Annotated in this window: 112 protein-coding genes and 9 pseudogenes (1 of these 121 running past the window's edge); 73 read left to right on the top strand and 48 right to left on the bottom strand. The window is 53.7% G+C overall.

Going from position 1 to position 113423, the window contains the following annotated elements; all coding sequences use genetic code 11:
- Positions 1-167: 167 nt before the first annotated feature.
- The 7 genes and pseudogenes from KRAC_RS76975 (at position 168) to KRAC_RS40930 (ending at position 4341) form a co-directional block, all read left to right on the top strand.
- Positions 168-1106: pseudogene (locus KRAC_RS76975) on the top strand (2-deoxy-5-keto-D-gluconate 6-phosphate aldolase domain-containing protein).
- A 283-nt stretch (positions 1107-1389) separates the two neighbouring features.
- Positions 1390-1788, top strand: coding sequence for a RidA family protein (locus KRAC_RS40950; protein ID WP_007917538.1), 399 nt, complete (start codon positions 1390-1392; stop codon positions 1786-1788).
- Positions 1785-1922, top strand: a complete 138-nt coding sequence (locus KRAC_RS72410) for a RidA family protein (RefSeq protein WP_007917537.1) — start codon at positions 1785-1787, stop codon at positions 1920-1922. Before KRAC_RS40950 ends, KRAC_RS72410 begins: the two co-directional genes overlap by 4 nt.
- 21 nt (positions 1923-1943) lie before the next feature.
- A complete protein-coding gene (locus tag KRAC_RS40945) occupies positions 1944-2270 on the top strand; it encodes a rhodanese-like domain-containing protein (protein WP_007917535.1) in 327 nt (108 codons plus the stop codon).
- Positions 2271-2401: 131 nt separating this feature from the next.
- Positions 2402-2521, top strand: coding sequence for an ATP-binding protein (locus tag KRAC_RS40940; RefSeq protein ID WP_007917533.1), 120 nt, complete (start codon positions 2402-2404; stop codon positions 2519-2521).
- 397 nt (positions 2522-2918) lie between these two features.
- Positions 2919-3419, top strand: coding sequence for a hypothetical protein (locus KRAC_RS40935; protein ID WP_007917531.1), 501 nt, complete (start codon positions 2919-2921; stop codon positions 3417-3419).
- Positions 3394-4341: an NADP-dependent oxidoreductase gene (locus KRAC_RS40930; RefSeq protein WP_007917530.1), complete on the top strand. Its 948-nt coding sequence runs from the start codon at positions 3394-3396 to the stop codon at positions 4339-4341. Before KRAC_RS40935 ends, KRAC_RS40930 begins: the two co-directional genes overlap by 26 nt.
- 52 nt (positions 4342-4393) lie before the next feature.
- Here KRAC_RS40930 and KRAC_RS40925 read toward each other — a convergent pair whose 3' ends face one another.
- The 5 genes and pseudogenes from KRAC_RS40925 to KRAC_RS40905 form a co-directional block, all read right to left on the bottom strand.
- Entirely contained in the window at positions 4394-5122 is a 729-nt protein-coding gene (locus tag KRAC_RS40925) for an SDR family NAD(P)-dependent oxidoreductase (protein ID WP_007917522.1), read from the bottom strand.
- 152 nt (positions 5123-5274) lie between these two features.
- The gene (locus tag KRAC_RS40920) at positions 5275-6135 is read right to left on the bottom strand and encodes an NmrA family NAD(P)-binding protein (protein ID WP_007917520.1); all 861 of its coding nucleotides are present in this window, start codon (positions 6133-6135) and stop codon (positions 5275-5277) included.
- A 14-nt stretch (positions 6136-6149) separates the two neighbouring features.
- Positions 6150-6332: a hypothetical protein gene (locus KRAC_RS40915; protein WP_007917518.1), complete on the bottom strand. Its 183-nt coding sequence runs from the start codon at positions 6330-6332 to the stop codon at positions 6150-6152.
- Between the two features lie 220 nt (positions 6333-6552).
- Positions 6553-7425, bottom strand: a complete 873-nt coding sequence (locus KRAC_RS40910; RefSeq protein WP_007917516.1) for an NAD-dependent epimerase/dehydratase family protein — start codon at positions 7423-7425, stop codon at positions 6553-6555.
- A 249-nt stretch (positions 7426-7674) separates the two neighbouring features.
- A pseudogene (locus KRAC_RS40905) lies at positions 7675-8460 on the bottom strand (IS6 family transposase).
- 95 nt (positions 8461-8555) lie between these two features.
- On the opposite strand from KRAC_RS40905, the pseudogene KRAC_RS40900 reads away from it, so the two are divergent.
- Positions 8556-9611, top strand: a pseudogene (locus tag KRAC_RS40900) (IS701 family transposase); the annotation flags it as partial.
- A 545-nt stretch (positions 9612-10156) separates the two neighbouring features.
- The gene (locus KRAC_RS40895; protein ID WP_007917511.1) at positions 10157-11047 is read left to right on the top strand and encodes a haloalkane dehalogenase; all 891 of its coding nucleotides are present in this window, start codon (positions 10157-10159) and stop codon (positions 11045-11047) included.
- A gap of 93 nt (positions 11048-11140) precedes the next feature.
- On the opposite strand, the gene KRAC_RS63500 is transcribed toward KRAC_RS40895, so the two are convergent.
- The gene (locus tag KRAC_RS63500; protein WP_007917510.1) at positions 11141-11764 is read right to left on the bottom strand and encodes a hypothetical protein; all 624 of its coding nucleotides are present in this window, start codon (positions 11762-11764) and stop codon (positions 11141-11143) included.
- A 414-nt stretch (positions 11765-12178) separates the two neighbouring features.
- Between KRAC_RS63500 and KRAC_RS40880 the strand changes: the two genes are divergently transcribed.
- Together KRAC_RS40880 and KRAC_RS78670 are read left to right on the top strand one after the other, a co-directional pair.
- Positions 12179-12976, top strand: a complete 798-nt coding sequence (locus tag KRAC_RS40880; protein ID WP_075164483.1) for an integrase core domain-containing protein — start codon at positions 12179-12181, stop codon at positions 12974-12976.
- Between the two features lie 416 nt (positions 12977-13392).
- The gene (locus KRAC_RS78670; RefSeq protein ID WP_274532155.1) at positions 13393-13524 is read left to right on the top strand and encodes a hypothetical protein; all 132 of its coding nucleotides are present in this window, start codon (positions 13393-13395) and stop codon (positions 13522-13524) included.
- A 511-nt stretch (positions 13525-14035) separates the two neighbouring features.
- On the opposite strand, the gene KRAC_RS40870 is transcribed toward KRAC_RS78670, so the two are convergent.
- Positions 14036-14974, bottom strand: a complete 939-nt coding sequence (locus tag KRAC_RS40870) for an aminoglycoside phosphotransferase family protein (RefSeq protein WP_007917506.1) — start codon at positions 14972-14974, stop codon at positions 14036-14038.
- A gap of 450 nt (positions 14975-15424) precedes the next feature.
- Here KRAC_RS40870 and KRAC_RS72405 point away from each other — a divergent pair, with 450 nt between their 5' ends.
- Positions 15425-15604, top strand: a complete 180-nt coding sequence (locus KRAC_RS72405) for a hypothetical protein (RefSeq protein ID WP_157507638.1) — start codon at positions 15425-15427, stop codon at positions 15602-15604.
- Between the two features lie 907 nt (positions 15605-16511).
- Here KRAC_RS72405 and KRAC_RS40865 read toward each other — a convergent pair.
- Positions 16512-18263, bottom strand: coding sequence for an ATP-dependent DNA ligase (locus KRAC_RS40865; RefSeq protein ID WP_007917505.1), 1752 nt, complete (start codon positions 18261-18263; stop codon positions 16512-16514).
- 179 nt (positions 18264-18442) lie between these two features.
- Here KRAC_RS40865 and KRAC_RS67375 point away from each other — a divergent pair, with 179 nt between their 5' ends.
- Positions 18443-18901: an HIT family protein gene (locus tag KRAC_RS67375; RefSeq protein WP_007917504.1), complete on the top strand. Its 459-nt coding sequence runs from the start codon at positions 18443-18445 to the stop codon at positions 18899-18901.
- A gap of 33 nt (positions 18902-18934) precedes the next feature.
- Here KRAC_RS67375 and KRAC_RS40855 read toward each other — a convergent pair whose 3' ends face one another.
- Positions 18935-21403 (bottom strand): 3'-5' exonuclease, encoded by a 2469-nt coding sequence (locus KRAC_RS40855; RefSeq protein ID WP_007917503.1) that lies wholly within the window; start codon positions 21401-21403, stop codon positions 18935-18937.
- Between the two features lie 644 nt (positions 21404-22047).
- On the opposite strand from KRAC_RS40855, the gene KRAC_RS40850 reads away from it, so the two are divergent.
- Entirely contained in the window at positions 22048-22764 is a 717-nt protein-coding gene (locus KRAC_RS40850; protein WP_007917502.1) for an IS6 family transposase, read from the top strand.
- Between the two features lie 331 nt (positions 22765-23095).
- Positions 23096-24070: a hypothetical protein gene (locus KRAC_RS40845; RefSeq protein ID WP_007917500.1), complete on the top strand. Its 975-nt coding sequence runs from the start codon at positions 23096-23098 to the stop codon at positions 24068-24070.
- An 89-nt stretch (positions 24071-24159) separates the two neighbouring features.
- On the opposite strand, the gene KRAC_RS40840 is transcribed toward KRAC_RS40845, so the two are convergent.
- The 7 genes from KRAC_RS40840 to KRAC_RS40810 all read right to left on the bottom strand — a co-directional run bounded on the left by KRAC_RS40840 (position 24160) and on the right by KRAC_RS40810 (position 33296).
- Positions 24160-24654, bottom strand: coding sequence for a hypothetical protein (locus KRAC_RS40840; protein ID WP_007917499.1), 495 nt, complete (start codon positions 24652-24654; stop codon positions 24160-24162).
- Between the two features lie 454 nt (positions 24655-25108).
- Positions 25109-26251: a DnaB-like helicase C-terminal domain-containing protein gene (locus KRAC_RS40835; protein WP_007917498.1), complete on the bottom strand. Its 1143-nt coding sequence runs from the start codon at positions 26249-26251 to the stop codon at positions 25109-25111.
- A gap of 345 nt (positions 26252-26596) precedes the next feature.
- Complete coding sequence (locus KRAC_RS40830) at positions 26597-27577, bottom strand: competence protein CoiA family protein (RefSeq protein WP_040445816.1); 981 nt, start codon at positions 27575-27577, stop codon at positions 26597-26599.
- A gap of 726 nt (positions 27578-28303) precedes the next feature.
- Entirely contained in the window at positions 28304-31249 is a 2946-nt protein-coding gene (locus tag KRAC_RS40825; RefSeq protein ID WP_007917496.1) for a PAS domain S-box protein, read from the bottom strand.
- Between the two features lie 196 nt (positions 31250-31445).
- Positions 31446-31742 (bottom strand): hypothetical protein, encoded by a 297-nt coding sequence (locus KRAC_RS40820; protein WP_040445814.1) that lies wholly within the window; start codon positions 31740-31742, stop codon positions 31446-31448.
- A gap of 239 nt (positions 31743-31981) precedes the next feature.
- On the bottom strand, positions 31982-32737 hold the full coding sequence (locus KRAC_RS40815) for an SDR family NAD(P)-dependent oxidoreductase (RefSeq protein WP_040446828.1): 756 nt from the start codon (positions 32735-32737) through the stop codon (positions 31982-31984).
- A gap of 145 nt (positions 32738-32882) precedes the next feature.
- A complete protein-coding gene (locus KRAC_RS40810) occupies positions 32883-33296 on the bottom strand; it encodes a nuclear transport factor 2 family protein (RefSeq protein ID WP_007917489.1) in 414 nt (137 codons plus the stop codon).
- Positions 33297-33523: 227 nt separating this feature from the next.
- Between KRAC_RS40810 and KRAC_RS40805 the strand changes: the two genes are divergently transcribed.
- The 11 genes and pseudogenes from KRAC_RS40805 to KRAC_RS40765 all read left to right on the top strand — a co-directional run bounded on the left by KRAC_RS40805 (position 33524) and on the right by KRAC_RS40765 (position 41364).
- Positions 33524-34186: a CGNR zinc finger domain-containing protein gene (locus KRAC_RS40805; RefSeq protein ID WP_007917487.1), complete on the top strand. Its 663-nt coding sequence runs from the start codon at positions 33524-33526 to the stop codon at positions 34184-34186.
- Positions 34187-34330: 144 nt separating this feature from the next.
- Complete coding sequence (locus KRAC_RS72400) at positions 34331-34504, top strand: hypothetical protein (RefSeq protein WP_007917485.1); 174 nt, start codon at positions 34331-34333, stop codon at positions 34502-34504.
- Between the two features lie 195 nt (positions 34505-34699).
- Positions 34700-36046 (top strand): IS66 family transposase, encoded by a 1347-nt coding sequence (tnpC, locus tag KRAC_RS40800; protein WP_007917483.1) that lies wholly within the window; start codon positions 34700-34702, stop codon positions 36044-36046.
- A gap of 83 nt (positions 36047-36129) precedes the next feature.
- A complete protein-coding gene (locus KRAC_RS40795; RefSeq protein ID WP_007917481.1) occupies positions 36130-36624 on the top strand; it encodes an Rrf2 family transcriptional regulator in 495 nt (164 codons plus the stop codon).
- 181 nt (positions 36625-36805) lie between these two features.
- Positions 36806-37555 (top strand): SDR family NAD(P)-dependent oxidoreductase, encoded by a 750-nt coding sequence (locus tag KRAC_RS40790; protein ID WP_007917479.1) that lies wholly within the window; start codon positions 36806-36808, stop codon positions 37553-37555.
- Between the two features lie 314 nt (positions 37556-37869).
- The gene (locus KRAC_RS40785) at positions 37870-38277 is read left to right on the top strand and encodes a PPOX class F420-dependent oxidoreductase (protein WP_007917477.1); all 408 of its coding nucleotides are present in this window, start codon (positions 37870-37872) and stop codon (positions 38275-38277) included.
- A gap of 287 nt (positions 38278-38564) precedes the next feature.
- Positions 38565-38819, top strand: a pseudogene (locus tag KRAC_RS80075) (NAD(P)-binding domain-containing protein); the annotation flags it as partial.
- Positions 38820-38927: 108 nt separating this feature from the next.
- Positions 38928-39158, top strand: a complete 231-nt coding sequence (locus KRAC_RS76970; RefSeq protein WP_244422456.1) for an NAD(P)-binding domain-containing protein — start codon at positions 38928-38930, stop codon at positions 39156-39158.
- Between the two features lie 176 nt (positions 39159-39334).
- Positions 39335-40207 carry an NADP-dependent oxidoreductase gene (locus tag KRAC_RS40775; protein WP_169461002.1) on the top strand — a complete coding sequence of 291 codons (873 nt, stop codon included), beginning with the start codon at positions 39335-39337 and terminating at the stop codon, positions 40205-40207.
- 157 nt (positions 40208-40364) lie between these two features.
- Positions 40365-40607, top strand: a complete 243-nt coding sequence (locus tag KRAC_RS40770; RefSeq protein WP_007917462.1) for a hypothetical protein — start codon at positions 40365-40367, stop codon at positions 40605-40607.
- 253 nt (positions 40608-40860) lie between these two features.
- Complete coding sequence (locus KRAC_RS40765) at positions 40861-41364, top strand: ClbS/DfsB family four-helix bundle protein (protein ID WP_007917460.1); 504 nt, start codon at positions 40861-40863, stop codon at positions 41362-41364.
- Here KRAC_RS40765 and KRAC_RS72395 read toward each other — a convergent pair.
- The 6 genes from KRAC_RS72395 to KRAC_RS40740 all read right to left on the bottom strand — a co-directional run bounded on the left by KRAC_RS72395 (position 41298) and on the right by KRAC_RS40740 (position 45255).
- Positions 41298-41678 carry a hypothetical protein gene (locus tag KRAC_RS72395; RefSeq protein ID WP_007917458.1) on the bottom strand — a complete coding sequence of 127 codons (381 nt, stop codon included), beginning with the start codon at positions 41676-41678 and terminating at the stop codon, positions 41298-41300. The two genes, KRAC_RS40765 and KRAC_RS72395, sit on opposite strands and share 67 nt — an antisense overlap.
- An 8-nt stretch (positions 41679-41686) precedes the next feature.
- Positions 41687-42214, bottom strand: a complete 528-nt coding sequence (locus tag KRAC_RS40755) for a hypothetical protein (protein ID WP_007917456.1) — start codon at positions 42212-42214, stop codon at positions 41687-41689.
- Positions 42201-42752: a hypothetical protein gene (locus tag KRAC_RS40750; RefSeq protein ID WP_169461001.1), complete on the bottom strand. Its 552-nt coding sequence runs from the start codon at positions 42750-42752 to the stop codon at positions 42201-42203. Before KRAC_RS40750 ends, KRAC_RS40755 begins: the two co-directional genes overlap by 14 nt.
- A gap of 260 nt (positions 42753-43012) precedes the next feature.
- Positions 43013-43156: a transposase family protein gene (locus KRAC_RS72390; protein ID WP_157507635.1), complete on the bottom strand. Its 144-nt coding sequence runs from the start codon at positions 43154-43156 to the stop codon at positions 43013-43015.
- Between the two features lie 824 nt (positions 43157-43980).
- Positions 43981-44265, bottom strand: coding sequence for a DNA-damage-inducible protein D (locus tag KRAC_RS40745; RefSeq protein ID WP_157507634.1), 285 nt, complete (start codon positions 44263-44265; stop codon positions 43981-43983).
- 87 nt (positions 44266-44352) lie between these two features.
- Positions 44353-45255, bottom strand: coding sequence for a BRO family protein (locus KRAC_RS40740; protein ID WP_007917451.1), 903 nt, complete (start codon positions 45253-45255; stop codon positions 44353-44355).
- A gap of 135 nt (positions 45256-45390) precedes the next feature.
- Here KRAC_RS40740 and KRAC_RS40735 point away from each other — a divergent pair, with 135 nt between their 5' ends.
- The 6 genes and pseudogenes from KRAC_RS40735 to KRAC_RS80750 all read left to right on the top strand — a co-directional run.
- Positions 45391-46437, top strand: coding sequence for a tyrosine-type recombinase/integrase (locus KRAC_RS40735; RefSeq protein WP_007917449.1), 1047 nt, complete (start codon positions 45391-45393; stop codon positions 46435-46437).
- A gap of 116 nt (positions 46438-46553) precedes the next feature.
- Positions 46554-48743, top strand: a complete 2190-nt coding sequence (locus KRAC_RS40730; protein WP_157507632.1) for a tyrosine-type recombinase/integrase — start codon at positions 46554-46556, stop codon at positions 48741-48743.
- Positions 48744-49185: 442 nt separating this feature from the next.
- Positions 49186-51030, top strand: coding sequence for a S9 family peptidase (locus tag KRAC_RS63495; RefSeq protein WP_007917447.1), 1845 nt, complete (start codon positions 49186-49188; stop codon positions 51028-51030).
- 270 nt (positions 51031-51300) lie between these two features.
- Positions 51301-52995: an ISL3 family transposase gene (locus KRAC_RS40720; RefSeq protein ID WP_007917446.1), complete on the top strand. Its 1695-nt coding sequence runs from the start codon at positions 51301-51303 to the stop codon at positions 52993-52995.
- Entirely contained in the window at positions 52955-53530 is a 576-nt protein-coding gene (locus KRAC_RS40715) for a GNAT family N-acetyltransferase (RefSeq protein ID WP_007917445.1), read from the top strand. Before KRAC_RS40720 ends, KRAC_RS40715 begins: the two co-directional genes overlap by 41 nt.
- A gap of 950 nt (positions 53531-54480) precedes the next feature.
- Positions 54481-54594, top strand: a pseudogene (locus KRAC_RS80750) (IS701 family transposase); the annotation flags it as partial.
- 282 nt (positions 54595-54876) lie between these two features.
- Here KRAC_RS80750 and KRAC_RS40705 read toward each other — a convergent pair.
- Entirely contained in the window at positions 54877-55242 is a 366-nt protein-coding gene (locus KRAC_RS40705) for an FAD-dependent oxidoreductase (protein WP_244422455.1), read from the bottom strand.
- 315 nt (positions 55243-55557) lie between these two features.
- Between KRAC_RS40705 and KRAC_RS63490 the strand changes: the two genes are divergently transcribed.
- The 5 genes and pseudogenes from KRAC_RS63490 to KRAC_RS80070 all read left to right on the top strand — a co-directional run.
- Positions 55558-56193, top strand: a complete 636-nt coding sequence (locus tag KRAC_RS63490) for a TetR/AcrR family transcriptional regulator (RefSeq protein WP_007917438.1) — start codon at positions 55558-55560, stop codon at positions 56191-56193.
- A 96-nt stretch (positions 56194-56289) separates the two neighbouring features.
- Positions 56290-57161: pseudogene (locus tag KRAC_RS40695) on the top strand (IS5 family transposase).
- Positions 57162-57186: 25 nt separating this feature from the next.
- Positions 57187-58449 carry a glycosyltransferase gene (locus KRAC_RS40690; protein WP_007917437.1) on the top strand — a complete coding sequence of 421 codons (1263 nt, stop codon included), beginning with the start codon at positions 57187-57189 and terminating at the stop codon, positions 58447-58449.
- A gap of 974 nt (positions 58450-59423) precedes the next feature.
- Complete coding sequence (locus KRAC_RS40685) at positions 59424-60449, top strand: chorismate-binding protein (RefSeq protein ID WP_007917436.1); 1026 nt, start codon at positions 59424-59426, stop codon at positions 60447-60449.
- Positions 60450-60518: 69 nt separating this feature from the next.
- A pseudogene (locus tag KRAC_RS80070) lies at positions 60519-61270 on the top strand (IS3 family transposase); the annotation flags it as partial.
- On the opposite strand, the gene KRAC_RS40670 reads toward KRAC_RS80070, so the two are convergent.
- On the bottom strand, positions 61267-62460 hold the full coding sequence (locus KRAC_RS40670; protein ID WP_007912830.1) for an ISAs1 family transposase: 1194 nt from the start codon (positions 62458-62460) through the stop codon (positions 61267-61269). The pseudogene KRAC_RS80070 and the gene KRAC_RS40670 sit on opposite strands and share 4 nt — an antisense overlap.
- 89 nt (positions 62461-62549) lie before the next feature.
- On the opposite strand from KRAC_RS40670, the pseudogene KRAC_RS76965 reads away from it, so the two are divergent.
- Positions 62550-62979: pseudogene (locus KRAC_RS76965) on the top strand (IS3 family transposase); the annotation flags it as partial.
- A 165-nt stretch (positions 62980-63144) separates the two neighbouring features.
- Here KRAC_RS76965 and KRAC_RS40665 read toward each other — a convergent pair.
- On the bottom strand, positions 63145-63648 hold the full coding sequence (locus KRAC_RS40665) for a hypothetical protein (RefSeq protein ID WP_007917435.1): 504 nt from the start codon (positions 63646-63648) through the stop codon (positions 63145-63147).
- Positions 63649-63874: 226 nt separating this feature from the next.
- Here KRAC_RS40665 and KRAC_RS40660 point away from each other — a divergent pair, with 226 nt between their 5' ends.
- The 7 genes from KRAC_RS40660 to KRAC_RS63485 all read left to right on the top strand — a co-directional run bounded on the left by KRAC_RS40660 (position 63875) and on the right by KRAC_RS63485 (position 68044).
- Positions 63875-64219, top strand: coding sequence for an integrase core domain-containing protein (locus KRAC_RS40660; protein ID WP_157507630.1), 345 nt, complete (start codon positions 63875-63877; stop codon positions 64217-64219).
- A gap of 235 nt (positions 64220-64454) precedes the next feature.
- The gene (locus KRAC_RS40655) at positions 64455-65006 is read left to right on the top strand and encodes a TetR/AcrR family transcriptional regulator (RefSeq protein WP_007913613.1); all 552 of its coding nucleotides are present in this window, start codon (positions 64455-64457) and stop codon (positions 65004-65006) included.
- Positions 64994-65332 (top strand): YciI family protein, encoded by a 339-nt coding sequence (locus KRAC_RS40650; protein WP_007917434.1) that lies wholly within the window; start codon positions 64994-64996, stop codon positions 65330-65332. Before KRAC_RS40655 ends, KRAC_RS40650 begins: the two co-directional genes overlap by 13 nt.
- Positions 65329-65715: a PPOX class F420-dependent oxidoreductase gene (locus KRAC_RS40645; RefSeq protein WP_007917433.1), complete on the top strand. Its 387-nt coding sequence runs from the start codon at positions 65329-65331 to the stop codon at positions 65713-65715. Before KRAC_RS40650 ends, KRAC_RS40645 begins: the two co-directional genes overlap by 4 nt.
- A 326-nt stretch (positions 65716-66041) precedes the next feature.
- Positions 66042-66812: a class I SAM-dependent methyltransferase gene (locus tag KRAC_RS40640; RefSeq protein ID WP_007917432.1), complete on the top strand. Its 771-nt coding sequence runs from the start codon at positions 66042-66044 to the stop codon at positions 66810-66812.
- A 41-nt stretch (positions 66813-66853) separates the two neighbouring features.
- Positions 66854-67222, top strand: a complete 369-nt coding sequence (locus KRAC_RS40635; RefSeq protein ID WP_007917431.1) for a hypothetical protein — start codon at positions 66854-66856, stop codon at positions 67220-67222.
- A 330-nt stretch (positions 67223-67552) separates the two neighbouring features.
- Positions 67553-68044, top strand: coding sequence for a DoxX family protein (locus KRAC_RS63485; RefSeq protein ID WP_007917430.1), 492 nt, complete (start codon positions 67553-67555; stop codon positions 68042-68044).
- Positions 68045-68923: 879 nt separating this feature from the next.
- On the opposite strand, the gene KRAC_RS40625 is transcribed toward KRAC_RS63485, so the two are convergent.
- The 4 genes from KRAC_RS40625 to KRAC_RS40615 form a co-directional block, all read right to left on the bottom strand.
- On the bottom strand, positions 68924-69787 hold the full coding sequence (locus tag KRAC_RS40625; RefSeq protein WP_007917428.1) for a phosphotransferase family protein: 864 nt from the start codon (positions 69785-69787) through the stop codon (positions 68924-68926).
- Between the two features lie 417 nt (positions 69788-70204).
- Positions 70205-70348 (bottom strand): hypothetical protein, encoded by a 144-nt coding sequence (locus tag KRAC_RS72380; RefSeq protein WP_007917423.1) that lies wholly within the window; start codon positions 70346-70348, stop codon positions 70205-70207.
- Positions 70349-70443: 95 nt separating this feature from the next.
- Positions 70444-70974: a hypothetical protein gene (locus KRAC_RS40620; RefSeq protein ID WP_007917421.1), complete on the bottom strand. Its 531-nt coding sequence runs from the start codon at positions 70972-70974 to the stop codon at positions 70444-70446.
- Between the two features lie 516 nt (positions 70975-71490).
- Positions 71491-72414, bottom strand: coding sequence for a zinc-binding dehydrogenase (locus tag KRAC_RS40615; RefSeq protein ID WP_007917420.1), 924 nt, complete (start codon positions 72412-72414; stop codon positions 71491-71493).
- A 149-nt stretch (positions 72415-72563) separates the two neighbouring features.
- Here KRAC_RS40615 and KRAC_RS40610 point away from each other — a divergent pair, with 149 nt between their 5' ends.
- A complete protein-coding gene (locus KRAC_RS40610) occupies positions 72564-72998 on the top strand; it encodes a winged helix-turn-helix transcriptional regulator (protein WP_007917419.1) in 435 nt (144 codons plus the stop codon).
- A gap of 561 nt (positions 72999-73559) precedes the next feature.
- On the opposite strand, the gene KRAC_RS40605 is transcribed toward KRAC_RS40610, so the two are convergent.
- A complete protein-coding gene (locus KRAC_RS40605; protein ID WP_040445807.1) occupies positions 73560-73838 on the bottom strand; it encodes a hypothetical protein in 279 nt (92 codons plus the stop codon).
- Between the two features lie 154 nt (positions 73839-73992).
- On the opposite strand from KRAC_RS40605, the gene KRAC_RS40600 reads away from it, so the two are divergent.
- A complete protein-coding gene (locus KRAC_RS40600) occupies positions 73993-76458 on the top strand; it encodes a PAS domain-containing sensor histidine kinase (protein ID WP_007917417.1) in 2466 nt (821 codons plus the stop codon).
- A gap of 511 nt (positions 76459-76969) precedes the next feature.
- Here KRAC_RS40600 and KRAC_RS40590 read toward each other — a convergent pair.
- From KRAC_RS40590 to KRAC_RS40580, 3 genes are read right to left on the bottom strand one after another with little or no spacing between them, the layout of a single operon-like run.
- The gene (locus tag KRAC_RS40590; RefSeq protein ID WP_007917416.1) at positions 76970-77845 is read right to left on the bottom strand and encodes an ABC transporter ATP-binding protein; all 876 of its coding nucleotides are present in this window, start codon (positions 77843-77845) and stop codon (positions 76970-76972) included.
- 49 nt (positions 77846-77894) lie between these two features.
- Positions 77895-78839: an ABC transporter permease gene (locus tag KRAC_RS40585; RefSeq protein ID WP_007917415.1), complete on the bottom strand. Its 945-nt coding sequence runs from the start codon at positions 78837-78839 to the stop codon at positions 77895-77897.
- Positions 78840-78886: 47 nt separating this feature from the next.
- The gene (locus KRAC_RS40580; protein ID WP_007917414.1) at positions 78887-79894 is read right to left on the bottom strand and encodes a hypothetical protein; all 1008 of its coding nucleotides are present in this window, start codon (positions 79892-79894) and stop codon (positions 78887-78889) included.
- A 299-nt stretch (positions 79895-80193) separates the two neighbouring features.
- Between KRAC_RS40580 and KRAC_RS72375 the strand changes: the two genes are divergently transcribed.
- From KRAC_RS72375 to KRAC_RS40570, 3 genes are read left to right on the top strand one after another with little or no spacing between them, the layout of a single operon-like run.
- Positions 80194-80364: a hypothetical protein gene (locus KRAC_RS72375; protein WP_007917412.1), complete on the top strand. Its 171-nt coding sequence runs from the start codon at positions 80194-80196 to the stop codon at positions 80362-80364.
- A 7-nt stretch (positions 80365-80371) separates the two neighbouring features.
- The gene (locus KRAC_RS40575) at positions 80372-81670 is read left to right on the top strand and encodes a sensor histidine kinase (protein ID WP_007917409.1); all 1299 of its coding nucleotides are present in this window, start codon (positions 80372-80374) and stop codon (positions 81668-81670) included.
- Positions 81667-82353, top strand: coding sequence for a response regulator transcription factor (locus tag KRAC_RS40570; RefSeq protein ID WP_007917407.1), 687 nt, complete (start codon positions 81667-81669; stop codon positions 82351-82353). The genes KRAC_RS40575 and KRAC_RS40570 overlap by 4 nt, the downstream gene beginning before the upstream one ends.
- Before the next feature lie 583 nt (positions 82354-82936).
- Here KRAC_RS40570 and KRAC_RS40565 read toward each other — a convergent pair.
- Complete coding sequence (locus tag KRAC_RS40565) at positions 82937-83653, bottom strand: IS6 family transposase (protein WP_007917405.1); 717 nt, start codon at positions 83651-83653, stop codon at positions 82937-82939.
- A 48-nt stretch (positions 83654-83701) separates the two neighbouring features.
- Here KRAC_RS40565 and KRAC_RS40560 point away from each other — a divergent pair, with 48 nt between their 5' ends.
- Together KRAC_RS40560 and KRAC_RS40555 are read left to right on the top strand one after the other, a co-directional pair.
- Positions 83702-84010: an ABC transporter permease gene (locus tag KRAC_RS40560; protein ID WP_338010146.1), complete on the top strand. Its 309-nt coding sequence runs from the start codon at positions 83702-83704 to the stop codon at positions 84008-84010.
- A gap of 27 nt (positions 84011-84037) precedes the next feature.
- Positions 84038-84418 (top strand): hypothetical protein, encoded by a 381-nt coding sequence (locus KRAC_RS40555; protein WP_007917401.1) that lies wholly within the window; start codon positions 84038-84040, stop codon positions 84416-84418.
- A 218-nt stretch (positions 84419-84636) separates the two neighbouring features.
- Here the strand turns inward: KRAC_RS40555 and KRAC_RS40550 are convergent, their stop codons facing one another.
- Entirely contained in the window at positions 84637-85818 is a 1182-nt protein-coding gene (locus KRAC_RS40550) for an IS256 family transposase (RefSeq protein WP_007917399.1), read from the bottom strand.
- 303 nt (positions 85819-86121) lie between these two features.
- Here KRAC_RS40550 and KRAC_RS40545 point away from each other — a divergent pair, with 303 nt between their 5' ends.
- From KRAC_RS40545 to KRAC_RS40530, 4 genes are all read left to right on the top strand, one after another.
- Positions 86122-87477 (top strand): RNA-guided endonuclease InsQ/TnpB family protein, encoded by a 1356-nt coding sequence (locus KRAC_RS40545; RefSeq protein ID WP_007910913.1) that lies wholly within the window; start codon positions 86122-86124, stop codon positions 87475-87477.
- 289 nt (positions 87478-87766) lie between these two features.
- The gene (locus KRAC_RS40540; RefSeq protein WP_007917397.1) at positions 87767-88555 is read left to right on the top strand and encodes a DUF899 family protein; all 789 of its coding nucleotides are present in this window, start codon (positions 87767-87769) and stop codon (positions 88553-88555) included.
- Positions 88556-88751: 196 nt separating this feature from the next.
- Positions 88752-89306, top strand: coding sequence for a pyridoxamine 5'-phosphate oxidase family protein (locus KRAC_RS40535; protein ID WP_007917395.1), 555 nt, complete (start codon positions 88752-88754; stop codon positions 89304-89306).
- 730 nt (positions 89307-90036) lie between these two features.
- Complete coding sequence (locus KRAC_RS40530; protein WP_007917391.1) at positions 90037-90366, top strand: DUF5134 domain-containing protein; 330 nt, start codon at positions 90037-90039, stop codon at positions 90364-90366.
- A 162-nt stretch (positions 90367-90528) separates the two neighbouring features.
- Here the strand turns inward: KRAC_RS40530 and KRAC_RS72370 are convergent.
- Positions 90529-90645 (bottom strand): annotated as a pseudogene (locus tag KRAC_RS72370) (IS6 family transposase); the annotation flags it as partial.
- 83 nt (positions 90646-90728) lie between these two features.
- On the opposite strand from KRAC_RS72370, the gene KRAC_RS40525 reads away from it, so the two are divergent.
- Together KRAC_RS40525 and KRAC_RS40520 are read left to right on the top strand one after the other, a co-directional pair.
- On the top strand, positions 90729-90920 hold the full coding sequence (locus tag KRAC_RS40525) for a hypothetical protein (protein ID WP_040445805.1): 192 nt from the start codon (positions 90729-90731) through the stop codon (positions 90918-90920).
- 30 nt (positions 90921-90950) lie between these two features.
- Positions 90951-91520, top strand: a complete 570-nt coding sequence (locus KRAC_RS40520) for a GNAT family N-acetyltransferase (protein WP_007917389.1) — start codon at positions 90951-90953, stop codon at positions 91518-91520.
- Positions 91521-91530: 10 nt separating this feature from the next.
- On the opposite strand, the gene KRAC_RS40515 is transcribed toward KRAC_RS40520, so the two are convergent.
- Complete coding sequence (locus KRAC_RS40515; RefSeq protein ID WP_007917387.1) at positions 91531-92034, bottom strand: site-specific integrase; 504 nt, start codon at positions 92032-92034, stop codon at positions 91531-91533.
- Positions 92035-92233: 199 nt separating this feature from the next.
- Here KRAC_RS40515 and KRAC_RS40510 point away from each other — a divergent pair, with 199 nt between their 5' ends.
- Complete coding sequence (locus KRAC_RS40510) at positions 92234-92752, top strand: helix-turn-helix domain-containing protein (protein WP_007907850.1); 519 nt, start codon at positions 92234-92236, stop codon at positions 92750-92752.
- Complete coding sequence (locus KRAC_RS40505) at positions 92752-93366, top strand: transposase (protein ID WP_007906021.1); 615 nt, start codon at positions 92752-92754, stop codon at positions 93364-93366. The genes KRAC_RS40510 and KRAC_RS40505 overlap by 1 nt, the downstream gene beginning before the upstream one ends.
- On the opposite strand, the gene KRAC_RS40500 is transcribed toward KRAC_RS40505, so the two are convergent.
- Together KRAC_RS40500 and KRAC_RS40495 are read right to left on the bottom strand one after the other, a co-directional pair.
- Positions 93367-93843: a hypothetical protein gene (locus KRAC_RS40500; RefSeq protein ID WP_007917386.1), complete on the bottom strand. Its 477-nt coding sequence runs from the start codon at positions 93841-93843 to the stop codon at positions 93367-93369.
- Positions 93844-94014: 171 nt separating this feature from the next.
- The gene (locus KRAC_RS40495) at positions 94015-94911 is read right to left on the bottom strand and encodes a DUF2268 domain-containing putative Zn-dependent protease (protein ID WP_007917385.1); all 897 of its coding nucleotides are present in this window, start codon (positions 94909-94911) and stop codon (positions 94015-94017) included.
- Positions 94912-95077: 166 nt separating this feature from the next.
- On the opposite strand from KRAC_RS40495, the gene KRAC_RS40490 reads away from it, so the two are divergent.
- The 5 genes from KRAC_RS40490 to KRAC_RS40470 all read left to right on the top strand — a co-directional run bounded on the left by KRAC_RS40490 (position 95078) and on the right by KRAC_RS40470 (position 99914).
- Complete coding sequence (locus KRAC_RS40490) at positions 95078-95833, top strand: MerR family transcriptional regulator (protein ID WP_007917384.1); 756 nt, start codon at positions 95078-95080, stop codon at positions 95831-95833.
- Positions 95834-96755: 922 nt separating this feature from the next.
- On the top strand, positions 96756-97379 hold the full coding sequence (locus KRAC_RS63480) for a TetR/AcrR family transcriptional regulator (protein WP_007917381.1): 624 nt from the start codon (positions 96756-96758) through the stop codon (positions 97377-97379).
- A gap of 154 nt (positions 97380-97533) precedes the next feature.
- Positions 97534-98328, top strand: a complete 795-nt coding sequence (locus KRAC_RS40480; RefSeq protein WP_007917380.1) for an ABC transporter ATP-binding protein — start codon at positions 97534-97536, stop codon at positions 98326-98328.
- Complete coding sequence (locus KRAC_RS40475) at positions 98325-99146, top strand: ABC transporter permease (RefSeq protein WP_007917379.1); 822 nt, start codon at positions 98325-98327, stop codon at positions 99144-99146. Before KRAC_RS40480 ends, KRAC_RS40475 begins: the two co-directional genes overlap by 4 nt.
- 18 nt (positions 99147-99164) lie before the next feature.
- The gene (locus KRAC_RS40470) at positions 99165-99914 is read left to right on the top strand and encodes a hypothetical protein (protein WP_007917378.1); all 750 of its coding nucleotides are present in this window, start codon (positions 99165-99167) and stop codon (positions 99912-99914) included.
- A gap of 124 nt (positions 99915-100038) precedes the next feature.
- On the opposite strand, the gene KRAC_RS40465 is transcribed toward KRAC_RS40470, so the two are convergent.
- From KRAC_RS40465 to KRAC_RS67355, 4 genes are all read right to left on the bottom strand, one after another.
- Positions 100039-100266: an ISAs1 family transposase gene (locus KRAC_RS40465; RefSeq protein ID WP_040445804.1), complete on the bottom strand. Its 228-nt coding sequence runs from the start codon at positions 100264-100266 to the stop codon at positions 100039-100041.
- Complete coding sequence (gene ltrA, locus KRAC_RS40460; protein ID WP_007905481.1) at positions 100259-102055, bottom strand: group II intron reverse transcriptase/maturase; 1797 nt, start codon at positions 102053-102055, stop codon at positions 100259-100261. Before ltrA ends, KRAC_RS40465 begins: the two co-directional genes overlap by 8 nt.
- Positions 102056-102554: 499 nt before the next feature.
- Entirely contained in the window at positions 102555-102716 is a 162-nt protein-coding gene (locus tag KRAC_RS74870; protein ID WP_157507629.1) for a hypothetical protein, read from the bottom strand.
- A 247-nt stretch (positions 102717-102963) separates the two neighbouring features.
- Positions 102964-103542, bottom strand: coding sequence for an ISAs1 family transposase (locus KRAC_RS67355; RefSeq protein WP_083815035.1), 579 nt, complete (start codon positions 103540-103542; stop codon positions 102964-102966).
- Positions 103543-103580: 38 nt separating this feature from the next.
- On the opposite strand from KRAC_RS67355, the gene KRAC_RS40450 reads away from it, so the two are divergent.
- From KRAC_RS40450 to KRAC_RS40440, 3 genes are all read left to right on the top strand, one after another.
- On the top strand, positions 103581-104408 hold the full coding sequence (locus KRAC_RS40450) for an SMP-30/gluconolactonase/LRE family protein (RefSeq protein ID WP_040446792.1): 828 nt from the start codon (positions 103581-103583) through the stop codon (positions 104406-104408).
- 430 nt (positions 104409-104838) lie between these two features.
- A complete protein-coding gene (locus KRAC_RS72360; RefSeq protein WP_075164479.1) occupies positions 104839-105450 on the top strand; it encodes a transposase in 612 nt (203 codons plus the stop codon).
- A 65-nt stretch (positions 105451-105515) separates the two neighbouring features.
- Positions 105516-106028: a DUF6398 domain-containing protein gene (locus tag KRAC_RS40440; protein WP_007917376.1), complete on the top strand. Its 513-nt coding sequence runs from the start codon at positions 105516-105518 to the stop codon at positions 106026-106028.
- A 351-nt stretch (positions 106029-106379) separates the two neighbouring features.
- Here the strand turns inward: KRAC_RS40440 and KRAC_RS40435 are convergent, their stop codons facing one another.
- The 4 genes from KRAC_RS40435 to KRAC_RS40425 all read right to left on the bottom strand — a co-directional run bounded on the left by KRAC_RS40435 (position 106380) and on the right by KRAC_RS40425 (position 108506).
- Positions 106380-106592 (bottom strand): hypothetical protein, encoded by a 213-nt coding sequence (locus KRAC_RS40435; RefSeq protein ID WP_007917374.1) that lies wholly within the window; start codon positions 106590-106592, stop codon positions 106380-106382.
- A gap of 612 nt (positions 106593-107204) precedes the next feature.
- Entirely contained in the window at positions 107205-107387 is a 183-nt protein-coding gene (locus tag KRAC_RS72355; RefSeq protein WP_007917372.1) for a hypothetical protein, read from the bottom strand.
- Positions 107388-107457: 70 nt separating this feature from the next.
- Positions 107458-107910 carry a hypothetical protein gene (locus KRAC_RS40430; RefSeq protein ID WP_157507626.1) on the bottom strand — a complete coding sequence of 151 codons (453 nt, stop codon included), beginning with the start codon at positions 107908-107910 and terminating at the stop codon, positions 107458-107460.
- A 347-nt stretch (positions 107911-108257) separates the two neighbouring features.
- A complete protein-coding gene (locus tag KRAC_RS40425) occupies positions 108258-108506 on the bottom strand; it encodes a hypothetical protein (protein ID WP_040445802.1) in 249 nt (82 codons plus the stop codon).
- Positions 108507-108748: 242 nt separating this feature from the next.
- On the opposite strand from KRAC_RS40425, the gene KRAC_RS40420 reads away from it, so the two are divergent.
- Both KRAC_RS40420 and KRAC_RS40415 read left to right on the top strand, forming a co-directional pair.
- On the top strand, positions 108749-109240 hold the full coding sequence (locus KRAC_RS40420; protein WP_007917366.1) for a hypothetical protein: 492 nt from the start codon (positions 108749-108751) through the stop codon (positions 109238-109240).
- 71 nt (positions 109241-109311) lie between these two features.
- Positions 109312-109911: a hypothetical protein gene (locus KRAC_RS40415; RefSeq protein ID WP_007917364.1), complete on the top strand. Its 600-nt coding sequence runs from the start codon at positions 109312-109314 to the stop codon at positions 109909-109911.
- A gap of 155 nt (positions 109912-110066) precedes the next feature.
- Here KRAC_RS40415 and KRAC_RS40410 read toward each other — a convergent pair whose 3' ends face one another.
- Positions 110067-110777 carry an IS6 family transposase gene (locus KRAC_RS40410; protein WP_007917362.1) on the bottom strand — a complete coding sequence of 237 codons (711 nt, stop codon included), beginning with the start codon at positions 110775-110777 and terminating at the stop codon, positions 110067-110069.
- Positions 110778-111148: 371 nt separating this feature from the next.
- Between KRAC_RS40410 and KRAC_RS40405 the strand changes: the two genes are divergently transcribed.
- The 3 genes in view from KRAC_RS40405 to KRAC_RS40395 are tightly spaced (at most 49 nt apart) and all read left to right on the top strand, a layout consistent with a single transcriptional unit that may run on beyond the window.
- Positions 111149-111844, top strand: a complete 696-nt coding sequence (locus KRAC_RS40405) for a TetR/AcrR family transcriptional regulator (protein ID WP_007917360.1) — start codon at positions 111149-111151, stop codon at positions 111842-111844.
- A 36-nt stretch (positions 111845-111880) separates the two neighbouring features.
- Positions 111881-113101 (top strand): macrolide family glycosyltransferase, encoded by a 1221-nt coding sequence (locus KRAC_RS40400; RefSeq protein WP_007917354.1) that lies wholly within the window; start codon positions 111881-111883, stop codon positions 113099-113101.
- Between the two features lie 49 nt (positions 113102-113150).
- Positions 113151-113423 carry the 5' portion of a helix-turn-helix domain-containing protein gene (locus KRAC_RS40395; RefSeq protein ID WP_157507624.1) on the top strand. The gene runs 36 nt beyond the window's last position, so only the first 273 of its 309 coding nucleotides appear in the window; the start codon lies at positions 113151-113153; its stop codon lies off the right edge, out of view.

Below are 113423 nucleotides of genomic sequence, written 5' to 3'. Positions count from 1 at the left end.
CGATTGGCCCAGGAAAAACTGCTGGGAAAGAGCGATCTTTCGTTGCCGGTCAAGCCGTGTGGAGTCCTTAGCCTTTCCCCAGCAGGACGAATCGAGCAGGGAGCGACCCTGCTAGCCCTTGGTCGAGAGGGCTTGAAAACATATTAACATATAAGGAGCCCACACATATGCTCACAGGATATACAAAGCAGCTCTCCATTTTGCCGTTTGATCATCGCAATTCATATATCAGCGGTTTGTTTGGCTGGAAAGAGCCGCTCAGCGTCGAGCAAGCGTTGAGAGTAGCTGAGAGTAAACAAATTATCTACGAGGGCTTTAAAAAGGCACGTATCCCCAAAGAGGAGGCAGGTATCCTCGTTGATGAAGAATATGGCGTTGATATCCTGCGCGACGCCACACAACACGGCACCATCACAGCAGTCTCGGTGGAGAAAAGCGGGCAGGACGAGTTTGATTTTATCTATGGCGACGACTTCGCGCAACATATTGAAGCCATGCAGCCAACGTTCGCCAAGGTACTGGTCCGCTATAACCCCGAGGGAGATCGCGCGTTGAACCAACGCCAAACCCAACGCTTGAAACGTCTCTCCGACTACCTGCACTAGGTGCAACGCCTGTTCCTGTTTGAGTTGCTTGTTCCGGCTACGCCCCAGCAGCTTGAACTTGTCGATCACCATAAAGGTACTTATGACACGCAGCTTCGGCCCCGTTTCATGGTCCAGGTCATAGAGGAATTGCGGCAGGCGGGCGTGGAACCGGATGTCTGGAAAATTGAAGGGTTGGATCAACGCACCGACTGTGAGCGGATAGTCGAAGTGGCGCACCGCAATAGCGGGCAGAACGTTGGCCTCATCGTGTTGGGGCGCGGAGCAAGCCAGGAGCGTGTGACGCATTGGCTCCAGGCGGCCACCAGCGTGCCGGGATTTATCGGCTTTGCCGTTGGCCGCACCAGTTGGTGGAACGCCGTCGTTGCCTTTGAGGCAAAGCGTCTCTCCCTGGACGAAGCTACAACGCAAATCGCGCAGAACTTTGAAACCTGGAGCCGGGTCTTTCAAGAAGATCGTCAGATCAGCCAGGCGGCTGATAGTAGCCAGGGAGATCGCTAGTTTTTCACTCGGTCAAGCCCGATTAAGGTCATGTTTGAACTTCTCCTGACGAAGCCACAACGCAAATCGCGCAGAACTTTGAGACCTGGAACCGGATCTTTCAAGAAGGTCGTCAGATCAGCGTGGCAGCTGATAGTAGCCAGGGAGATCATTAGTTTTTCACTCGGGATGACTCGTATGCTGATATTGTTTGAGGAAAGGTATTCTTCAAAAAACCCATCTTTTCTCACCTTTTCTCGCATGCATTCTCACATTGAGATGGAGATAACAAAGGAGACGAATAATGAAGACAACCCATAATAGAGGAGTGGCGGCGCAGATTGGTCGCTACAGTGATGGGGTAGAGGTTTCAGGCAAGGTTCGCTGGCTGCATACATCTGGAACGCCTGGCATCAGGCCTGATGGAACCGCGCCAGAGACGATTGAGGCACAGGCCGACCAAGCCTGGAAGAATATCCTGGCGATCCTGGAAGCTGCTGGCATGGAAGTGGCGGATATCGTCAAGGTTACGCAATACCTGATTCACCCGGAAGATAAACCAGCTTATATTCAAGTACGAAGCCGTTATCTGGGTGAAGCTCGACCAGCTTTCATGCTGTCTGTGGTCACCGAATTGATTCGCCCGGACATTCTTGTTGAAATCGAAGTTATTGCAGCAAAAACTGAAGGAGATTCATTATGAATAAAATACATAATACAGGAGTAGCAACCAAGGTTGCTCAGGTCGGTGATGGTCCAGCGGCCATGTCGTTGATTGTGTCAGGATTTATTCGTCCAGATTTTCTCGTCGAGGCTGAGGTACAGGCAGCGAAGTAAAACGGAATGGAGGAGAAATCATTGAGAAGCATTGACCATCAAGAGTTGAAACAGAAAGTGGACCACCATGAATCCTTTCGCTTGGTGATGGCTCTGAGTGAGTGGCAGTACCAGACAAAGCACATTCCTGGCTCCCTCTACTTCGCCACCATCCAGGATGCGCTGACCGAGCTTCACAAAGAAGACGAGATTGTTGTCTACTGTTCCGACCGAACCTGCGTTGCCAGTGCTGCCTTCGGCAAGTTGCTTGAATACCAGGGCTATGCTCATGTGTTGCATTTTGCAGGTGGGCTGGCCGAGTGGGAGCAAGCAGGCTACCCCTTAGAAGGCCAGGATGTCAGGGCGTGATGGTGGAACGACCAGCGGTTTGTGAATACGTACCGGGCACCTTGTCAGGAAAAAGCACATATAAAGCCTGAAGAGAATGAGTCGCAACGTGGCATCTGGGGCAGCGATCTGCCTGGATCGCCGGTTTAGGCATGGGACTCTACATTGTAGGCGAGATCGTCAAATATCATGAGGGAACCATTACGGTGGATAGCACCGTCGGGAAAGACTCCACCTTTACGGTGACCCTTCCCATCAGGAAGAAGGCCTGACGTGGAAGGCATGTCATCTGCGTAGTCAGCAGCGCCGCTATGATAGTGAACGCTATGCATCCCAGAACTGTCACAGGGCTATCCATACCGGGAAGCCCACAGGACAGAAGATCAGGACATAAATCACTGGCGAGCCGGATGATGCTAACGTATCAAGTCCGGTTCTGAGGGAGGCCGAGGGAAAAGGATTGGACCACAATACCTTGCCAGCGGCCTACCCTACCTCGTTGCGCATCCCGTGGGATGAGCCATTTCATCGCCAATCATTCTCCTGTTCAGTTTGCGTCGATGATTCATAATGCGAGGGAAAGTATGACGTTTTTTCATGGATCGATTGCGGTCTGTACGGAGGTATCTGCCAGAAAGGGAGGAAGAGATGCATCGGATATAGCTCTGTATGTGTGGCGGTGCTTTGCTCGTTTTGCTGGCCTGGAACATAACAGCGCAGGCGGTTTCTGCCGCAAGCATGCATCTGAACAGACCGCAGGTAGCTTGTAAAGTTGTTCTCGTCAACGAAGTATTCTCGCTCGGACCGGGCGAAACCAAAACCATCGTTGAGGATTTGGATGTCAACCACTACGATAGAATCGTGTATAGAATGGATGCCACCAAGCTGCTGAACAACTTCGTTCGCTCGGAACTGTTATTCTTTCAACATAGTACGTCTTCGTGCAAAGCATACGTCGATGTCAGACCGGACAAACCAAACGCCGTGGAGGTTCTTTCCATGAATGGCCTCCCCAAGCTCGCGATCACGATCGGAACCTCTTCTGAGGGTGGGAAGAGTACACATGATACGGTCGAGGTGTTTGCGAGCGGATGTGAGGGTTCTTCAAGTTCACAAAAATCCAAGAGGGAAAAAGGAGAGAGAAATGAAAGCCATTGGCATCGTTTCTGAAAAGATTGGTGGTCCCGAGCTTTTGGAAGTGGTAGAGGTTGCGAAACCGGTACCTGCTGCTGGGGAAGTGCTCTTGCGGGTGAAAGCTGCGGCTTTAACACCGGATGAACTCACATGGCCGGAAACATGGTATATCCATGGGGATAGCGCCCAGCCACGACCACGCCCTATTATCCCCGGCCACGAGGTCTCGGGGATTGTTGAAGCAGTTGGTGGGGGAGTGACAGCGTTTCAAGGAGGCGATGAAGTCTATGGGCTTCCCCGCCCTGATCGTGATGGCGCCTGGGCTGAATATGCCATTGTCACTCCCAATCAGATTGCCCTACGACCCCGATCAGTCAGTCATGAAGAGTGTGCGGCTCTCTCCCTCTCGGCGCTCACCGCCTGGCAGGCACTCTTCAAGAAGGGGAGCCTGCAAGCCGGACAGCGTATCCTCATCCAAGGTGCCGCTGGTGGTGTGGGGAACTATGCCGTCCAGCTTGCTCATCTCAAAGGCGCATACGTGATCGCCGTGGCTTCTGGACAGCACCGCGAGACCCTGTTCTCTCTTGGTGCCGATGAAGTGATCGATTACACCACCACCAACTTTGCTGAAGTGGTGAGTGATATCGACTTTATCTTCGATGTAGTCGGAGCCTCGGTGATTGAAGCAAGCATCAAACTGCTCAGACCAGAGGGTACATATGTAGGAATTGCTGGTACCTCCAATCTGGTGAGTAAATATGCCGAGCAGTACCAGAAGAAGGGGGTCTGGTTCATCGTTGAAGCCAACGCCGATGATCTTACACAGCTTGCTCGCTTCACCGATGAAGGGCACCTGAAACCACTGATCGAGAAAGTGTATCCTCTAGAACAGGCTCGTCAAGCCTACGAGCGCCTCTCAGAAGGTCATCTGCGCGGAAAACTAGTTCTGAGTGTCTAGAACAGACGCAAGCTCTGTTTGGGAATTTGTGCAAAAGTTGGCTCTTGCCCAGTTAGGGAGCCTCGATCAGAATGACTATTCTTCCTGGGCAACGTCGCCCGGGTGTGCCAGGCGCCCCAGGGGTAGCGGCCACCTGCCGCTGCTTGTACTCCTCATCGAGGGCACCCACCATGCGCGTGTCCTCCACCGGGCCGGGCTCGACGACGTTGGCCGTGATGCCTCGCGGGCCTAGTTCCTGGGCGAGATACCGGGCGAACTGTGTCAGTGCGGCCTTGGCCGTGCCCAGTGCGATCATGCCCTCCCGGGGATGGCGGCTGAGGCCGGTACCGAGATAGATGATGCGTCCCCAGCCCTGTTCAGTCATGGCGAGCAGAACGGCTTTGGTGACCGCGAACGCCGCACGCATCTCGTCGTCGAGCTTGCCACCCAGTTCTTCCCGCGTCATGTCCTGAAACGGCTTGATCACATACGGGGTGAGCGCGTTGTGCACAAGTACGTCGATGCCACCCCATGCCACCTGAACCTGCTCGATCATGCTCTCGACCGCAGCTACCTCGCGCACGTCGGCCTGCAAGGCCATGGCCTGTCCGCCTGCGGCCTTGATGCCGGCTACGACCTCCTCGGCTGCCGTGCTGCTGTGGAGGTCGTTGACCACTACGCGCATCCCGCGCGCGGTCAGAAGGCGCGCGGTGGTCGCACCGATTCCGCTGCTGGCCCCCGTCACGAATGCCACCCTGCCAGTTGCCCCAGTCACAGGCCCACTACTGCCAATAACCACCATACTGAACCTCCTCCTTCGTAGCCCGTACGTCGGGCTTGTGATGTCTAAACAGAGAGTCTGATGAGTGCTGGAAAGCCCTGGATAAGCATGCTCTGGAAATTCCATAGCAGATCATCAGCACCTCTGGTACCAATCAAAGGCTCCAAAAATCTTCAGGCGGCCTGGAAGCTCTGTAAGTGCTCAGAAATGAACGCGGCTGCCGTACAAGGCTTGCGGCCTATGACCTCATCCACAACCGGGGTAACAAGGTTCCCACCGCCCTGACGATAAAACTGGAGCAGCGTCACGACCGCGTGCGCCGTCCAGGGGGAGTAAAGCCCCTGGAGTACTGTTTCTGCCTCCTCGTCAGAGATGGTTGCGTAGTGAACCGGGGTATGCAATAACGAAGAGAATATCTCCGCCAGTTGTGTGCACGTGATCGCCTCTGGACCGGTCGCATCATATTCCTTGTACTGATATTTCTCCTCGCCGAGCAGATGTGCCGCAACAGCGCCGATATCACGTGCATCAACGTAGCTCATACGCGCATCCGCCAGCGGAGCATACATCATCCCCTGAGTGATAATTGGCCGGGCATACATGAGCTCAAAGTTTTGCATCAGAAAAAGTGTACGTAGAATAGTGTACGGTACCCCTAAGGCACGAATTGTGTCCTCAGCTTTCCCATGATAGTGCAGTAATGGACTCGACGATCGAGGGTCCGCCCCTATTTCAGATTGTTTGACGAGGTGACGTATCCCGGCTTTTTTCCCTTCCTGCGCCCATAGCCCCTCGGTTTCTACGAGATGCTCTGCGGCCGGAGTAATGAGATAAACGCTCTCGATTCCTTGCAGCGCCTGCACAACGCTCGCTTGCTGCGTCATATCACCTAAAAAAGCTTCCACCCCCTGAGCCTGTAGTTTCGCGGCATCAACTGGTTTACGCACGAAGGCGCGGACTGGAACCTTCCTTGCCAGAAGCTCTTTGATAACGGCCTTTCCAACGGCACTTGTCGCACCTGTAACAAGAATCATCGCTCATATTCCTCCTATCCTTTATTCAGTGTTTTCCAGGTTTCCGACCAGGTAGGTTCCTGCCACATCACACTTGTCGCATGGACACGAACCAGGACTTCTCCCATTCCTGGCTGAGGTTGTGGTGCATCTTCGAACACCATTTCGAACACCATGTGATCAGGACCATGCCGACCATACAGACGGATGGCTTTCATCGCTCACATGTCTCCTTGTTATTCCTCATTCTTCCAGAGCATTTCCAGACGGATCTCGCCAGCAGGACCCACACATGACCCCACACATAACTCCACGAAATGCCGCAGCGCGGAGAAGCCTTGAGCGAAAGAGTGCGTTTGACGGCTCAAATGACGGCTCAAAACGCGTGGTATATGTTGGTGGGCTAGCCGTTGGGCAACGACCGCGTGACCCAAGTCGTCATGCCTGACTGCTCCACTCACGCGCAGCACGGGCAAAGCCTTCACGCCAGCTTGGATAGAGAGGTTGCCAGTTCAGGAGGCGACGGGCTCTGGTATTCGTTGCTCCACGTGCCGCGCGCGGGCATTGCGTACTCACCGTTGGAGCCGAAGCGCCGAGGGTCGCAGCATACACAGGAAGCCATATGGTCGCCGGGGCTGGCTCATCATCGACTATATTGAAGATACCTTGAGGCCAGTTCAGTGCAAGCAGGGCTGCATGCGCGGCATCGTCGACATGGAGGAAGGAGACCACACCCGAATCCGCGACCAGCTGACCCCGTCGTACCTGCTCGGCAATCGTGCCGTCAGGAGCATACCACGTTCCCGGTCCATAGAGCAGGCCATAGCGCAACACGACACCTCGCTCCAATTCACCAACTGCTGACTCAAGGGCCTGGACGCCCTTGATGGTAGTGAGGCGCGGCTCAGGGGCCTCTATGTCCAGGGGAACGCTCTCATCGGCAGGTCCCTCACCGGGAGCGTAGGCCCAGGCAATGCTTTGCGCGATGAGGTGGCGCACTCCGGCCTCCTTCGCGGCATCAACGAGATTGCGCGTCCCCTCCTGGCGTATGCGTGAGTTCGCTACGAGATTCCTTTCGCTCAGATCGGTAAGCTGATGTATGATGACATCCGGTTGCGCCTCGCGTACACTCGTGAAGACGTTCTCGCGATCAAACACATCGACGACTGCAGAGGACGCACCTGACTGCTCAAGGAGCTGACGCTTCTCAGCCACCCGCATCGTGCCAATTACTTCATGACCGGACTCGACCAGCAATGGAATGAGCCGTCTCCCAATAACTCCCGTTGCACCCACAAGGAATATCTTCATCCTGAACCTTCTTTCGTTGGCTATGAGATCAAATCTTTTAACCATACTCTATCATGGGATTGGCATGGTAAAAAGAGCCATTATGCCATATAATGGGAGAGCCATTATTTATGCTGAGACCAGAGGAGACTGCTTATGCCCAAGCCAACGCCCTATATCCCGCTACCCAACATTCAACTGGATGCAAGCGGGTTGTGTTGCAAGAAATTGCAAAGAGAAACTGGGCGTGATTGTTCCTCACCATCTTTCTTAAACAGCCACTCTAAACAATTTAGCGACCAGAGCGGCCTGGCCTCTCACATCTCCTTTTCGCACTCCTTGTACTTGCCCTTTCCTCAGCATGTTCATCATTTCGTACCCTTGTACGGTTCGCCACGCGGTCTCGAACGAGAAAAAGCCCATTCCCGGTTTGGTCAACCGTTTGATAAACCGATGGTCCTGTTCGATAAGATTGTTGAGGTATTTCACCTATCGCAATTCCACGTGTTTAGGCAAGACGCCAGCGGCTTTCAAGTCGGCAATGGCTTTGGGATAGGCCGCGTTTTTATCGACGTTGATCACTCGTGGAGATGGCTTGAAGGTATTGGCATGAACCGAACTTGTAGGCTGGGCTACCTGTTCCTGAACCAGACCGCCTTGAGGAGTTGGAGGGGCAGTGACATGCAGCGCTTTGCAGAAGAAGCGTTGGGCTGCCTCAGCGTCTCGTGTTGAGCTCAAGAGAAATTCGATCGTGTCTCCTTGCGAATCTACCGCTCGGTACAGATACATCCAGACTTTTTTGATTTTGGTGTATGTCTCATCAACTTTCCAAGAGTCCCTGCAAGCTTTGAGGTGTGGTCGACAGCGTTTTTCCAGTTCGGGTGCGTAGTGCTGGACCCAGCGAAAAATGGTCGTATGGTCGACGGACAGGCCCCGTTCCCGCATCATTTCCTCCAGATCCCGATAGCTCAGTGCGTACCGCAAATACCAGCGTACGCAGAGTAAAATGATCTCGGCTTGGAAGTGACGCCATTTGAATGGGTGCTGCTCTGCCATGACTGACCCTCTTGCTCTTCTTTTCTCACCATTCTGACAGATCAGCTTTTTTTTGCAACACAGCCGTTTGGCGGTGGGGACAGGAACTCGAACGACTGCATGCCCGCATCGCCTCTCGTTTTGTGCGACCGGAACCCCGGCGCCGAGCACTGGCGTTCCTCAAAGGCATCGTGAGTTCCGTTGAGCGCAAAAACGGTTGGCATCTCGCCGAACATGCTGGCGAAGCCCGCCCCGATGGTATGCAGCGGTTGCTCAACCGCGCCGTCTGGGACGCGGACCTGGTGCGCAATGATCTGCGTGCCTACATCCTAGAGCGGCTCGGCGATCCAGGTGCGGTCGTCATCATCGACGAAACCAGTTTTCGCAAACGCGGCCAGAAATCCGCTGGAGTGGGCTTGCAGCACTGTGGCACCACCGGAAGCCTCGAAAATTGCCAGGTCGGCGTCTTTCTGGCCTATACAAGCAAGTTTGGCTGGACCTTACTGGACAGCGAACTGTATCTCCCGCTGCGCTGGACTGAGGATCGGCAACGTTGCCGCGAGGCAGGTATTCCGGACACGGTGAGCTTTCAAACCAAGCCAGAACTGGCCCGACGCATGCTGGAACGGCTCTTCACGGCGCAGATTCCCATTGCCTGGGTCGTCGCCGATAGCGTGTACGGTAGCAATCTGGATCTGCGAGCCTTTCTGGAAGAGCATCAATCTTGCTACGTGCTAGCGGTGGCGAACACCGAAGCCGTCGGCATCCAGACCACTTCTGGTCGTCAACGGATGACGGTGGCTGAGGCAGAAGCACAGGTGCTCTCAGCCTCCGACTGGCAGCGGCTCTCCATGAGCGAGGGCACGAAAGGACCGCGACTCTTTGATTGGGCCGCCATGCCCATCTTGCATCGCTGGGAGGACGATGGCCGCCACTGGCTTCTGATTCGCCGTTGCCTCGATGACCCGAACGACAAAACCTACTACTTGGTGTTTGCGAAGCCTGCCACGACGCTTGCCGAGATGGTCAAAGCGATTGGTACGAGGTGGAGTGTTGAGGTCTGTTTCGAGACGGGCAAAGAGATGGGGCTGGAGGATTACGAGGTTCGAGGGTTTGCAGCCTGGTATCGATTCATCACCTTGGTCATGGTAGCCATGGCATGCCTGGCAGGCATTTGCGCAGCGGCTCGTGTCTTTCCCATCGAGCGGGCACACCCACCGACGAGATCTCCGCTTCTCCCATTGACCATTCTGAAGTCCGTCATCTGCTCGCGCAGTTGCTCTGGCCGCCCCCTCGCAATGCTATTCATCTGCTTTCCTGGTCGTGGTGGCGGCGCTGCCACCAGAGCCGGACCAGCTTTTTTCATACCCGACGTCGTATGGCGGGGCAATGACCTCGTCGAACATTCACGCAATTTACCAACAGCAAAAAGCAGTGCTCGTTTTGTACGGGGCTGAGCACTACTGAGAAGCCCTGGAAAAGTTAGCTCGGCGTCAGCGATCCCTGTTTCCATGGATACGATCAGGCTCACCCACTGCCCCGCTTGCGAAGAGCCTCTCAGTACGTTACGCTTGAGGGTACCAAAGCGTGAAGAACCTGAAAAACAGTTCAAGCTCATGGCACGGAGAGGTGGACAGCGATACCCAAAAGCTCCACTGTCCGCCTCTTTCCGCGTCCCTAACCTGCATTTACTCCAAAGAAAGAAGGAGAAGCCAACATGATCTCTGCGGCATTTCCGTACCAAAAGCAGCGGCGGCGGGTCCAGGGCTTCGAGATGGCGTACGTGGAGGTGGGAGAGGGCGACCCCATCGTGCTGCTGCACGGCAATCCCACCTCGTCGTACCTCTGGCGCAACGTGCTGCCGCACCTGCAGCCACGAGGCCGCTGCATCGCCCCCGACCTGATCGGCATGGGCGACTCCGACAAGCTGCCTGACAGCGGCCCCGGCTCGTATCGCTTCGTCGAGCACCGGCGCTACCTCGACGCCCTGCTTGAGGCTCTGGATGTGCGCGAGCGGGTCACCTTCGTCGTCCATGACTGGGGCTCGGCCCTCGGCTTCGACTGGGCCAACCGCCACCGCGAGGCTGTAAAGGGAATCGCGTTCATGGAGGCGATCGTGGCGCCGCAGGGCCGGGACCACTGGGACAAGATGGGAATGCGTCAAGCCTTGGAGGCGCTGCGTTCGGAGGCCGGCGAGGCGATGGTCCTGCGAGACAACTTCTTCGTCGAGCAGATCCTGCCGAAGGCCGTCCTGCGCACCCTCTCCGACGAGGAGATGGCGGAATACCGACGGCCGTTTGCCGAGCCCGGCGAGGGGCGACGGCCAACGCTGACGTGGCCCCGGGAGATCCCCATCGAGGGCGAGCCCGCCGATGTGACTGCGATCGCGACTGATTACGCAGACTGGCTGGGGACGAGCAATGTGCCCAAGCTGTTCCTGAAGGCAGAGCCAGGTGCGATCCTCGCCAACGACACACTGGTCAACCTCGTCCGCGGGTGGCCCGCGCTGACCGAGAACAAGGTGTCGGGGATCCATTTCGTCCAGGAAGATTCGCCGGACGAAATCGGGCGGGCTATCGCCGGCTGGATGGGGGCGTTGTCCAGCTAATAAAATGAATCAAGCCACTTTTTATTGCGAACATGCCCCGAACAAAACCCCAGATATGAGTTTGTGCCTGAATCTAGGGGGTTTCCTTCTCATCTACCGCAGCGGCACATAACTCGTTCCAGTGTTGTGAAACATCACCTGGACGTTGTCAACGGTCACGACAAGGTCTGGATGATGCGCATCGCCTGAGAACGTAAGAGTCACTGGCGCCAGGTCTGCGCCAGATTCAACTAGGTGAGGCCCTTGCAAGAGCCAAGTGTGTGCGGGATCACCGCCGCGGATCTCGAAGATTAAGATCTGCCCCTTGAGGTTAAGAGCGGTGAAATGCGTTGGAGCGCGTGGATCCAGTTCATGGCCCACGATATGGTCTACCTGGGTCGTTCTTGGATAGCCATAGTGAACATCATCGATAAGCTGCTCGCTCCAGGAAAGTACCATGGACAACGCGATCGTGAGGAGCAAGGCGCACAACATCCCCAGCCCAAGAAGCAAGAGCCAGTTCCCCCGCTGCGCTGTTTTCTTTTGTGCTGTTGCTGGCCGCGAGAGCTCCAGCACCTCTTCGGTGGTGATTGAGCGCTGCGCCCGTGGTTTGGCAAATTGCGAGGCGCGTGCCGTCTGGACGGCGGGCGCTTTGCCTGGCGAGGTCCTCGGGCGGCGACGGACAACGAGGCTGCGTGGAGCAAGACGAGGCTCCTCTCCCTCGATGGTTGCAGGCATACTGGTTCCCTCCTTTAATTGAGAAGCACAACAAGATTAGAGAAGAAATAGAGGGGCTACCGCCGAGCACAAAAGAGGAAGGAACACCTGTTCCTAACAAAGCATATCTGAACCATAGGTTGCGGCGCAACCCACTTTTCCACGAACTTTTCCAGGGGTGTGTGTAGGAATTGTGGAGAAAACAACCTTAGCCAACAACTGGTGAGAGGGCGATTGTATCGGTAGTGTTGCAAAAATTAAAGCTCAGCAAATTGAGGGTCTATATGAGCATAGGCCACGAGGAAAAGATGCAGAACATTCACCTTTTCTCTGCGACAATGTTTCTTATGCTGTAATTACTCACTCTATTTTCTCAGCTCAAAATTTTTTGCAACACTACCCCCGCTCTCGTGTTGGCAGATCGATTTCAAAGACGTGAGCACCGTCGAGGACGACCCAGTGGAGCTAACCGGCAAGCGGCAACATGTGGCCGAAGCCTTCAATATTGTGGATGAGGGCACTTCCATCCTCTTGTGGAGCGAGGTGCGCACTGATTTCACGGCAGAGACCTTGCTCGCATCCCTCGCACAAGCGATCGAACGCTACGGGGTGCCCCACCGCATCATGCTGGATCGCGATCCACGCTCGGTTGGTGCTCCGCAAGGCAGTGATTTCCCTTCGGCCCTCTTGCGCTTTGGAGCGTGCCTGGGCATTGAGATGCATGTGTGCCCTCCTCGTCACCCCCAAGACAATGGGTTTGTCGAGCGGTATCATCGAACGTATCAGCAGGAATGTGTGAGCGTGGAACGGCCTTCGACCCTGGAGCAGGCCCGGACTGCCACGCAAGCCTTCAGGGACCATTACAATGCCGAGCGTCCCAACCAAGCACGTTCCTGTGAGAACCGTCCTCCACTGGTGGCCTTTCCGGACCTCGCGCCCTTGCCTCGGCCTCCCAAGCAGGTGGAAGTCGATGCTCACGGGCAAGTGCATCTGGACCTGCGGGGGTACTACGTGGACGTGCACCGAGCAGGCCAACGCGTGACGCTGCAAATTGAGGCGGCAAGCCGTTCCTTGCTCATCTGGCACGAAGGGTCATTGCTCAAAACGGTGCCGTTACGCGGCTTCTCTGGAGGCTCATGCTCCTTTACTCGCTTTGTGGAGTACATGGTTCAGCAAGCGCGGGCGCTGCACCGCTTGCGTTCCTTGCAAGAGCGCACAAAGCGCGTGTCCTAAGTCGCTTACTCTGCAGTCCAAAGCCTCCCTGCACAAGGGCGGACAACGCCTGCTTCTTCCAACTGCATCTTTTCTTCCTGTATCAAGAACATTGCATTATTTCTCTCTTCTAAAGAGAGAATGAATGAATCAGAAGAATAACAGCTCTCTTCTCGCTTGTTTGAAAGAAACAGTAGGCAGATGCGGTTCAAGCTTCAGCCCATCATTTCCCTGCTCATCCGTTGGCACGATGTCGGTACCCCACCCCGCTGACGATGTGAGTGAACCATACACATCCTGACGACATGGCAACCCTGGGTGCCTTCCCCTCTCCAACGAAAAGCTTTCCCGCTTCGCCGCGATGCCGCGTTCCCCCTACCTAGCACTACACTCGTTCTGGTACAATACACCTGAAATTCCAGTAGAAAGGGAAAGACATGGGCAGAGAGCACAAACGCATGCCTGCCGCTGATCGCCTTCATGTGCTCTGGCGGGTTGCTGCCATTGTTGAGGCAAACAAATGGTGCGCTCTCGATGTGGAAACTACGGGCGGGGTTTCACTCCAGTAGACGCCCTGCGCATCTAGAAGGAGATAGCTCAAGCAGGAGGTCTACTTGTAGATGCGCAGCAGCACGTTGTGGCGCGAAACCCTGAATTGGTATTTACAAAAAGCCCAAGGAGGTTCATGGAAGCTAAAAGATATATTTGCAAGCAGTCCAATTGACAAAAAGCGTGCTCTAGAGTGGAGTAGAGAGCAGTCTCTCAGATATGTGGATAATTACTGGAAGCGAAATGGAGATAAGTACTACTACTCTGTTGTTTTCAAATTTCTGCCAATAGAGTGAACCTATTGTGTCAGTTTATTGATGTTTCTCAGGATACTTTTCGTTTTTCTCTCAATAACGGGTTCTACTAACACTTATACGACCTCCAAATTGCTTTTTCGGGCGTTTTCTCCATTTGCCGCAATATGGTAAATGTCTTTTCATAACAAAATCGCCAAAAAACGCCGTTTTCGGCGTCTCATAGCCTGGCTTATGTCTCCAATCGTACACAATCGCTTTTTCGCCCACTCAAATTTTAACTTTGACTATTTGTGTCTGCGTATTGAATACTTCCCTCTATCCAGCCGTCAATGTATTCTTCAATCTCCCGCACAGTGTCAGTTTGCGTGAACCCATCGAGGTATGCGGTGAGATAGAAAAAGAAAAAATGATAGCAGTAATACGCCAGCCGTTCCAAACGCAGGGTGTGTCTAATGCCGTTCTGACACAGAGCATTATAAAAAGCGTCCCTTGCCCAATCCCGGCAGCACATGACCCATGCGTCACGTTCCGGCGGCGCGAGGATGGGGGTGTCCCAATCCACGATGAAGTACCTGTCACCGTTCACAATCAGATTTCCTCCGGCATCGCCGTGGGTGATGAAGAAGTCCGCCGTGTCACCTCGGCACAGCTCGGCAAAGTATTTCAACCTCTTGGCTCTATGCTCCAGCTTGGCGCGATTTTTCTCAAGCAGTGAGTGAATCTGTATGTTATCCAGCGCGTTCCATTGCTCGAAGAACTTATCGGCGCTTTTGCCCGAAAAATCTTCACGGAGAATGGGAACGCCACAAGACGGAACTGCGTATACCTTCGCCAGCATTTGATATTCCGGGATTTTTGTAGCGTCTGTTTCTATGTTTTCACCGTCAATCCAGTCGAAAACGCCGAGTATTGCGCCGTCAAATCGTGTGGACAGGTCGTCGTCTTTTGTCTTTACGATTCGGCTGATGAAGTCAATGCCGTGGTCACATAGGTGCTGGATTATAGAAAAGCTGCGTTCATAGACGGCTTTATGCGCGGCGGGGTAAACCAGTTTTAGAAAATAGCTGCTATTCGTAGCGTCCAGCCGCCACGTTTCACCGTAATAGCCGCGTTTTGCGGGAGCTAGTACGGCGGCGCTTATTCCATATTCCTGCCTGATGAACTCAAGCAGACGATGTTGGTATTCCTCGGAACGGGGGATGTTGCTGTACAATTATTCCTCACTCCTTTGATTGAAACTGGTGCTATTATAGCGCAAAATCAGGCCGACAGGCACACCGAATGTGTCCAAGAGCCATTCGGGCCTGCCGCTCGCCACAGTGAGCCTGGACGATCTGCCGATAGAGTAAACGAGGTGGGGATGGGGACACGTCTACGCGTTTTGATCGACTGCGGTGGGGTTGGTTTCTGGTAGCAAGGGCAGTCGAGGCACAAACGCGTAGATCGCGGTCGTGACCTGATGGCTGGTGGGATGGTTTTTGGTGGCTGGGCAAGGCCACCAGGTCTAAGACCGCGCTGTAAAAAATAACAAGTTCTTCCTATGGCCTCTCGTTCCTCTTGACAAATTTTTCTCCATATAACGGACGCCGATCTGGAACAGTGCCTGACCTATCCCGAGATCTGGCCCGACATCCTCTCACACATCGCTGGTCGCAAAACGGCCATGTTTAACGCTGACTTTGACTATGCCATGCTGCGCTACTCCGCTCGCGCCTACAGCCTCCATCCGCCAGCGATCTGGCAGGGACAATGCGTCATGAACTGGTACGCCGTCGTCCATGGCGAGCCACGTGGTCTCTACGACTACCGCTCACAATCACTGCACACAGCCTGCCAGTGCTGAGGAATCTCGCTCCCAGAGGGAGGCCAGTTCCACTGCGCCGCAACGGATGCGCTGCTCTCCGCACAGGTCATACTCCGCCTTGCTGATATGTACCACCAGCAACAAGCACACCTCACCTCTTTGAGCAGGCTACATATCAGGAGAGCATACAGGAAGGAATCTCTTGCACTCTGGAAAGACCAGACACCAACAGCAACAGCAGCCTATGCCGCACGACTAGCATCACACCCTGCACCAGCGCTAGATTCTACTCCTCACATGCCAGGAAAACAACGAAGGCTTCGCGCCTGCGGCGCTGAGGAGGAAGGTGGTGAGTGGAACAATATGAAGCACAAAGAGAAATACAAAAACACCCCCTTAAACTCTTGCATTGCTCCCGTCAATTGCGCTATAGTAGGACGGGCATACAAATGCACCTTCTCGCGCATACATATATCGTTACATAAAGTCACGCTCGTACGGCTACTACTTCTACAGCAGTCCCCGCTTCACTTCATCAGCGAAGTCTCCAACGCTCTTATATGGCTATAAGAGAGGCGTTCGTTATTCTCTCCCCTCTTATAGCTGCATGCGTGGTGCTCTTCTGATAGTACTCAAGAAAATATTACCTTTCGCTTGTCTCTCCACAACAGCACCACATCCACTCTAATGCAAACTCAGCACCACTCCAGTGCAAACAGACCCCGTCCATCAACAACGACCCTGAAACCGTCCACCCTCTTCTACAACTGGATGCGTGGAAAGCAGCAGCCTAGCCGTGGTCGTTGGACGCACCCAATTCCAATTCGCTCCAGAAACTTCCTCTACGTCACACAAAATCAGCAGGACTGGATGTGGAGGGTAGAAGACTTTTCAACACATCCTCCTCCAGGGCAGCTCGGTTTGACCTACTTCCTCACCTTCCCTCTTATCTCTTGCCTTGTCGTTGGTACATCTCGATCACTTCCTCCACCGTCGTTGCATCCTCTGGCTGTTTGTCTCGGTCGCGAAAAGCAATGAGTCGCGGGAACCGTAGCGCATAACCTGGTTCGTCTCCCACTTTTCCCGCCGTATGGTTCGGCGAACGGGTAATTTCGTCGGCCAGCACCTCAATGACGATTGCTGGTTTGAGCCAGACACTTGGCGTGATGAGCGAGAAGACGCGAGCTGGTTGGCGATCGGTTGGCAATCCCTTGGTCCGTTCCCTGATACTTCCCCATTGTTCATCACTGAGCCCTGTGCCGATTTTGGTCACCGTGACAAACCGATCCTGCCTCGCATCATATACCCCTACCAGTAAGGCACCCGCACCCAGTGCCGCCCGCTTGCCTCGCCCAAAGAGATACCCCAAGAGCACCCCATCAATGGTATCATCCAACGCGCCTGCTGCGTGCCGTTTGATCTTCACCCAATTATAGTTTCTCGCCCCTGCTTCATAGTGACTTCCCCATCTCTTGACCACTAATCCTTCCAGGCCCTTGCTAATGGCTTCGTCAAAGAGCAAGGTGAGCGATTTTGCATCATCCACCAGATGGCTCCGGGTCACCATGAGCGTATTGCGAGTTTGTGGAATGGTCTCCTCCAGCACCTTAAGACGCTCCTCCAGCGGGTATTCAAGCAGCGATGCCCCATCCTTATAGAGGATGTCAAAGACGAATGCTTTCAATGGTAATTCCTGCGCCATCAACGCCACCCCATGTTTTCGCCGTCGGCGCGTCGTCTCCTGAAACGGCAAGAATTCTTCTGAAGTGGCATTATACGCCAGGGCTTCCCCATCGAGGATGGCTTGCTCTGCCTGCACCTGTGTGCGAGTCGCCTCAAGGATTTCAGGAAACATATCGGTGAGGTTTTCCAGGTTCCGCGAAAAGATCGCGATCTGCTGACCGTTTTTGTGGATCTGGACACGGAACCCATCATATTTATATTGCGCGACCACTGACCCCATCTTTTCGATAATGGCCTCAGCAGTGGGAAGCCGTTCGGCCAATTGAGAGTGAATCGGTCTGCCCACCGCAATATCCAGGCTTGCGATCGCACGCTGAGCCTCTTCCGCCTCTGGATGCTCCCACAACGTCCTGGCAATGAGGCCAAGATCCGAGGTGACGTGATACACTCCTTCGAGGAGCTTGCGTTTCTTCGCATCGTTCCATTTCGTAATGGCTAGTGCATCCAGGATCGTCGCATCGCCAATACCCAGCCGTAGTTTCCCCAACACAATACGCACACTATACTTTGCCGATTCCCCATCAACATGATCAAGCAACCCAACCAGCAACACCCGTTTCTTTTCAATAGCCCCCTTTCCTGCTGTCTGCGCGATCGTTTGCAAGACCGTAAAGACCTCATTGACACTCACCTTCTGGATAGGTTGCTCTGTTTCTCCTTGAATCTGCGCGGCAACCAAACCCAGATCACCAAGCGTGGCATACCGCTCGGTGATCTGCTCCAGCGAATGGGAAGAGGCCTGAGCAAGCGCTTGGAGCACCGCTTTCTCTGCCATGCCCATCTCCAGTGGCATAAATAGCGGCGCGACCCTCCCTTGCATGAGGTAGCAGATCTGCTGGATTTCTTCTGGGTGCTCCACTTGGCGAAACAAGGTAGTCACCAATTGCACCAGATTTCGTCGGGAACTGGTGCCCTCTAGCGCCTCAAAGCACTGAGCAAGGACGGCAAATTCCATTGCATCTTCTCCCTTCGCCTCCTCTATGGGATCTGCTTATCATATGTAGCAAGCATCTCTTTGCATCTTATCAAGCGTCTCTCCCGTGAGAGGAGCACCACTATGTCGTTGACTTCAGGTCAAAACACCTGATCTACCACTCCTATTGAAACGTCTATCACCAAAGACAAGGAGACACGATGCCTTCATCACCACCATCCCCTAGAGACAGCGATCCAGCCTGCACCTTCTGCCGCATCATCCAAGATAAAATCCAGGCCAGCGTGATCTTCGAAGATGCCAGCCCCCTGGCTTTTTTGGAGCAGAGACCGTTGTTTCCAGGGCATTGCCTGCTCATTCCCAAGCTCCACGTCGAAACGCTCGCCGATCTCCCACCCCCCTTAGTCGGGCCCCTCTTCCAGAACGCGCAACTGCTCGAACGGGCCATCGAAACTAGCCTGTCTGCCGTGGGGACATTTCTCGCGATCAACAATCACATCAGTCAAAGCGTCCCTCATCGGCACCTCCACCTCGTTCCACGCCACAGGAAAGACGGATTCAAGGGCTTTTTCTGGCCCAGACAGCGCTACCAGGATGAGGCCACCCAACACCAGGTTCAGGAAGCGCTTCGTTCGGCCATCGCCCGCCTGTACGTTTGAGTACTCAGCAAGCAACGTGGTCTTCTGGTCCAATCACCCTTGTTCCTCCATGCCAGGCACCTTTGGTGCGCACCGGATCCAGCGTACGTGCATCTGCCCCACAGGGCGATCAAAAAAACTTGTTTGCGCATCCAGACGAAAGAGCTGGAGGAAGTCCTCTGGCTCAAGGGCAACGCGCAGGCGCTCCGCATAGGAATTTAGGAGCATCTGTTGATAATATTCACTATCATATGCGGGCAGGTCTGGGGAACGCCCAGACGCAGAAGAGGGAGGAAGCACTCGCACCGTTTCCTCGCTATCTTCTTCACTGTCTTCCAGAGGAGAAATATCGTCAATGTCGTCAGGCAACCACACAGGTGTACCATTGGAGGCACGGTAAAAGCGAACATGCTCACCGCTCTTCCATTGCCTTCTCCCTGCTGCTAGTAACGCTTCGTATTGCGCTTCTTTCTGCCTTGCACGACCGGCAAGATACGTCTGCGCGTCTTTCGAGAGACGAAGACGCGTGGCGACATCGGAGGCAGGAAGTGAGCGTGTCCGCAGCGCCCGAAGCATTTCCTGATACCCTTGCTCCACTCCAACCAGATCGCCCTGCATCACACAGCGCAATGCCTGGCGCAAAAACCGCTCCCCATAGGGTTCCGAGCGACTCGACCGCATGGCCGCCCCTCGCACGATCACCTCGCCAGAATAGGTCAAGAGCGCATAATTCTTGATCGCGTGAGAGAGCATCGCGGCATAGCGCGCTTCGTATTCCAGCTTCACTCCGTCGGGCAACGTCGCGCCCACCTCGCTGACTAGTGCTCGTTCTTGCTCTTCACCCCATTCACTGGGAACCGCAAAGTATACCCCATCTGTATCCGCTTCAATTGGCACCATTCCTCGCTCTCGTAGGGACGCAAGAAGACTATCGAGCAGTGCCCTACCTCGCCTGGTCACCTGGTTTGCCGCCTCCAGATCTGCAAAGAGTGCCATCGAGGTCGCTCCCAAATACCCATACGCCGCGTTAATTACGGTTTTCATAGCGGCCTGTGTACCATCATGCTGATTGGCTTCTATCGAACCAGGGGGCGCTTCCCGAGCCGCTCGTTTATGGGTGAGACGCAATTCCGTCAACCGATCCATAAAATGCAGAAACACGCTCAGACGATCACACTTCGGCGCAATCCGAAAAGCCCGAATCAGCGAGGGATAGAGAGAGGCGACGTCCGCCTTGACGACATGCTCGGCAACGCCCTCTGCCAGAAGATACGAGGCCCCACCTTGATGTTGCCCATAGCGCTCTTCCTGGCCGGTCGTATAGGGTGGAAGGGCCATATCTGCTCGCACGTATGCGCGGACCATCATCGGCTCAAGGATTCCCATAGCTGGACCGGCTGAGGCCACCCGCTCATAGCGACGAGGGGCCATCCCGGCGAGGGCAAAGGCAGCTCCCATCAAGCGACGCGAAATCGCGTCAACCTCACACACATCGTCGAATGCATATTTGCGTACCAGATCTGGGTCACGCTGATATATCTCATAGATCTTGCTCCCTTCCAGGTACACACGTTCTGGAGCAGCCATGCCGAAATGGCGAGCAACCTCCTTAAGGCGATAGGATGGTAGCGAGCGTGCAACAAAATCATATCGGCGAACCGCATCTAAAGTGTCGATCAGTTCCCGTCCCGCGACACTGAAGCGCTTGCGTTTCCTGCGATGAGCCCCCGCTTCCTCAAACGATTCCAACTGCAATGGCGCGCCAGATCGTCCGAGTTGCAACGGCACACGGAGAGCCTTGGCGCGAGCCTCAAGAAACGGGAGATCAAAGCCAAACAGATTATGGTTCTCGATGACATCGGGATCCAAACGACGAATCACTGCGCACAGCTCGGTGATGAGGGTAGGCTCTTCTTTAGGGGTAGGCGCTTCTAAGATACATTCTTGCCCACGATTGTCTCGAATAGCGATCAAAAAGATGCGACCTCGCGAGGGATCAAGCGAGGTGGTTTCTACATCAAATTGCAGGCGATGGAGATCATCATAGGCCAGGCCTCGAAAGAAGACACGCCCCGTTTGCATCAGATATTGTTCCACGTGGCCAACACGGTAATAGTCTTCCCACAAGGAACCAAGCGAGGTCACCTGGTGGCCCAGGCGTCGTGAGGCTCCCGAAAGAAGCATCCGCTCTAACAGGTGTCCATCGCGAGCTGAAAGCAGATACCGATACGAGCCAACGGAACCTTCCAACAAGCGATAGCTGATCGGCGATTGATCCCTGTCCCAGGAAAGCGCCGCCGGAGGTTGCGAGTGCAGCGGTGGGAGATCCTCCAACGTTCTTGCAAAGAGCCAGGGGCGAAAGAACGCTTTGCTACAGCTGACCTCTCCCTCTTGTCGTTGCCAGACAAGCGCTTTCCCTGTCCGGGTTGCCCAGACAGAGACAATACCCGGAGTCGGATCCCAGCCAAAGAGCATCTCGTCATGAAGGTGGGCCGGAGCTCTCGTTTCTGGATCGGCTGTCATGGGTTCGTCCTTTCTCATCAGAGCAGCACCTCTGAATACCCCGTTTTTTCAATGCTCGCGTGTTGCATAGTGGTCAGACCGCCTTTATGATACTGGCAAAAGCGGTAAAGCATCGTCCTGATTGAGAGGAAAAGGTGAACATCTTGGAAAAACGTGAGAGAACATGTGAGAAAGAAGCAGGTGGTCATTACCGAACGTCGAGGAGCAGCCATCACGTCCTGAATCCCTGCTGAAACGTCTTTCTCTTCATCCACTCTTGAAATTCGTATCGCTGGTCGTCGACCTTCACTGTCCCCTCGCGCTGCGCTCCTGCGACAGAAACAGAAACTCAGACGAGCATCTCGATACCTCCACAAGAATGCAATCCTCTCCCTGCAGGCCACGATCGCGCACACCGCGCCTGGCGTACGCCCCTCGTCACCACTAGAACACAGGTCTCTCATTCCGCTCCGACAGCCGATATTCGCCCGGGCCTGTCGGAATTACCCACCTCAGTCCATCCTCCTCGTCGTCTTCCGCAACATACCCCGAATCTTTCAGCCCCACCAAATCAAGAGCAGCATCTCATTCTCCCACCTCCACCCACTCACAAAAGGGTATTGTCAACTTAGTAACAGAGCTGAACAATATGCTAAAATAGCTTCATGAAAACAAACACCACTCCCCTCAATTACAAAGGGTTCCGCTTTCCGCCGGAAATTATCAGCCACGCGGTTTGGTTGTATTTCCGTTTCTCGCTCAGTTTTCGTGATGTGGAAGAGCTTCTAGCACAACGAGGCGTCGTCGTGACGTATGAAACGGTGCGACAGTGGTGTTTGAAATTCGGCCAGACCTATGCGAATGAATTGCGCCATCGTCGCCCTCGTCGTGGCGACAAGTGGCATCTAGACGAGGTATTCCTCACGATCCGTGGCGAGAGACAGTATCTGTGGCGAGCGGTGGATCAAGATGGCATTGTGCTTGATATCCTTGTGCAGAGCCGCCGTAACAAGAACGCCGCCAAACGTTTTTTTCGCAAACTGCTCAAGGGGCTCCAATACGTGCCACGCGTGATCATCACCGATAAACTGAAGAGTTATGGAGCGGCCAAACGCGAGATCCTGCCTGGCGTGGAGCATCGCCAGCACAAGCGCCTCAACAATCGAGCAGAGAACTCGCACCAATCTACGCGACTGCGCGAGAAGAAGATGCGACGTTTTAAATCGTCAAAACACGCGCAACGTTTTCTTTCTGCGTTTAGCCCTATCTCTCAACATTTTCAAGCACGAAGACACCGTATGTGTGCAGGAGAGTATCGTACCATATTACATGGGCGATTCCAGGTCTGGAATGAGGCAGCTACAGCAAAACAAGTCGTATGATTATCTCTCTTCCCCAGTCTCTCTTGGCTCTCCAACATCTATCCCCTACATAACTCAACAATATACTTCGTTTCTCTCAATAAGTTGACAATACCTACATAAGAATTAGAGAAGAGTCTTGGTATAAGACACACTGAATTGCACCAAGACAGCATGCCTCTTGAGTGAATTTTCAGCATCGGCAAGACTTTTTGACCTGTCTTGTCAGGGCCTGTTCACGTGGAATTGCGAGAAAGCGCCAGTGAATCGATATATTTATACTTATAACCAATAAGGTTGAATAAAATAGCCTTCGCCTTAATTGCCCCTAAAAGAGAGGAGAAGCACAGCATTGAAACGTTTCTATTTTGCTGTTGTGATCACGTTGGCCTTAGCGATCTCCGCCTCAATCTCCCTTGCTAGTTCTGTCACACCTGTTCGTGCGAGCTCAAACGATGGGGTTCTTCACTCCATCCGCAGCATGCAGGTAAAAAACGCCTGTCGCCATAATTGCGGTGGAAGCAATAACCTTAGCTACCATGGCGGCACAGGCGGCGTGGGCGTCGAAACCGGAGCCGATAAGGTGTATTTGATTTACTGGGGATCACAGTGGAACAACAACGATCCCTCCGGCGAAGCGGCCATCCAGCAGAAATTCTTCAATGGCGTAGGTGGCTCAAGTTGGAACAATTCGGTGACGCAATACTGTGAAGGCGTCGCCACTGGCACGGTTACCTGTGGCTCATCTGGCACACATGCCACAAACCCCACCGGTGTACTCGCTGGCGTCTGGTATGACAATGCATCCGCAGCTCCTTCCAGACCCAGTCAGTCGCAACTGGCCAGCGAAGCGGTCAATGCAGCGGCACACTTCGGCAACACGACTGCGTCTTCGAATACAACGGTTCAGTATGTGATCAATACCGCGACTGGCAATAACGCGAGTGGTTTCGGGACCCAATACTGTGCCTGGCACAGTTCGACGAGTTCGAGCTCCGGCAACATCGCCTATACCAACATGCCCTACATTACTGACGCAGGCGCGAGTTGCGGTGCCAACTTCGTGAACTCGGGGAGCGCGGGCTTGACCGACGGCATCACCATTGTCGGTGGTCATGAGTTCGCCGAGACCGAAACCGATATCTTCCCCAGTTCTGGCTGGCTCGACGGCAGCGGGCAAGAGAACGGGGACAAATGCGCCTGGATCAGCTCCGGACAGGGTGCATCAGCCAACATCACGTTGAGCACCGGCACATTCCCTGTCCAGTCGCTCTGGAGTAACGCGTTCAATAGTAACGCTGGTGGGTGCGTTCTTTCCTATCCCTAAACACTCTCTTGAGTTGCTTGGAGGGATCGCCAATCCTGGCGATCCCTTTTCTTTACGCAATGCCAAAAGCTGCCTCATCATCCACGAGCCTACATCGGCATAATCACATCCCCCTCATCTCCACACCCTGAGAAGTGAAGCCCATCTGGTTTCGCTGCTACTCCCGTACATGTGTAAGTCTTGACCGCTGAAAGCTTCGCTGGCACAATAGCGTGCTGCATAGCATCGGTAACAGAACAGTTCTGGTCGCTGGGACGAATACTGAACGTATGAAGGGCCACCGTATCAATAGACCTGCTGGCGAATCCAAGCATTGCCGGTTGACACTTCTGATAGGCCTGCCAGAAACATGATTCAGCCTGTTTCGCCATGGTTGCATTCAAGGGAAGACCCCGAGGGCTCGTCTGTACGCTGCCGCACTTGCGCACGTGTAGAGGTGGTGTTGGATTCTGAGCCCCCTCTACCGTAGAACCACACGCTGCGACTCCCACAACAACCAGAATACAGAAGAGCAGCATGGGTGCCACAGCTCTCTGAGTAGTCCAGCGACACTGCTGAAAGTAGCGTTGTAATCTGTGTACCATTTCTCGTATCTCCTCAGAAACCTCTGCTCTCACTGAGCCTACTACAGAAGACGATGTGCAATCTAAAAAAGTTCCCAACGTATAAGGATACCTGGATGAGAGTTTGTATATGACAACAGGTACGAAGGGCGGAGCATCAAATGAAACTTTAAGCAGAGCAAGTAGTGCTGACCCACTTTGGAAGAGGCTGGAAAGAAGGAGCTATGTACCAGGATTCCTCTCACGACACATAGTGAGGTCTAACGCCTCTAGAAACATGGAAGTTGTGCCAGGCGAATTATCTCTCATTGCTACCGTCGTGTAGCGTCGAAGAGATGTATAATCGGCTCAGATTGTGTACAGCATGGGAAAGATGTACACAGCGTGGTATTGGTATTGGGCAAGAAGAAATGCCAGAAGAGAATTATGGCGTTTCTTCTTGCTGTATTCGATATGCTTTCGGAAAGATCTGGGCTTATGCATCAGAATTATCTATTTCTAGCTCTGTAAACCCGAAGAAGTGTGGGGCGTAGAAGAGAGGTATTTCGCCAAGTGGCCCGTGAACGTTTTTCGCGACGATAATGTCTGCGATGTTTTTGCGTGCGGTAACCGGATCATATACCTCCTCTCGGTGGAGGAAGCAGATGACATCCGCGACTTGCTCGATAATTCCTGGTGATACAAGATCTGCTACCTGGGGAATCTGGCTTAGTGGTTTTTTGGGTTGCGCTACTTGGCTTGTGACAAGTATCGGGATATGGTACTTACGAGCGAGCAATTTCAGTGTTTGAAGTGTGGTATAGAGCTGCTGCGTTCGTTTTTCTCGTTGAGAACTGGCTGCTCCTAAGAGATGGATATCATCAATGATCACAAGATCAACCGAGAACTGCTCTTCCTCATCGCACAGTTGTATAAGGCTGGCCTCGATATCTGCAGGCGAAAGCTCAGCATTATCGTAGATCCAAATGGGGAGCGAACCTAACTGATTTACCGCCTGTTCAATGCCTTCCCAATCCTCATCAACTAACCTGCCAGTGCTTAAGTTTTGGCTGGGAATATGGCTTCTCGAAGAGAGAAAGCGGTGAAGAAGGTGCGTTTTGTTGTGTTGTAGGCTAAAGTAGACAACATTTTGATTCTCTTTAGCAACTCTATACGCTATATTCAAAGCAAGTGTGCTCTTGCCTATAGCTTCACGGCCAGCTAAGACAATGACTTCACCACCGCTGAGCCCACCTAGCAGAGCATCAAGATCGGGATATCCTGTTGCTATTTGCTCCTCTTTCTGTTCCACACGTGCACTATACACTTGCTCTATGTCCATAAGTGTTTCTTGCATTACATTTCCAATCTGAAGAGGGGGATGTTCATGCTCTAAACGTTGAGCTGCATGGAAAAGAGTATGGCAGGAATGGCATAAGACGATGAGGTCGCTCATCTGCTCATTGCCGCGACGTTCGTACGTTCGATGATGGACGTCCAAATCACTCGACGTATAGCACACTTGGCATCGGTTCTGTGACCACTCTAAAGCCCTTTTTCGTTTTTCTGCCCATTCTGGCGTCTTGAGATAGTCTTCATAAGGCATCATTCTCAGGAGCTCCAAGCGCTGTTCATCCATTTTATTTCCCTTGCACCTATTTTAATTCAACTTCCTCGCAACTAAGATAAAAAAGAAAGTAACAAATAGTACGAGCTATATAGTCGCTTTCTGAATAAACAAGCAAGTCAGGCTCTAGTTCATAAGTCAACGTAATATAACATAATCTTCTTGAGATTATCAATAAAAAAAGCGTCAAGAACAGGTAACATAGTTAGTTATGCTCATTGATTTTCGATTCGCTTGCGACTACTAAAGTCGTAGTATGAGCACCGCCAGTAGACGACACGTGGCTCCGTCACCCCCTCTCACCATAAGTAGCCTGATCTGGCCTCAGCGGTGGACACTGCCCACAGGATAGCCCACCTAGCACATGGCTACCGCTGTAAGCGCCTGGCCAATGTACACATAATGTTGGTCGGCGACATATGTGCGCCAATGCATTTCGCCGGCCCGTATGAGTACTGTTTGGCGTGGAGGCCTAGTTGGATAGACAGGCACCAATTGATTTCCGAGGGGAGTCGGATGATAACTGGGCTCAGCAGAGAGATCGGGCAGATAATCACGGGTATCGACGATGGCATAGAGCTCCGGATAACCACGTTCAGAGCCAATTTGCATGAGGCGAAAACGGGACCAGCATTCGACATCTGAACAGTAAGGGGTACCAAACTCGTCAATAAATCGGTACAGCCGTTTATGAATCGGGCAAGAACCCCCTGGTGCATTGCTTAACATCCCTTTCTCATAAGCAGATAAGGGAGTTTCATTAAAAGGATCTCCAGAAAATGGGATCTCATCAAGCGGTTTTCTAAGCGAGCGAGGATCTGGATAGGCAAACGGGTAACGCCGCTGGGCTTCCTGAATGGGAAGATATGCCCCCTCTTCAGGAACCCAAATCCTGGGGATGCACCAAAATTTGATCTCGCGTCGGCTTGTGTCACCAATAAAGTCCGCAGCGAAAGAAGTGGCTTCAAGCGCTGTAATCAACACCGACTCTTGACGAGAGGGAAGATGCATAATGGCGGGCTGATATGGTTTTTCTCGCACAACCGGCTTATACTCGCCAAAGTGGACGGGGTAGAGCGTTTCTCCTGATTCCCAATAGTAAAAGGTTTGTCCGTAGAGATTATGAATATAACGTTCCCAGGCACGCAGGGTATACAGCTTTCCCTCCCTCATCGAGGTTTCTTCATAGGGAGAGATCCAAAGAATGTACACGCCGCGCCGCGTATACTCCTTTGTGCGCCTGGCGATGGTATCGAGTTGGATACTGCTGACCTGCATCTCAATAGCAATGGGAACGTCGCCCAGGAAACAGCTGATGTCCGGGCGTACGGGTCCCATTTCGTGGAGTAGAAAATATTCCCCCGAAATAATTGGCCGAGATCGCTCAAATAGCCCCGTGAGGCGCATCTGTCAGTGACAGTCGTGGCTTCACGGGGCTTGGATGAGCAATTCTCCCGAAACATTGGAGAGCTAGGCCAGGAAGCTTACCGATTGAAGACCGCTGGGTCAGCGTGGCGATAAACGTAACCTCAATGATGAGTCCTACCAATGCTTCAAGGGCCAGCTGGTAAATGACCCGAAAGCTTGCCCGATTTTGCCCTCAAAGCGTGATGTCGCAACGCGACATGAAAGCAGATGAAAATGGGCTGCACCTGAGACTTGACCTCAGCATGTGAAACCTATTTTCGGAGGAACATGAGCACTTGCCCCCAATCATGAGCATTGGCGTGAATATGCCTGGGCAAACCACTCTGCATCTGGCTTCTTCCATCGACACCTTGGAAATTGGCGACGTCGCGCGCAACTCATGCTGCGTTCCTCAAAGGAGGGAGCGGGGTAGGTGGTGCAGCAGAACAGAAACGTGGTCGAAGCTCTAGGCTGGCTTACAGAGCGGGTTGACAACACAGAGAAAAAAGCGTTGGATCGCCGATTTCGCTCTCTCTGCTTTTTTTTGCATGCATTACAGTTTCTCCGAGGCTCTCTCGCACGAGAATTGGCCTGAAACCACTTTCCTGTTCCGCTGCACCATACCCCCCGATGACGCGCGTCGTGTTCTTTCATTGCTCAGGCATCCCTCTTCCTGGGAAGGGTCACCGTAAAGGTCGATCCTTTTCCGACGTCGCTCTCCACCGTGATGGTTCCCCCATGGCCCTTGACGATCTCGGCCACAATATAGAGCCCCATGCCCAGACCAGGGATCGTTTCATGGCTGAGACCAGTGGCCCGATAGAAACGCTCAAAAATCTTCTTGTGCTTTTCACGCGGGATGCCCAGACCATGATCCTGCACCCGAATCGTGACCGCCTCTTCGGAAGCGGAGAGCTCCACCTCAACGGTCTTTGCATTGGGAGAATACTTGATGGCATTGCTGAGCAGGTTGGTGAACACCTGTCTCAGCCGGTCTCGATCCCCGGTCACGCTGGTTTGCACGGTCCCACGCACCACAATGGTATGGCTGGGACTCATGCGCTGCATGGTGTCGGCGATCTCTCGCAGCAACTCGTCGAGGTCCACCCGCTCCCAGATGTACTTCAGTCTCCCTGTCTGCATCTGGGAGACATCCAGTAACTCTGCGATCAGACGCTCCAGTTGCTCGATCGGCCTCTCCACTCTGGAAAGCGCGGTAGCCGCCTCGTGCTGGGAGTGTTTTTCGAGGCGTTTGTGCACCAGGTGGGTCTGCAGCTTGACCACAGTGAGCGGAGTCCGCAGTTCATGGCTAGCCATATTGATAAAGTCATCTTTGCGTTGTTCGAGTTCCTTGCGGGCCGAGTTATCCAGCACAAAAATGATCGCCTGGCGCGGGTGATGCTCTAAGACGACCCCGCCCACGAGCACCGGAAGGCGACTGCCATCTTTACACACGTACTCTTTCTCATACGGCGCCAATGACGGCTGGGCGGCCAATTCCTTATGGGCCTCTAAGGTACGAGTCAGGTACTCCGGAGGGGTCATGTGCATCCAGTTGATGCGCCCGGCCCGCAGGTCTTCGCGGGTATAGCCGGTCATGCGCAGAAAGGTGTCGTTGGCGTCCACAATCTGCTCGCCTTCGCCGACAAAGGTCCCGATAATGTTGGAGTTCATCAGGGTGCTTGCGCGCTCCTGGCTCTCTCGTAAGGCTTCCTCGATGCGCTTCTGCTCGTCGATATCGGTGCTGGTGCCAAACCACTTGACGATCTGGCCTGCTTCATCACGTACCGGCAAGGCGCGAGTTAAGAACCAGCGATACGCTCCCGTTTGGCCCTCCCTGAGACGCTCTTCGTGCTCAAACAGTTCTCCCGTGTCCAGGGCATGCTGCCCGAGCACTCGATTGCTTTCACGATCATCGGGATGAATGAACTGGAGATGAGCCCATCCGTCGCTTTGGAAGTGCTCAAGCGTGAGCCCAGTGTAGTCACACCAGTGCTGGTTCGTGTACTCGTGCCGGCCGTCGGGTCGCGCGGTCCACACGAGCTGCGGCACTGTTTCGGCTAGCACCCTCAAGTTCTCCTCACTTTCTTTGATCCACTGCTCGGCTCGTTTCTGTTCCTCGATGTCGGTGCTGGTGCCAAACCATTTGACGATCTGGCCGGTTTCATCGCGCACCGGCATGGCGCGGGCTAAGAACCAGCGATAGTTCCCTGTTTTGCCCTCCCTGAGACGATATTCGATCTCATAGGCTTCACCCGTTGCAAGCAAGTGACGTCGAAGAGCCCGCGCCTGCTCAGAATCATCCGGGTGCAAAAACTGGCTCCACCCATGGCCCAATGCTTGCTCAGGAGAAGCACCCGTGTAGTCATAATAGCGCTGATTAAAGTACATCGCAGAGCCATCTGGTTGAATGGTCCACACGAACTGCGGCACCGTTTCGGCCAGCACACGCCAGTTCTCCTCGCTGGCTTTGAGCTGCTGCTCGACTCGTTTCTGCTCCTCGATGTCGGTGCAGGTGCCAACCCAGCGCAGGATCGTGCCCTGGGCATTACGTTGCGGCATGCCTCGGGCAAGAAACCAGCGATACGCTCCGCTGGTGCCGTCTTGCATGCGATGTCCCACTTCATAGGGCTCCCCAGCCTGGATGGAGGTCTGCCACGCCTCCCAGACTCGCTGTCGGTCATCAGGATGCACACCCGCCAACCAGCCATCCCCTTCGGCCTGTTCGTGGGTCAGCGCCAGAGAGTCGAGCAAGCGTTGATTGAGGTAGGTGACATACCCATCGGGTCTTGCGATCCAGACAAACTGAGGGAGAGCATCAACCAGGGTACGCAGTTCGTCTTCCACCTGCTTTCGCTTGGTGATATCCAGGCCTACATAGAGGAGGTACTCGACCTGCTTGTTCGCATCAAAATGCGGGGCAATCGTCACAGCAAGGTCCAGATACCATCCTGGCTGTGGGCATATCCTGCTATCAAAACGCACGGTTTCGCCCTTGCAGGCTTGCTCAATCGCTGCACGCAATCGCTGCAGAACGGCAGGAGCGTATGACCACCAGGGGGTTTCAGCCAGGGATCTGCCGACTATCTCCTCTCGTCGGACCTGTGCATCCTCTAAGGGGCGCTGATTGATGGCCAGGATCATCCCATCAGGTGCCAAGATCGCAAGCCAGTCAGAGATGTTCTCCAGGATATCAGCGCAGAGGTGTTCGCTTTGGGAAAATGACTCTTGGCGTCGCGTTGGTGCTCTCCCCTCGTGGAAATGCAGCATGAGTCCCCCAACGGTAGGAGAGAGCTGTACGTGCAGCCAGCTGTGGGTGGTGGGAGACACATACGCCACGTTGGTTGGTTCCCGGGTCTGCCTGGTCTTCCGAACGGCCTGGTAGAGCGACGGGCTGACCAGGTGGGGCGCGCCACGCCACAAGGACGTGCCACAGAGCTCCTCTCGTGTGGCGCCGAGCATGGCCTGCGCGCTCGCATTGGTATACACAATCGTCGTGGCGTCATCGACGACAAAAAAGGCATCAGGAAGCGTCTCAAGAATGGTGAGGAGCGTGTCACTCGACGCAGGAGTGACACGCCTGGTCTGCTTTGCATTGGACATACGGCGGTAGCTATCCCTTTCACGTGGTCCAATCCTTGGGGACGAAGATGCCTCCCTGCGCTGCCATACAGAAGCATACTAAAATGACGTGATATCTGTGAGGAAGAAGCCAGCTGGACAAGACTCCCGTATTCGGCCTCGAAGGAACACGAGAACGAGCAACAACGAGAGACGCTCAAGCAGCCTGGCAGAACGCTCAAGCAGCAGAGCATCCTCGAAACGTGAGGAACCATTGCTGAGAATGCTGCGCCTTTAGCTTCTCCTCTCGGAGAAAACCGTTCTTGCGAGCGTCAGTGGTGGCTTCGTGTTGGTGGTCGTTCCGTTCTTTCTCACAGGCCTGGGTATGACGAAAAAGGCAGACGCGAGAAACATCCAGGCGACTCTTGCGGTCGAGTTCCAGCCAGGTGCGCGTGACGTCCCCAATGGACAAGATGTCAATAAAAGAAGTTCCATGGGGAGCGGATTTCCCAGGCAATGAATCGTCGCTTCCCACGATTGACGCCGATTTTCTCGCGTTTCGCCTCAAAAGGGGGTCTTGGTCACGTTCGGTGGAACGGCAGTGATAAAAAGCAATGATGTGAGATGGATCGGCTTCTTTTGAGCTTTTCCTCTTTGTCTCCCGAGATCTGTTGAGGTTTTCCACCAAACGCGACCAGGACCCTCAAAAGCTGCCCACATTTCACACTATTTACGAACACGATCTCCATGGTTCTCTCCGCTTTGCCGCCTCGATTACGCCAGCAGTCCCCCGTCGATCGTGATCGTTGTACCGGTAATGTATGATGCCGCAGGGCTAGCGAGAAAGACGATGGCAGCCGCAATCTCTTCGGGCCGGCCATAGCGGCCAAGGGCGATGGTTGGCAGCAGACTGGCTGAGAACGGGCTCTGGGCCGGGTTCATGTCGGTGTCGATCGCACCGGGTTGCACCACATTGACGGTAATCCCTCGTGGTCCGAGATCCCGCGCCCAACCCCTGGTATACCCGGCTACGGCAGCCTTGGTGGCACTATAGTCAGCCAGCCCCGTCGTTCCCACTCGAGAGGCGAACCAGGAGCCAACCGAGATGATGCGTCCTCCCTCACCCATGACCCGCGCCGCCGCCTGCACCGCCGTCGCCACGCCAGCAAGGTTGACCGCCATCAGCCGAGCAAATTTGGTTTCATCTCTCTCTGGATCATTCACATTCCCAAAGACCAGGATACCAGCGTTATTGACCAGAATATCAAGGTGGCCGAAGTGCTCGACCACCTGTTCAATCAACCCCGCGACCTGAACGGGATCGGCCTGATCGGCCCGAAAGGCGACGGCACGCACGCCCTTTTCCCTGAGTTCACTGACTATGGCCTCGGCTTTCGTCGTCGAGGCAGGGTCCGTATAGCTCACGGCAACATCCGCGCCTTCCTCGGCAAGTGCCCGTGCCGTTGCGGCCCCAATCCCACGCGATCCCCCGGTGACCAATGCCACCTTTCCAGTGAATGTCTGTGTCATCGTTTGCTCCTCTCCATTCTCTTTTTCTGTCTCTGTGAGTATCCAACGCACACGACGCACTATTGGCATGATGGTTGCCACATGACAGCCCATCCGGTTCGTCATCTCATGAGGATTGGCAACCTCGGAAGGGAGTGCCACGCTCTTAGCGGTAGCGCCGCTCAGACTCCTGAATAGGATACTCATTCGCGCTCATATCGCGCTGCTGCATGAGCCCCTCTTCATCAAATTCCCAATGTTCATTCCCATGCGTCCGCATCCACTGCCCCGTGTCCGCATCGCGCCATTCGTACTCGAAACGCACCGAGATACGGTTGTCAGTGTAACACCACAGCTCTTTCATCAGGCGATAGTCCAATTCTTTGGTCCATTTTCGACGGAGAAAGGCTGTGATCGCCTCGCGACCCGTCAAGAACTCCGTCCGGTTGCGCCAGTGGGAATCAGGGGTATAGGCCAGTGCGACCCGCTCCGGGTCGCGGCTGTTCCAGGCGTCTTCGGCGGCTTTGACTTTCAGAAGAGCCGTTTCTCTCGTGAACGGCGGTTTCAGTGATAATGGCATGATCCTCTCCTCTTTTCTTTGAGAAGCGGTGCTCGTTTCTCTCTCGAATGGAAAAAGGGTCCTTCAGAAAAGCCCACCTTCTGGAACGGCTTTTATATACAAGTCAAAATTTGATTTTGACTTGTATATAAAAGCTATCACAAAGAAATATCCTTGTCAATAGTGTTTTAGCATTGTACAATTGAGGGGAGAGAAGAACACTGTTATCTGAAGAAAGGAGCGTTGCTATGACGAAAGAAAGAACGGTGAGCGAAACGAAAGCCAGGGGAACAGAAAGCTCCGCCCTTTTTCTGAGTGGCTCGCTGGCACTGGATCTGGTCAATACAGAGATGGTCGTACGAGGGAAAAAACGGGATGTGCTCTCGTCGCCAGATGAGCTGTCCCACTGGTGGCAGGAAGCGCTCGCGCACCACCCGGAACGTGAGCATGTCGAGGGAGAAGAGTTGGCAATCAACTGGACGCTCGAATTGTTGGAGGCGGTAAAAGAGGTTCGGCAGGCGTTACGGACGCTGTGTACCCATCTGGTCGAAGAGCAGGCCGCGACCGCAGAAGATCTGGAGGCGCTCAACCGGGTCCTTTCCTTGGGGTACCAGTCGTTGCAACAAACTGCCCAGGGGGCGATTATTGCAGTCTATCGAGCACATGATCAGCAAAAGGGGAGAATTCTGCTGCCCATTGCCCTGTCCGCCTTTCGGCTTTTGACAGAAGCGGAGAGACAGAGATTGCATAAATGTAAGAATGAGCGCTGCATCTTGTTTTTCTATGATACCACGAAAAGCGGGACGCGGCAGTGGTGCAGCCTGGGATGTTTGAATCGATCTCGATCCATCCATCGTTATCAGCAGATCAAAGAGCAGACCCTCCAGAAGCAAAAGGAACCGGCCCGCTAGCCATATGCTGGAGCTTGTCTCGTCTCCTCCAACACTCTCCATGGCCGAGTTGGTGTGTGCGCCGAAGTCCAGGCGCCCACTGGTGATGGTCAGCATGAGCCTTTGCTCGGGGTTGTACGGTATAAGTTGGAGGCAACCTGACTGATGCAGGATCTCCTCAAGAAGGACTACGAGCTACTCAACCAGCTTTCGCCTGGCACAGAACCTCCCCCACCGACCATCTATGACCCTGAACTGCACCAATGTCACTGGACAGGACACTATTCTCCACTCCGCGGGGAAGGTCCAAAGAATCGGATTGTTCAGCTCTCCCAGTGAAGATTTTTCTCCCGGCTAAGCAGGTATTTAGCCCGTGAAGCATTTTTCAAGTATTTGCTTCTCACTTCTCATACGCATTAACATTACCATCTCGACACATCCCTTACTCGTTTGGTGGCTTAAAGCGATTTCGACTTTGCAACAGCCCTAGGATCTCAGTATGAAATCGCTCACCTTCGAGCGGAAAACCAAGCGTTGCGAGAAGCCCTCAACCAAGCCCTGGCTCAATTGAGCCAGGTGGGGGAAGATCTGCGCCTGGCTCTGGTCCGCATCGAGGAACTGGAAAAGCAGAAGACGCCTCCTCCTGAATTTGTCAAAGAGAACGTGAAAAAGCCAAAAGCGGAAGAAAAGAAGCAGAGGAAGAAACGTGCTACCGAGCACAACCATGGTCGTCCCCGCAGTGCGCCGACGCAGATCGTGGAGCATCGGATCGTGAGCTGTCCCGATTGCCAGTTGCGCTTGGGAGGGATCAGTTTGGCGCGAGTGCGAGAGATAATCGATGTGCCACCCCCACCGCCCATAGAAGTCACTCACCATCGAATCTTCAAAGGCTGGTGTGCTCAGTGCCAGAAATGGCATGAGGCGCCTGTGGATTTCCACACCGAGGTCCTTGGGCAGGGACGTCTTGGCGTGCGGTTGAGCAGTCTGATCGCCACCTTGCGCACGGTGATGCGTTTGCCCATTCGGCAGATTCGCCAGTTAGTGCTCAGTCTGCATGGAGTTGAGGTGAGCATTGGAGAGATCGTGGAGGTTCTCCACCGAATCAGCACCCATGCTCAACCCCTGCTTGACGATCTCAAGGCCACGATCCGTGCGAGTTCGGCAGTGCAAGCCGATGAAACGGGATGGCGAGAGGATGGCCTCAATGGATATATCTGGAGCGTGAGTACCCCAAGCATGCGGTATTACGAGTATCATCACTCCCGTGCCGGAGAGGTCATTAAACAGTTGCTTGGGGAAACCTTCCAGGGCGTGCTGGGAAGCGACTTCTATGCAGGGTACAATATCTATCAGGGCTTCCATCAACGCTGTTGGGTTCACTATTTGCGGGATATCCACAAACTGAAAGACAAATACCCCGATGAGAAAGAGATGCGGAGGTGGGCCAAAGCCGTCAAAGACGTGTATGATCAAGCGGTGGCGTGGGCCGCACAAGAACCAGACCCTGGATGGTCTCCTCGCCAGCTTCAACAGATGCGCGTTGCGCAGCAGCATGCCTTCGAGCAGCAACTTTGGGCGATCTGCCAACCGTACGTGCGCACGACCGCGCCCCAGCAGACCTTATGCAAACGCGTCGAAGATTTTTTACCCGAATTGTTTGTGTTCGTGGCGGTGCCAGGCGTCCCTGCGCACAACAATCTGGCCGAGCGCAGTGTGCGTCCCCTAGTCATTGCCCGCAAGATCAGCGGCGGCACACGCTCCCCCAAAGGCTCAGAGACCCGCATGAGCCTGGCTAGCCTCTTTGGTACCTGGATGGCTCAAGGACTCAACCCTTTCTCCCAATGTCTCGCTCTTCTTACCCAACCAAACTCGTTAGGCTAAGTCTGAACAATTACCTCAGTATGACTCCCTTGACAACCCTCTCTCCTGTAACTATACTAGTTACAGGAGAGAGGAGAAAATCCATGAGAGCAAATACGCATTTCACTGTAGCACTGCATATCCTCACCTGGATGGCACTGGCATCACAACAGCAAGAGATCATGACCTCCGATCAGATCGCGGGGAGTGTCAACACGAACCCCGTCTTTATTCGACGGATTCTGGGAAGGCTTCACAAAGCCCATCTGGTCAACGTGCACCATGGAACGAGTGCTGGGTGGACACTGGCACAACCTCCTGAGAAGATATCTCTGCTGGAGGTCTATCAAGCCGTTGAGCAAGAGCCGCTCTTCGAGCTGCATCATACGCCTCCCAACCAGGGCTGTGTCGTCGGAAAAGGCATCCAGCCGGCACTGAAACGCTTCTATAGCGATGCAGAGGCGGCGATGCAACAGCAGTTTGCCCAGGTGAGCGTGGCTGACGTGCTAGATGAGACACTTCTCCCTGCTTCTCAAGCGGCTTCAAAAGGAGCCAGCACCCATCGGCATAGGGAGAGCGAGCAACCAGAACCTGCCTGAAGCTCGGCCTTCACCAGGGAGGGATTGCCATTCTTTTTTTTGCCGACCGTTGTAACTGATCAAGTTACATCAGAGCGAGAGAAAGACCATCCTTCTTCATCTCGCTGCACCCCAGAGGACAGCGTGCTCTCTGTTGTCACATTTCACCATCGGAAAAACCTATTCAGAAAGAGAAAACAGTATGACAAAGCTCGAAGGAAAAGTTGCCGTCATCACAGGTGGGAACAGCGGGATTGGCCTCGCCACGGCGAAACGTTTCGTTGCGGAAGGGGCGTATGTCTACATTACAGGTCGCCGGAAGCCAGAACTAGATGCTGCTGTCCAGCAGATTGGCCAAAACGTCACCGGGATGCAGGGGGATGTGTCGAACCTTGCGGACCTTGATCGTCTGTATGCCACTGTGCAACAGCAGCATGACCACATCGATGTCGTCTTTGCCAACGCCGGGCTTGGGAATGGAGCCCCCCTGGGGGAGATTTCCGAAGCCAACTTTGACAAAGTCTTCGCTGTCAATGTCAAAGGGCTGCTCTTCACTGTGCAAAAGGCGCTCCCGTTCTTGCGGGAAGGGAGCTCGATCATTTTGACGGCATCGTCGACCACACGCAAAGTGGGACCTGCCATGAGTGTGTATGCCGCAAGCAATGCAGCCATTCGCTCCTTTGCGCGTTCCTGGACGCTCGATCTGAAGGGTCGCAATATCCGTGTGAATGCCGTGAGCCCTGGTCCAACCGTCACCCCAGGCATCAGTCGTCTGGCGCAGACTGAAGAACAGCGGCAGCAGCTCTTTGCGGCATTTGCAGCCACTGTTCCGTTGGGACGAATGGCCGATCCTGACGAAATCGCGAAAGCCGTCGTGTTCCTTGCCTCAGACGAGAGCAGTTTTGTCAATGGGATTGAACTGTTCGTCGATGGGGGGCAAGCACAGATCTAAGTGATCTCGATCGCAGACACCATCGTCTTTCAGATCAGTCCTGCTGCATCGTCCCCTTTAAGAAGGGGATGCAGTCAGCAGCAGAAGATGGGCTTTTGACTTCGCCACCGGTATCTTCTGACCACGTTAAACGATGGTCATGCGGAGTAGTGCGCCTGCGGCGCATGACGTTTCACCAAGAGTGATACCGGTAGCTTGCTGCTCATATATTAATAGATCATTCTACATGAAGAAATTCCTATATGTAGAAGGTCGCTAAAAAACATTGGTGAAGAAAGACTCATGGAGAAACATTCAGAGAAAGAGGGAAAGAGATGTTTTCAGAACAAGAACTCACGTTTCTGCGCACACAACCGTTTGCCAGGCTGGCAACGGTAGAGGTCAATGGCCAGCCTGATGCAGATGCTGTCGGCTTCGCCTTTGAGAACGGGCGCTTCTCTATTGCCGGGATGCATCTCGAACGCACACGCAAGTATAAAAATATCGCCGCTGGCCAGAGTAAGGTGTCACTGCTGATTGACGATGTGCGCTCGCTTGAGCCCTTTGAACCACGCTCGATCAAGATTCATGGGGAGGCCGTGATTCTTCACCTCGAGGAGGGATTCCAGGGCCCTAGAACCTACCTTGTGATTACACCGAAGGTCTCCTGGAGTATGGGCATTGAAGGGCCAGCGTTTCAGGATGGCAAGCCGGTCATCAAGAAAATTACCTGGGAAGAATGATCTGATTTGAAAGAATCTTTGAGTCGTTTTTCTGTTCTCCTGGCTACTTTCCATAAGCATGGAAAGCAGCCAGGCTTGGGTTTTACAAACGGTTGTGTTGCAAAAAAGGAAGCTGATCTGTCAGAATGGTGAGACACGCAGCTTTCCTTTGAAACGTCATGCGTCGTGGACGCACCACTCCCGATGAGGCATACGCGACCTCAGAAGATACCGTTGTGGAAAAGGTTCATCCTTCTTGTTCACAGGATAGATCCATGAAGAGAAGCAAAGGATAAAAAGCCACGCAAATTGGATTTCTTGGAGCGGGTCGTGTATCCCAAGCGTTGGTACATTACTTGCTCCAAACAGGTCATGCCGTTGTATTAAGTAACAGCCATGGACCAGAAAGTCTGTCCGCCCTCATAGACAAATTGGGGCCAGGCACAACTGCCGGCACAATCGAAGAAGCCGCGCAAGCACCCATCGTGTTACTCGCCGTTCCGTGGCCTCAGGTTTCCAATGTATTGTCCCATTTACCTGCATGGGAGAATCGCATTCTCATCGACGCAACCAACCGAATTGTGAGAGCAAAGTCGGATTTTTCACTTGCGAGTCCTGGCAATCGGGCCTCAAGCGAACTTGTCGCCGACTTGGCCCCGGGAGCACGCGTCGTGAAAGCACTCAACACGTTATATATGGAACACTTCGAGTCTGGACCAAGGCTGGGGCCTGGCCGACGGGTCGTCTTTCTTTCAGGTGGCGATAGTGCCAAGCGTGAGGTCGGTGCTCTGTTCAGCGAATTCGGCTTTGCTGTCATTGATCTGGGAGATTTGCATACTGGAGGGCTCATGCAACAGGTTGGTGGTCCGCTTGCCGGGCTTCAACTTTTCCAAATCGATTGATCTACAGTTCCAACCGCCGATCGCTTATCGACGGTTTACATATAATATGACGGTTAAATTGATAAAAATTGGTAAATGCTGTTTTACTTATGATTATAGATGGAGTATAGAACATTATGGTACAGGTGATGCGGGCTTTACGCGTTTCCCGGTTCGGTGGGCCGGAGGTCATAAAGATGAGGCAAATCGAGTGTCCGGTGCCCCAGGTTGGTGAAGTGTTGGTACGAGTGCGCGCAGCGGCCCTCAATCCGGCGGACTGGAAGCTCAGTGCCGGTCTATTCCAATCACCCATGATCACCCTACCCTTTACACCAGGATTTGATGTAGCAGGAGTTGTTGAAGAGATTGGTCCGAATGTGACTGGGTTCCAAAGAGGGCAGGCAGTCATTGGTTGGACGCGACGAGGGAGTTTCGCCGAGTATACGGTGGTGCCGGCTGGCGTTCTGGCAGTTGCACCTGCGAACGCCAGCTTTGGGGAGGCGGCGACGATCCCTACCGGAGCATCGACGGCCTGGCAGGGTCTTTTCGATAATGGGAACTTACAGGCCGGTCAGCGCGTGCTCGTTCAGGGTGCTGCTGGTGGTGTAGGCCAGTTTGCGGTGCGCTTAGCGAAATGGAAAGATGCCTACGTCATCGGGACCGCCTCGACATCCAACGTCGAACTTGTGCGCGCTCTAGGCGCCGACGAAGTCATCGATTATACCGCCACGCGGATTGAAGATGCCGTACATGACGTCGATCTCGTCTTTGATACCGTTGGTGATGCCACTCTCGCCAGTTCAGTACAAGCCGTTAAGCGTGGAGGAACGCTGGTAACTATTGCCGGTATGCCATCGGAGGAAAAGGTTCAGGAGCATGGTATAAACGTCAAGTCCTTTGGCGTTGTGGTCACGAGCGATCTTTTGCAAAACTTTTCACAGATGGTTGATGATGGCGCCCTCAGATTACTGGTCGGGGCGACGTTCCATCTGGAAGATGCCAGCAGAGCGTATGAGCTCTGCCAGGGTGGGCATGGACGCGGGCGCATCGTGTTTACCGTCTCCAAATAAGAACGAGAGAGTGCTCATAGATTGTCGTTCCTCCGACAATCCCCTCGGAGAGCCGGAATTAAGCAACCTCCGTGGGGTCAGCGCATCCAAACCTGAAAACTGTACGCTAAGCCAGACTTAGCGTACAGTTTTCAGGTTTGGATGCGCTGACCCCACGGTGATCAATTTCATACTGACGTTGACCTCCATGCTCTCGGCGGTTCTCATTGGTTGGCTGAACAGTATTGCGCTACGCCATTTTCACGCGGTCATTCTCAACATCTCACTTGGCCCCATTGATACGATCTTTCTCGTCGTTGGTTTGCTTGCCATTGGCAGTGGGATCAATGCGATGGTCAGGTTACGGGGGGGGGTGAGAGTGGCGCAAGAAGGAGAACAAATAGGCTCACATCAGCCTTGAATTTACAACCTTCGAGTGCGGTGAACCGCTTCTGGAGCCATGCTCTCAAATGATGGCTCACTGTTGCTCACCTTTCGGGTCAGGTGCTCATGTTTCAGGGCAAAATCGGCTAAGGTTTCCAGGTCATTTACCACCAGCTCCATGCAAAAGAATGAAATGCACCCGTTCTCGCTATGAGGGCGACTTCTTACCGCTTTTTGTGCTAATCTGTGGGGAAATGGGCACACACGGTCCCGAATGAAAGGAAAGCAGCATGGGAATTTCTCTCAGCAAAACGCAACTCCTCACTGAATTGCGCAAGGAACAGGCGGCCTGGGAAGCCTTGCTCGACGCGATTGGGGAAACTCATATGACGCAGCCAGAGGTCGCCGGTGGCTGGTCGATCAAGGATATCGTAGCTCACTTAACTGGCTGGCGCCGCCGGTCGGTTCGGCGCTTCCAGGCGCTTCTGAATCATGAACCAGATTTTTCATCGCCTTGGCCGCCAGAACTGCGGGAAGACGATGAAATCAATGCCTGGATTTACGAAGCCACTCGCAATCGTCCTTTGGCAGATATCCTCAGCGATTCGCGGGAAGTCTTCCAGCAACTGGTAGATACCCTCGATGCCTTTTCTGAGGATGAGCTCCAGGATCTGCGGCGCATCCTCGGGCTGGAAGAAGAGCAGGTCAGCGGCAGCATGTTCTTCGCTCATTTCCACGAGGAGCATGAGCCAGATATGCGCGCCTGGCTGGATAAGGTGAAAAAAGAGGGGTAACTCATCATCCTCTCATATGCCTGCTCCATATCGACGCCGCGCAAGATCCGCCTGGCCAGTCTCCTGAATTGCCCAAAGTACCATTGCCCTTCGCCATCCAGGAGCCGGAAGCGTCTGGTGATGGTGAGGGTACAGTCATCGAGCAGCACGATAGAGCGTGCGGAAAGCTGACCGCCAGAGACGCACCATTCTTCGAGACAATCGCGCAGGTAGGCGTCGAGCAGCACGAAGCGGTCTCGATCTACCGAGGAGAGTTCATGCAGATAAGGAAAGGACTGTGCCGAAAGAGCAGTCCACAGATCCTGTGTTCTCATGGCATGCCTCACGGCCCCTGATGTTCCTGGCGCTGAATGGTGAGGCGCAGGCCCTCAAGATACTGGCGGTGCCGAGCCAGTTCTGCCTCTAGCTCGGCGATTTTGATGTCTTTCTGGACGTAATCCTGAAGGAGTGTAGCATACTGCTGTTCTTGTGCTTTCAGAAGTTCCTCTGCTTTGCGCACCCGAGCCATCAGGTCTGTCTTTTTGTAAGCCAGCAACGGATCGCGTGGAGAGAGGGTATCAGGCTGTGGAGCTTTCTTCTGCTTGCGCTGCTGCTTCAGGAAGGTGCTGTGCTGCTGATAGAGGAGCAGCGCTTCCGGATTACGGCGAATGGAGGCATATTCCAGACCGCATTCCTTGCGGATGGTGCGGGCAGAGATTTGCTTGTGCTGCTTAGCGAGCGAAGTGATAGCAGCTTCGAGCCGACTGAGTGTCTGCTGTTTCTGGGCCTGGGCATGTCCGCGCAGGCCCGCGAGCTGCTGCTCACTGTATGGCTCGGTGCGTGGTGGAGCAGCCCGTTTACGCTTGCGCATCGACAATGACTCCCTCGCATGAAGTGGCTGGCTGCAGAAGAAAGATGGGGCGACGCGTTCCATCATCAATGGCAGCCTGGAGGAACTCCATATTCTTGAGATGTTTCTCCAGATCGCGCACCAGCAGGCGATACTGGCGCGCATCAACCTCATTTCCCGCTGCTTCCAGTTCCTCGGCAAGCCTCGTATACACGCCCAGCCAATGCAGGACATTCTTGCGTTTTCGAGGATCAACGACCAGATGGGGACAGCCGATGCACAATGTGCGATTGTAACCGCGTGGGCACAGGTCGATATTTCCACAGAAGCCGAAGGCCGTTTCGAGCAACGTATGCCAGCGCTCGAAACTCTCGCGAAGCCCCTCGTCCATATCAGCGATCTCCTGGGTACTCGGCCACTCCACCAGCAATGAGGCAGCGCGCACTTCCAGATTCGTTTGAAACGAAGCAAAGGCTACCCATGCTTGATCCTCTGTTTCTTCACTGTAGTACGCAGTTGATACGGGCACGATGCCTGGCCGGCATTCATGGTGAAGCACACGCGCTACCGCCTCTATTGGTACGCCGTGTTCATGACGAGCTACAGTCGCCATAACATGGCGCAACAAATGCACCGATACCGAGAAAGGTTCCCCTTCTTTGGTATAAAATTCCAGACCATGCAAGATAAAGCGCAGGAGGTTTGTGACATCTTCGAGAGAAAAAGCTCCTAATTTTCCATCAGGAGTGGCATCCCATTGAAAAAGATATCGCTCAGCAGAGAGTTCTTCCCTCTTTGTATTGTATCTATGAGGTTGAACTAGAGGAGCTTGAGCATCAGGCGCATTCCACCAAAGGCGACATCGGCAACGGTGCGCCGATAGCGGCTGTGGACACGAGTGCCAGGCGTTCCGCAACGTGGGCAAGGAGACGTTGGCGAGGTGGCATGAAGATGGACGATCACTGTCTGCTCATGTAGTTCGATGGTATCAATGCCTAGCGTTGACGGAAAGGCAAAAACAGGGGAAAAGGATGGATCTATAGAAATGCCTCCAGATGGCTCAAAAGTATTTTATGACTGTTATTCTATCACAAAGCGTTCTTCTATCAAGCAAGTAGACACACTTAATGTGTCCAAGAGCCTTTGTCTCGCAGAAATCCGCCATATTATAGGCCCTCTACAACACTGAAATTCGACTTCTGCTACGGGCACTTCCTCCTGAACGTGCATTTTCGTTCCACTGCACCTCAGAGGCCTAGTATGTCCCAAGCAACAAACACAGCTAGCAATTGTGACTGTGGCCAGCTGCGCCTGGCGGTCACGATAGGGTGTATGGCAAACGCCCGGCACCCTCCTGCCTCGTGCCGGGCGTTTACTTTGAGGCTACAAATTGTGTTAATGAACAAGTTGTCACACAACATATTGTGGTTTTCGTCTGAGTGTTACCTCATCTATACCTATTCTTTTCGCCAATCGAGAAAACGGAAGCCTGTGTGTTGTCGCCCGTCGCGCTAGCTACACCTGCTGCGCTTGCGCTCAGGTGGTACGCCTGCAAGCGACCTCCACGCGGACACGGGCAGACGCAGCTTCGCTGCTCCGCCCGCCCGCGCGAGTGCCGCGCAGTCGAACTGAGGCGTATACTTCGCGCTGGAGAGTTTGAAGGGGGGATCGACCAGAAAGCGCAATCGGAATAGTGGGAGTGAAGAGCAATCGTCATGGCCTGGTCAGCTGCCGGCCAGACTGTGGCGATTACTCATCTCGTTGAGATACTCCATAGTTTCCTGCCATCAAAATAATTTCTCTTGCCCTGACTCACCTTGGTCCTTCTTCAAGCGTTTCCGCGATGCACGCCGCCGCTCCTCTACCATTTTGCGAATGCTTGCAGCCCGCGGCAAATCTTCTGGCATTGGCGCGTTGATAGCCTCAATTGCTTTGCGCACCTCACTCCCAACATCGTGATGCGCTTCAATAGCGCGGTCCTCTTCCTGTAACTGCTCTCGTATTAGCTTGCCCTCTGTCTGTGTAATACGAAAGTAGTTCGCCGCCAACTCTTCGCGTCCCATGTTGTCCAAGATCTCTTCACCTTCTGGGATGTTTTTATGTTGGCGTATCTCCTCGCTTGTCATCTTATAGAGACCATGTTACGTGGAATTGAAATGTTATTGATCAAATAACGTTTTCTCTGACTGCGGTGGAAGACTCTTTTTCTCTCTTTGGGATGTAAGCCGTCTCATATCTTTCGCATTCTTTTTACTGACAATAGGAACCCCAGTTTTTTGCTCAATTACTTCTCTTGCTGCTCGTGTTGTGTCTCCAGCATCTATTACATCTCGGCGGAGCGCTTCAATACCTTGGCTCTCTCGTGTTTCATGGTAGGTCTTGGCAGTCGTTTTGGAAAGGATATTAAAAGCAAGCTCTTCTGGTGTCATGTTATCAGGTAAATTAGCGCTTTGCGCAATTCCCTTGTAGGTCTTGTAGGACTTAATAGTGAAGCCAAATGTTCGTTCTACCAAGGTATTTGTGAGCACGGGATAATGTATATCTTGAGCACCTCGTTCTTGCCACTCAGTAGTAATTTCATTGCGTGCAAGTAGATCGGCAATCCGCGCCTCAATCCAAACCTCGTCATAGCCTTTTGTACGGTAGGTTTCTCGGAGTTGTTCAATCTCAGATTGGCCTTGTTCAATTTCCTCCAACCGTTGATTTCCAACTTCCGCTAGCCAAAGTCGTATCTTTTCAGCATTTTTTGACGGGACACTTTGCACAAGACGAAGAAGCGTCTCACGAGTAGCCGTTTCTGTCTGTCTTCTTCTGTTGTCATCTGCTTTCATCGGGAATGATTTCAGCCGAGTTTCAATAACCTTTTTCAGCTCAGGATCTGCACGCGCTTTCATCTTGCGCCAGTAATCATGAGCATTTGTTGATTCAGTCCAAATTTTAATGAAATCAACGACGGCATAATACCACTCGTTCTCAAACCAGATGCGACGAACCTCCGGGAGATCATTGCTTGGAATGAGAGCGCGATTGGGTTCTTGTTGTTGATGTTCCTGCTTCGACATATCCTCTTTCCCTCCTTGTCAAACCCGGACAGATTGTCCGGGTTTGCTTCCTCGTGAGAAATTATATATTACTTAGTATAATATCATAGTTAGCTCAAAAAGGAGATATTTCAATTTTAAGCGGTGAAAATGTAGATGGTAGTGATCCACTGGGAACGGTATCCACACATTACTGAAACAATCCATGCACACATCTGGCTCCAGATCCAAGCGAATCTAGGATTAGCGCCTAACACCATTGAAGCCTATGCTCGTGCTCTAGAAGAATATCTTGCGCTTTGTATTCGCACTAAGGTTGCCGCCATTTCAGCAACAAAAGAACATGTTTCCTGGTACGTTCATGACCTCATGACGCGTCCAAATCCACGAGGCGAGAAAATAACTACGCTTGATTCGGGTGTTGGGCTGGCAAACGCAACATTGCATCAGCGATTAACTGCTATTCGACTCTGGTATGACTACCTGATAGAGGAGGGCATCCGCGATGCCAATCCCGTTGGTCGTGGGCGTTACACCCCTGGAAAAATTGTCTACGGGAAACAGGAACGAGGGCTCATCCCGCGATTGAGTAAACTCCCTTGGATTCCTGATGAGGAGCAGTGGAAAGGGATTATTGAAGCGGCACGCCAGGAGCCTGTTCGAAACCGCGTTATGCTCGCACTGGCCTACGATGCAGCTCTTCGTAGGGAAGAGCTCTGCTCACTGCTCACTAGTGATATTGACCCGGCACAACGCCTGCTTACTATTCGTGCCGAAACGACAAAAAATAGACGTGCCCGCGTCGTACCCTATACAGAGGCAACGGCGCAACTCTACATCAATTACTTGAAAGAACGACGTGTGCTGAGCAGAGCTCGCGGCCCCCTTTTCCTCTCAGACTCGAACCGTAACCGAACACAACCCATTACTATCTGGACCTGGTCAAAGGTCATTAAAGGGATAGCGGAGCGTTCTGGTGTTATCCAACTCAGTACACATACATTTCGACATCTGCGCCTCACTGATTTGGCACGGAGTGGATGGGATATTCATGAGATTGCGACTTTTGCTGGCCATCGAAGTGTTGAGTCTACCCTTCAATATATTCATTTGAGCGGAGGAGAGCTTGCAGTCAAGCTCGAACGTGGCATGAAGTCGCTTCATGCTTGGCGAGTGAAGATGATGGCTGAGGAGCTTCAATGAAAAACTCACTGAAATCGGCACAGACAGCTCAGGAACAATGGCATTGGCCGATCAATCTCTCTAGCTATGATCGTTCTGCATTCCTTACGCCCAATGAGCGTACGGCTCTAGGGAAATTGACGGAAACCCCGAGATTCTCCCCCAAATGGGAGACCCAATTTGGAGCCTGTCTTGCCCGTTTATTACACCCTCTAGATGAGGTGTTGACAATTACGGGGGCAAGCAAAAGCAATCGAAATGGTACCGTGATCATCCTTCTTCGAGAAATGCATCGTCTGCAAACCTCTTTTTGGGCTTGGTCTGAGCAAGAATGGATTGGCGTTTTGCATCCTAGGGCTGCCATCTTTGCGAAGCATCATGGTGGGGCGGATGCATATCGATCCCATTTGCTAGCAGCAAGTTACCTTCTGGGAGGACTGAGCGATCTTGCTGCCATTGGTCATTTTACCCAAGATTGGTTGGCGGTACGTGTGTTCGGGAGAGATATCCTTGATCTTCTTGTGGAGCATGTTGGTGGCGAAATGATCCGCTTAGGTTTTGGTAAGAAAATGGTAGATGTCCACCTACATAATCTTCTGTATGAGGTGCTGTTAATGAATCGCAGCCCTCGTCTTGAGGATCTTTCCTTTGAGGTACTCACAGAGATACGGCCAAAACTCACATCTACCCATCTCAAAAGCTACATTGTTTCATTCACCCATGCGCTCGTGAGCCTCGACTACCTGGAAAAACCCATTACTGTGAGCCAACAAGGGGGAAATCTTGATACGCTTGCTGGCGTACCTGGGGAGTGGCTTAAGTACTGTGAACGTTGGCGAAAAACTTCGACCCTTGCTAAAAGTAGCCGCAAAGGCTACTACTGGTGCCTCATCAAAGCTGGGCGTTGGTTGGCTCAGTATCATCCAGAGGTGGTGTCACCAGGACAATGGACCCGTGAATTGGCCGCTGAGTATGTTGCTGCTGTCATGAACTTTGGTATTGGAGATTGGACCCACAGAAATGATGGTCAGGACGAGTCTGAAAACACACCACTTTCTGCCAAAACGAAAGTCCAACATTTAAAAGCAGTTTCTTCGTTCATACGAGACTGCCAGGAGTGGAATTGGATTCCACGACACTTTGATCCTCGCCGTGCATTCACGACGCCACGTTCGATTCAGTCGCTTCTGGGACCTAATCCACGGGCGATTGATGATGAAATATGGGCCAAGCTCATGTGGGCCGGACTCAACCTCACTGAAGAGGATCTTCCTGTATTTGGCAGTCAACGTACTCACTATCTCCGGTGCTACCCCTTTGAGTTGGTTCGAGCCTGTACACTCGTCTGGCTGTTTACAGGGCTACGTGCAGATGAGATTTGCCGTCTCAGAGTTGGGTGTATTCGATGGCAAAAAGAAGATCTGGTCGTGACAGGAACTGATGACGTGGTTCCCAAAGAGGTGATATGTTGGTTAAACGTTCCTGTCAACAAGACGGGGTCTGCATTTACGAAGCCAGTAGATCGAATCGTAGGGGAAGCCATTGATACCTGGGAGCAGGTTCGCCCTACTCATCGGAAAGAGGTAGATCACAAATCTGGGGAAATGGTGGAGTATCTGTTCTCGTTCAAGGGACGGCGCATCTCAATGGACTACCTTAATCATACCGTGATCCCCATGTTGTGCCAGAAAGCAGGAGTGCCCCAGGAAGACTCGCGAGGGGCCATTACGAGTCACAGAGCGCGATCAACGATTGCGACGCAGCTCTTCAATGCCAAAGAGCCAATGTCTCTCTTCGAGTTGCAGGAATGGCTAGGACATCGCTACGCATCTTCGACTCAACACTATGCCAAAGTCAAGCTCACCAAACTGGCGAAATCGTTCACCCAGGCAGGATACTTTGAACGCAACATTCGTGTGGTAGAGGTTCTGCTTGATCAAGAAGCGGTCAAGAGCGGAGCTGCCGCAGCAGGAGAGCCATGGCGATTCTACGATTTGGGGCATGGATACTGCTCCTATGATTTTTTTGATCAGTGCCCTCACCGCATGGCCTGCGCAAAATGCACCTTCTATGTACCTAAAGAGTCGAGTCAAGCACAGATCTTGGAAGGCAAGGCAAACTTACAACGGATGTTGCAAGAAATCCCGCTCTCAGACGATGAACGCGAAGCCGTTGAAGAGGGCATTGAAGCCCTAGAAAAACTTTCGGCACAGTTAGTTGATATACCCACCCCCGCCGGGCCAACTCCACGGCAATTGCAAGAAAACTCTGGTAAATCGAGCTTTGTTTCGTTACAATCAGTTCAGCGCAGGTTCTCACAGGCTTGACAAGCTCAATGAGGTTCGAATATCCTCTATATAGAGCTAGAAGATGTACTATCTCGGCACATATTTTGCTGTATGTAAAAGGAAACATGTACGACGTATGGCTATGGTAAAAAAGGCGTTTTATGCCCATTGGACTGGCGCGCTCTTCTCTCGGTGCCAGTCGCCCATAGCCGTACTCTGCCCTTTTTCAGCGAGCGAGGTAGCTAAGCGCTAGAGAATGCCATAGTAAACAGGGCCATGGGCGATGAATATGCATTGCTCATGGCCTTTTTGTGTTTTTTTGAACAGAGAGGTTGTGAGGCGTGCATGTGGTACCGGGCACATTCTCACGGCTGTTTATCTCGTATGCGACTCTGGTGCTTGTCTACTCTTTAGCTCTCGTGCTCCGGGGACACGATGGATGCCTCACACACTTCTTATCTTTCAAGAGGAGAATGTCTTCATGTCACAATCCCTGTCCATCGAGCCTGTGAATCGATGGAAACAGCGTTTTCGCGCTCCCACACTATCCTGGTCCCAGGTCGCGGCGCATGCACCCGACCGGGGTCTCATCGCGAGCAACCTTTCAGGGAGCTATCAGCTCCACTCTTGGGATGTATCAACGGGTGAGCTCAGGCAAGTCAGCTATGCTCCAAAGGGGGTGTTCATTGGACGCCTCTCCGGTGATGGCCGCTTCATCTACTACTTACAGGATGAGGATGGTGATGAAATGGGGCGTTTTGTACGTGTGCCTTTTACAGGAGGCAAGCCACAGGAGCTTACGCCTGAACTTCCTCCCTACTTCGCCGACCCCTATCTCAGTCCAACTGGGACTGTGCTGGGCTTCCTGGTTGGCGAACCAGAAGGGGTAGATCTCTATGTTGTGCCGCTTGGCCCCAATGACGAAGTTGGCGCGCCACGCCGGGTCTTTCATAATCCAGTGCCTGGACTGTTGGGGAGAAGGTTGCTGGCTCTTTCCAGTGCGGGGACGACTGCGATCATGATCTCAAAGCCACACAATCCTTCTACCTATGGGGGGTTGCTGGCTATCGATCTGACGACGGGCAGGTGCATTGACCAGTTGCAGGCGGAGCCAGGCACCGCTGTTGCATTGGGGGATTACTCTCCAGTATTGGGTGATGAACGCCTGTGGGCAACGATCCAGCATGGCGATACGCAGCAGCACCTCATCTGGAATCCACGCACCGGTGAGCGTCTCTCGCTCGATCTGAGTGGTTTAATGGGCGCGTCTCCCTACTCCTGGTCACCAGATGGCACACGCCTGCTTTTATGGCAAGAAGATCAGGGCCACAAACGCTTTGCCATCTTTACCCTTGCTAAGCAGAGTATCCAGGTCTTGAGCGAGTTGCATGGGACGTATTGGAGTAGCTACTTTGGCAACACTGGCGAGATCTATACGCACTGGGGGATGATACTGGATGGGAGTGTAGTCGGTCCAGAAATTGTGCCTTTGGACGCGATTTCTGGCACACAACGGCATCCTCTTGTTGCCTTTGATCCGGTTGCATCTGGACATCCCTGGCAGTCGGTGTCGTTTTCCTCGTCTGATGGGCAACAGGTACAAGCCTGGCTCATTACGCCTGAGAGTGAGGGACCCTATCCAACCATCATTGATTTGCATGGAGGACCACATATGCGGCGTGTGGTTGATCCGGCCCCCGATCTGCAGATGTGGGTGGATCATGGCTTCGCGGTCCTCTCCGTCAATTACCGGGGATCAACTGGCTTTGGCAAGGCCATTGAGCAGTGTATTGTGGGCAATGCCGGTCATTGGGAGGTCGAAGACATTGTTGCGGCTCGCTCCTGGCTTGTTACTGAGGGACTGGCTCGCCCGGAGGCTGTGATGCTGACCGGCTGGTCGTATGGTGGCTATTTGACCCTGCTTGCGCTTGGCAAATATCCTGACCTCTGGGCTGCTGGCATGGCAGGTATCGCCATTGCTGATTGGAACCTCCTTTACGAAGATACCCACGAGGCATTAAAAGTATCGCTACCCATCCGGCTGCTGGGGGGGACACCCGAGGAGAAACCAGCACAATACCGGATCAGCTCGCCCATCACCTATGCTGAACAGGTAAAGGCGCCTGTACTGATCATCCAGGGTCGTCATGATCGTGGTTGCCCGCCTCGGCAGATGGAGCAGTATGTAGCTCGCCTGCAAGCGCTGGGCAAGCGGATTGAAATCGACTGGTTCGACTCTGGTCACGGCTCGCTCCACGTTGAGGAGGAGATTAGCCTGTACGAGCGGATGCTGACATTCGCGCTCACTGCTCTCAAGGCGAAGTAACACTGCCTCATGGGAAATATTGAACCAGAGCGGCAAAGGTGACTTTGCCGCTCTGGTTCAATAGAAATATGTCTTTTTTTTGCCAGATAAAGGATCTTGGACACTTTCGGTGTGCCTACTTGCTTTACCCAAGAACGCTTTGTGATAGAATAACAGTTGTAAAATACTTTTGAGCCATCTGGAGGCATTTCTATAGATCCATCCTTTTCCCCTGTTTTTGCCTTTCCGTCAACGCTAGGCATTGATACTATCGAACTACATGAGCAGACAGTGATCATCTACCTTCATGCCACCTCGCCAACGTCTCCTTGCCCACGTTGCGGAACGCCTGGCTCTCGTGTCCACAGCCGCTATCAGCGTACCGTTGCCGATGTCGCCTTTGGTGGAAGGCGCCTGATGCTCAAGCTCCTCGTGCGCAAATGGGTGTGTCGAGTATCTTCGTGTCCCCAACGTATCTTTGCTGAGCGCTTTCTCGGATTCGTCCAGCGTTACGCACGCATGACGGAGCGGTTGAATGAAGCACTCCAATCGGTCGGAGTGACGACCAATGGCGCCGACGCTGCACGGATCTTATCGAGGCTTGGTATGCCTACGACTGCCAAGACCATCATTCGTCGCGTTCTGCAACTTCCCCTGCCCAGTGAAGGCTCCGTCCGCAAGATTGGGATAGATGAATGGGCGTGGAAGAAAGGTCACCGCTACGCAACCATCTTGGTAGACCTCGAACAGCGACGCGTGGTGCAGTTGCTATCGGATCGTTCGGTAGAGACAAGCAAAGCGTGGCTACGCATGCATCCCGAGATCGAGATCATCTCACGCGATCGTGGAAAACTCTTCCGCGAAGCAGCGATGGGTGGTGCTCCTCAAGCCCAACAAGTCGTTGATCGCTTTCATTTACAGAAGAACTTTGCAGAAGCTTTGGAGAAGTTCTTTCGTCACAAAACGCGTGTGCTCAAAACGGCAGCGCGAAGCTTGGCAGGAACAGCTCACCCTTCTCCCAAGACCAAGGTTCCCCAAAAAGCGGAACGGGAGCGTCGCGGGCGTCATCGCCAACGTGTCGCTGTCCACAAGCGCGTCTGGAAGCTGTTTCGAGAGGGATACCACAAAGAGCGGATAGCGCAGTTGGTTGGGATCAGTAGTCGCAGCGTCTATCGTATCCTGCAACAGCAAGACGCGCCGCCCCCGCGCCGACGGTCTCGCTCCCATTCCGTTGTTGATCCGTATCTTTCTTACCTCACGGAGCGATGGAACCAGGGATGCCACTCTGGAGGTCAGCTGTATGAGGAAATCCGTGCTCAGGGATATCCTGGCTCGAGGCGAACGCTTGAGAGGCAGCTTCACGCGTTTCGCCCTCATGGATCGCACGTGGTCACAAAACACGTTATCACCTTGGGGAAAGCCCCTTCCGCTCGAGGCACTGCTCTGATGATCGTTCGGCCTGCGCAAAACCGCACGAAAGAGCAAACGGCCTATCTTGCGCAACTCATCCAGAGCGACTCCACGGCCACTCTGGCCATCGCACTGGCGCAGGATTTTGGGCAGCTGGTGCGCCAGCGTGAAGGGAAGCTTCGTTTGGAGCAATGGCAATCCGCTGTGCGGGCCAGTGGGATCGCAGAACTGATTGAGTTTGTTGATGGGCTGGCCGATGATGCGGAGGCTGTGGTCAATGGATGTACCCAGTGCTGGAGCAATGGCCTAGTTGAAGGGTTCGTGAATAAAGTGAAAGCGATCAAACGCAGTTCGTATGGACAAGCAGGGTTTCCATTGCTTCAACGCCGTGTGCTACTCCATCCCGCTCAAACATCTCACATGCAACGAGCTCAATCTCCCAAACCTGACCGTGACTCTGTTGACAGAGAGGGGCCCTGTTCATCGCGAGAAACAAGGAAGCGGCTCCCAAAACACGATGACCGAAGGAGGACATATGAAAGCCACTCACTATCGTACCCTGATACTGTTATGTAACCAACTGGAAGGTGAGCGCGTCATGATGCGCTCCTATCGCGCCAGTGACGCACGGGCACTCTACGAAGCAGTCGAGGAATCGCGCGAACACCTGCGCCCTTGGCTGCCGTTCGCCGACGAGACGTTTGAGGAGGCCAGTGATTGGGTGATTCGCCAGCAGGCTGCTTGGCTGTTGCGCGAAAACCTGAGTCTGGGTATCTGGGAGCAATCCAGCGGGCACTTCCTCGGGAGTGCTGGGCTCATTCCCAGCAACTGGCAGATCGGCTATTTTGGGATCGGCTACTGGTTGCGTGCTTCCGCTGAAGGGCACGGCTATATGTCCGAGGCTGTAAGCCTGCTGGTCGATTACGCTTTCAGTGAGTTAGGTGCAGAGCGCTTGGAGATTCAGTGCGATGAACGCAATGAGCGTAGCGCTGCCGTTGCTCGCCGTCTGGGCTTTAAGCGAGAGGGCTGCCGGCGCAACGACTTCTGTGCCAGTGATGGCTCGCTGCGCAATACTCTGATCTTCGGTTTGCTTCCCACAGACAGATCATAGCTTGCTTGATCTGATAGCCCGTGAGAGTACCGCCGGCTCTTTCGCTACCACCATCTTTGCGGTCCCAGCAGCAAGAGAGCCTGGTGCGTACTCACCTTCGCACAAGCCAACGAACACATACTAGATGCTCCGGTTCGCATATGTCATCTAAATACTTCATATTGCAGCAAGCAGGCACACTGAATGTGTCCAAGAGCCCAGATAAAATGGCGCATCATTTAAAATATGTAAATCCCAACATTAAACTGGCGAGATTTGTATATTTATCCTGGTGGATCTCACGATCTTTATCTGCACAGCAACCACCTTCACCAGAAGAATAGTTGGGAAATGACCAGTTTAATATTGGGATTTACAGCCAAGAGCGCTTAACAGGCGATGAGCATAATCCAGATTTATTTGTGAAACTCTATAATCAGAGTGTTTCATCATGAGGTTCTGTTCCTGCGGCAGTTCTTCTTGCTGACTTCCCAAAGCGGTTGATTGCTCTCCATGAGAGGGTAGCCAGACCGCGAAGGGCGGGACTGCGCTCCCACAAAAAGAGGAGCGGCCAGGCCGGCCGCTCCTCGTGCAATGAAACTCATTCCACGGCTAGTGACCCGTATAACCGATGATATCGCTGGCGCCAGTCCCGCCCTTGAAGGTGAAGTAGAGGGGCCGTTCGGCTACAATCGGCCCACCGAAGGACTGCACATCCATCGAGACTGTGTAGCCTGCTGAGCTGGGATAGACTGCGACAATCGGATTGACGATGCTGTTGATCAGCACACTCGTCCGGCTGTGGGCCGGCAGAGTCAGCTCTTTCTGGATAATGGTGTTATCCGCGAAGATCGTGATCGCTGCCACCACCGGGGTGCTGTTCGGGTTCTGCAAGGTCAGCCAGTCGTTGAAGTTGGTGCCCGTCTGTCCCTCGGCGAAACTGTAGACGCTCTGGCTGGCTGGTCCGACCAGCTTGGTATACAAAATCGCTTCCCACGTTTTCCGATACGCTGGCCTTCGTTCGTCAGCATTTATGGCCAGTGACACTTTCTTACCTGTCGCCTGCCCAACCCGACATCATCTAAATCCCTCGGGCTCTTCTCGAGCGCTTCATCCAGACGCTCGCTTTTGCAGCCTAATATGGATAAAGTCTAGCTTAATGAAGACATCAGGAAACCTGGCACCCCTAAGAAAATCCGTACGTGTCTTGCCTTCGGGCAGCCTCACCGTGTTCACATCGACAGAGAAAGGGCCATCATGAATCAGGAGTGAGCGGAGCGCGCGCTGTCATCATGTGCAACGGAGCCCGCTCACCTGGCTTTTCCCTTCCTGTCCTTGCTTTCCCGTGATGCGGCACCTCTCCTCCGTTACAGAAATTCGCGTTCGGTTAAATCTGTATTCACGCCTGCAGCGGCCCAACTTCCCCCGGCAGCTGCGATGATGAGTTGATGCAGGACAGCCATCAAGGCATCACCAGCGGCATACACCCCTGGAACCGTCGTTCTCCCAAAGGGGTCCGTGACGATTCCTCCCATGGCATTCATCTGGCAACCGAGTTCTTCGCCAAAAGGCGAAGCCTGAAGCAACTGGGAGGCGACAAAACCGCCGCGACGCGCTCTCTCTCCCTGCGTGGCAAACACAACCCGCTCAAGCTGCCCCCGCTTTCCAATAAGGGCAGTAATCCGATCTTCAACGACCTGAATCTCTTTCTTCTGGAACGCAGATGAACACATGCAAAGAGCATCCCAATTCCGCCCAGTTGCTCAAAACGGGTTAAACTGGTCTATTGACCCTTAAGTTGGTGCGTATGAGAAGATGTCTGGAGCCCGAAGTAGCTCCCGACCTGCTCACTTCAGAATGTACTGCTGGTCATGCATACGCGCATGTACGCGCACAACGACAAAACAGTGGTCCAATTTCAGCCCCATAAATGCCGCTCGGAAGTATACACCTTGATTTTTTCGTCTCCTCATATTAAAATATGAGCATAGTCATTATATGAGTGCGGTCATTTTTTTTGTAGGAAAGAGAATGGGACAACCATAGATATGGCAGGACAGAATTTACGCGAACAAAATAAGCAACGAAATTTTGAGCGGATTTTACAAGTGGCAAAACAATTGTTTGAGTTGAAAGGGTACGAAGCAACAACCACGCGTGAAATTGCTGAGACTGCACAGATCGCTACTGGCACATTGTTTTTGTATGCGAGGGATAAAGCCGAACTGTTGCTTTTCACTTATGGCGAGGCGATCAGCGAGATCACAACCAGCGTGTTTGCTTCCCTTCCCAAAGACTTACCGTTATTAGATGCTCTGATGTATATCTTCACGCCATTTTTTCAATTTTATGCACAACATCCAGAAAACGCTCGTTTTTTCTTGAAGGAGCTCCTGTTTTATTCTGGTGAGCATAAGGGGCGGCAGTCGTTTCATTTACAGACGGAGCATTTCATCAAACAACTTGCGCAGTTCGTGCGACATGCACAGGAGCGCGGTGAGATTCGCCCGGATGTTGATTCACGCCAGGCTGCCTCAAGTTTTTTTGCCATGTATTTTGCTACCCTGACTACGTGGCTGGGAGGTTTTTTTCTCTTGAATACGGCGTCGGTTGATCAATTGCGAGCGGTATTCGAATTGCAGATCAAGGGCATGCTTCCTCCTGATTCGACTTCGGAAATATGAACTGGGTAATATTTTCTGATCAATCTTGAATAAGAGCTTATCCGAAAACTGTGGTTGGTACAATGAAAAGAAAACCAAGCGAGGTGAAACAAGCATATGGCTCGAACCCATCCATGGAAAGTCAGCGATGAATTGTGGGAACACGTCTGTCCTCTGATTCCTGTTCGCCTTCCTCACCCCAAGGGAGGACGACCAGCCGCCGATGATCGAGCGATGTTTGAAGCCATCGTCTATATTCTGCGAACGGGCATTCAATGGAATGCCTTGCCCCGTGAAATGGGTGCCAGTTCTACCGTCTATGACCGGTTCCGTCAATGGGAAGCGGAAGCGCGTCTTCGCTCGCCTGTGGAAAGCAGGTCTGCACCTCTACGACGAGTTGCAAGGCATTGGCTGGGACTGGCAGAGCCTGGATAGCTCGACGAGCAAAGCCCCTTTTGCCCAAGCCGCTGTCGGACCCGCTCCCACCGATCGCGGCAAGCAGGGAACCCGCGCGGAGCATTCTCTGTGATCGCCGAGGTCTGCCCTTGGCATTGGTCATTGATGGGGCCAATCGCCATGATATGAAACTGGTCGCTGCGACGTTGGAGCATCACGCGATTGCACGCCCTGAACCCACCATTGAGCATCCCCAGCATCTGTGCCTGGATGCTGGCTATGACTATGATGTCATCTACAGCCTGCTCTATGAGGAGGGGTATGAGCCGCATATTCGCCTTAATCGCCATAACCATGCGTGGTATTGGCAAGCGCTTTCGCAACAAGGAGAGACCCAGGAGCCTGCCAACGCTCTGGAAACGACCAAAGTCCCCAGGCGCTGGGTGGTCGAGCGCCTTTTCTCCTGGCTCAATCGCTGGCGTCGAATCATCATTCGTTGGGAAAAGCTGGACCGCACCTATGATGCCTTCCTGCGTTTGGCCTGTGCTCTCATGTGTTTCCATCATTGTGAACGTCTCTCAGTTTTCGGATAAGTTCTAAGAAAGAAAATAGTGAAAAATGCGTATTGTGATAATGACATCGGGAACGCGTGGTGATGTGCAGCCTTATATAGCGCTGGGTCTGGGCTTACACCGGGCTGGCTATCACGTTTGCGTGCTTACGCACGACATCTTCAAACCAATGGTCATGCAGTACGGTCTCGAATTTGCGCCATTGACGGGTAATCCACGTGAGATGGTCGAAAAGGTGAGTACTCAGTCCTCGCCTGGGTCAGAGGAGAACGCACTGCGCTTTACACGTAGCCTGGCTGAGGTAAGTAAGAGTAACCAGGTTGCGCTCGCGAAAGATGCACAACATACACTGACTGGCGCACATTTGCTGCTGTATTCACCGCTTTGCTTTGCGGGCTCTTATGCGGCAGAAGCACTGGATATTCCCGCTATCTTTGCACCACTTCAGCCAGTACTTCCAACGAGAGCGTTTCCTTATCCAATGAGCTTTTCTCGTTCATTGGGTGGTATTGGGAATCGACTGACGCATACATTCGTCAATGTAAGCATATGGCAGATGATGCGCTCGGTGATGCAGCCCATACGCCGTGACCTTGGACTGAAACCGCTTCCCGCGAGCGGATCTATCTCCTGGCTGTACAGACATCGCCAGCCCATAATGCCGGGCTATAGTTCTCTCGTCGTACCCAGGCCCGCTGACTGGCCGGACTGGGTACAGGTTGCCGGCTACTGGTTCCTGGATGCGCCCCAGAACTGGCAACCGCCTGCTTCTCTGCTTGATTTTCTGGCAGCCGGGGAGCCTCCTGTCTATATTGGTTTTGGAAGTATGGTGAATCGTAAGGCAGAAGAGACCACCTATCTGATTGTGAAGGCTCTGGAACGCTCGAAGCAACGTGGCATCATCGCCACCGGCTGGGGAGGTCTCAGCAATGCTGATCTACCTGATACCATCTTCAAGCTCGATGAAGCGCCCCATGATTGGCTCTTCCCGCGTATGGCGGCCGTTATCCATCATGCAGGCGCAGGCACCACTGCGGCCGGGTTGCGTGCGGGTGTTCCAAGCATTTTGTTGCCCTTTCTCGCCGATCAGCCCTTCTGGACAGAACGTGTACGCCTTTTAGGGGTTAGCCCACAACCTATCCCGCGCAATTCTCTTACTGCCGAGAAGCTGGCTCAGGCGATCATGACCACCATCTCTGACCAGGCTATGCGCACCAGAGCAGCGGAACTGGGGAGGCATATTCGAGCAGAAGATGGTGTGGGGAAAGCCGTCCAGGTCGTGCAAAAGGTGCTAGCATCACACATATGAGTCGCCTCTCGATTTTCAAAGGAATGGAATATTGTAAATTTGATAATTAAATGGGCGAGCAAGCAGCCAATGCAAAGCAGCCAGCAGAGCCGAAAGAGAGAACTCACAGCAACGCTCAAAATTTCTCCTCCACACCAATGCACGTTTTGCCGCCCATGGAATTAGCAAGATTTCGCCCACAGAGTGGGTCTTCCGCGGGTTTGGTGAAAGCTCTTCACTAGGACAAGAGCGAGGTTCTGGTTCTCTGCTCAAAGAGCCCAGGTTTTTGTTCAATAAGCTCATCCTTCACCAAAGGAGCGGAAGACCCACAGAGTTCCAAAATTTACAAATATGAGCAGCTTTTACCTGAAGGTATTGTCAACTTAAGCAAAATTGTAGAGATTAAACAAAAGAAACAGACCCCAAAGTGGGGATGGCGCCCTTTTTCTGACCGTGTTTTCTAGAGAATCTTGGAGAATGTGGCATCGATGTGGTGAAAACTCATTAACAAATTTTTTTAAGTTGACAATACCCTCAGGAACTCAACCAGGGAAGCGCGAGCTTTCTCAATCAGTCAAGCCGGGTGGAAGATGTAGCCTTTCCCTGGTCTGTTCAACAGTTCACGAGAGCAAGTGTATGCTTGCTCTGGCCCTTTGTCGAATGGGCTTGATTTGATATTACCGTAAAAGGAAGTTACAGATGAATCAGGGGATTGCCTTGCATGAATGAGAACTTTGCTGGCTGCTTGAGCACATGCACTACACCGTGGATGGGCTGACAGAACAGCAACTGCACTGGCGCCCTGCTCAGACTCAGGCCAATAGCTCAGCAGCAATTATCAACCACATTCTCGCCAGTATGCGCGCCTGCATCCTGTGGCCCTGAAAATACGCAGGGTTGGTGGCGCGTAAACAACGATATGATCCACTAAATGTCTTTTGTCGCAACCACTTTTCTATTCAATCAGTCCAAGATTCGTAAGGAGGGAGCCTACCATGCCACTTTCTTTTCAGCATTCTTGTTCTGCCCCGATAGGTATACGCCAGAGTGAGGTAGAAGCAAAGCTTCAGTCACTGCTTGCTCGTGCCATTGCCTGGGCGCAACGTCACCAACATCCCATTATTGCGAGCCTATCTTTTCCTCTTGACCAGTTTGCACCATTTCATCTCTTCGCGGTGTTACAGCACCTTGAGCTCTCGCATCGTTTCTTCTGGTTGCATGGGCAGGAGTGCCTCATAGGAGCAGGTACTTCCCTCGTTCTGGAAGCGCAAGGTGCCGATGTGCATAGGATCTTGAAGCAAAAATGGGAGGCAGCCCGCGAGCAGGTAGTGGCTCTTGGAGATGAACAGGTAACGGACGTCTTACCTACCTTCTTGGGGGGATTTCGCTTTGATCCGCAAGCGCGCCATACATCCTCTGCCTGGCGCCATTTTCCTGATGGTGCTTTGATTTTGCCCCAGGTAGTATTTCGTTCAACACAAGGCGGCTGTTCCCTGACAATCAATCATTCCATTACCCCCGAAGATACTGTTCTCACTTGCGAGAGCGCCATTCACTTGGTGCTTGACCGCATTTTTCAGATAAGTGCATCCTTGGCTCAAGACGCTCTGTTTCGCTCTGGCATGGTCTCGAGGGACGTTGATACCTCTCAGGAAGAGCCCTGGAAACAACTGGTAAGCGACGCAGTACGGGCAATTCGACAAGGCACCATGTCGAAAGTGGTGTTGGCACGCAGTATGAGAGTCAATGCACGCTCGCAGTCCTCTTTTGATATTCCCTCTCTGGTCTATCGCCTTCACCAGCAAGCACCACTTTCCTATATTTTCGCAATGCAATTCCAGGAGACGGCGTTTGTAGGCGCAACACCAGAACAGCTCGTAGCAGCACAGGCAGGAAAGATACGGACGATGTCACTGGCCGGTTCTGCGCTGCGCGGTCAAACCGTCGAGACCGATGCTCGTATTGGTCAGGCGCTGCTAACCAGTAGGAAAGACCGAGAAGAGCATGCAATAGTGACTTGAGATTGCCCCGATTTGAAAGAGTCCCTAAAGCTGAGATATACTCGAAGCAGATCAGAAAGGGGCTTATCAATGGGAAAGAGCCAAAAGGTCTACACAAAAGAATTCAAAGAGGAAGCCGTGCGGCTGGCGCAAACATCAGGCAAGCCGATTGCACAAATAGCGCGCGAGCTGGGTATCTCCGACAGCGCGATTCATGGGTGGCGCAAGGAATTAGCAGAACATGGGAAAGAAGCATTTCCAGGCAAAGGGCATCAAACCACGCTTGAGGAAGAAAATCGTCGCTTGAAACGCGAAGTCGAAAGACTCCAGCAGGAGCGTGACATACTAAAAAAAGCAGTGAGCATCTTCTCACGGGAATCCAAATGAAACATCAATTTATTGAACAGCACAAGCATGAATTCTCCATTGTTATCATGTGCGATGTGCTCGGAATCTCGGAAAGCGGCTTTTATGCCTGGCGCAAACGTTCAGCCTGCCTGCGCGAACGAGAAGATGCTCATTTAACGCAGAAGATACGGCAGGTGTTTGTAACTCATCAAGGACGATATGGAAGCCCACGCATTTTGAGAGAGCTGCGTGACGAAGGGATCACCTGCTCACGCAAACGGATCGCCAGGCTCATGCGGCAGAAGAACCTTTCTGCCAGACGTAAACGGCGTCGAGTAGTGACCACAAAAAGAGATATGGCTCATCCAGTCGCTCCCAACCTTTTAAATCGGGAATTTCGTGCTGAAGCGCCAAACAAAAAATGGGTGAAGGATATCACGTATATCCCAACTCGACAAGGATGGCTCTATCTCGCGGCAGGGCTTGTGAATTATTGCTGAGCGACGCTCCTGGGAAGCAAGAAGCGAAAAGCAAGATGAGGATGAGAAGCAAAGTGGCGTCTGGTCGCAGCAATCTGAGAAGACCCTTGACGATGAATAAGGGTGATCGCCAAATTGCGGAACGTTGCCAGGATCTGAGGTGCCTGCCCAGAGCGCAAGCGAGAACGATCCTCACCAAAGGTCATATCGCGGACATAATGGGAGGAGTTCTCGATACTCCAGTGTCCCCGTACTAATGCAAGTAAGCGCTGGGGGCTGGCCTCAAGAGCAGTCAAAGGCGTGATGAGATAGACCACTTCGTGGCTGGTTTTTCCCGTTTTGCGAACCGTGACGGTTCGTGTCAGTTCGGCCACTTGCTCGATGAGTGGCCAGTCAGCCAGGTAGGAATTCATTTCGGTGCTCACACGGATAGAACGCTTTTCAATCCGTCCTCGATGCTGATCAAGCGTGGAGTCTTGCGCAAAAGAAGCATGTGGATCGGCGAAATAGGCGGTGAGATCTGCGTAGAGGGTCGGCTGATTGTTTTTGACGGTGAGAACGGTTTTGCCACCCAAGGCATCCACGCACCTCATGAAATCCTTCTGCGTGTGCAAAGCGTCTGCGGTGAAGACGCGTCCATCGACAGGCAAGCAGGGCAAGAGGGCCTGTGCGACTGGGATTTCATTCGTCTTCTCGGAAACGGCAACTTGCAGCAGTGTTTCCTGGCTGTGATGTGTGCGAAAGGAGAGCAGATGGGGAGCAGAATGTTTGTCCGATCTTCCCCCACGAACCGTCTTGCCATCTAAGGCAATGGGATCATCGAGGGTGGCTTGCAGAGTCCGACGTATCCAGTCCGCCAGGGCGCACTCGATCTGTTCGGCATCCAGGCGCGGGAGGAGTTTGCGGTAGAGTGAATCACTGGGGCACAGGAAGCGACGTGGTCCGAAGAGTCGGATGAGCAGAAGACGTTGATCACGACACCACTCTGCAACTGCCAGGGTCGAGTCACAATTGCAGAGGAAGCCCGCTACCAGGCAGGTCAGCACGTACGCCAATTCATAGCGCAATCCATGCTTGGAACGGGGATCTGGGATGGTGGCAAACACTTCGTACAAACTCAGCAATGGTTGCTTTTCCAATAACTGGTGGCGAGCATCACTCGTCAGTGAAGGCAAGGTCAGTGACAATGCAGTAGAATAAGACATCGGAGGCTCCTTCTTCTCGATAGATCGGTTTGGAATGTCTATCGTAGCAGATCTTGGAGTCTCCTGCTCTCAGCAATAATTCACAAGCCCTGTATCTCGCGGTCATTTTAGATCTGTATTCACGAATGGTTGTGGGATGGTCGATGTCGAGCAATTGCGATGAGAGATTAATAGAACAGGCACGCTAACCTTGCCCTTGCCCGCCGTCGCCCTAAAGCGGGGTTGCTGCATCACAGTGATAGAGGAAGTCAGTACACTTCAAGAGCGTATCAGGCGTGTTTAGAACAAGCTGGAATACAGTCAAGTATGTCACGTAAAGGAAATTGTTGGGACAATGCCGCGATGGAGAGTTTCTTTGGAACCTTAAAAGATGAATGTGTAGGGGAACGCATTTATTCATCACATGATGAAGCGCGATTAGCACTCTTTACCTACATGGAAGTCTATTATAATCGTGTTCGTCGGCATTCTACACTCGGATACGTAAGTCCACTGAATTATGAGCGGACGGGGAATTAAAAAACATAACGTAACGTTTGACGTAGTACAATTTTTATACTATAATAAAAACGTTAACGTCACGTTGCGTCAAAACATTTTTCACTCTCCTCACCTCAAACCTCTAGAGACTCTACGAAAACGGGGCAAGCTCATCTCGTTTTTCGATCAACGTGCATCATGTGGTCACAGACAGGTCTGGAGATACAGTTGTTTCCCCTCAGCACGTGCACTCGTGGCTAATTGACAAAGCTGCTGTATCAACGCTGAAAGGCTCTCTGTGTCATCCTTGCCCACTGGTCGCCCATCAAACGCTGCCCATTGTCTTGCCCACTGCGTTGCCACAGGGAGCACTTGTTCAGCGGGAAAGGTGGCTAAACCTTCTACGAAAACCGGATCGAAGCGTTCAATCCATAAATCGAAGTCCATAAGATCTCCCTCATTGAACTCATCAGGAAAACGGAACTCTTCTTCTAATGCTCCTTTCACTAACACAAGAAAATGAGGTCGTATCTCTTTCAGCTTGAGTTCCTGGGAGTTTCCAACAACAAGCTGGGCTAGTATCTCAACCTTGAATGAATCCACATTGTTCATTTCGAGCGTAGGAAACAGGTCTCGTAGGAGTTGCCCTCGACGCAAATCATTCACGTCTTCAGGGGTTGCGATAAAAAAGTCTGTTAATACACCCATCCTGCCTTCCTTTCCAGCATATCTTCTCGCGCCTATGGCAAAGATGTTTCACAAAAGCTCCAATGGTTTCAGTTGACGGCATACGCAATTCTTGTGTTAAAAGTCAGGTGTCCACACCTACTATCCTTGCTCCTTTGAACCATCTCTTCGCTCTCAAGTTGAATCTCCACAGAATATGCCATATCTCTTTTCTAAGGTCAAGTTATTTTTGTGGTTTCCCTTAGAGATGGCTCTCCAATCTCGCGAGGTGCGCCCCGGACTGATCCATCATTGCGACCAGGGGGTGCAGTATGCCAACACAGCCTATGTGCATCGTCTCTTCGAGGTCGGAGCCTGCGTGAGCATGGCTGCCACGGGGAATCCGTATCAGAATGCTCAGGCCGAGAGCTTCATGAAGACCCTTAAAACTGAGGAAGTCTACGTGAATGATTACCAAACCCTGGAAGAAGCCTCAGACAATATCGGGGACTTCTTGCAGGTGGTCTACAACCAGCGGCAGCTTCATTCCAGCCTGGGATATCGGCCCCCTGACGAGTTTGAGCTTTTGTGTGCTCAGGGTCTCCTTGAGTGATCTCTCTACTGGAGTGGTTTCTCGGGTCCAGTCCAAAGACATTATCGGTGATCCTCCATCCCCCATGGATGGTACAACAAACTGATCCAGGGAAGAAAGCTGTAAGCAAGCGACGGAGAATCCATGGAGACCAACGAAGCAGGGAGGGAAAGAGCGTTCATCCCTTGCAAACATACCATACCATATGGTATGGTATGAGGAAGAGAAACGTGTTGAGCAAAGGGAGGAATCGGTCATGGCGCAACTCAGCAGACGCAGATGGCTCGAGGAAGGACTCGCCCTGCTTGAAGAGGCAGGAGCCGAAGCGCTCACCATTGAGTCCTTGACCAGTCGACTTGGGGTGACCAAAGGGTCCTTTTACCACCACTTCGCCAATTCCCAGGACTTTAAGCAGCGGTTGCTGGAGTTTTGGGAAGAAGAGGGAACACTTCGTATTATCCAATGGGCAGAACAGGAGGATTCACCACCAGAAAAGCTGGCACGGGTGATACGAGCGAGCTTACATCCTCCTCGGCTCGATGTGGCTCTGCGCGCCTGGGCCTTACAAGATGAACAGGTGCGCGTTCACCAACAGCGCATCGATCAGCAGCGGTTGGCGTATCTGGAAGCGGTGGTCTTTGCCACCAGGGCCGATCATCTGTACGCAAAGTCTCTTGCCAGAGTCCTCTACAGTCTCTACGTGGGCAGCCAGCATATCATTCCCCCCATTGAGGGCGAGGATCTGGGCGCTTTATATCAGCTTGTCCAACAGTGGTTTGCAAAGGAGAGTCAGCAATGTTTGTCGTGATCTATACTCATGGCCCGGCCTGGCAGACTGGGAAGACGGTGTCTGAGCAACCCTTTTATCGTGAACATGGCAGGTATATGAAACAGTTTTTTATGGCCAGGAAGCTGCTTTTGGGCGGTCCTTTTCTGGACAATCAGGGTGGTCTGGGCATTCTCGATGTCGCGAGCGAAGCGCAGGCGCGGGAGATCGTCGTACACGATCCCGCGGTGTTGGAGCGGGTTTTTGAACCGCACCTGCATCTCTGGCATGCCTACTTTAATCAGTATCAAGCGCAAAGTGCTCCATCAGGAAAGAGCCCATCGGGCGAGAGGGAGGTCTTGCAATGACGAACCCAACACAGGCTCTCGAACGCTTCGTTCGTCCGAAGACAATCCTGCTCACGAGCTATCGCCGCAACGGCACCTCGGTGGGTACGCCGGTGCATATCGTCGTCAACGGGGAGCACGCCTTCGTCCGTACGTGGGACAAAACATGGAAGTTCAGGCGCATCCGCAACAACCCCGTGGTCGAGATCGCCCCGGCGACCTGGCGCGGTCAGCCCACCGGTCCTGCGAGCCATGCCCACGCTCGGGTGCTGGATGGGAGTGAGGCGCTCCATGCTGCTCACGCCCTTGCCCGCAAGTATCCTGTGCTGCATGGTTTCCTTATTCCGCTTGTCCACCGGCTGAGAGGCTATCGGACCGTGCATATCGAGCTGACGCCCAATTGACCACTCGACCCAGGCAGCGCCTGCCATATGCTGGTTGATTCTGCTCTAGGAGCCTCAATTTTTACCAGACTCTGAGACAAGGAGGACTCTTTCGTCGTATGGTCCTTTTTCCAGCCATGATCGAGCACAGGGCCACCTTTTAGAACTGAACGGATGGGATACAAGCAATATTTAAGAGCATCAGTTGGCTTACGAAGCATCTCTGCAGGCTTATGAGAGATCTCCATCAATTCTGAGCACGTTGGCGAATCCCACAATCCCAGTTGGAGTCAGTCCAAATATTCAAAGGAGATACCACATGTTTCTGTTCCTCAAGGAGGAATTTCATGTCCTACCTTTTTAAAGATACAGAGAAAGCGGCCCACAGATTACGTCTCCTTGCCGATGTGTTTGCCTTCTCAAGCCGTCCCTTCCTGCAAACCGTGGTTGACACAGCACCAGAGATGGTTATCGATCTGGGATGTGGACCGGGGCATACCACGCGCCTTCTGGCAGAGGTCACGCAGTGTAGCCAGGCCATTGGGCTCGATAGTTCCGAGCACTTTCTTTCCCTGGCAAGGATGATTGCACCTGCGCATCTCTCGTTTGTTCATCATGACGTGACCCAGACTCCCTTTCCCACTGGACCATGCGATCTCATCTTCTGCCGTCTGCTCCTGACCCACCTCCAGGAGCCGCTATCTGTGCTTGAGCGCTGGGGGACGCAACTGCGGCCACAGGGATTATTACTGGTGGAAGAAGTCGAGTGGATTCGGACAGAACACCCGCTCTTGCGCCACTATCTGGAGATCCAGGCTGCCCTGCTCAGACAGCAAGCAAACGAACTCTACATCGGTCCGAGGCTTCAGCAACACCAGGTAAATGATGGACTCGAACGCCGCCTGAGTCACGTCTATCATGTGCCTGTTTCCACAGCGCAGGCAGCAACCATGTTTTCTATGAATCTTCCATCGTGGAAGCACCATCCTTTCATCCAGCAACAGTATGGGGGTAGTATCGATCAAATAGAACAGGATTTACACGCACTGGCGAACGATGCCATTGGTGAAGGCGAGATCGTATGGGGCATGCGTCAACTTGCCTATGAACGCAAGTAACAGGTGATATGAAGAGACCTAACCAGAAGGAGGAAACAGCTATGTTGGAAGATCATTCCACACCCATCATTACCGATGAATATATAGTGCAGATGCACGCTCGCGCCAAGCCTTATAGCCTGATGATTCTCAAGGCTGGGGAAGCTCGCCACCAGGATGGTGCCGAAAAAATCCTCTGGGAACACGCACGCGAAATTCATGCTCTGCGTGTTCAAGGGCTCCTCTCAATTGTGTGCCCGGTGAGCGATGGCAGTGAACTAGAAGGTATCGGTATCTTTAACGCTTCTGTCGAAGAAGTCAAAACCATCATGGACGAGCATCCTGGTGTCAATGCTGGCATTTTTGTCTATGAAATTCATCCGTGTCGAGGTTTCCCCGGAGACAGCCTGCCAGAGGAGCGAGCAACCTGAGCCATATAATGCCAGGTCGGTTGGCTGAGGCCAGGCTCAGAAGTATTTTTGGCCGCTTCTCGTAGGAATGGACCGGATTCCATCACGCACGATGAAATGGGCTTTGCCAGGATGAGACGCCACTTCGCTAGACAACCATCCATTTGGCAAAGAAATGATGGCAAATTCTGCTGCATGGCACAATTCTCTGACGCAATCAGATTTCCTTGCTTCGGTTGTCTTTGGCTGCTAAAGGCGAATGGAGACATACTGGATGAGGACAGGTGACTCCCTGTTATAAGCCAAATAATTGTACCATTTTTGCACCATATAGTGGAAAGGAAAAGAGCCATGAAACATGCATCGAGCTATCAACAGACGAGCGGGAAGGGCAGTTCCGCGCTGTGGGAAAAGCCAGCCATGATCTCCACCCTGCGGGTGATGCAGGGAGTGCTTGCCCTCTTCTTTCTGTACGGCGGCCTCCTCAAACTGGTCCCGCCGGACTCTTTGCCAGGGGCAGCACTGCTAGCATGGCTCCTCGCCCCACTGCCAAAGCCGTTGGTCTCCTTCACCGGCATCACTGAGATGCTCGGGGGACTTGGCCTAATCTTGCCTATGTCCCTGCGCATCCTCCCCATTCTGACACCACTAGCCGCCATTGGACTGCTCATTGAAATGATTGGCGCGATGATCTTCATACCATTCTTCTATGGCTTTGCGCCGACGGCGATCCCAGTGGTGACGGGGCTTCTCCTGGCTTTCGTCGGCTATGGCTGCTGGGTACGCCTGTTGACGGATTCATCTGATGGCCGACGAAATTTTCGGGACGGAAGCTTACGATAAGAGTGCTCAGGCGGCTGGGACACCTACGATCATGGGTAATCCATAGCCTGATGCAAGCCAACTCTTGAGCTTGACGGCGCATCAGGAAGGCCGCTCTGAGGCTCCATGCAATCTGGTGTTTCGCATTGGTAGGCCATTTCTCATCAAACGAACGATTTTGACATAGACAGTTGAGCTTTTTCTCAGGAGTCCTGATCTTTCTTTTATGATAAAAAGAGCAGAGTGTTTGAGGTGTTTAATGATCAGGGTTTAACCGGATTTGGTATCATTCGCAAACGCGCATTCTTGTGCGTATCTCCGTCTCGGCGCGCAAGAAACGAAAAGGCTCGCTCCTTGATTCTACGTCTAGATGCGCAAGATGGTAAATGACATCCGAAGTGAGCAGGTTTTGCCCTCCGACGTTAGCACTTGCCCTCCCATATGAGCACTGGCACAAAACTACTTGGGCAAACCGCTTCACATCTAGGGTATCAGCAAAAAGAGTGTAAATAGGCCCTCGAGTATGAATGGACCGGATTACAACGCTAAGCGCTTAGCGTTGTAATCCGGTCCATTCATACTCGAGGGCCTTTACTTGCCAGCTTCTTTGCGGGGGTAGGGAGTGCGCGATGGAGCGATCAGCAGCTGCTCGAGATGATGACGAACGTCCAAGATCGAGGTGGGAACTGGTGCGGGCCGGGCTCGGGGAGCCCGGGGGTCTGAGCGGAAGGAGCCTTTCTCGGTGGAGGGAGTTGGCGGCGCAGGCGCGGACTGTGTGGAAGGGATGGGCTCGTCGCACGTCCGGGAGTCCTGGGCCTGCACCGAACCGGGGGTGCCCCAGCGCTGTGGTTTCAGGCGCCACTGGGGGGATTGCCCATTCGCATTTCTCCAGCGGTGGGGTTATTGGGCGCCGTCCGAGCCGCCCGCGTCGTGGCGATCGAGCGCTGCTCGGATCTGGCTGAGCCACTCTGCGCCCAGTTGGCGCCCGTTCGGGAGTTGGTCGTCTCGATCCCAGCGCCACGTTGCGATCATCGCGAGCACGAGGATCCGACAATCGCGAAGCAGGTCTTGATTGGCTGCCGGGTAGTACTCACTGACTTCTTGGGGCGCATGCGCGATGTCGAACTCGACAGGTCCGCGGCAGCATGTCTCGAGGTCTACAAAGAGCAGCCCTCTCTTCGTCCTGAGCAAGTTGCCCGGATGCGGCTCGCCGTGCAGCAACTGCTCACCGGCGCCACGCCCTTCGACGGCGCGCCTCAGGTTTCGCAAAGTCTTGCTGAGAAGCTCCCGCTCTGTGTCAGGAAGCTCCGGAGTGTGGGCGCGGTTGCCAACCAGCGACTGCGCCTGGGCGATTCGATCCGTGAAGTGCGGCGCAGTCACATCGATCTGCCGCATGCCGGCATGCAGCCGCTCCAGAACCTGCGCATACTCGGATGGTGCGATGTCACGAGACGGCACAGGCTCGTAGTATTTCCACAGCGTGACCGCGAAGTCGCCACGCACGTAGACGCGCGGCTCCACGCGAGGCTCAGGCTCAGCCACCGGACTATCGGTTTGGGCGAGCCGCCGAGCGACCTCAACCTCGAACTTGGCGCCCGCCTGATGCGCTACATAGGCTACCCGAGCAAGAACGTCACAAGGCAGTAGGCGCACAGCGATGCGATTCGAGTCGTGAACAACAACTGCGTCATCGACCCTCAGGCCAAGCGCTGATGCCGTGGACATACCCGCCGCCACCGCACGCGGAACTTCTGATGTCTTCATCGTTGCCCTCCGTTACCACTAGTGGCCAGTGGTGCATAGCTCTGGTTATGAAGGAGCGTTCCAATCCATAAAGTGAGGACAGTCATAAAAAGAATGTCACCGATGAACGAGATAGTGCTTCCTACCCACAATACTGTGTAGCTGCGATTAATGAGAAGAAAGCGCTGGCGGAAAAGTGCCAGACACTTTTGACAACGATGAAGCATATCAATCCTTTCGCGCACGCAAATGGTAGAGGTAATTCAGGTCTGAATACCTGTGTAGGGAAGGATGCGCAGTGCGGAAAAGATATGCTGTGTTACCGGAGAAGGGAAAAAACGGGTAAGAGTATCGGAGCAGAAAGATAAGTCATACCATCACGGTCTCAGATGGTTATGCCTCTCTCGCATGGTAGTCTCTTCTCTCACTCTTCTCTCGCTATTGCGCCCCATGCAGCGCGTTTGCAGCGGGAGAATGAGCGATGACGTTGACAACAGATGTCTGTTGGAGGAGTACACTCTGCTTCATGATATTTCCTTGCTCTTCGATCTCTTGATAGTGTGCCTGGATAGAGACTACCATGCGAAGTTGCTCTGTGTCAAGTGCTGATCATCGCCTTCCAAGGTGGGGCATAGACTTCATTGCCAAAAATTTCTCGGTTGTGTGAACAGGCGGAACTACTTAAACAAGAGCTTTTTTGAGTCTGCACTAGGAATGCTTGGGGCGATGGCCTGCAGTAACGCTTCCCACTGTGGACGCCATGCCCCCTTTTGATGGGCTGGCATCACGTACCAGGCTACTGGGATGGCACAGCCTCGATATTGCACGCTGATTGCCAGGACCGTGAAGCGACTTGATAATGTGGTCGCATCCAGTGCCAGGGCGAGCTGATGCTCTTGCGAGGCCCAGCAACTCACAATCCAGCCCAGTAATGGCGCAAAACAAGCTTCCAGATCCAGTTCCGCTCGCTTCCTGCCCGCTTTATCCTTGGCGTCATAACACCATTCTCGCAGCCGTTGCCGCAGGGTGTTTTTGGGACAGGCAAGCACTTTGGCAAGGAAACTGACAATGGTGGTGATCCCACTGGATTTGCTCAAGACCATGCCATAACTCCATAAGGCCAAAACGGCTGCCTGTGGACGACTCAGATGGGGCATATGCCCGCTGATTTCTCTTTGCCAATATGCTATGGTCTCTGTATGGGACATGGTTCTCCTCCTGAGAGAATGAAGTTGTTGAAGGGTTCTTCATCCTATCAGAGAGCCACGTCCCTTCGCTTGTTCAGCTTAAAAACCTACCCGTGAAAGACCCCCCACCCTGACTGGTAGGCATTCTCAGGCAGTTCAGACTTGTTCTCAAGCGCAAGGGAGGGAAACATTTTGTCCTGAATTTGATGAGTTCTTTTTGGCCGGCTCACAGGGACTTGACAATTTCCTTGTTGTGCTTCAACACCTAATTGCAGCGCTCAAGCTCCACGAAAACGGGTCAAGGTCAATTTGCGCAAACGAGTGGAAAATTGATTGCGCAAGTGGCCCGTGACTTGGGTATCTCAGACACGTCTATCCATCGGTGGCTTGCTAGAAGGCTCCAGCGCTGTTCGATGTGCTCAAGCCGGTAGGACTATCATAGCCCTCGCCTGTTGTGCAGAGATACGGCACCAGTGGCAGGTTCCGTTACTGTCACTGGTGCTGCCGTTCAGGTTACCAGAGCCGCATGGCCCCTCCTTATCGAACATGGAAGGTCGCTTTACCCAGCACCTGCCGACTTTGCAGCGCGGGCAGTGCCAGAGCCAGTTCACTCCAATCACGCTCCAGGCCAAGTGGTACTGTCAGTTTGCCTGCCTCCACAAGAGCCACCAGTTGGGCAAGGTCTGTACTCAAGGATGTTGAGGTGCCAGGATTGAACGAGAAGAAGGTTTGCAGACGCACCCCTTCATGCCCAAACAGGTTGTACAGGTTGAAGGGAGTATCCTCTCCCGAAGAGTTGCCGAACACGACAACCGTTCCATGAGGGGCCACCAGGCCGAGAGCGGCAGTCAGAGAAGCGCCACCCACCGACTCTAAAATCAGGTCAAAGGGGCCTCTAGCCTGTTCTACCTGTGTCACTACATCGCTTGCCCCAAGTTCGCGTAAGCCAGTCGCGCGTTCAGGGCGCCCAACCACGCCTGTCACCTCCGCCCCACCCAGTGCGGCAATCTGAACAGCGAAATGGCCGACACCGCCAGCGGCCCCCGTAATCAGTACCCGCTTGCCTTCCAGAGGGTCGCTAAAACGGAGGATACGGAGTGCCGTATGGCCAGCCATTGGCAGAGCGGCGGCCTGTGCGAAGCTGATATTTTCTGGCAAGGTGGTCAGACGATCTGTCGCCACAGCGACACGCTGCGCCCATCCCTCTTGCTCTGCCATTCCTACCACACGCGTCCCGACATCCGGCCCACTGCCATCGGCGGCTCGCTGAACAACAATGCCTGCAATATCCTGGCCGGGTCGCCATCCTTCAGGACGCATAGCAAGCAAAGCCAGTTCTCCCCGGTTCAATGAAAAGGCTCGAACTTCCACTATCACTTCATTGGAAGCCGCCTTCGGCTCGGCCACCTCACGTATTTCAAGCGGCGCGACCCCTTTGGGCGTATTCACAATAGCAAACATAGGTTTTCCCTTCTCTTTTTTATTAAGTTCATGTTATCGATGATGGAGTCTTTTTCAACGGTATCGTTTCTCTTCACCGATGCTATGTGTACTATAACTGATAGCCTTCTAGCTTGTAAGAAGTAACTAAAAAGTGGTAGAGTAACTCTATGGTTACCAGCAACAAGAAGCAGCCACAATCAAATATCTTTTTAGCTACCTGCACCTCGCGGCAGGTGCTCCACCTCATTGCAGACCAGTGGACGGCCCTAGTCATTTATGCACTAGAAGGTGGCACAAAGCGCTTTAGCCAGTTACTCACGCAAATCGATGGTATCTCTAAAAAGATGCTTTCGCAGACGCTTCGTGACATGGAGCGCAATGGGCTGGTACAACGCGTGGTCTATCCAGTTGTCCCGCCTCGCGTGGAGTACTCTCTGACAACGCTGGGTCAGACATTAATTGAGCCAATCACCGCTTTACGCATTTGGGCAGAAGAGCATTTAGACGAGGTCAAAGAGGCTCGCGTTAAGCACGATCAAACTGAACATATCTCTGTTCAAGAGCAGGTAGCTTCGTTGGTGCAGCAGAGAGAGCAACACTAATGGCGATTTTCCCGTCGTGACGCTACAGACTCCCATCACCTCCAGAAATTTGCGCTGTTGGATCTCCCCGATACGTATTGGAGAAAGGTGAAGGCATCGCAGAGATGAGACACATACAAGAGGTACCCCACATGGATCTGCGGTTCACCATCGGAACCGGGTCCCACATGAGGTTCTCCGATGCCTAGGGTACGCACTTCGCTCCCCTGCTTATTGGATCAGAAAAATCATGGCTCAATCGGTACTCATGACGCATCGTTTGGGGGCAGGCTGATCGGTGGCTAGAGAAAAGGAGGGGGTATCATTATCAGCAGCGTCGGTCGCTTCCATGCAAGCTTCCCATGCGCTCGGTTAGACAACGGGTAGCCTCCTTGGTCGCTCGCACTCCCAGGAGGGTTTCAAGCTTCTAAGCAGCTTTCTCGAAGGGCATGAAGCATGCCAAATGGGTCAGGTGTTTTTGTTGTCGAGGTACCAGGTGACCTGGCAGCAGTACGAGCTCTTCATTGAGGGGAAAAAGACTGGACCCACATCTGAGGCAGATGCTGTAGGTGCGGCTCAAGGTCACCTCTGGCCTCCATTGCTGTGCAACGTCCGCTCTCGCTTGCCTCGTGCTTGCAATGGAACGGCGCAGGTGGGGCACAATGGAGCAGGAGTGTCCATTGATCGGTCCCATGCTCGACGCTCGCTTGCCAAGGCTGCATCTTGCAAGACGTGCGCTTCCAGTTCCATCAGGCGCGTATGGACTTCCTCTTCGATTTCGACAAAGGCGGCGGTGGGATGCGCTTGTCGCCACACTTTAATTTCTGCCGGAATATCGACACTCTTTGGGTAGCGTTGCAAAAAATTTTAAGCTCATCAAAATAAGGGTTAGATTTGCGGTAGAAGAAACCTTTTTTGATAAAAGATGTGCACCTTTTGCATTTATTACATCGATACGATTTTCGAATGCGTATCATTTTGATGAGCTTAAAATTTTTTGCAACACTACCCCACCATGACCCCCGAACAATTACAAGGAGACAGGTGGATCGCGTGTCTGCATCCTGCTGACCGACAACGCACCCTGGAGGCGTGGCAGACCGCCATTCGCACCCAGACGCTCTATGAAGTGGAGTATCGCATGCAGCAGGGGAGAACCGGAGCCTATCGCTGGTTCTTAGCCCGCGGCATGCCACGCAAAGATAACCAGGGGACGATCCTGCACTGGTTTGGCACTTGTACCGACATCGAGGACCGGAAACAGGCTGAACAGCAGCTCAAAGCCAGCGAGGAGAACTGGCGGGTGCTGGCCGAAACGCTGCCACAGTTGGTGATGGTGGCACGACCCAACAACCAGAACGAGTACACGAACCAGCGCTGGCGTGACTACATCGGGTTCACGGTTGAGCAAACACAAAGCGACCGATGGGCTTATCTTCAATTCATCCATCCCGACGATCGTGAAGGCGCACGAGCTCACCGGCAGCATGCTCAGGACACGGGAGAAATGTATGAGCACGAAGAGCGCCTCAGAAATAGCCAGACGGGAACGTATCGCTGGTTCTTAACGCGCGCCATGCCGGTATATGATGAAGCAGGCCAGCTCGTCAAGTGGTTTGGCACGTGCACCGATATCGACGAGCAGAAACGGACAGAACAGCGGCTCAAAGAAAGCGAGGAGAACTGGCAGACTCTGGCCGAAACGGTCCCACAGTTGGTGTGGAGAGTGCAACCCGATAGCTGGGTTGACTACGTAAATCAACGGGCTTGTGACTATGGCCAGACCACGCGGGAGCAACTGCTTGGTCATGGATGGCATTACCTTTTGCACCCAGATGATAAGGAGCGCGAACGGGTTACTCTCGATCACGCGTTCCGCACGGGCATCCCCTATGAGGTCGAGTTTCGTCTCCGAGAGGGCCAGACGGGCTGCTATCGCTGGTTCTTAACTCGCGGTATGCCGGTGTGCGATGAAACCGGCCAGGTCATCAAATGGTTTGGCACCTGTACCGACATTGAGGAGCAAAAACGGGCCGAGCAGCAGCTCAAAGAAAGCGAGGAGAACTTGCGCGTGCTGGCCGAAACGGTCCCACAGTTGGTGTGGACGACGCGAGCAGATAACCGTCTTGACTACTGTAATCAGCGCTATTGTGAGTATACGCATGCCGCTTTTGAGCAACTCCAAGGCCATGGATGGCGTCAGTTCTTGCATCCTGAGGAGGCTGAAGGTATTCTGGCTCTTCGGCATCAGACACTCGAAACAGGTGAACCCTTTGAGAGCGAATGTCGTCTCAGAAATGGCCAAACGGGAGAGTATCGCTGGTTTTTAGCCCGCGGTACGCCGGTGCGCGATGAAACGGGCCAGATCGTGAGGTGGTTTGGCACCAACACCGATATTGAGGACCAGAAGCGCATTGAGGAAGCCTTGCGCCAAAGCCAGGAGCGCATTCGCGCCCTCATCGACTCCAATATTATCGGGATTGTTTCTGTCGAGGGAGAGGAGGAAGTGCTGGTGGAAGCCAATGAGGCGTTTCTTCACCTGACCGGCTATACCCAGGAGGATATGCGGAGCAAAACGCTGAACCGGGTGAAGATCACTCCCCCGGAACATGCGTCTTTCTTTGAGCGTGCGATCCAGGAGGTCAACGCACGCGGGCAGCATACGCCCCTTGAAACCGAGGTGATCTGTAAAGACGGCAGTCGCCTGCCGGTGTTGGTGGGAAGCGTCATCTTCCAGGAGCGTCCGCGCCAGACCATCAGCTTTGTGCTGGATAATTCGGCCCGCAAGGAACTGGAGCAACGCAAGGATGCCTTTATCAGTATGGCCAGCCATGAACTCAAGACCCCGCTCACCGCCTTGAAACTGCAGACCGCCCTGCTGCACCGGCAACTGGCAAAGCAAGGCATCCCGGCTTCGGCTCCGGCCCTCTCCAATATGGAGGGCCAGATCAACAAAGTCACCCGATTGGTGGACGAGTTATTGGATGTCTCCAAGATCCAGGCGGGCAGGCTGGAGTACCTTCAGGAGACAGTCAATCTGGATGCGTTGCTGCGGGAGATCACCGAGACCATGCAGCAGACCAGTCCGAGCCATCGCATCGTGGTGCGTGGCATCGTGGAAACCAGCCTGATCGGGGATCGCGATCGGCTCGGACAGGTCTTCATCAATCTGATCAGTAATGCGATCAAGTATTCTCCGGACGCCAAGACGGTTGAGATGGATCTGAGTGCCTCCGAAGATGCGGTCACCATCCAGGTGCGTGACCATGGCCTGGGCATCCCACGAGAGCAGTGCGACAAGATTTTTGACCGGTTCTATCGGGTCACCGATCCGAAGCAGAAGGCGATACACGGCCTAGGCATGGGGCTCTACATTGTGGCGGAGATCGTCAAGCGTCACAGGGGAACCATCACGGTGGACAGTGAAGTCGGAAAAGGATCGACCTTTACCGTGACCCTACCCCGCAAGAGGGATGCCTGAGCAGATGACGCGCGCACTACGCGTGTCATCTGAGCCGATGATGGCGGCGGAAGCTGTTTCAGCACGGATTGCATCGCCGTCACGGACGAGATTCCTGCGGATAATGTCGCTCGTGATATGCCATCTGAAGCAAGAGGGGGTCCCGACATTTTTCCCCGGTGTTTTTCCCGCTAAGCGAACCGCAATAGCTGTACAAGGAGCTAAAAAAGGATTTCGAGATGTGCTGGAGACCAGGATACACGTCGGTGTTGGGTGGAAGCCCTTCATTTCGTCAGGCAAAGCGCCTTTTCCTCCGGCGCTGGTACTCAAAGAGGCCTGCAAGCACCCATTTTTCCGTCAATTACTTTCCATGCTACCTCTTCCCTCTTTTGCTTAGTCCTACAGTTGTAGATAAGGTGAAGAGGGGCGATAGATCATCTGTCTTTCAAGGGGCAACCCGTTTCCTCGCCAAAACCTGGGAAAGAGAAGAAAGGCGAAACAGGTTGCTCCTGACGCGATGTCCTGCCGCCAGTTAGACCTGGGCGGCTTGCCTGCCTGTGGCCATCAGATACGCCTCTTCCAAGGTCGGGTCAACGAGGATAGCAGCTCCATGCGGGCGTATGGCACTGACAATGCGTAGCGTGACACCGCTCATCTGGTTGACCATCGCGCTCACTTGATAGGTCGTTTGCAACTGCAAGGCGGCAGCCTGATCGACGGTCACACTCCAGACCGATCCTGCGGCTCTTGCCAACAACGCAGAAGGCGTTGCATCGGTTAGTATACGCCCCTCCTGGAGAAGCAGCAGACGGCTGGCTGCGGCTTCCACATCACTGATGATATGCGTACTCAAGATAATGATGCGATTGTGGGTCAGACTGGCGAGCAGGGTGCGAAAGCGCACGCGTTCGGCGGGGTCGAGACCGGCGGTTGGCTCATCAACAATCAGGAGTTCGGGATCGTTGAGCAGGGCCTGGGCGATGCCGATGCGCTGCTTCATGCCGCCGGAATAGGTAGGCAGCTTGTGGTCAGCCTCCTGCTCGAGATTCACCATCTCTACTACCTCATCAACGCGCTGCTTGAGAAGCTTAGAGGGGTGTCCTTTCATTGCGGCCAGGTAGCGCAGGAACTGGCGTCCGGTGAACTCGGGATAGACACCAAAATCCTGGGGCAGATAACCCAGCACTTGCCGGAATGCCTGGCCGTGGGTGCGAATGTCCTGCCCATTCCAGCGGATGGTTCCCTCGGTCGGTTCCAGCAGGGTCGCGATCATGCGCATCAAGCTCGTCTTGCCTGCGCCGTTGGGTCCCACCAGCCCCAGCATTCCCGGCGAGAGCCGCAGCGACAGCTGATGTAGTGCCCACTGCTGTTTGTAGCGTTTGCTCAGGCGTTCAATGGTTAATTCCATCTTGGTTCTCTCTTTCTTTTCCTGGTTCTTTCAACTTCACACAAACATCTTACTTGAGTACGTCGCGGGTGCGCTTGAAGGCAAAGGCCGCGATCAGCACCAGCAGCAGGCTGAGCCCGGCCAGCCCCAAATGCGGCACGAACCAGCCCGCGAGGTCAGGCATCTTGTTCTCAATGGAGAGAACGAGCTGCTGAAGTTGCGCCTCGCTCGTGATCGAGGGACTGAGATGAATGGAGTACGAAGTAAGCAGCCCAAGCGTAGTGATCCCACTGGTTGGGTCCCAATTGACGTACCAGACAGGAAGAGTGGGATTGTTGCCCAGCCCGCGAGGGATCACCAGCGCCCCTACGATCCACCCCACCAGGATCACGACTTTGACCAGCGTGGACAGGCGCGGCAACAACGTGCTCAGGGCGAAACCGAAGCTGCTGACCAGGATCGTCGCCGGGAAGACCATGCCCACCCAGAGGAGCAGCACGGCTCCCATTTGGGGCAAGGGATAATCGGCGACAGTCAGATACAACAGCCCGCCCATCCCCAGGGTGGAGGCGAGCATCAGGAGGGCCAGTCCCAGGCTCAGCAGTAGGCCCGCCAGGTAGCGGCCCCAGACATAGGCCCAGGTTGGCAACGCGGTCGTCATCAGCAGTTCGTGGGTGCGCCGGGAGCGATCTCGCGTGACGCCATCGGCTGTGACAAAGGGCAGAAAGAGCACCAGCACCAGCAGAACGGTTGGCAGCGTGTGAAGCAGTCCTCGCGCGCTGGTTCCGGCAACGAATACGCTGATCTGCGCGTTGTTACTCACCGTAGTGAATCCCTCTGACGCATGCAAAGCCCATATCAGGAAGAGCATGAAACAGAAGAAGCCGAGAGCCTGAAACCAGAAGAGGCGGGAGGCTCGGAAGCGCTGCAGTTCCCAGAGCAGGACATGCAGGAGCGGGGAGTTCCGCCGGATGGTGATCCGCTGCTCAGATCGTGCGTGGACGATGGCTGTCATAGAAGCTCCTTTCATCATTCTCACTGTTTTAGCAACAGACGAACCGATTACCTGAGGGTGTAACGAGACCGTTTGAAGGCGAGAGCCACGATCAGGACCAGCACCAGGCTGAGCCCGGCTAACAGCAGGTGTGGTGCGAACCAGCCCCCGAGGTCGATCAAGCTGTTCTCGACCACGAGGATGTTGTGCTGGTTTTGTGCTGCGCTGGTTGCCGTGGTCAGGTTGCTGAAGTCAGCCATATACATATGGAACAATCCGAGCGCGATTCCCTCGCTGGTCGGGTCCCAATTGATGTACCAGGCAGGGAGACTGAAAGTGGCATCGTGACTGGCCTGGCTGAACAAGATGGAGGGCACCTGCGAACCGAGAAACCACGCCAGCAGGATCACGATCTTGACCAGCATGCTTAAGCGCGGGAGCAAGGTGCCAAGGGCAAAGCTGAGGCTGCTGACCAGGACCGTCGCTGACGCAATCACGCCGACCCAGATGACCATCAGAGAGCCAATCTCCGGCAACGGATAGTCGGCGATGTGATTGCCAATCTTCGGCAACGGATGACCGGTGATGGTGAGATGCAGGAACAGGCCCATTCCCAGGATAGCAGCCAGCGCGAGCAGCGCCATCCCCAGACTCAGCAGTAGGCCCGCCAGGTAGCGTCCCCAGACATAGGCCCAGGTCGGCAGTGCGGTCGCCAGGAGCAGTTCGTGGGTGCGTCGGGAGCGATCACGCGTCACGCCGTCCGCATTGACGAAAGGGAGAAGCACCCCCAGCAACATCAGCGTTCCTATGGAAAGGGTCATAAAAAGTCCCCAGGCGCTGGTTCCGGCCACGAAGCCGTAGAGTAGCACGGTGCCCTTCATGTGATTGAGCGTGAGTGGGATCTGCCCGGACCACGTCAGGAAGAGGGAGAGAGCGAAGAAGCCGAGGGCTTGCAGCCAGAGGAGGCGGCTAGCGCGCAAGCGACGCAGCTCCCAGGCTATGACGCGCACAAGCAAGCGTGAGCGCTGAATCACTCGACCTGGCTGCTCTGTGCTGGTCAATGCAGTGAGAGTCATAGTATTCTCCTTGTGTGTTCGAGTCCATGGAGAGAGCAAGCATGTCCCGCGCCAGATCAACGGTTCGGGCGTTAGGAGCATCCTCCTCAATCCATGGCGGCCCATTTCTTGGGACACCGGAAACGATAAACCAAAAACGGTAACAGGGCAGTAACACGAGCTGTTACCACCCTGTTACCGGCGATCTCCTAAACTTTCCTGAGGCAGATGATCAGGGGTTCGCTCCAGTGGTGGTCTCTCGCATCCCAAACAGGGCACTGCCAGATTGGGATGCTTCTTTTCGATAGGCAGGAAAGGAAGTGGCGCGACTCCCTAACGACCTTGTCGAACTGGAACTGGGTCTGGGAAAGAAGGTTTTCTCCCCCGAACCCCGTCCTCTCTACCCGTGTTCCTGGACCTTTGAGAAACCCTGGGAGTACAGAGGCACAGATGGACAGGATGGACAAACGGGGGGAGGCCTGCTAGAATAGGTGAGGTATGAAGCTCAAGAACTCCACCCAACCACCGGATATCAGCGCTCGAACCGCCTGGCATAGGGGGAAAGCGGACCTGAAGATGTCGAGAAGAGGTCCGATCCACCTCTGGAAGGGACATTTCAAGCTGCCCCTGCCGCGGCGCACGCTACGCCTGCGCCTTACGCTCCTCTATAGTAGTCTCTTCCTCGCATTAGGCGCCGGCTTGCTCGCCCTGACGTACGTATTAGCAGCGCGACGAATCACTGGCACGGCCCCTGTTGCATCTGAATTGCTTCCACAATCGACCCTTCTTCCCCCGAGCAGAGCAAGCAACACTGATTCTCTTGCCCAACTGCTTCATGCTCAGGCAGCAGCCGACCTGCACCAGTTTCTGATCCAGTCTGGGATCGCCTTTTCCATCATAGCAGTCGTTACCATCGTGCTTGGCTGGGTCGTCGCTGGTCGCGTGCTCCGACCGCTCCAGACCATGATAGTCACCACCCGGCAGATCTCTGAGGAGAACTTGCACGAACGCTTGGCTCTGCCAGGACCACCCGACGAACTCAAGGCTCTCGGGGATACCATTGACGAGCTTCTCGCGCGCCTGGAAGCCGCCTTTGAAGGGCAACGGCGCTTTGTTGCCAACGCCGCACATGAGCTGCGAACCCCGCTCACCATGATGCGTACCTCACTCGATGTAGCGGTTGGGAAGCCCGGCCCTGCGCCTCCAGAAATAACCATCTTGGCAGGCAAACTCCGTGAGGGGCTCAACCAGGCCGACCGGCTCGTTGAGAGCTTCCTCGCACTCGCCCGTGCGCAGCAGGGAACTCTGACAGACCTCACAAGTGTGTCCCTTCTTCAGCTCGTTTCCGCCACGCTTGCCGCTTGCAGTGATGCCATAGCCGGCAGGGGCCTCCAGGTACGACAGACTCTGAGCAATGCTGGTGTGATCGGAAGCAAGACCCTGCTGGCCCGCCTGGTAGAGAACCTCATCGACAACGCCATCCGCTACAATACGCCTGGCGGCTTCATCGGAGTGACAATCGCAGACGACGGCGCAGCCGCTCACCTGGTGGTGGAGAGTGATGGACCGCTCCTCGACGAGCGCAAGGTCCAGGAGCTTGGTCAGCCTTTCAGGCGCCTCGGGGCCGACCGGACGGCTGTGGACGGTAGTATCGGCCTTGGCCTTTCGATCGTTGCAGCGATCGTCGCCGTCCACGATGGATCGCTCGGCTTGCATGCACGGCCTGAGGGCGGCCTGCGGGTCGTCATTACGCTGCCTCATGCCAGGCGAAGGCGCGAACCGGGAGATCGGACATGAGGGTGCTCATCGTTGAAGATGTCCGGCGTCTGGCCGACGATATCGCTGAGGGACTCCGAGACCAGGGCATGGCCGTCGATGTGGCTTACGACGGCCTGGAGGCAACCGCCAAACTCGATGTTTCCTCCTATGATGTCGTCGTTCTCGATCGGGACCTTCCCGGGCTTCACGGCGACATCGTGTGTCGCATGATCACCGAGAGTGAGAAGCCTGCGATGGTTCTCATGCTGACCGCGGCCGGCACCCCAGGGGACCGGGTTGCAGGTCTCAGCCTCGGAGCCGACGATTACCTGGCCAAACCGTTCCACTTCCCTGAACTTATCCTCCGAGTTCGCGCCCTCGCCCGACGCAAGCCGAGAGCACACCCGCGTATCCTGCGGGCAGCAGGTGTCGCGCTTGACCCCTTGCGACACATCGTGACGCGTGAGGGGCAGCAGATCGATGTGTCGGTCAAAGAGTTCGCCGTGCTGGAGGCGCTCATGAGAGCAGCACCGGCAGCCCTCAGTGCAGAGGATCTGCTGGAGCAAGTGTGGGACGAGAACGCCGACCCGTTCACCAGGACGGTACAGGTCACCATAGGCCGGTTGCGACGCAAGCTTGGAGAACCTCAAGTGATTGAAACGCTCCCCAGCCTCGGGTATCGCATCGCCGATCGCTCCGTTCAACGTGATACAGACGGCTAACAACTCGCTCAAGATCGCCTTGGCGTATCGTTTTCAGGTTTGGATACGCTGGCCTCTCAAAGCCTGATGATGCTCTTGGAAAGGGGAAGGCAGAAAAGGCGGAGTTATCTACAACTCATATACTAATTGGTGTCGAGCAGAGGACTTGTTGACAGCCCGGGAATCTGCGAGACTGGAAACACCAGTGGGAGAGCCATCGTTACAACATGCGGCCTCGACTGTCTCTCTCAGAGAGTGACCGCCTCCTACAGACGGCTCCCCGCCTGCCAGAGCGAGAAAAGTCGATTGGGCTTGGTGCAGCAGCGCGTTCTCCCGTGAGAAGCGCCGGACTGCCGATCCAACGTGAGTTCACGGTTGCTCTGCGTGGGAGGGTATCCCACTAGCCCACAAGGAACACGAACGGGACAGGGACTGGTCGAGAAGAAAGCAGGTGTGTGATGGCCGACCCAGCAACTTCGGTCGTGCTTGACCCGTCATCTTTTTCGTAGGTATTGTCAACTTAACCAGAAAAATGAAGAATATTGCTGAGGTATAGCGAAGAAGGATGCTGATGGGTCATGGAAGATGTGGGGGATACCTATGGTTATGCGACTCGCTTTGCTCCAGTCAGTTCATTCCAAGTCTGAAATCGGTCCTGTAAAAGAGCGCGGTATTTTCCGGCCCTCAGACGGTGTCGTCGCGGTTGAAAATGTCCAGCGATGGGGCCAAAGGCAGAGAGGAAGTGTTGAGCCTGTTTCGTTGATTTGAACCGCCGCATCTTCTTTTCACGCAGGCGCGTCGGTTGGTGAGAATTTTCCGCCCGGTTGTTGAGCCCTTTGTGCTGCCGGTGCTCTACGCCAGGCAGAATCTCGCGTTTGGCCGCGCCATAGCTCCTCAGCTTATCGGTAATGATTACACGAGGAACAGAGTGCAACTCTTTGAGGAGTTTGCGGAAAAAGCGTTTGGCCGCTTTTTTGTTGCGTCGACTCTGCACGAGGATGTCGAGCACATTGCCATCTTGATCCACCGCTCGCCAGAGATAGTGGGTTTTCCCGTTGATTTTCAAGTATACCTCGTCCATATGCCACTTGTCCCCACAGCGAGGGCGACGACGGCGCAATTCATTGGCGTAGATTTGCCCAAACTTCATGCACCATTGCCGGACCGTTTCATACGTGACGACGATTCCGCGTTGGGCCAGAAGCTCTTCTACGTCACGAAAGCTGAGCGAGAAACGAAAATACAAACACACCGCATGGCTGATGATTTCTGGTGGGAAGCGGAAACCCTTGTAATCGGGGGCAAGATTCTTTGTTTTCATGAAGGTATTTTCGCATATTGTTCAGCTCTATTGCCAAGTTGACAATACCTGATTGAGCGACGCCAGCTCATCGGGATGTTGCGGGCACTGGGCTTTTCACGCCCCCTGATCATGCGCTCTTTCCTGCTAGAGTCGAGCTTTATCATTCTGGCCAGTATGCTCATCGGCACCGCTCTGGCGCTCTGGGTTGCCTTCCAGATTATCAGCTCCACGTATAGCAATTTACAGTTTCCCTTGCCGCTCCTTCCGATCGCCGCCATTCTCATTGGCAGCTATCTGATTGCCTTTTTGACAACTATTGTCCCAGCGCGCTCGGCCTCCCGCATCCAGCCGGCTGAAGCACTACGTTACGAATAAACACAACCAGAAAGGGGGTAGAGTATTATGGCCAAAAAAACAGGACGATCACAGCGTGGATTGACTTTGAATTCTCTGCTGCTGGCCTTACTCGGTCTGGCCGTCGTCGTTGTAATCATAGCCTTTGGCTTGCCGCTTCTCTTGCAGAATGCCAATGGCGCCAGCAATCCGAATACAGGGGGCACAGATCCTACAGGAGGACAGAGCACACCGGCAGGTCCACCGGCCAATAAAGGGAGTGGCAGCGGCTATTCTGATGCCTTTCTGGCGACCGTCAAAGAGCATATCGCTCAGGGGCTCCATCTGACTGCTGACCAGGTAACCGCTCAGGTTTCGGGAGGCAAACAGATTACCGATGTGGCAGCCGCGCAGGGCATCTCAGCCGAGGCCATGCCGGGTTTTGTGTAGAGAGAGGTAAGCAAGAAACAAGCAGGTGGAGAAGATAAATGTAGCATCTGAAGAGGCTCGAACGAAAAGGAAAAGGCAGCAGAGGCCAGTAAAAGTCATCAAGGAAAAAGTCCTTTGAGGGTTACATGTTACACAGGAGCAGCAATACATTCCATCTCCCCCTGAACCAGCCTTACTGGCTGGTTGCTTCTCTGTCAATAACCGTCCGCGTTCAACGGCTATGAGACCGGAATCCTGGGCAAATGAATATCCTGCATTGTTGCCCAAACGATGGCCAGGCAACTGGTTTCAGTCGTAAACGCATCAATTTGATCAGTACGTTGTCGCACGTTACTAAAGAAGCTTTCAATGGCATTGGTGCTGCGAATGTAGCGATGCATCACTGGAGGGAATGCATAGAAAGCCAACAAATGCTCTTCATCTTCGCAGAGGCTACGGATGGCTTCTGGGTAGCGTTTCTGGTACTTGGCTTTGAAGGCTGCTAGATTCACCTGTGCGTCTTCTCTCTTTTCTTGCTTGAAGATCCCGTTCAGTTCGGCTGCTACCTCCTTGCGCTCGCGATGAGGGATAGCTTTGAGTACGTTGCGTTGCTTATGAACCAGGCACCGCTGCCGTAGTGTTGCCGTGAACAACGCATCAACCGCTGCCAAAAGACCATCATGCCCATCGGTGACGATCAGATCTACCTCTGTCGCTCCACGTCTGCGCAGATCTTGGAGCAGGCAACTCCAGCCATCTTTATCTTCCTCTGCACAGGCCCGCAATGCCAGGACTTCTTTGTTGCCTTCCAGATCTACTCCCAATGCTGTTAAAATGATGGTGGAATCGGTTTGGCTGCCATGCCGCACGGTAAAATGGATGCCATCGAGGTACAAGATTCGGTAGTGAGCAAGCAGAGGGCGCTGGCGCCACGCTTCATATTGTTCAGTTAAAGTGTGATTGAGACGGCTTACTGAGCTGGCCGAAGGTGCTACTCCCGTGAGCTTTTTGGCCACTTGGCCCACTTTATGGGTGGAGGTACCACTGACGAACATCTCTGTTAAGGCTTCGGCTACTTCGGGTTCATACCTCTCATACCGCTCAAAGACCTGCGTATGAAACTGTCCCTCACGATCCCGAGGAACGGAGAGATCTTCGATACGACCAGTCCTGGTCACCAGATCCCGTGTGTAAGAGCCATTCCGATACCCTTTTCTCTCAGGGGTGCTTTCTCCCCACGCTGCATGGAGACACTGCTCAAGCTCCTGACGCATGACTTCTTCAATCACTACTCGCATCGCACTGACTGCCAGGCTCCGTATCCGTTGACGAAATTCCTGTTCATCTGGCACCGAAGGGTCCGATGACTCCACTTTTGTCGCTTCTGAGGTCGATGTGATACGCTTCTTAGGTACAGGCATAGTTTCCTCCGTATCTTGCTAGAAGAATGTAACTTTTACACTCTATGCCTGTATTTTTACCTTAATTCTCCCTCTTGAGAAAGCTCTACTGGTACACAGAAAACGGCATGGTATCGTGCCAAAAACCGTTCCAGCCTGTTGAAAAAGCCTCCAATGTATGAGTATATCCTACGATATCACCGGACATCGCCTGCGGATGCCCCCGTTTTCAAACGCGGGGAGGAAGCAGGCGTTCCTTGTCGGAGTGGGGCAACGGAGGGGGAGCCTTTCCGGTTCGCTGCCCCGCAAAAAGAAAAGTAGACTATGAAACAAACCATCATTGCCAAACTCAAGTTGCACACCACCAGCGAGCAGCTCGCCCAGCTTCGTAACCTGCAGCTGGCCTATCGCGACGCGCTGAATTATGTCAGCCGCTACGCCTTCGAACATGGCAAAATGAGCAGCAAAAGGCGCTTGCAGGAGGGCACCTATCAAGAGCTTCGGGTGCTCTACGCCTTGCCGGCGCAGATGGCCTGTTCTGTCCCTCGCCAGGTAGGAGCGACCTACAAGGGCTTGTGGACCAAATACAAAAAGCATGCCGCCAGCCGCAAGGCCGGGGTGACCAAGAAACGCTACAAAGGACTCGACCAGCCGCCCCGCTATCTCTCTCCCACCGTGACCTATCAGCAGGGCCGGGACTACGGCTTCAAAACCGAGCAGCGCGTTTCGGTCCTGACCCTCTCCGGTCGGCTGATCCTTCCCTACAGCGGCTACGAGCGCCATGTGGCCCTCATCGAGCAGGGAACCTCCATCGGTACGGCGCAGTTGTGGTATGACCAGCGGAAAAAGCGCTTCTACTTGCTGGTGGCGCTCTCCCTGGAACTGCCCGACCCCGAGCCAGGCGACCTCCCCCAAGTGGTTGGGGTGGACGTCGGACGGCGGTACCTGGCGGTGACCTCGACCACTACTGGCTCGGGTGATCCTCTCTTCTTTTTGGGCAAAGAGGCGGTTGCCCAAGCTGACCACTACACCCGCCTGAGAAAACGACTTCAGCAGAAAGGCACTCGCGGCGCAATGCGCAAAGTGCGTGCGATTGAGCAGCGAGAGAGACGGTTGAAAGCTGAGACCAACCACTGCATTTCCAAGCGCATCATCCACAGGCACCCCGCGTCCCTCATCGGGCTGGAAGAGCTAACAGACATTCGAGAGCGCACCAAGCCAAAGAAGCACCGGCGCACAAAGCAAGGCAAAAGCAGCGAGCTGGTCTCCCCCAAGCAGCGCAGGGAAAACCGGCGGCGCTCCCAATGGTCCTTTGCCCAACTGCAGGCCATGATTGCCTACAAGGCGATGCTCGCCGGCTCAGTGGCCATCAAAGTCGATGCCGATTACAGCAGCCAGGCTTGCCCCAAGTGCGGGCACACCGCGCGGGCCAATCGGCCAGGCAAGGGCCTCGTCTTTGTCTGTCAGAACTGCCATTACACGCTCCATGCGGATCTGGTGGGAGCGAGGAATCTGGTGCTGCGAACGCTTCTGGTTTGGCAAGACTGGGCCAGAACGGGGCTGTTGTCGGTAGCCCCTGATACGTCGGACAGCGAAGCCAAAGCGGCACGCCTCTCAAGGTATGCCGAGTTGCGGTGGAGTCCAGACGCAAGCCCCTCGCTTCAGCGATGGGGTCACTGACTACCATTTATGCTCAAATGGTGTGCTCCAAGGGTACAATGATGAGATTATCTGGACTTTTTCAACAGGCTGCGGTCGATTTTGAGAATCTTCTTCACCACTTCTGTCCACAGAGCATGCCGCACCCCCGGGCCAGGCTTTCGGCAGCGGACCGAGGATTTGAGCAAGATCGAAGAGGTTTTTTTCACGTCGAAGCCGGTAGAATAGGTCTACTTGCAAATGGGAGTTGCATCTCTGCTCACCACAAGTCATCCTGAATGCAAGAGGGAGAAGAAAGAAGGAGATACCTATGAATACACCTGATCAGCACAATTTCGCCAGAGGCCTCGACACTTCTGCACTGCCTGCGGTGGTCGACCGGGCCACCTGGCAGGCAGAACTGGACACGCTGCGAGTTCGGGAAAAGGCGCACACCCGCGAAGGGGATGCCATCGCGGCAGTTCGCCGACGGCTGCCGATGGTGGAGGTAGACCCCTCCATCCAGCTTGTCGGCCCGCACGGACCGATCCCGCTGCTCTCGGTCTTTGAGGGCCGAAGGCTTCTGATCGCCTACTTTCCCATGTGGCACACCGGTCAACCCGCCAGCGCCCAGTGCGAGGGCTGCACCTTCTCCACCACCCACATCAACGAGCTGTCCTACCTGCATTCCCGAGACGTCACCTACGCCACGTTCTGCGAAGGTCCGTACGAGGAGAGCTCGCGCTATCACGACTTCATGGGCTGGACCGCTCCCTGGTACTCGGTGCCGCAGGACTCCGTGGACCAGCTAATCGCAGACCGGCACTTCGGCATCCTGGTCAGCTATCTCCGAGACGGTGACCAGGTCTTCGAGACCTACTGGACCACTGGCCGCGGCAATGAAGTGATGGCACCATCGTACGGACTGTTAGACCTGACGGTGTATGGTCGGCAGGAGACCTGGGAAGACTCACCTGCTGGCTGGCCGCAACGATGGGGAGAAAACACCAGCGAACCCAACGCCTTCCGTATAAGTGGACGCCCCATCTCCCAATGGTCCCGGCTTGCCGCCGGACGCTCCGACGACCTGGGCACCAAAACCACTGCCCCAAACGGCTAGCCAAACCAGCCATGAGCCTCTACGCGCAACACCGATGTGGTGGTGACGCGCAGCGCAGCGTCCGACTCACAGTGGCCATGCTTGAGACCTCCTCACAAATGACTGCACGTAGTTGGGGAGTCCAAAAAAGAGGATAGTGGTTGGGTACGCTGAATAGAGAGAGAATGTCGAATTGTTGTAGAAAGGAAAGGTCATTATGACGGACACAAAGATGGAGCCTAAGGCCGAGCGGAATCTCGACGGCTATGGAGCGCCTCTGATTCCCTGGGCCAAGGTCCGTGTGCTTCTGGGTCAGAGTTGGACAGAGGCTTCCGAAACAGATGGACCCAATCAGCAGAGTACTCGCTGGTTGGCTACTGTACGTCCAGATGGCAAACCGCATGTTGTACCTATCGGTGCTATCTGGATAGATGAGGCTTTTTACTTTACAGCTGGTGCGGATACCCGCAAAGCACGCAACCTTGCACACAACCCGAATTGTGTCCTCACGTTTGCCAGGCGCGATTTTGACTTGATCTTTGAAGGGGAGGCTATTCGAGTAACCGATCCTGCCAAAGCGCAACATATTGCCGAAGCCTATGCAGCTGGGGGATGGCCAGTCAGCGTGGTTCAAGGCGGAGCTTCCCTGACCGCTGCATATAGCGCTCCGAATGCGGGACCCCCACCTTGGGATGTGTACAAAGTCATCCCAAAAACCATTTACGCTATGGGCACGTCTGAGCCATATGGAGCGACTCGCTGGCAGTTCTGAAGCCAATGTACAGCAGAGACCTTCTCACAAATGACTGCACGTAGTTGGGGAGTCGACACTGCGGGAGCCCTCCCGACCGGTGCGGGTGGTGGAAAGGCGAGAGGGATGCATGGGGTGAAACGCGCGACCGCGCATCACGTGCGAACGGTGGAAAATCAGCGGATTGGTGAACAGCAATTCGAGGAGGCGCGCCTGTGCCGATTTTCCACGTCGCTTTTTCGAGCCGTGAGACGCTGGTCAAGCGTAAGATACTCTTTTTGCTGATTGCCTGAATGACCAGAAATGGCGTGCCATCACCCGCTCCTGGAGCCATTTTATGGAGGTCTGCGAGGTCGATTCCAATGTTTCGCGCCGATTTTCCACCTTTCGCGCTGGAAACGGTCGAACATTCACGCCATTTACCAAGAGCACGGCTGCCCTGCTGGTAATTGACCTGAATGTTCGACGGAATCTGCTTCAGTGATCGAATGTTGCCTTCAAGGTTCGATCACTGAAGCAGATTCCGTGGCTTGTGCCGCTCCAAAGGCGGAAGATGCCTGAGCGCGAATGAAAATTCGTCATGCCCCTTTTCCTGTTAAAAATCTCCTGTTCTTGTGAAACGAGCGAATGTTTGGAAGTGGTGTCGAACCTTCAACACAAAAATTTCTCACCTGAATGTTCGACGTATGGCCTTTCTTTGCGTCGAACATTCAGGTCAATTACCACCTGCTCTCGAAAGGAGACGCTCTCGATGACAACGCTCGATCCACTCCACGTTTTCTTGTCGCTTCTTTGCGCGCTCACCGCATTGTTCTACCTTTTCCGGCTACTTCACAAGGCAACCTGGATTCACTCTGGGGATGCAGAAAATGAAGTGGGACACGGAGTGATGGCCGTCGGCATGCTCGCTATGCTCGCACCTGCGGGTCTCCTGACACCAGATTTCATCTATTGGAACATCCTCCTTTTCGCCCTTGCCACCCTGTGGTTCATTGGCCGTCTTTTCACCCGCAAGCCTCTGCTTGCCATGGTGTTACGCACGAACGGACGCCTTCCGCGAGGCGTTCCGTTCGTGCGTTAATGCACGCGGGGTATTGTCAACTTAAGCAAAATTGCAGAGATTATGCAGGAGAAACAGACCTCAAAGTGGGGATGAAGCCCTATTTCTAACCGTGTTTTCTGGAGAATGTCGCGTCGATATGGTGAAAACTCATCAACAGAATTTTTTAAGTTGACAATACCGCTCTTCTACATCACGAAAACTGAGCGAAAAGCGGAAGTACAGCCAGACAGCATGACTGATGATTTCTGGTGGGAAACGAAAGCCTTTGTACATGGGGGCGATGATGTTTGTTTTCATGAGGTTATTTTAGCACACTGTTTCGCTACGTCGTCAAGTTGATAATACCTTGCTCTTTGTATCCAATAGAATGACGTTCTGCCTTGGACGGCTTCGTGCTACAATACCTGGGAGCAACCTTCTTCTGGCAATGCTGCCTCGCCAAGGGCCTGTTGATAGCGCTCGGTTATGTTATCTTGGGCAAAGTGCGCTGTACCTACGCAGGTGATCCCACGCTCTGCACGATTGAGCCACAACCCGCCGCACTCCCTTTGGAAGTTGAACTTCCCGATTGAGAAATAGCAGAATTGGAAGACGAGAGAAACATGTTAGACAAAAGCATTGAATGGTTCAGAGTCATTCTCAAGCGAAATCCAGGCACGCCACTTCCTCACGTGTTCTTGCCACAGGGGTATGCCTTCGTTCCCTATCAGGAGGGAGATGAGCAAGCATGGGGTGAGATTGAAGCCTCGGCTGGAACGTTTCAAACGGTGGAAGAGGCCGTTGCGTATTTCCGCCAAACCTTTCTGCCTTACCTGGATGAAGTGAAGAGGCGAACATTCTTTCTTCAAAAGGAAGATGGGGAAAAGGTCGCGAACTTCACTGCATGGTGGGGATATACAGGGAACCGTCGTTATCCCTTTATGCGGTGGGTCTCGGTGAAGTCCAATTACCAGGGATTAGGCTTGGGAAAAGCGATTATCGCGGAGGAAGTAAGACGTATGGTAGAGATAGAGGGAGATAGTGTCATGTATATTCCAACCATGACTTGGAGCCATAAAGCGATCAGGCTCTATCGATGGGCTGGATTTGAACTGGAACTCACCGAGCCTGCACCAGGAGGATATACAAACCAGACCGCGCAGGCCCTCCCTCTTATCAAGCATCTTATTTAAAATTTGACGTTTAGACTCGTTTCTCCGGCTCTTTGAGTTTGACAACGCGCTTGATGGTCTTCCCACGGCTCGTATGGACGAGAAAAGATTTGAAGCCACTGAAACGATTGGATATTTGCTCGTAGAGAACAGGATTCTGAAATGTTTCCCCTCGCTGGATGTGATAGCGATAGAAGCTACTTACCGCTGTCACAATGGTGTTGACACTTCGTTCGTTGAGAGGGCTGGTGCGGTGAACCGAAAGCATTCCGACCTGGCGCTGTGGATCACGGAGCCATTGAACAAATTGGACAAGATCATCAGGGGTCACCTGCTGCCAATCGCGATGCATTTGTTCTAAAAAGGTAAAGTAGAGACACAAATGGCGGCAGTAGTTTTCTAATGTATGGGGAGATTTCTCTAGGGCGGCCAGGTAATCAAGATAGCGTTTGACCGGGAGAATGAATTCACACTCTTTGTCTATCAGGTACAGTTGTTTTCTGTTTTCTTGCTTTGCCCAAACCGCCCGAATCATCACCACCACTCTCCTCTAGCAACGAACAACGCCAGAAGTACATCACTCCTGACGTTGTGAAGCAATACTTCCTTTTCCCTATATTTCTTTCGGCAATGAGCGAAAAGGGACTGAAAGGTAACTGTGCTTACTTTATTTACGGCGTGTTACCTATTGCATTCTGACGAAAGGTCATAGGAAATGTGGTATCATAGAGGGCATGAAAGCCCCCATTTTTATTCGACCACTGACCAAAGACGAACATAGCCAGATCCAGGCGGGGTTGCGTTCGTCCAATGCCTTCGTGTTGCGACGCAGCCAAATATTGCTCGCGTCTGCCCGTGGGGAGCGCGCCCCCGCTATCGCCAAGTATCTGGGCTGCGACGACCAGACCGTTCGCAATGCGATCAAAGGCTTCAATATAGCTGGACTCACCGTGCTCAAAGAGGGGTCTTCGCGTCCCCATCGACTCCGAACGACCTTCACCATCGAAGCGGCCGAGCGGTTGAAAGCGCTCTTGCACCGCAGTCCCCACGACTTTGGACTCGACCGTGGCCTGTGGACCTTGGAACTGGCGGCCAAGATCAGTTTCGAGCAGGGCATTATTCCCCACAAAACGTCGGTGGCGAGCGTGCGCCGAGCGCTCCAAAGCTTAGGGACCAATTGGAAGCGTGCCAAACACTGGATTACCAGCCCCGACCCCCAGTACCAGCAAAAAAAAACGCACGCGATCGGCTGATGGCCTGGGCGAGCACCCAACCAGGCTGGGTCATCGGGTTTGTGGACGAGGTGTGGTGGAGCAGGTTCGCTCTTCCTCGTCTGTCCGCCTGGCAAGGGAAAGATCAACCCGTGCGCTTGGTGGAACAGACGTGGCAAAAAGGTGATCCTGATCCCAAAGCTCTCGCCTGTTATGGAGTATTGTGGCAACAGGGACCGATCGATGATCCGATTCGCAAACAGATGTCGCTGCGCTTCGTGACCGGACGCCCCGTCAGCGCCATCACCACCCAATTTCTGGAGTGGTGTTGCACTCGACTGCAAGCTCAAAACAAGACTTCTTGGCTGCTGATCTGGGATAATGCCTCCTTTCACGTGAGCAAGATGGTGCGGACCTGGATCAGAGAGCACAACAGCCTGGTCAAAGCCGAGGGCAAGGGCGTGCGTATTCTGCCTTTGTTTCTGCCCACGAAAAGCCCTTGGCTCAATCCCATTGAGCCCAAATGGGTCCATGCCAAACGCAATGTAGTCGAACATGATGGGCTGCTTACCGCCAAACAGCTTGCCGCACGAGTCTGTGCCTACTTTGGATGTTCCTATGAGCCACATCTTGTTCTTTCCGAAAAGGTTTCGTAATTATGCACTATGTACCCATAAGACCTGCTTCTGGTCTTTGAGCCGCTCACACAACCGCTTGTGGTCGGCCAGGTGCAACGCCAGCAGTTCTTCATAGCGATAGAGCTGATCGGTCACCGTCCGTTGAGCTACCTGAAGACCTCTCTTCAGTAGTTCCTCATGGATCTGTGGGACACTGCGTTGCTGCCGATAACGTAGCGTTCCGACTAATGCGATCACATCCAGTCCAAATTCGCCATGCGGCAGCGCCCAGCTTCCTTCTTCCTCAGGTCGCGTTGGCTGATGGAAGCGCGGACACTGTTGGTTGCGACAGCGATACACCTTGATCGTCAGCCGTGTGACCCCTTGCACGGTGGTCACCGTCCGGTGACTATGATGCCCCATCCGCATCCGGCTCCCGCACTCTCGACAGATGATCTGAAGCGGTGTAAGTACCACCTGTTGGGTGGGGGTAGGTCGTGCTTGCTTTCGTGCCATAAAAATCTTCCTTTGCTCTCTTGATACCTTTCCCCTGTCACTGCACCTGGGAAAGATGTTCAAGGTTCCCTCCCCACAGAACAGAGTACATCGATCACTACCGTCATGGTCCATGGGAACAGAGAAGTCTTCCCGACTTCTCTGTTCCCATGGACCATGACGGAAAGATGCCTAAGCGAAAAAACCGGATGCCTCGATGATTTCTCCAGAGGGGACAAACGTGGCCTCAGTGGCGGTTTGGCTCGTGCGCCGCAGATAGGCTTGTACCATCTGGTAGCCGATGGTATAGCCAGCGCAGTGAGGAAGACCAAGTGCAGGGGCACCCCATTGTTTCGAGGTTTCATCACCGAAAATGTAGGCACGGATCTTGTCGAAACCGCTCACATCGAGGGCCTGGCTGAGAATGGTTTTGGAACGCGCTGTCTCTTCAGCGTTCAGACTGCTCACCCAAGGACCGACATATTCAGGGCCGTAGAGTTCGGCAGCAAACGATTCTGCGAGACCCTCCATCACGATATACTGGCCTACCGTCGTCGCGAGTGTCCAGGGCTCGTGGGAGAGACGAACCCGGTGGTTAAACTCGTGGACCAGCGCGGCGGGGATACGCGGGAGGTTGTAGTCGGTTGGCCAAATGGGAAGGACCACATAACCAAAGATCTGCGCACCTGCGTAGCCGCGGTTCAATTCCATGAAGATTCGGTCGTGCGGATTGCCCAGCAGCAAGATGCCCATGATCTGCTCCTCGGCGCAGGAGCGCCCAGTAGCCTCGAATGTACGCGCAGCAAGTCGTAGGGCAGCATCAGCCTTCTTCCAGGCATCGAACTGCTCCAGACGATCCAGAGCCTGCGCGTGTTCGGAGAGATCAGCTTCCAGATTGACATCCCAGAGCATTTTCATCTCCATCGCCTCATCATCGATCATCTGTGGCGCGAATCTTTTGAGCGTCGTTGTCCAGTAATCGCGCAGTGGCTCGATCAAGCGCTCGCGATAGATAGCATGCCGCTGAGGGACAGGTGCAGCGATAACGGCCCGCATCGCGGAGAGGGTATCGTACAGGGTGATTTTCATAGGATTTCCTTTGCTTGTTTTCGAGGGACTTCCTCACTAACCGAAGTCTAAATCATGACGTGGCGTGAGAGTCAAGTGCAGGGCAAGAAGAAGAGAAAAAGAAAGTTCCAAGAGACAAGTCACAACCCCTTGACTCCCACGCCACGTCATACCTTACACTCTGCTTATGAGTTACACAGTCAAACAACTTGCAAAAGTCGCCGGAGTGACGGTCCGTACGCTCCATTACTACGATGCCATTGGGTTATTAAAACCCTCTCGGGTCAAAGAGAATGGCTACCGATGTTATGAAGAAAAGGAACTGGTAAAGCTCCAGCAGATCCTCTTTTTTCGCGAATTGGAGTTTCCTCTCGATGACATTGTCCAGCTGCTCAATACTCCTGAGTATGACACGCTGGAAGCCTTAGCAGACCAAAAAACACTCTTGGAAATGAAAAGAGCAAGATTGGATGGTTTACTCGAAACCATAGATAATACCATGAAAAGACTGAAAGAAGGTGGAAAAATGAGTACCGATGAACTGTTTACTTCCTTTACTGATCGTCAAATTGAGCAGTATAAAGAAGAAGTAAAAGGAAAATGGGGCATGACCGATGTATATAAGCAATCAGCGGAACGAACCAAGAAATGGACAAAAGAAAACTTTGAGCGCATCAAAGACGAGGGGCAAGCGATTACTCTTGCGTTGTCAAAGGTGATGGAGAAAGAGGTTGCTCATGCAGAAGTTCAAGCACAAATTGAACGACACTTTCAACACATCAACCAGTTCTATGATTGTTCCTACGAAATGTATCGTGCATTAGGCAACATGTATAGCGAAGATCGACGCTTCGCTGACAATTACAACATGGTTGCCCCTCATCTTGCCGAATTTATGCGTGATGCCATAGCCTACTATTGCAGCCAGCATAAAAAGGAATGATACACCCCACAGGTGATTTTATCTGATGGAGTAACTACTGGAAGCCATTCAAAATTGGGTGCTGCTTAGCCAACGCTTAATTTTGAATGGCTTCCGTCTTGCTTCATTGGAACAAAGTCTCTTCAGATCAGGCTTGCCGACCTAGAAAAAAAACATGCCTTTTCCAACTTCCCCCACAGCTTCCTCCTTGGTGATCTGGCCAATGACGCCCTCTCCATCGTCTCCCACGCCTACCAGCAGTATCAACCAACCTATTCACGACAAACCCTTGAGCACCGCATCCAAGAACACCTCGACGCCTGCAATACCGCCTTCTCCTCTTCCCCATAACACCTCGCTGCGTTTCATGGCTATAAGATATCCAGGACAGGAACCTCAAGGACACCATTTCTGGGATTTCCCTACAAACTCCTCTCCTACGGAGACGCCAAGTAGGATCCCACCAATCGTGTCTTTCTTCCCACAATTCCTGTCTTTGGACCCATCTCCATTGCACCCATCGCGCGCAAAGAAGCGTATCAGCCGACTCCGCCATCACCAAGCCAGGAACACGCTGGAGGACAAAGACATGTTTGGTGGGAATTCTGTAGGGGAATGACACATTTTGTGGGAAGCAATGACAGCAATTGTGGGATTTTTCACACGAGGTGAGCTGAGGCAAAGACAAGAATTATGAGATCCTACAAGAGCAGCAAAAAAAGAGGATGAATCCTACAAAGAATCCTCAAGTATGTTTTTAAGGCTATAGGAACTTGAGCGAAAGATATATAAGCCAAAAGGAACTGCGCTACAGCGGAGTGCAAAACAATTGAACCGAATAGCTGAACCATTTTTCTCCTCCTTGACAGCATTTCTGTGCCTGTGCTATTCTCTCTGTGGAACTTACTGATCGTTTAGTAATTTACTAAGGAGTCGTGCCATCATGGAACAACCGGTGAAGCAACAGGTGGGGCATGCATCCTCCCCTGTGGACCAGGAAACCCGACGGCAGATTTTGACCAAAGCGGCAGATCTGTTTCTGGCGAAAGGCTATAAAGGCGTGTCCATGAAAGAGATCGCCGAAGCCGTCGAGGTCACCTCCGCTGCCTTGTATTACCATTTTCCCAAAGGGAAGGAAGATCTCTTCACCAGGATGATCCAGACCGTGTTCGTGGACGAGGGAGTGGCCGGGATCGATCAGGCTCTTGCCGCGACCCAGGATGTCCGAGAACGGTTGACGCTGCTCACTGCCGCATTGCTCTCCCTTCCCCTTGACGAGCGCTTGAGCATGCTGTTACGCGATGCCAGAGAACATCTCAAGGACCCGGAACACCAGCAGGTCATCCTGTCCTTGCTCGACCGGATCAGACAGCAGGTCACGGGTCTTTTTCAAGCCGCCCACGATGCGGGAGTGATTCGCTCTGATCTGCCAGTCAACGTCTTGGTTGGTCTCTACATGGGCATGCTGCGGGAGGCGAAGAGCCTGCCAGGGACGCATCCGGCGGCCTCCCTGGTCAGTGTGCTGTTCGATGGCATCGCGGAGCGGGAGCAACGGCCTCTGCCCTGATATATTTCTCGCAGCAACTTACTAAACGATAAGTAACCTCTCGACTCGTGCATCTGATCGAGAGAGCCTCTTCTTGCAGAAAGGAATAATTGCAACATGAGATCCCATGGTTTCTCCGTTCTCCCAGATAGGAGGCCAACACAAGGAGGTGCCTATGTCCCTTTCTCCTGATCGGCTTCCGGCATCCCAGGCACAACCTTCCACGGGTTCTGCTCCAGACAGCGCCTCGGGCGCCTTCGCCATTGAGACGCATGGCTTGAGCAAGCATTTTGGGAAGCTGACTGCTGTCGATGGACTCACCATCAGCGTTCCTGCCGGAACCATTGCTGGTTTTATCGGTCCCAATGGAGCCGGGAAAACGACCACCATTTGCCTCCTGCTCGGACTCGTCCGACCAGACGCAGGAAGCGCGACGATTTTGGGCCAGCCGCTGACCCATTCGCTTGGCTACCTGTCGCGTGTTGGGGCTCTGATCGAAGCGCCCGCCTTCTATCCGAGTCTCTCCGGGCGGGCCAATCTGGAAGTGCTTGCCCGCCTTGGCGGCTACCCCAGTTCCCGCGTGCGTGAGGTGCTCGATCTGGTGGAGCTCTCCGATCGAGCGCGCGACCGGGTTGGGAGCTATTCTTTGGGCATGAAGCAGCGGCTTGGGGTCGCTATGGCGCTGCTTCCCGATCCCGACCTCTTGATCCTGGATGAACCGGCCAATGGCCTCGACCCCTTGGGCATCATCTTGACCCGCGATCTGCTGCGCCGTCTGCGCGAGCAGGGCAAGACCATCTTCCTCAGCAGCCACTTGCTGGGAGAACTGGAGCAGGTCGCGGATTGGTTGGTCATGCTCCATCAGGGCAAGGCGCTCTACAACGGCCCCGCCCGCGCTTTCCTGGACCAGCATCAAGGGGTCAGTTTTGAAGAGCGTTTCCTGGCACTGTTGAAAGGAGAGCAACAATGACCCCACTCACTCCCCTCCTGCGTGCGTTTCGCAGTGAGGTGCTCAAGTGTCGCCGCTGGAGTATGTTCGCCGGGACCGGGATCATGCTGGCTGTCAGCGCCTTTTTTACCTACCTGACCTTCCATCAAATTACGTCTGGTGCCACCGGCCAGGAGGTAGATCCTCTCGCTCACGCATTTCCCACCGAGCTTGGGCTGATTACGGTGGTGGGACAGGCGCGCTCGTTCATCATTGTTGTCGCGCTCTTCATCGTCACGGCGAACCTGGCTGCCGAGTGGTCCCAGGGCACCTGGCGCAACCTGCTGGTGCGCGAGCCGCGCCGCCTGCGGCTGCTCGCCGGCAAAATGCTGGCGCTGCTGCTCTTTGTCCTCTGTTCCATGACGCTGACCCTGGTGGCAAGTAGCGTGCTCGTCCTTGTCGTCGCCCACGCTCAAGGCGTCCAGACCGCTGCCTGGACCTCGTCGGCAGGGCTGAGTGCCTGGCTTACCTTCTTTAGCAACGAGGTGCTCTGTCTCGTCGGGGTCTGCCTATTGGGCATGCTGATCGCGGTCCTGACGCGCTCAACAGGCATAGCAGTTGGAGTCTCCCTGGCCTACGTCCTGGTCCCGGAGGGCATCATCGCGATGGTGTGGCAATCAGGGTCGCGGTGGTTCCCGATTCGCACCTTCAACTTTTTGCCCGGCTCGGTGTTTCCCACCGATGTTGGTCCCATCCCTCCCCAGGGCTACGCCGCTGCCCTGCTGGTCGCGCTGGTGTGGATGACGGTCTTTGTCGTGGGAAGTTTCGTGGCCTTCCGCCAGCAGGATATCAATGCCTAGCAGAGGAAAGGAAGCGTCATGCCTGCACGCATACCTGGAAATGAGTTCCCTGAGCATCCATCCGCAGCGATGCATCAGGAGCACAAGGATGAGGAAAAGCACGTAGAGGTGATCGGCAATGAGCGGCTAACCGCGCTGGTCAGCCTTGTGCTCCTGATGCTGATCATCGTGGAACTGGTGACGTCAGCGTTCTTACGCATCTGGCTTCCCGCCCATACCGTTGTCGGAGTTCTGCTGGTTGGCCCGCTCCTGGTGAAGATGGGCTCAACGGGCTGGCGTTTTCTGCGCTACTACACCGGAGCACCCGCCTACGTACGCCGGGGACCGCCGCCCCTGGTCCTGCGCGTGCTCGGCCCGGTGCTGCTCGTCACCACACTGGTGATGGTTGGCAGTGGGATTGGACTTGTCGTAACCAGCCCGATCCAGCTGTTCCTTCTGGCACATGTGTTTAGCGCACTGCTCTGGCTTCCGTTGATGGCGGTCCATAGCCTCGCGCACTGGTCGCAGGTTCCCCGGCGCCTCGCCGATGACTGGAGCAGCAGGCTCGGTCCTCATTCCCAGATTGGACGCGGACTGAGGCTGGGCGTGAACCTTGGTGCATTGTTGCTCGGCGTCATCGGGGCATGGCTCTTGTTCCCTGCGGCGACCCCGTTGTTTGCGTGGAGTCAGACGAACGTCATTGGCGTGGGTCCGTTCCTCGTGGGCATGGGTACTGCTCTCCTGGTGGGGCTGATCACTAGGCCGTGGAAAATGGAGAAGGTTGGTTAAGGGGGCGTAGGGGTGGGCGCTCTCAGTGCGTCGGGTCTGCTCAAAGGGATGCAGACTCGACGCGCCATCGCTGTCTTTTTGTTCCGTCTCATTTCTTTGCAGGAGCCAGGCAGGGCAATCGCATCTAAATAACCCCATCCAGAACACGCAAAAGATACTGGTTGTCCCACCCAGCTTTGAGACGCTTGGCATGGATGCCAACACGGGAAGAGCGTTCCTGACGCAACACATTCAAGCTGATATGACGAAGCACCGCGAGATTTTCGTCGGCATGAGCGAGCCTGACGCGCGATTCATCTTCCCGAAAAGCAATATCGAGAACCCAATGCAGGCTGTTTTGAGAGCTAGGCAAGAGGGATCGCTCCCTCCTGCCCGCCTTCAGAACCGGACATGAGAGCTTTCCCCTCATCCGGCTCCTCAATGGGATGGCTCGTGTCATGAGTACCCCAGACATGCTTCTTTGTATGTCGTTGATCGTGGCAGTGCCGATGGAGAGCGAAAAGATTACTGAGTGCATCTGTACCCCCTTCACTGCGGGGAGTGATGTGATCGATCTCAATCAAATCGTTCTCGGTAAAGTGCAGTTCACACCAACGGCATTTCCCTTGTTGCTTGTGCAGCAAGGCCCCCAGTTTACTCCTGTTGAGCGGATGAGATTGTTGTAATCTCTTCGCCCAGTAGAGCAGGTTACCATCGAACGGGCTGGCCGTGCCTTTCACCTTCACATGGCGTTGGATCGCCGTTGCTGCGTGATCGCTGAGATAGAGTCCATCAGGCGTTGCAAAGCGCCAGTGATCTTGTCCCATTGTTCGCCAGTAGCGCGTTCGTATCCAACTCGCAGACTTGCGTGTGTGTCGGCGTTTGGCCCAGCGAAGCAGAAGCGGAAACAGGTGGTAGTCGCAGTCATTGAGAGTTTTCTTGGCGGCGACGCTGCGGTAGTAGCGTGACCATCCACGGATCTTTGGGTTCAGTTGCCCAATGAGCGCGCCTTGAGAAAGCCCTGTGCCTGCGAGCACTACCGCCCGCAGCCCTTCCCGATGCCGTTTGATAGCTTCTTTACTGGGGCGAATGAGTGTTTTGAAGCCAAGCCGTTTCCCGTGCAGAGTTCCTGAATGGTGTTTACCAACAGAGTACTGTCGGATCTCAAAACCTAAGAAGTCGAAGCCAGGGGCTTCTGCCCCAAGCGCTTCGAGCGTGTGAGCGATACGGGTTTTGCTCGGCTTCATTTCTAATCCCATGTCTTTCAGCCAGTCTTCTAGCCTGCTTTTGGCCTGTTCAATCCCCTCGCGAGTTCGATACAGCACCACCAGGTCATCTGCATAGCGAACCAGCCTGGGCTTATCCTTGCCTTTGTAGCCTTGTTGAACAGCTTGCAGCATCCCATGCAGGGCGATATTGGCAAGTAAGGGACTCAGTGGACCTCCTTGCGGAGTTCCGGCTGTCGTTGGCTCGAACACGTTGTCTTCCAGCACTCCTGCTCTGAGCCAGGCTTTGATGGCGCGCCTCATCGCGGGAAAGGTCTGGAGTTTGTGTAAGAGTGTTTCGTGATTGATCTGGTTGAAGCAATTCGCGATATCTGCATCAAGCACATATTTGGGCTGTTTGCAGATGTAAATGAAAATGGCTTGAATGGCATCCTGAGCTGAGCGACCAGGACGAAACCCGTAGCTGTCAGCCTCAAATCGTGCCTCCCATTCGGGCTCCAACGCCAATTTTGTCAGGCATTGATGAGCGCGATCCAGCATCGTCGGGATGCCTAATGGCCTTTTCTCTGCCTTTCCTGGCTTGGGTATCCAGACTCGTCTGGTTGGCTGTGGTTTGATCTGCTTGTGATGACGAAGGTATTTCACCAGCGCCAGGCGTTGGGCTGGTTTGACAGATTTGATTCCATCGACTCCAGCCGTCCGCTTGCCCTGGTTATCCTGCGTCATCTTGCGTACTGCCAGCGTCCGGGCTGCTTTCGACTTCATGAGTAACCGTTGAAGGTTGTGAACTGCTTTGTCATTGCCACGAAGAGAGGCTTGATAGATCCGTTTTTGCAGTCGGTACACCGTTCGTTCTAGCTTACGCCAGGGCGTCTGTGTCCAGTCTTCGATTGGTTGGGGGACAACCATCGCTTCCGTTTCTTTCCTGTGACTCATGGCTCTATCCTCCATCTCACCGTGCCGACGTCAGCGTATCCTCTGGCTTTCCCAGAGGCCTTTGCTTCTTCGGCAATCCTTCTCTCCGAGAACATGCGGTTGGTTGCCTGCTCGCTAGATCGACCACCAGCGAGAGTTCTCGCAGAGTTATTCCGTTCCGATCAAGTGTTTTGCGTTCCCGTAGGTTCGTCTCTATCCGCCGGGTCAAGGGGGTGAAGTCGAGAGCCGCATTGATGTTCTCGACCCCTATGTGACCGTGACCATTTTGGTCAGAGCCTCTTACCTCGCGTTGGCTCTTTCACTGTGACGACGGTTCATCGAGCGTTCGCTTGCGCTAACCGTAGGAACCTGTGTAGCGGAGACCACCTGGTCGAGGTCCAGGCTCTTCCGCATTTCTCCCTGCTTCACGGATTGATGACCAGTCGCTACCGTGAGGGAGCCGCGTTTCCTCTTTCACCCAGAGGATGGGGAATTGCGCCCCACATCACTCGATCAGTTGTCAAGGAGCTTTCTCCTTGCTCGCCATCCTTGAGCTTTCGCTCATTTCGGCGAAACGGATCGCACCAATGCCCCAGTGGCTTCTGACTGCGGTGGCAAAGGTTTTGACTGACGAAAAACTGAGCAAGAAGTAGCGCGTTTCTTTCGTGGTCTTCTGCTCCATGCGTCGTTCCGCTCGAACGACCCCAATGCCTCGCAAGCCTTTCCACTGGTGCTCCGGGTCGAGATACGCCAGGATTTCTGGATCACGAGAGCGTCCACTGTTCGCGAATTTCCAGCCGACCGTGACCTTTCTCTACTTGCCGATCCGACTCCCAGGAGGAGCGGGCAAAGCCGTCTCTTTCCGCGAGAGCAAACGTCGCTTTCACCTCGTCAAACAGGTTCCCGTGGTTGTCTTTGAGAGCCAGGGCCTAGTCGCCATCCTGCTCGATAATCTGCTCGGCAATCTTGGTTTGCGTTCCCATCGCATCAATAGTTACAATGCACCCATCAAGTGCTAACTGTTGCAAGAGAAGAGGGATCGCCGTGATCTCATTGGATTTCTCTTCTGTGGCCAATTGAGCCAGGACCAGGCGATTTTCGACGGCCCAGGCACTCACCAGATGAAGGGCTTTTTTGCCCGATGCCTCATCATGAGAACGTCGGAGCGTCTTGCCATCAATGGCGACTACTCCCTTGACTGTTTGACTGATCCCTTGAACCCATTGCACGAAACTGGCCTCGAACTGTTTCGGATCAATGAGGGCAAAGACCCGGCCAAAGGTGTCGTGGGAGGGTATCCCGTTGGACAAATCCAGCAGTTCCGTGAAAAAGGCTTCTTTCGCTTTGGCAAATTCCTCGATCTCGACCCATCCTTCTGCTCCACAAATGACTCCACAAATCGCCAGAATGATGATATCCCGCAGGCGATGGAGTTTGGTTCGTTCCACTCGTGGGTCTTCGACGTAAGCAAAAAGCGTTTCCAAATCTCGCAGTTGTCCTTCTTCCATCTTGTTGTCTCCTGCTTTTTGGCCTATTTTATCAGTTCCTGTCTTTCTTTTTCTGTGGATGGGATTATTTAGATGCGATTGCCCTGCCGCGTTGGCACGAGGACCGTCTGTGGTTTTCCAACTGGGGCACTCAGGAGATCGTTGCCGTCGATCTGGAGGGCAAGAGCGAAGTCATGGCCCGCGTGCCGACCACGATTCCCTTTTGCATCGACTGGCTACCCGATGGGCGTCTACTCGTCGTCTCGGGGCGCGAGGGACTTCTCCTACGCAGGGAGGCCGACGGGGAGTTGGTGACCCATGCCAACCTGAGCGACCTTGCTGACATCTGGAACGAGATCGCTGTGGATGGTCGCGGCAACGTCTACATCAACGGTGGTGGCTTTGATGCTCCCGGAATCATCGCGCTGGTCACCCTCGATGGGTCGGTGCGCCAAGTGGCTGACGATATCGCTTTCCCGAATGGGATGGCCGTGACACCGGATAACTTGACGCTGATCGTTGCTGAGTCCCACGGAAACCGTCTCACGGCCTTCGACATTGATGGCAACGGCAGCCTGTCGAATCGGCGGGTCTGGGCCGCGCTTGAAGGAGCAGCCCCTGACGGCATCTGTCTCGACGCTGAAGGTACCGTTTGGTACGGCGATGTCCCGAACAAATGTTGCGTGCGAGTGAGAGAAGGTGGTGAGATCTTGCAGGTGATCCATCTTGACCGTGGCTGCTTCGCATGCATGCTTGGAGGAGAAAATAAGCAAACGCTGTTTCTGATGGTAACCGAGTGGCGTGGTTTTGAGAACATGGTAGATCAGGCACGAACGGGCATGGTTCTCACTACCCATGCGCCCGCACCAGGCGTTGGGTGGCCGTAGCCCAAGAGCAGCGCGGTGCGACCTCACGAGAAGGCGGCAATTCTACGGAAAGCCCATGATGAGGTCTCCTGCCGCTGGTTCCAGTCCTGGTCTAGGAGAGGAAGTTGGATTATCTCTGGCTTCCTCGGTGGCTTTTTCCTCGCTGCATAATTGGTTCTTTTTTGCTCAATTTGACTGCGCACCCCTTTCAAGCATCATATGGCGAGGTGTCCAGCGGTGCTCCAGCAGACAGTGGTTCAGGCACAACCGCACGACAACTCACCAGGCAAAACATGGGCGCACGTCAACTTGAAGACCTCTCGCTCTGCATCGGTCACGTGCTCTGCGGGGACAGGCAAAACGCTGGAAACGTTTCTCCCACGTCTCCATTCACACGCTCTTTGGCGGTTTTTTGCGCACACTCTTTGACGAAGCAGACGGCCTTTTCGGCGTGCAAGAACAGGGAACAAATCAGCTTGAGGGGCGGATCGAAGCATTCAGAGGCGCTCCTAGCAGATGGGGGGACGACGACACACAATTCGTTGCTCTCACCGCCAAAAAGAACGGTGTTTTACAGCCAGCACCAAACCGCACGAGAGAGCAAGCGGCCTATCTAGATCAACTCATCCAGAGCGACGAGACCATCGCTCTCGTGTTCAAGCTTGCGCAGGACTTTGGCTACCTCCTACGAAAACACGACGGTTGGATACATCTGGAACAATGGAAAGCCGCTGTCCAAGCCAGTGGAATTGCGGAACTGATCACATTTGTCAATGGACTCGACGATGATGCGAAGGCGGTTGCCAATGGATGCAGTCTGACCTGGAGCAACGGAGTGGTAGAAGGTTTTGTCAATAAAGTAAAATGGATCAAGCGTAGTTCCTATGGACAAGCTGGATTTGCACTGCTGCAACGCCGTGTTCTGCTCCATCCAGCAGCAGGGAATACCTTACCCAAAGAGCAGAGCAGACGGTCTTCCCAAAAATCGGCATCGGCTCACGAGCCTGGTGCAAGCGGTTCCAGGTCCACTTTCGTGACCTTTGCAGAAGGAAGAAGCGCTTGATGAAGGGAGGTATGAACTCAAGGTCAACCCTCATGCGCTCGTAGTGAGAGAAAAAGGAGACAGGTATGCCGAAGAGGAGCTCATCGTTGCAGGTCCCGAAAGAGATACAAGCACGCTTCCAGGACATTACGCACCTCACCGATACGTTTAGTCAGCAGTTCTTACATGAGGAGTACGCCCAACTCTGCCGTGAGCTGACAGCAACCCTGTGCCGGAAGCGCCCTTCACCATTGGCACGAGGCAAGGCCTCCACTTGGGCCTGTGGGATCATTCATGCCGTAGGCATGGTCAACTTTCTCTTTGATTCCTCCCAGACTCCCCACATTGCAGCAAGCCAGATCTGGGAGTATTTCGATCTCAGTTCCAGCACGATGCAGGCGAAATCCAAACAGATCCGTGACCTCTTGGGCATGTATCCCATGGACCCGGATTGGTCGATCCCCTCCATGGTTGACAAGAACCCGCTCATCTGGATGCTTGAGGTGAATGGGCTCATCATCGATGTGCGCCAGGCCCCCAGGGAGATCCAGGAGGCCGCATTCCGTCAAGGGTTGATTCCCTACATCCCCGATGCCTGATCAGTAGCTTCCCAACGTCAGGTAGGCACACCGAATATGTCCCAGAGCCCATAATTCGTGTCGAGAAATGCCCTTGAAATCGGTCTAGAAGGGGCTTGGAGACTTTAGCCTTCTGCCACATAATGTGTCGTGTCTTTCAATGAACGTCCACAGGCATCATATGGGCATAGACGATACTTCTTCCCGCCACATAATGTGTCGTATTTTGCAAAAAATCTGGTTCATTATCTGTAAATCCTAAGATTATTCTGGTGGAAATACGAGGTATTGTCAACTTAAGAATTTTTGTTGATGAGCTTTCACCACTTCGATGCTACTTTCCCCAAGATTCTTTAGAAAACACTGTCCGAATTAGGGCATCATCCCCACTTTAAGGCATGTTTCTCCTATATAATCTCTACAATTTTGCTTAAGTTGACAATACCTGCAATGGAGTTGTTCGGAAAGCTGCGCATCGCTCAGGTTGTACCGCTGCTGATATATTGCAAGAACAGAAGCGAGCAAGACTCCCCGTTTCTCTGCCAGATGCACCAGTGTTTCAAATGATGGTTGATAGTCTGCCATGATAATAGCCTTCCTTTCTGAAATGAAAATCCTTCTGCTATTTATTCGCAAGAAATCGCCAAAGTTCGACAGAGTAAGTAGGCAATTAATTTATGCCTCTATACTGTATCCCCGCGAAAGAGGCAAAGTTCGAGGGAAAACACCATCAATTTCTGTTTGAACTCAGAACTGGCTTTTAAACCATATCTTGGCAGTTACCAAACAGAACAGAAACATCAGGGGCAAGTTCGGTGGAATCATTCGACATTTTATTCCGATACGCTTGAAACCAGGAATAACCTGACTTGAGTGGCACTCACGACTCGAAAGTGGTCTGTGAACCATATTACGCCATCGATAAATTGAAGGATATCAAGGCACGAAATGCCATAAATTCCTACAAATCGCAATGACCTTCCTTGCGCTCCAAACCACAAGCAAGGTTCTACACACATTCACGATCGTTGCTCATCGTAAACGTATCCTACATGCCCTCTCTTATTTTGACAAGCACCAATTTCCCTTCTTTGCATCACCATCATTGATCTTGCAGTGAAACACGTTCTCTCACTCCTTGTCCGTTTTCCAAAACAGAATGAGCAGGATCAACACCAGAAGCGAAGCTGTCCCCCATCAATGATCACACGCAATCAGGAAACCCGCGTTCACGCCAGTGCGCAGCAGGAATCCAGAAACATCGACAGGAAGCAAGAAAGACGGTAACCGTATGGCCCCGCACACCCGTGAACCGGGCCTGCCTCGACGAAAGAAGGTGCTCTCCTGGGAAAAGGGCAGACCCGTTGTCTCCTCGGGCATGAACATGGCTTCTGCCCGAGCAGGCAACGGGCCTCAGAAGAGGTACTCCCGTCCTCGCTGCACCCACACGCTACCTGAGAGACACCTCTTTGGCCAGGTCATGCCCCCCCTCACCACATTCCCCTGGCTCGCACCCATGCGGTCGCTCGACACGCGAGGCGCGCCACTCGTCATATGAGCGCAGCCCGCCCAGCGTCCACGTGTCCCAGTTTAGACCCATCATGATAGACTCCTCCTGACCCGCAGAGACCGCCTCCTGGCTCCCGATCCCTTGCACGTCCGGCTTCAAGCAAGAAAAGGAAGGATTGGTGATCGGCAAATCTTCTTTCGGCTCTTCAATCCAGTCATGCCGCCGCCCCCAGGCACGAAGCAGTGGGTTGATCACACACTCCAGACTCGTCGCCTCCCCCGGATTGAGTGTCTGCACCATATCCATGAAGATCGAAAAATGCCCCTTCCCCTGCAACCTTGGCCGCACTTTGATGTTCGCTACGACCACACCCCAATACTGCACCCCGGCCACCGGTTGCCACTCCCTCTCCTCCTCACGAGGGTAGCCAACCCTCTCCAACAGAAAACAGGAAGGCCGCTGCGCATGGTGCCCCGCAGCGGCCTTCCTGTTACCAAAGTCAAATACATCTATAGAAACGCATAGGAGCGCTAAAAGTAATTCGATCTTTACAAGCATCCCCTACCAGCCACATTGCACATAAATCTATACGATATCGTATGTGTTTGCTCTCACATACACACCCTCCCTCCACAACGACCAACCACATCATCACCTTGTGCCTCGCCTCTCTCCCTCTTCGCCGCGCACACAACCAGACCACCAACGGTCCAGGCTTCCTCGCATCGCGGCCCCTTCGCTTACCGTGTGCGCCGCTCCACCGGTCCCAGCACCACCACCTGCCGATCCACAATCTCGACGCCCGCATCCAACGCAATCGTGTGCAACTGGCTGTGGATCTTGCCCAGGAGTCGCTGCTGCTTGCCCGTTCCCATGCTCGAAAAGGGCACCCACTCCCTCCCTTGCACTGCCAGCGCCGCCAACTCCTCCTTCTCCCACGGCAGCATCGAGAACACCCTCACCCCCGCAGCCGTCTTCGTCAATCGCATGTCTCTCGCATACCTTCCTTCTCTACCCAAAATATGCCCCTATTGTACCCCATTCCGTCGACTATAGGATATGCCCCCTCCTCCCTCAACACTCAGCACCTGGCGCATATCACTGGCCAGACGATCATGCCCCCTTCCTCCTGCTGCACACACATCACACACGAGCACTGGACGCTCACTCCTGGCACCTGACACGCGCACAGCACTGACCAGACCATACCCCCCTTCCTTCTTGCTGCCACATGCTCACTCCTGACACGCTCACGCCACTGCATGTCGAGACAAGACACCAGCAACACCTCGCCTATCCCGGTAATGCCAGCTCTCTCGACGTCACTCCCAGCGTGCTCTACCCTGGTGCCGCCAGCCCCCTCGACTTCATTCCCAGTATGGCTTATCCAGGGGACTACACTCCCAACATGGCCTATCCCAATGGCGCAAGATCGCTCATCGCCTATCCCGGTGGCTACGCCCCCACCATCATCTATCCCGGTCAAGCCAAGTCTCTCGCCGCCTACCCGCATGGCGCTAGCGCCCTCGAATCCTTCCCTCATAATGCCAACCCCCTCGCCGCCTACCCACACGGCGCGAGCCCATCTGATATGGCCTATCCCGGTCAAACCAGTCCTCTCGACATGATCTATCCGGGTCAGTACGCGCCCACCATGATTTATCCTACCGGCGACAGCCCCCTCGACCCCAGTACGACTACCGTCCAGTATCCTGGCCATTAGTTCTCACATCACCTACCCATATCCAGCGTGATCGCTCCCGACCAGTGGTGGAAACTCAAAACACCAGACTCATGCTGGTGACAGCGACGGAGACCGGGATAATCCCGGTCTCCGTCGCTGTCACCAGGGCCTTCTCTGACCGTTCCTCAAGAGACCAGATCCGCCTTCTCTACTTGATTGGAAGGGCAATTCAGGGGGACATGCACGCTCAAGGAAAATACATCTCAGAACGTGCATATCCTTCTTTCATCACCTACACCAGAGGAGAGAATCATTATCAGAGCCATCACGCGCTTTCTCCTCCGCATCCTACCGTTGCTGAAAAAAAGCCAGCACCACCAGAACCAGACGACCTGGAGATAGTTGGCCTGGATCTCACAAACCTGGATAACGAATTCGCGGACGATGTGCAGTACGGATTAACCCCGGACGAGCTCGCGTACAATGAGCCAATAGCTGCGCCACCGTGCACCTTCCAGAGCAAATTTCACGGACTGAGAGACTGGTTTGCCCAAAGACGCTTGCGGGATCTCAAAACGATGCTTTTTCTCTACGAAGCCAGTCGTGTTGATGCCAGCCGTGAGTATACCCTCACTGAAATCGCCAGCGGCCTTCAGATGTCGGCCAACTCGATGAGAACGCCCGCTCTTGACGGAGACTTGATCGCGTAAGGAGTCATCCTTTGGGCAAGACACGATCGTGCGCCATGGACCTACCGTTCCGGGCTCATTCCCTTCCTACAAACAACATTTGAGCACAAAAAGCGGCTCTGTTGCAAAAAAACTCCGAGGAAAACGAGGAGTATGAAGGCTTCCAGCTGTTCAGCTTAGGCGGCTACTCCAAAGAGGGAGGAGATGAATGCAATCTGGCCGATGATCTTTCCTTTTTCTCTCCCATCTATCTGTCCCTTGCGAATCATGTTCATGACTTCAAATCCTTGCAGCGTTCGCTCCGCTGTCTCTAACGAAAAGAAACCTAATCCGGGTTTGACACGTCGTTTGATGAAGCGATGATCTTGTTCAATCAGGTTGTTGAGATATTTGCTCTGCCGCAGTTCACAACCTTCTGGAAGAAGGTTCTCCCCTTGCAGTTCCTTGAAAGCCTTTGGATATGCCATGTTTTTGTCAACCGTGATGACGCGAGGGACCACGATGTGGAGAGCACCCAGTGCTTTCGCGAAAAAGCGCTTCGCAGCAGGTGCATCGCGAGTGAGACTCAATAAAAACTCCAGCGTGTTCCCTTGGGAATCCACCGCTCGATACAAGTAGGTCCACACGCCTTTCACCTTTATATAGGTCTCATCTACACGCCAAGAATCGTTGGCGGTTTTGAGATGGGGGCGACATCGTTTCTGCAATTCGGGGGCGTAACGCTGCACCCAGCGGTAAATCGTCGTATGGTCCACAGACAGCCCCCGTTCTCGCATGAGTTCCTCGAGATCTCGATAACTGAGCGCATAGCGCAAATACCAACGAACGCAGAGCAAAATAATCTCAGCTTCGAAGTGACGCCATTTGAAAGGATGCTGCTCTGTCATGGTTGGCTTTTTTTCCTTCTTTTCTGTCAACTTTAACAGTTCAGCTTACTCTTTGCAACACAGCCAGAAATATCACCCTTCACTTGCTTACTCCAAAACAGCACCACACACTCCAGTGCAAAGCCAACACGACTCCAGTGCAAAATCAGCATCACTGCTTCAACTACCTCAACTTGTCACAGACCTCTAGAAGAATGAGGGAAGCAATTCCTCCAGAAATCTTCCCAAAGATGAATTTCTCCCAACTTCTTCCGTCCCCGACTCAGAACCCCTGGTTCAGAGATTGACAACAGGCCGCACGTCGAGTATACTTTCTTGTAAATATTGACCGACCGTCGGTCAAATGAGAAGGAAAACAGAGAGAAAGAAACATGGCGCGCATTGTCAAAGAACACGCCGTGAGACGCAACGAAATCCTCGATGTGGCTCAGCGGCTCGTGTATACCAAAGGCTATGAGCAGATGGCTATCCAGGATATTCTGAACGAACTCCAGATTGCCAAAGGGACCGTGTATCACTACTTTGACTCGAAACAGGCATTGCTGGAAGCGCTGATCGAACGCATGCAAGGCGAGGTAGAACAGCTTCTGCTTCCTCTTGTGCATGATCCAGCGCTGTCCGCTCTCGACAAACTCCAGCGCTTCTTTGCGACGATTAACCAACAAAACAGCGCGCAGAAGTCCCTTGCTCTCGCGTTCATGCGCGTCTGGTACACCGACGACAACGCCATCGCGCGCCAAAAGATGCACACCACGAGAGTCAAACGAGTGACGCCCTGGCTGACGACCATCATCTCTCAGGGGGTGCAGGAAGGTTCCTTGACGACCGCCTATCCTGATCAGGTGGGGAGAGTGATTTTGTCCCTTCTTGATGATCTGGTGGATACCCTTGCTGGGTTGCTCCTCTCAGACGATCCAAAGCAGAACGATCTGTCCCAGGCCGAACGCATCGTGGCTGCCACGACTTGCGCCATTACATTGCTGCTGGGTCTCTCCTCCGATGCCTTGCAACTCGCTGATACTGAAACGCTGAAGGTGTGGTTTGTTGAAGCTCAAGACAATGCATAGGGAGATGCCTTTACACAAACGAATGGAGACGGTTCCATGAGCAACATCGTCTATCTCAGCCTCCCCGCGCATGGGCATGTGAATCCCACCCTGCCAGTCGTGCAGGAGTTGGTTCAGCGTGGTGAGCAAGTCACCTACTACAGCGCGTCGGAGTTTTGTCCGCAGATCGAGCGAACAGGCGCAACGTTTCGTGCTTACCCGATAACAGAAATGACCTCGACAGCCTTCTCCGCGATTCTGCAAGATGGCAATCTTGCCCTGGTTGTCCGATTGCTGTTACATACGACGGAACAGCTTTTGCCATTCCTGTTGGATGAACTCTCGCGTGAACAACCCGATCTCGTCGTGTTCGACTCGAATGCTCTGTGGGGAAACATGGCAGCCACACTGTTGAAACTGCGCCCGGCCGCGTCGATCCCACACCTGGTGTTTGATGGAACAGAAGCGCGCAAGGCACCGCACGCGCGCCAGCAGATCTTCCGCTTGCTGCCGATGGTGCCCGATCTCTTGTCGGTGCGCCGCCGCCTCATTCGCCGGTATGGAAAAGCAGCGTTTCCTTCCTCTCGTCCCCTGTTTCCCATGCGCGGCGGCTTGAATATCGTCTTTACCTCGCGGGAACTCAACCCGGATGTGCCTCTCATTGACCAGACCTTTCGCTTCGTCGGACCCTCCATCAACCCACAAACGCGTGACGGGGATTTTCCCTTCGATGCGTTGGGGCTACAGCCAGTGGTGTACATTTCACTCGGCACGGTTCATAGTACCCGTAGCGAGTTTTACCGGCAATGCTTCGAGGCGTTTGCGGGGTATCCAGCACAGTTCATTCTCTCAGCAGGCACACACACAGACATCAAGGAGCTTGGAGCCATCCCGCCGAATTTCATCGTGTGCCCATTCGTCCCGCAACTTGAAGTGCTACAGCGCGTGGACGCCTTCATCACTCATGGAGGGCTCAATAGTATTCACGAAGGATTGTATTATGGGGTGCCGCTGATTCTGATCCCTCAACAGCTTGAGCAGTTTCTCAATGCGAAAGCGGTGGCAGCACGCGGCGCAGGTCTGGTCATTAATGATCAACTAATGCATGGGCATGTCCGAGCCTCAACATTGCATCAGGCAGCAGAGGTGATCCTTGCGGACCCACGCTATCGAGAGGCGGCAGGAGCCCTTCAGAAAACATTGCATACCGCAGGTGGGTATCGTCAGGCAGCAGACGAAATCCAGAGGTATCTCGCCAGAGAAGGAGTACAAACATGAGGACCTCTCACTACCGCTATCCAGTGAGATTGAGTGAAGAGCAGCGCCGATGGCTGGAAACGATGGTGGCATGAGCACTACTCCAGCCAAGCACTACCTGGTGGCACGGGTGCTGCTCATGAGCGATCAATGTCAAGGCGAACCCAGCCACACCGATGGGCAGATTGCCGAGGTGCTGGATATCAGTCGCCGTACCGTGATTCGCATCAAACAACGGTTTGTCCAGGAGAATATGGAAGTAGCCCTCACTGGAAGCTTTCCACGAGAATATCCCGAGCGCCGATGCCTGGATGGCAAGGGAGAAGCCCAACTCATTCATCTG

The sequence above is a fragment of the Ktedonobacter racemifer DSM 44963 genome, assembly GCF_000178855.1.
GTDB lineage: Bacteria > Chloroflexota > Ktedonobacteria > Ktedonobacterales > Ktedonobacteraceae > Ktedonobacter > Ktedonobacter racemifer.
Note: the sequence above shows the minus strand (reverse complement) of the source record. Positions and strands in the feature narration are given on the sequence as shown.

Coding starts and splice junctions, on each gene's coding strand:
- KRAC_RS63490 (WP_007917438.1), top strand. CDS start 55,558: ATGGCAGGACAGAATTTACGCGAACAAAATAAGCAACGAAATTTTGAG.
- KRAC_RS40895 (WP_007917511.1), top strand. CDS start 10,157: ATGATCTCTGCGGCATTTCCGTACCAAAAGCAGCGGCGGCGGGTCCAG.
- KRAC_RS40785 (WP_007917477.1), top strand. CDS start 37,870: ATGTTTTCAGAACAAGAACTCACGTTTCTGCGCACACAACCGTTTGCC.
- KRAC_RS40535 (WP_007917395.1), top strand. CDS start 88,752: ATGACGGACACAAAGATGGAGCCTAAGGCCGAGCGGAATCTCGACGGC.
- KRAC_RS63500 (WP_007917510.1), bottom strand. CDS start 11,764: ATGCCTGCAACCATCGAGGGAGAGGAGCCTCGTCTTGCTCCACGCAGC.
- KRAC_RS63480 (WP_007917381.1), top strand. CDS start 96,756: ATGGAACAACCGGTGAAGCAACAGGTGGGGCATGCATCCTCCCCTGTG.
- KRAC_RS72395 (WP_007917458.1), bottom strand. CDS start 41,678: ATGAGAACACAGGATCTGTGGACTGCTCTTTCGGCACAGTCCTTTCCT.
- KRAC_RS40715 (WP_007917445.1), top strand. CDS start 52,955: ATGAAAGCCACTCACTATCGTACCCTGATACTGTTATGTAACCAACTG.
- KRAC_RS40540 (WP_007917397.1), top strand. CDS start 87,767: ATGAATACACCTGATCAGCACAATTTCGCCAGAGGCCTCGACACTTCT.
- KRAC_RS40765 (WP_007917460.1), top strand. CDS start 40,861: ATGGGAATTTCTCTCAGCAAAACGCAACTCCTCACTGAATTGCGCAAG.
- KRAC_RS40690 (WP_007917437.1), top strand. CDS start 57,187: ATGCGTATTGTGATAATGACATCGGGAACGCGTGGTGATGTGCAGCCT.
- KRAC_RS40665 (WP_007917435.1), bottom strand. CDS start 63,648: ATGGGTGTATTAACAGACTTTTTTATCGCAACCCCTGAAGACGTGAAT.
- KRAC_RS40600 (WP_007917417.1), top strand. CDS start 73,993: ATGACCCCCGAACAATTACAAGGAGACAGGTGGATCGCGTGTCTGCAT.
- KRAC_RS40570 (WP_007917407.1), top strand. CDS start 81,667: ATGAGGGTGCTCATCGTTGAAGATGTCCGGCGTCTGGCCGACGATATC.
- KRAC_RS40830 (WP_040445816.1), bottom strand. CDS start 27,577: ATGGGACCCGTACGCCCGGACATCAGCTGTTTCCTGGGCGACGTTCCC.
- KRAC_RS40660 (WP_157507630.1), top strand. CDS start 63,875: ATGGCTCTCCAATCTCGCGAGGTGCGCCCCGGACTGATCCATCATTGC.
- KRAC_RS40505 (WP_007906021.1), top strand. CDS start 92,752: ATGGCCTGGGCGAGCACCCAACCAGGCTGGGTCATCGGGTTTGTGGAC.
- KRAC_RS40910 (WP_007917516.1), bottom strand. CDS start 7,425: ATGAAGATATTCCTTGTGGGTGCAACGGGAGTTATTGGGAGACGGCTC.
- KRAC_RS78670 (WP_274532155.1), top strand. CDS start 13,393: ATGGGCAGAGAGCACAAACGCATGCCTGCCGCTGATCGCCTTCATGTG.
- KRAC_RS40645 (WP_007917433.1), top strand. CDS start 65,329: ATGACGAACCCAACACAGGCTCTCGAACGCTTCGTTCGTCCGAAGACA.
- KRAC_RS40755 (WP_007917456.1), bottom strand. CDS start 42,214: ATGCGCAAGCGTAAACGGGCTGCTCCACCACGCACCGAGCCATACAGT.
- KRAC_RS40935 (WP_007917531.1), top strand. CDS start 2,919: ATGTGTGGCGGTGCTTTGCTCGTTTTGCTGGCCTGGAACATAACAGCG.
- KRAC_RS40795 (WP_007917481.1), top strand. CDS start 36,130: ATGAGAGCAAATACGCATTTCACTGTAGCACTGCATATCCTCACCTGG.
- KRAC_RS40815 (WP_040446828.1), bottom strand. CDS start 32,737: ATGACACAGACATTCACTGGAAAGGTGGCATTGGTCACCGGGGGATCG.
- KRAC_RS40925 (WP_007917522.1), bottom strand. CDS start 5,122: ATGGTGGTTATTGGCAGTAGTGGGCCTGTGACTGGGGCAACTGGCAGG.
- KRAC_RS40810 (WP_007917489.1), bottom strand. CDS start 33,296: ATGCCATTATCACTGAAACCGCCGTTCACGAGAGAAACGGCTCTTCTG.
- KRAC_RS40825 (WP_007917496.1), bottom strand. CDS start 31,249: ATGTCCAATGCAAAGCAGACCAGGCGTGTCACTCCTGCGTCGAGTGAC.
- KRAC_RS40530 (WP_007917391.1), top strand. CDS start 90,037: ATGACAACGCTCGATCCACTCCACGTTTTCTTGTCGCTTCTTTGCGCG.
- KRAC_RS40840 (WP_007917499.1), bottom strand. CDS start 24,654: ATGGTACACAGATTACAACGCTACTTTCAGCAGTGTCGCTGGACTACT.
- KRAC_RS40625 (WP_007917428.1), bottom strand. CDS start 69,787: ATGAAGACATCAGAAGTTCCGCGTGCGGTGGCGGCGGGTATGTCCACG.
- KRAC_RS40555 (WP_007917401.1), top strand. CDS start 84,038: ATGGCCAAAAAAACAGGACGATCACAGCGTGGATTGACTTTGAATTCT.
- KRAC_RS40420 (WP_007917366.1), top strand. CDS start 108,749: ATGCTCACTCCTGACACGCTCACGCCACTGCATGTCGAGACAAGACAC.
- KRAC_RS40435 (WP_007917374.1), bottom strand. CDS start 106,592: ATGGCAGACTATCAACCATCATTTGAAACACTGGTGCATCTGGCAGAG.
- KRAC_RS40475 (WP_007917379.1), top strand. CDS start 98,325: ATGACCCCACTCACTCCCCTCCTGCGTGCGTTTCGCAGTGAGGTGCTC.
- ltrA (WP_007905481.1), bottom strand. CDS start 102,055: ATGAGTCACAGGAAAGAAACGGAAGCGATGGTTGTCCCCCAACCAATC.
- KRAC_RS40410 (WP_007917362.1), bottom strand. CDS start 110,777: ATGACAGAGCAGCATCCTTTCAAATGGCGTCACTTCGAAGCTGAGATT.
- KRAC_RS72380 (WP_007917423.1), bottom strand. CDS start 70,348: ATGGTAGTCTCTATCCAGGCACACTATCAAGAGATCGAAGAGCAAGGA.
- KRAC_RS40580 (WP_007917414.1), bottom strand. CDS start 79,894: ATGACTCTCACTGCATTGACCAGCACAGAGCAGCCAGGTCGAGTGATT.
- KRAC_RS74870 (WP_157507629.1), bottom strand. CDS start 102,716: ATGGAGCAGAAGACCACGAAAGAAACGCGCTACTTCTTGCTCAGTTTT.
- KRAC_RS40515 (WP_007917387.1), bottom strand. CDS start 92,034: ATGATTCGGGCGGTTTGGGCAAAGCAAGAAAACAGAAAACAACTGTAC.
- KRAC_RS40705 (WP_244422455.1), bottom strand. CDS start 55,242: ATGTGTTCATCTGCGTTCCAGAAGAAAGAGATTCAGGTCGTTGAAGAT.
- KRAC_RS40855 (WP_007917503.1), bottom strand. CDS start 21,403: ATGACAGCCGATCCAGAAACGAGAGCTCCGGCCCACCTTCATGACGAG.
- KRAC_RS67355 (WP_083815035.1), bottom strand. CDS start 103,542: ATGGAAGAAGGACAACTGCGAGATTTGGAAACGCTTTTTGCTTACGTC.
- KRAC_RS40520 (WP_007917389.1), top strand. CDS start 90,951: ATGTTAGACAAAAGCATTGAATGGTTCAGAGTCATTCTCAAGCGAAAT.
- KRAC_RS40510 (WP_007907850.1), top strand. CDS start 92,234: ATGAAAGCCCCCATTTTTATTCGACCACTGACCAAAGACGAACATAGC.
- KRAC_RS40685 (WP_007917436.1), top strand. CDS start 59,424: ATGCCACTTTCTTTTCAGCATTCTTGTTCTGCCCCGATAGGTATACGC.
- KRAC_RS40805 (WP_007917487.1), top strand. CDS start 33,524: ATGACGAAAGAAAGAACGGTGAGCGAAACGAAAGCCAGGGGAACAGAA.
- KRAC_RS40950 (WP_007917538.1), top strand. CDS start 1,390: ATGAAGACAACCCATAATAGAGGAGTGGCGGCGCAGATTGGTCGCTAC.
- KRAC_RS72400 (WP_007917485.1), top strand. CDS start 34,331: ATGCAGGATCTCCTCAAGAAGGACTACGAGCTACTCAACCAGCTTTCG.
- KRAC_RS40940 (WP_007917533.1), top strand. CDS start 2,402: ATGGGACTCTACATTGTAGGCGAGATCGTCAAATATCATGAGGGAACC.
- KRAC_RS40735 (WP_007917449.1), top strand. CDS start 45,391: ATGGTAGTGATCCACTGGGAACGGTATCCACACATTACTGAAACAATC.
- KRAC_RS40790 (WP_007917479.1), top strand. CDS start 36,806: ATGACAAAGCTCGAAGGAAAAGTTGCCGTCATCACAGGTGGGAACAGC.
- KRAC_RS40405 (WP_007917360.1), top strand. CDS start 111,149: ATGGCGCGCATTGTCAAAGAACACGCCGTGAGACGCAACGAAATCCTC.
- KRAC_RS40670 (WP_007912830.1), bottom strand. CDS start 62,460: ATGTCTTATTCTACTGCATTGTCACTGACCTTGCCTTCACTGACGAGT.
- KRAC_RS40655 (WP_007913613.1), top strand. CDS start 64,455: ATGGCGCAACTCAGCAGACGCAGATGGCTCGAGGAAGGACTCGCCCTG.
- KRAC_RS40850 (WP_007917502.1), top strand. CDS start 22,048: ATGAAAACAAACACCACTCCCCTCAATTACAAAGGGTTCCGCTTTCCG.
- KRAC_RS40550 (WP_007917399.1), bottom strand. CDS start 85,818: ATGCCTGTACCTAAGAAGCGTATCACATCGACCTCAGAAGCGACAAAA.
- KRAC_RS40740 (WP_007917451.1), bottom strand. CDS start 45,255: ATGTCGAAGCAGGAACATCAACAACAAGAACCCAATCGCGCTCTCATT.
- KRAC_RS40930 (WP_007917530.1), top strand. CDS start 3,394: ATGAAAGCCATTGGCATCGTTTCTGAAAAGATTGGTGGTCCCGAGCTT.
- KRAC_RS40425 (WP_040445802.1), bottom strand. CDS start 108,506: ATGCGATTGACGAAGACGGCTGCGGGGGTGAGGGTGTTCTCGATGCTG.
- KRAC_RS40610 (WP_007917419.1), top strand. CDS start 72,564: ATGGTTACCAGCAACAAGAAGCAGCCACAATCAAATATCTTTTTAGCT.
- KRAC_RS40440 (WP_007917376.1), top strand. CDS start 105,516: ATGCCGAAGAGGAGCTCATCGTTGCAGGTCCCGAAAGAGATACAAGCA.
- KRAC_RS40490 (WP_007917384.1), top strand. CDS start 95,078: ATGAGTTACACAGTCAAACAACTTGCAAAAGTCGCCGGAGTGACGGTC.
- KRAC_RS40480 (WP_007917380.1), top strand. CDS start 97,534: ATGTCCCTTTCTCCTGATCGGCTTCCGGCATCCCAGGCACAACCTTCC.
- KRAC_RS40585 (WP_007917415.1), bottom strand. CDS start 78,839: ATGACAGCCATCGTCCACGCACGATCTGAGCAGCGGATCACCATCCGG.
- KRAC_RS40565 (WP_007917405.1), bottom strand. CDS start 83,653: ATGAAAACAAAGAATCTTGCCCCCGATTACAAGGGTTTCCGCTTCCCA.
- KRAC_RS40415 (WP_007917364.1), top strand. CDS start 109,312: ATGCTGGTGACAGCGACGGAGACCGGGATAATCCCGGTCTCCGTCGCT.
- KRAC_RS40920 (WP_007917520.1), bottom strand. CDS start 6,135: ATGATTCTTGTTACAGGTGCGACAAGTGCCGTTGGAAAGGCCGTTATC.
- KRAC_RS40400 (WP_007917354.1), top strand. CDS start 111,881: ATGAGCAACATCGTCTATCTCAGCCTCCCCGCGCATGGGCATGTGAAT.
- KRAC_RS40620 (WP_007917421.1), bottom strand. CDS start 70,974: ATGTCCCATACAGAGACCATAGCATATTGGCAAAGAGAAATCAGCGGG.
- KRAC_RS40470 (WP_007917378.1), top strand. CDS start 99,165: ATGCCTGCACGCATACCTGGAAATGAGTTCCCTGAGCATCCATCCGCA.
- KRAC_RS40500 (WP_007917386.1), bottom strand. CDS start 93,843: ATGGCACGAAAGCAAGCACGACCTACCCCCACCCAACAGGTGGTACTT.
- KRAC_RS40915 (WP_007917518.1), bottom strand. CDS start 6,332: ATGAAAGCCATCCGTCTGTATGGTCGGCATGGTCCTGATCACATGGTG.
- KRAC_RS40775 (WP_169461002.1), top strand. CDS start 39,335: ATGAGGCAAATCGAGTGTCCGGTGCCCCAGGTTGGTGAAGTGTTGGTA.
- KRAC_RS40640 (WP_007917432.1), top strand. CDS start 66,042: ATGTCCTACCTTTTTAAAGATACAGAGAAAGCGGCCCACAGATTACGT.
- KRAC_RS63485 (WP_007917430.1), top strand. CDS start 67,553: ATGAAACATGCATCGAGCTATCAACAGACGAGCGGGAAGGGCAGTTCC.
- KRAC_RS40545 (WP_007910913.1), top strand. CDS start 86,122: ATGAAACAAACCATCATTGCCAAACTCAAGTTGCACACCACCAGCGAG.
- KRAC_RS40635 (WP_007917431.1), top strand. CDS start 66,854: ATGTTGGAAGATCATTCCACACCCATCATTACCGATGAATATATAGTG.
- KRAC_RS67375 (WP_007917504.1), top strand. CDS start 18,443: ATGCCTTCATCACCACCATCCCCTAGAGACAGCGATCCAGCCTGCACC.
- KRAC_RS40615 (WP_007917420.1), bottom strand. CDS start 72,414: ATGTTTGCTATTGTGAATACGCCCAAAGGGGTCGCGCCGCTTGAAATA.
- KRAC_RS40835 (WP_007917498.1), bottom strand. CDS start 26,251: ATGGATGAACAGCGCTTGGAGCTCCTGAGAATGATGCCTTATGAAGAC.
- KRAC_RS40590 (WP_007917416.1), bottom strand. CDS start 77,845: ATGGAATTAACCATTGAACGCCTGAGCAAACGCTACAAACAGCAGTGG.
- KRAC_RS63495 (WP_007917447.1), top strand. CDS start 49,186: ATGTCACAATCCCTGTCCATCGAGCCTGTGAATCGATGGAAACAGCGT.
- KRAC_RS40495 (WP_007917385.1), bottom strand. CDS start 94,911: ATGAAAATCACCCTGTACGATACCCTCTCCGCGATGCGGGCCGTTATC.
- KRAC_RS72355 (WP_007917372.1), bottom strand. CDS start 107,387: ATGCCCGAGGAGACAACGGGTCTGCCCTTTTCCCAGGAGAGCACCTTC.
- KRAC_RS40865 (WP_007917505.1), bottom strand. CDS start 18,263: ATGGAATTTGCCGTCCTTGCTCAGTGCTTTGAGGCGCTAGAGGGCACC.
- KRAC_RS40575 (WP_007917409.1), top strand. CDS start 80,372: ATGAAGCTCAAGAACTCCACCCAACCACCGGATATCAGCGCTCGAACC.
- KRAC_RS72405 (WP_157507638.1), top strand. CDS start 15,425: ATGTTTAACGCTGACTTTGACTATGCCATGCTGCGCTACTCCGCTCGC.
- KRAC_RS40650 (WP_007917434.1), top strand. CDS start 64,994: ATGTTTGTCGTGATCTATACTCATGGCCCGGCCTGGCAGACTGGGAAG.
- KRAC_RS72410 (WP_007917537.1), top strand. CDS start 1,785: ATGAATAAAATACATAATACAGGAGTAGCAACCAAGGTTGCTCAGGTC.